This window comes from Mesorhizobium sp. P160219 (genome assembly GCF_057786095.1).
This window is the reverse complement of record NZ_JBYNWG010000001.1, coordinates 6,442,505-6,552,286: the sequence shown is the minus strand read 5'-3', so window position 1 is coordinate 6,552,286 and position 109,782 is coordinate 6,442,505. Positions and strand designations below refer to the sequence as shown.

Here is a 109,782-nt window from a genome sequence, read left to right as displayed (position 1 = left end):
CCGGCACGCGCGTGCATCCTTTCGCCGGCACCGCCTATGCGACCTCGAAGGCGGCGCTCGGCTCGCTGACGCGCGAGATGGCGCATGATTTCGGCCCGCACGGCATCCGCGTCAATGCGATTGCGCCGGGCGAGATCGACACCGCGATTCTGTCGCCTGGCACCGACAAGATCGTCGAGACGATCCCACTCAGGCGCCTTGGCGCCACCTCGGAAGTCGCCGACATCATCTTCTTCCTGTGCTCGCAGCAGGCGTCCTATGTGACGGGCTCGGAAATCCACATCAATGGCGGCCAGCACGTCTGAGCACTGACAGACTGCTCATTCGGCGATGGTGAGAACAGCCTTGCCGCTGAAGCTGCGCTGTCGCAAGGCGTCCAGAGCCTGGGCGATGTCTGTCCACGGCACGGTCATGGACACACGGGTTTCCAGCCGGCCAGCCGCGACCAGAGCGAGCAGCGAGGCGATGTCCGCGCCAATGGCTGGACCGGATGTGTAGTAGGCGAAAGTCTGAAGCCTCGCTCCCTCATGGCCCGGAACGAACTGTCTGAAGCCAACCGGCGTGAGTTCGCCGCTGCTCGAACCGAACATGACGATGGTGCCGCCGGGGGCGACGCGTTCGATGGCATGGGCGAGGCTTTGGCCGCCGACCGACTCGGTGATCAGAGAGAATGGCCCTTCGGCCAGTTCGATCGACTCGACGACTTCGTGAGCACCAAGACCGCGGAGATCCTCGGCGTGCCGGGCGGCGGCGATTGCAGTCACCGCGGCGCCTTGCTCGCGGGCGATCTGGATCTGGAAACGGCCGACCGCGCCGCTGGCGCCGGTGATCAACACCTGCTGTCCCGCGAGGTCGCCGCCATGGCGCAAGACCCTTAGGGCCGTCGTGCCCGCCACGGGAAGCGTGGCGGCGGAAACGAAGCTGACCTCATCCGGGATGACGGCGAAGCGGTCGGTCGGAACGGCGACCCGTTGCGCCCAGCCGGCCTCGTCGACCAAAGCCACAACCCGGGCGCCGACGGCAGGCCCGGAGCCATCGGCTGCCGCCCGTTCGACAATCCCTGCGATGTCCTGGCCGGGTATCCAGCCTTTTGGGCGTATGGTGAGCAGGCGCAGTTCGCCGCGGTTCAACGAGGTTGCGTGGACGCAGACAAGCGCTTCGTTGGCGAGGGGTTGAGGTTCGTTGGCCTCGGCAAACGTCAGTCCGGTGGGGCTGTCGGGAGAGATGACGAGGGCGCGCATGGGAAGCCTTCCTGCCGGTTTGTGAAATGCCAGCCACGAACCAGAGCCTATCGACATCCCGGATCAAAGAATTTAGCTATCATAGCGAATAGTCGCTAAAAGCCGTCAATCATAAGACAGCCTCTCCGCTACCCCTGGGTCAATTTCGACGTCGATGATGTGATCGCTCCTGCAATTGCGGTTCGCGTCGATGTCACCGAAACCAAAGCGGAAGTGGCGACCCATTGGCACCGCAAGGGCCAACTCGTCTTCGCGCTCGGCGGTGGCGTCACATGCCGCGTCCCGAGCGGCCTGTGGATGGTGCCGCCACATTGCGGGGTGTGGATTCCCGGCGGCATGGAACACAGCAATATCGCGACCGCCAATGCGCGGATTTTCTTCGTCTATATCGAGCCGGGAGCCGCCGATCTGCCGGACCGGTGCTGCACGCTGTCGATCTCGCCACTGCTGCGCGAATTGATCATCGAGCTGGCCGACCGCATGGAGGAAGACGAAGGGAAGGACGCGCTTTTGACTGGGATGCTGCTCTCCGAACTGCCGCGCATGCCGGTCCAGCAGCTGCATTTGCCGATCTCCGCCGAGCCGCGCTTGCGGCGGATCGCCGATGCGTTGGCGCAAGACCCTGCCGACCGCAGCACGCTTGCCGAGTGGGCCACCCGCGTCGCGCTCTCAGAAAGCAGTCTCGCCCGTCTTGTGGTGAAGGAGACCGGACTGAGCTTCGGCCGCTGGCGCCAGCAATTGCACCTGATCGTCGCCATACGGGAGCTGGCCTCCGGTGCGAGTGTCCAGCAGGTTTCGGGCGATCTCGGCTACGCCTCCGTCACCGCCTTCATCACCATGTTCAAGAAAGCGCTCGGCAAGCCGCCGGCAAAGTATCTCGCCAGCGTCGCGCACAATGGCGGCTCCGCCTTCGTGGCGTGATCAACGCGCCTGTGGGCAAGCCTCAGGCCGGGGAGGGCTCAATGGCTTCGGGGCGCGGCATCAGCTTTTGCTCCAGCACTTCTTGCACGATGCCGCGGGCGATTTCGCGTTCACCCATGATGACGGTGTCGGCGCCGAGCCCCATCAGGTGCTCGACCTCGGCATCGGAATGGGCCCGCGCGATGACGTTGATGCCGGGGTTGGCGGCGCGCGCCCTGAGCACGATCTGCCCGGCCTCGAACGCGTTGGGGATGGCAAGGATCAAGCGTTTGGCCCCCTGCGGATTGGCGGCGGCAAACACGCTCGCGCTGGCCGCATTGCCGGAGACGATTTCGACGCCGTCGTCTCTGAGCCTCGCCAGCGTCTTGTCGGCGTCCTCGATGACCAGGAAGGGCAGCGATGCCTGTTTCAGCGCCGCGCCGACCAGGCTGCCGACGCGGCCGTAGCCGACCAGGATGGTGTGGCCCGAAAGCGTTGTGCGTGGCGGCGGGCCGTCCTCTTTGGCAGCAGCGGCCACCGAGGCCACTTGTCCGGGCTGCGTCGCCGGGCCGACCGGCTTGGCCTCTTCCGGTGGTGCTGCCTTGGCGGCGCGCGCGTCCAGCCATGGCTTCATCCAGTCGAGGGCGAGGAACATCAGCGGATTGACCAGGATCGACAGGATGGCGCCTGCCAGGATCAGGTCGCGTCCCTGTTGCGGCAACAGCTTCAGGCCGACGCCGAGCTCCGCCAGGATGAAGGAGAACTCGCCGATCTGCGCGAGGCTGGCCGAGATCATCAAGGCGGTTCCCAGCGGATAGCGGAAGGCGATGACGATAACGAAGGCGGCCAGCGACTTGCCGATGACGATGATGGCCAGCGTCGCCAGGATCGGCCAGCCATTGCTCATCAGGCTGAACGGATCGAACAGCATGCCGACCGAGACGAAGAACAGCACCGAGAAGGCGTCGCGCAGCGGCAGTGATTCCTCCGCCGCGCGGTGGCTGAGCTCGGATTCGCTCATGATCATGCCGGCGAAGAAGGCACCGAGCGCCAGCGAGACGCCGAACAGTTTGGCGGCGCCGAAGGCGACGCCGAGCGCGATCGCCAGCACCGCCAGCCGGAACAGTTCGCGCGAGCCGGTATGGGCGACGTAATGCAGGATCCACGGAATGACGCGGCGGCCAACCACCAGCATGACGATGACGAAGGCGACGACCTTGGCCAGCGTGAGGCCGACGACGCCCCAGATGCCGTAGCTGGCCGGCAGCGACAAAAGGCTCGCATGGTCATCGACCTGCGGCTGGCCGCCGAGCACGCCGGCCAACGCCGGCAAAAGCACCAGCGCCAGCACCATGGCGAGGTCCTCGACGATCAGCCAGCCGACGGCGATGCGGCCGCGCTCGGTCTCGATCAGCCGTCGCTCCTGCAACGCGCGCAACAGCACCACTGTGGACGCGACGGAAAGCGCCAGGCCGAAGACGAGGCCTGCGCCCATCGACCAGCCGAGCATCCATGCGAGGCCGGCGCCGAGCGCGGTGGCAAAGCCGATCTGGACGATGGCGCCGGGTACGGCGATGGCGCGGACGGAGAGAAGGTCCTTCAGCGAGAAATGCAGGCCGACGCCGAACATGAGCAGGATGACGCCGATTTCGGCCAACTCATTGGCAAGACCGGCATCGGCGACGAAACCCGGCGTGTTCGGTCCGACCAGTACGCCGGCGACGAGGTAGCCGACCAGCGGCGGGATGCGAAAACGGTTGGCGAGCGCCCCGAAGATGAATGCCAGCCCCAGACCGGCGACGATGGTGGCGATAAGGGGCGTGTCATGCGGCATTGTCTATGGAGCGCCTTTCGGGAAATGTCGGGTGTGCGCCGCCCGAAGCCGCCGCCTTTTTCAATATGGTGGAGGGGGTGCGGGCGACGCAACCCGCAAGACGTAAATTGGTGGCCAGAGGCACCGAAAACGAAAGGCGCGCGCAGCAAAACCGCTGCGCGCGCCAATACCGAATGATCGATGCGTCACGCCGCCTGCAGCATGGCCTCGATATCGATCAGCGGGCGGTTGGTCAGGGTCTTTGGGATCTCCGCCTGCACCTTGTCGGTGACTTCCTTGTGCAGTTTCTTGCGCATGGTGCCGAGCACCAGCGGTGGCGCGACCAGCACGATGTCGTCGAAGATGCCGTGATGGGCGAGCTTGTAGAGCCGGTCCGCGATCTCTTCGGCAAAGCGTTCCTTGCCTTGCCGGTGCCAGTCGGTTTCCTCAACCGCGCTGCGATGCACGGAGGGGCCGTCATTGTAGCGGCCGGGACTGTCGCTGCCTTGTTCGCGCGTTGCCGGATTGTCCTGTTTCATCTCCTGGAAGAGCTGCAGGTTCGGATAGAGATTGTCGCCCTCGTTCTTCAGGAACAGCGCTTTCTCGCCATCGGCCACCATGACCAGAAGGCCATGTTTCAGGTTGATCTTGCTCATTTGCGCGCTCCTGTTTGAAGGTTCAAATCCAGCCGACGATTGTCTGTTACGGCAGGGGCAGAACGCGTGGCGAAGCGGGAACGTTCCACTTCGTTCGCCGAGATCGCACGCAGCCATATCAAGCCCGATCTATCGTCTATCGGAGCAATGTCCGGAGGTCACGGCTTTAATCTACTAAATTGGTAGAATTTAGAAAAAATAATTTTGCAGCTTGGCCGACTGCCGGATAAAAGAGCCGCAGAACAAAGCCTGCGGCAGCAGCTTGAATCCGCCTGATATGCGGATGTGGAATATTTTTCTCTTGGCCCTTTGGCTTGCGGAAAACCGATTGCCTCCCGTCAGGGGATGCGCGAGTGGGTTCCTTCAGCTTTTTCGCGTCCGCGCCTAAAACTGCCGAATTGTTCCGGAATCTGTTCGTCATGCCGCACACCAATCCCAAGCTCACCGCGTTCCCGGTCTTCATGCGGGTCGAAGGCGAAGCCGTGGCCATCGTCGGCGGCGGAGGCGAAGCGTTGGCCAAGGCGCGGCTACTTGATCAGTCGAGTGCTGTGCTTAGCATCATTGCCGATGTTGCCGACGCCGAATTGCTGAGCTTCATCGCCACGACCGGCGCCATCCGTATCGACGCCCCCTACGACGCCGCGCATCTCGAAGGCGCGGTCCTGGTGTTTGCCGCCAGCGGCGACGAGACGCTCGACCGCCGCGTCGCCCACGATGCGCGCCGCCTTGGCATTCCGGTCAATGCCGTCGACCGGCCGGAGCTATGCGATTTCTTCACCCCGGCGCTGGTCAACCGCGCCCCGGTCGCCATCGCCATCGGCACGGAAGGCGCGGGTCCGGTGCTGGCGCAGATGCTGCGCAGCCGCATCGACCGCATGCTGTCGCCGTCGCTCGGGCCGCTGGCAGCGCTTGCCGCCTCGTTCCGGGGTGCCGCCGAAAAGCTGCTGCCGAAAGGCAACGCCCGCCGCCAGTTCTGGAGCAGTTTTTTCCAGGGTGCACCGGCGCGCGCCGTCGAAGCCGGCGAGCTTTCGCAGGCGCATGACGCCGCCGCCGATCTGTTGCTGTCGAAGGCTCCGGCTTCGGGCCATATCGCGTTGGTTGGCGCCGGGCCAGGTGCTGAGGATCTTCTGACGCTGCGCGCGCATCGGCTTTTGATGGAAGCCGACGTCATCGTCTATGACGCGCTGGTGCCGGAGGCGATCGTCGCCATGGGCCGCCGCGACGCCGAGCGGCTGCCGGTCGGAAAACGCAAGGGATGCCACACCAAGAGCCAGGCCGAGATCAATGCGCTGCTGGTCGATCTCGGCAGGCAGGGCAAGCGCGTCGTGCGGCTGAAGTCGGGCGACCCGCTCGTGTTCGGCCGCGCCGGCGAGGAGATGGCCGCACTGCGCGATGCCGGCATCGCCTATGATGTCGTCCCCGGCGTCACCGCCGCCTTTGCCGCCGCCGCCGACTTCGAGCTGCCGCTGACGCTGCGCGGCGTCTCCTCGTCGATGGTGTTCACCACCGGCCATGATCTGAAGGGCAATTCGCTGCCGGATTGGGCCAAGCTCGCCATTTCCGGCGCCACCGTCGCCGTCTATATGGGCCGCTCGGTCGCCGCCGAAGTCGCCGGACGACTGATCGAGGCCGGCCTGTCGCCGGACACGGCGGTTGCCGTGGTCGAGAATGCCAGCTTGCAGAACCGCCGCCGTTTCCACGGCACACTGGCCGATTTGCCGTCGCTGGAAGAGCGCGCCGATCTGGCCGGTCCGGTGATGACCATCATCGGCGACGCGGTTGCCGGCGCCAACTTTGAACGTTCCGAGCCGCTCGCGGCCCATAACTATGAGGGCGCCGCCAACGCGGCCGACGCAGAGGTCGAGCCATGAAGATACTGACCGCAAACCGCCTCTCCGACGGCATCGCCGTCTGGTACGCCGATGGCGGCTGGGCCGAGACGGTCGACCATGCCGACCTTGCCCATGACCAAGCGGCAGAGGACAGGCTGGAAGCAATCGGCGCCAAGGCCAACGCCAACAATCAGGTTGTCGACGTCAATCTGATCGACGTTGAAGTCATCAATGGCGTCGTCGTGCCGGTACGCTTGCGCGAAAAGATCCGCGCCGCCGGCCCGACCATCCGGGAAGATCTGGGCAAGCAGGCTGCGCGGGCAGCGTAACAAAATACGGGCGGACGCGCCCTGAAAGACGAAACATGTACCGCTACGATGAGTTCGACCACGATTTTGTCCAGGCCCGCGTCGCCGAGTTCAGCGACCAGGTCGAACGCCGGCTGTCCGGCGAGATCACCGAGGATCAGTTCCGGCCGCTGCGGCTGATGAACGGCGTCTACCTGCAGCTGCACGCCTACATGCTGCGCATCGCGGTGCCCTATGGCACGCTGAACAGCGCGCAACTGCGCATGCTCGGCCACATCGCGCGCAAATACGACAAGGGCTACGGCCACTTCACCACGCGCCAGAACATCCAGTTCAACTGGCCGGCGCTGTCCGACATTCCGGCGATCCTGGCCGATCTCGCCAGCGTCGAGATGCATGCCATCCAGACCAGCGGCAATTGCATCCGCAACGTCACCGCCGATCACTTTGCCGGCGCCGCCGCCGACGAGGTCGCTGATCCGCGCCCCTATGCCGAGATCCTGCGGCAATGGTCGTCTGTGCATCCGGAATTCTCGTTCCTGCCGCGCAAGTTCAAGATCGCGGTGACCGGGGCCGAGCGCGACCGCGCCGCCATCCAGACGCATGATATCGGTCTGCATCTGAAGAAGAACGCCGCCGGCGAGCTCGGCTTTGCCGTCTATGTCGGTGGCGGCCAGGGCCGCACGCCGATGGTGGCGCGCAAGATCCGCGACTTCCTGCCGGAAGCCGACCTGCTGTCCTACTGCACGGCGATCCTGCGCGTGTACAACCTCTATGGCCGCCGCGACAACAAGTACAAGGCGCGCATCAAGATCCTCGTCCACGAGACCGGCGTCGAGGAAATCACCCGCCAGGTCGAGGCCGAATGGCAGGAGCTGAAGGACGCCGAGCTGAAGCTGCCGGAAGCCGACATCCGTGCCATCGACGCCTATTTCGCGCCGCCGGCACTGACCGCCCGGCCGGAAGGCGACGCGGCGATCAAGCTGGCGCGGCTCGATTCCAAAAGCTTCTCGGATTGGCTCGACCAGAATGTCGTGACCCATCGCCATCCCGACTATGCCGCGGTGACGATTTCGCTGAAAGGTATCGGCGAGGTGCCGGGCGATGCCACCGACAGCCAGATGGAAGCGGTCGCCGACATCGCCGAGAAATACGCGTTCGACGAACTGCGCGTCAGCCATGAGCAGAACCTGATCCTGCCGCATGTGGCGCGCGCCGATTTGAAAGCGGTCTACGACGCTTTGGTCGACATTGGCCTCGCGACGGCCAATTCCAACCTGATCAGCGACATCATCGCGTGCCCTGGCCTCGATTATTGCGCGCTGGCGACAGCGCGCTCGATCCCGATCGCGCAGGAGATTTCGCTTCGCTTCGCCTCGCTGGAGCGGCAGCGCGAGATCGGCGAATTGAAGCTGAAGATTTCCGGCTGCATCAATGCCTGCGGACATCACCATGTCGGCCATATCGGTATCCTCGGCGTCGAGAAGAAAGGCTCCGAACTCTACCAGGTGACGCTTGGCGGATCGGCCGACGAGAACACCTCGGTTGGCGAAATCATCGGCCGCGGCTTCTCTTCGGAAGAGATCACGGACGCCATCGAGCAGATCGTCGACACCTATCTCGGCCTTCGGCTCGGTCCCAGTGAACGTTTTATCGACGCCTACCGCCGTGTCGGTCCCGCGCCGTTCAAGGAGGCGCTCTATGCTGGCGAAACCAAGGCCGCTTGACCGCATCGTCGACGTCGACGACAGCATCGCCGCCAAAGCGGCGGGCTTCGACGCGCTGTATGGACATCTGAGCCCGCTCGACATCATCGAACGCGCGGCGAGCGAATTGTTTCATGACGAGATCGCCGCCGTGTCGTCCTTCGGCGCGGATTCCGCCGTCCTGCTGCATATGATCGCCAAGGTCGACCGCACGCTGCCGGTCATCTTCCTGGACACCGGCAAGCATTTCGAAGAGACGCTGGGCTATCGCGATGCGCTGGTCGCCGATTTCGGGCTGACCGACATCAGGGTGATCAAGCCCGAAGACGCGGCGCTCGAGCGGGTCGATCCGACCGGCAATCTGCACCAGAGCAATACCGATGCCTGCTGCGACGTGCGCAAGGTCGAGCCGCTGGCGCGCGGCGTCGCCCCCTTCCGCGCCTGGCTGACCGGCCGGAAGCGCTTCCAGGCGGCGACGCGAGCCGCGCTGCCGGTGTTCGAGGCGGTCGGCCCGCGCGTACGCGTCAATCCGCTGGCGCACTGGACGACATCCGACCAGGCTGACTACATGCGCGCGCATGCGCTGCGCGAAAATCCGCTGGTTGCGTACGGCTATCTGTCGATCGGCTGCTTCCCATGCACGCAGCCGGTGCAGCCGGGCGAGGATGCGCGAAGCGGACGCTGGGCCGGTCATGCCAAGACCGAGTGCGGCATCCATCTGTCGGGACTGGAAGTGTCGCTGACCGACGCATCCCTTTAAGCTATGGTGATATTCAGGTGAGGCTGGCCTGCAACGGCGGCTTCCGCTCGGAGGCCGCCGGTTTCGTGTGGACCGGCTTTCGCGGACTTTCGATTTTTAGGGCTTTAGGAATTTTCTATGACTGAACAGACCACAGCGGAGACCCGCCTCTGGACCCGGACGGGTTTTCGCGAAGACGAGTGGACACATGCCGAAAGTGCGGATGCACTGGCGGGCAATGGCCGCTTCATCCTGCCGTTGCAGGCATTTCTCGGCCTCGATGCCGAGGTGCGGCGCTCGGCCAAGGAGCGGCTGGGCGTCGCATTGCTGCCGGGCGACCAGCTGGAAAAGATCGTGGATCTGCTCGACCAGCTGTCGCTGGTGGCGCTGGCCTTTCCGGCCTTCAGCGACGGCCGCTCGTTTTCCAAGGGCGAATTGCTGCGCAGCCGCTACGATTTCGAGGGCGCGGTCCGCGCCACGGGCCAGGTGCTCGTCGACCAGCTGCCGCATATGCTGCGCCTCGGCTTCGACGAGTTCGAGATCTCCAACCCGGTTCTGCTGAAGCGCCTCGAAGAAGGCCGCACAGGCGGGCTGGGCCTTTACTATCAGCCGACCGAAGCGTCGGAGCCGAAGGGGCCGAAATACTCCTGGCGGCGCGTTCGCAACAGCTGACGCGACGGTAATTCCGCCTGTCTTTACAAAGACTGTGATCGGGCCTTCTCCTGGCTGTCCGGACGGAAATATCCGCGGGGCGCGAGGGAGGAATCGGCGCTCATCGGCGGCAACACCAATGCACCGTCCATCATGATCGCCGAAAAGGCGCCTGACATGATCAGGGCTGCAAGGTCTGGATGCGCGAGGAGCGCAAGGCTGCCTGAGCCGGTTTTTGGGAGATGCCGCCGCGCCTTCGGTGCGGCGGTTTTTTTCTTTGTCTTACGGAATTCCCAAGCGAAAGCCCGGAAAACCGCCTCACACTTTGCTGGAATTGCTTTTAGGCCAAGGCCCGCGCTTCGCGAAACGAGATCAGCTTGCGGCGGTTCTCGTCCCACAACGCCAGCTTGACGCAGCGCAGGCTGTCGAGGAGCGTGACGCGGCCGATGCCGCGCAGTTCGGGATAGTCGCGCAGCACTTCCTGCAGCCGGTAGCCCGGCACCTTGGCCGAGAGATGGTGCACGTGATGGACGCCGATATTGCCGGTGAACCAGTTCAGCACCGGCGGCAAATCATAATAGGACGAGCCGTGCAGGGCGGCACGCTGGAATTCCCACTCTTCGTCCTTCGCCCATTCCGTCTCCTCGAACTGGTGCTGGACGTAGAACAGCCAGATTCCGGCCGATCCGGCCAGGATCACGATCGGCAAATGGACGATCAGGAAAGCGCCGGGGCCGACCAGCCAGATAAGCAGCGCTGCCGCGACCGCGATGCCGAGATTGGTGGTCATCGACGACACCCAGGGCGTCAGGCCGCCGCGCATCATGCCGACCGGCAGCCTCTGCTCGAAGATGAACAGCCAGATCGGGCCAAGGCCGAACATCACCAGGGGATGGCGGTAGAGACGATAGGCAAGGCGTCCCCGCCAAGACAGCTGCCGGTATTCAGCAACCGTCAACGTCCTGATATCGCCCATGCCGCGCTCGTCAAGATTGCCGGCGCTGGCGTGATGGGTGGCGTGCGCGCGCCGCCAGCAATCGTAAGGGGTCAGCGTCAGCACGCCGAGCGCGCGGCCGATCCAGTCGTCGGCAGTGCGGTTGGCGAAGAAGGAGCCGTGGCCGCAATCGTGCTGGATCATAAAGATCCGCACCAGAAAACCGGCGGCCGGAAGGATCAGGATCAAGCCCCACCAGTGGCCATAGGAATAGGCTGCCGAAGACAGCGCCCACAGCGTAACGAAAGGAATAAGGGTGATGGCGAGTTCAAGAGTGCTGCGTCGCCGGTCGGGCTTCTTGTAGCGCGCCAGGATCTTCAACCAGGCGCGCTTGCTGTTGGCGGCCGTCTCGGGGGAAATCATGTTCATCAGGAAGCATAGGCGGGGCGTCCCGCTGCCGCAAGGAAAAGCTCACGCAAAATTACTGCGCGTAATTGTCGCGCGATAGCATCGCTATTGACGGCGTCGGCCGCCGGCCATGCTGGCTTCTATGCCGTCCAGCCGGTCGAGCAGGTCCCGGAAACGGGCGGGAATGTCGGCCTCGGTGCGGAAGGCCGGCAAGGTGCGCAAGAAGCGCGTCGTCGCCTCGGTGCCGAACTGGCGCCTGATGTCGGCGGCGAGCTCTTCGCTTCTGTTGCCAGTATTGCGGTCCATTGTCTCAAATCCTGTGTCGGTTTCAAAACTCCTCCAAGCTTTGAATGGTTCCCCATAGCGGGGTATTGGCAAGCAAAGGCTGCCGTTACGGTAAAGTTTGAATTAATTTTGAACGTCTTTGCGTCCCGCACCAAGTCCGACGGGCAGCCCGCAACATTGCCTGCTGTTGGGCGTCCTCCTGGGCTTGCCCCTTGATTTTTGGCCGCCAAACCTCGATATCGGGCGCGAATCCAAACCATTCGAATGACGGGAAATGGCGATGAGCGACCAGACAAAAGACGAACGCGCGCCCGAGGATATCGAAACGGCCGAGGCCGAGCGCACGCAAGGCGGCATCGACGGCGACTATGAAGCGCTGGTGCGGCTGCTGAAGGAAAACGAGGAGCTGAAGGACCGCGCGCTGCGCGTCGCGGCCGAGATGGAGAATCTGCGCCGCCGCACCGCCCGCGACGTGCATGATGCGCGCGCCTATGCGGTGGCCAATTTCGCCCGCGACATGCTGTCGGTGTCGGACAATCTGCGCCGCGCGCTCGATGCTATCCCCGCCGAGGCGAAAGCGGCCGGAGATGCCGGCTTCAAGGCGCTGATCGACGGCGTCGAGATCACCGAGCGCGCCATGCTGTCGACGCTGGAACGGCATGGGGTGAAGAAGCTTGAGCCAGAAGGTGAGAAGTTTGACCCGAATTTCCACCAGGCGATGTTCGAAGTGCCCAATCCCGATGTGCCGGCCAACACCGTCGTCCAGGTCGTGCAGCCGGGCTATTCGATCGGCGAGCGCGTGCTGCGGCCGGCCATGGTCGGGGTCGCCAAGGGCGGCCCCAAGATCGCGGCCACCGAAGCGCCGGTCGAGCCGGGGCCGGTGAACGAGCAGGCCGAGAAGGATGCGTGAATAGGGAAAAGGGAATAGGAATATGGAATAGGGAATAGGGAATAGGGAATAGGGAATAGGGAATAGGCAGGCGTATCAATCGCGCGGCTTCGTGTTATTCATACTTTCCCTAATTCCTAATCCCTACTGCCCAATCCCTACTGCCTCATGTCCCTGACGCCCATCGACCTCCTCGACTATGCCGGCGTCGCCGTCTTTGCCGCGACCGGGGCGTTGGCGGCTTCGCGCAAGCAGCTCGACATTATCGGCTTCCTGTTTCTGGCCAGCGTCACCGGCATTGGCGGCGGCACGCTTCGCGACGTCATCCTCAACCTGCCCGTCTTTTGGGTCGCCAACTCCGGCTATGTGCTGGTTTGCGCGGCGGTTGCGGTGCTGGTCTTCTTCATCGCTCACCGCGTCGAATCCCGCTGGAAATGGCTGCTTTGGCTCGACGCCATCGGATTGGCGGCCTTTTCGGTAATGGGCGCGGCCAAGGGGCTGGCCATCACCGGCTCGCCGGTCGTCTCCGTTGTTATGGGCGTGCTGACCGCTACGTTCGGCGGCATCCTGCGCGATCTGCTGGCCGGCGAGCCATCGGTGCTGCTCAGGCCCGAAATCTACGTCACCGCCGCACTCGCGGGCGCCGGCCTCTACACACTTGGCGATCTTGCCGGCCTGCCGCCGCTCGCCTCGGATATCACCGGCTTCGTCGCGGCTTTCCTGGTGCGCGGCGGCGCGCTGAAATTCGGCTGGACCTTTCCGTCCTACAAGAGCCGCCCGGGACGGCGACCGGAGGATATTCCATAGGGAGAGGGATTAGGGAATAGGGAATAGGGAATAGGGAATAGGGAATAGTCAGCAATTCGCGGCAGCCTTCACTACTGCCTACTGGCTACTGCCTACTGCCTCACGCCGCAAAGCGCTGCGCTTCCCCGCCATAATAGTTGACGTAGCGAGCGCCGATTTCCTTGACCGGCATCACCACGAACACATCGACGGTGGAGAACTCACGGTCGATGACGCAGCCGTCGCCGATGCGGGCGCCGACGCGCAGATAGCCCTTGACCAACGGCGGCATGGCCGCAATCGCCGCCTTGGCGTTGACCGCCTCGATCGGCATCAGGTCCATCGAGCAATAGCGCCCGGAGACCGCCCGCACATCCCAGGCGGAGTTGGTCCGGCAGTGATGGGCAAGGTAGGTGAGCGCCTCGGCATGCGCAGCCGGCACCGTGCCAGGGAACGAGGCACAACCGGTCATCACGCCGATCTCATAGTGGTTGATGTAGGCCCAGATGCCTTGCCACAGCGCCTCGATGGTGCGCTTCGAGCGGTATTCCGGCAGCACGCAGGAGCGGCCGAGCTCAAGGAAGCGCTGGCCGGGATGGCGGGCGATCAGCTTGGTCAGTTCGAACTCGCCTTCGGAATAGAAGCCGCCGGCGGTCGCCGCAATCTCTTGCCGCAGCAGGCGGTAAGTGCCGACGATGCGGCGATGCTCGGGGCCGGAGATCGAGGTGTCAAGCACCAGGAGATGGTCGCACAGCGGGTCGAAGCGGTCGGCGTCGCGCCGGTCCTGCGCCTGGAACAGGTCCTTCCTGGCGCCAAGCTCGTCATAAAACACCCGGTAGCGCACTTCCTGCGCGGCGGCGATCTCGGCCTCATTGCGGGCAAGCCGCACTTCGAGATTGCCGATACGGCCCAGCGGTGCGCCTGTTGCGACGGCATCGGCGTTCCGCGCGGCGAGCAAAGCGCCGCCTGCGCTGGGCCGAGTGTCACATTCCGGCATAACTGTATGCACGAGTGATTCTCCTTCGAGCCATCCCTCTTGGCACGGGGATACGGTGTAGGTGCAACAGGATTGTGACAGTACCGTGATACGGCGCGACGGGCAATACTTCGTCGGCTGGCGAAAACCCTCATTCGGCTACCTACGTGACGCGAGGATTGCGCCAGCGTCACCTTGAAGCGCGTCGCGCTGGGACGATTCACGCGACGCGCTTCAAGTCTTTGTTTTGTGCATGTCGTCTTCTCAAAACCGGGGCCATTTTCGAGCGACATGAATTCAGGCGGCCACCTGGCCCTCGACGGCATGGACCAGCGCGTCGGGATCGAGCGGCTTGGTGACAAAGCCGCTGGCGCCATGGGCGAGCACGGTGTGGCGAGTCTTTTCCTGGCTGTCGGCCGAAAGCACCATGATCGGAACCGGCGGCACAGCCATTTCCTCCTCGTGGCGGCGGATGGCGGCGATCGCGTCCAGCCCGTCCATGACCGGCATGTGCAAATCCATCAGCACCACATCGAAGCGATTTTTCAGCCCGGCTTCGGTCACCGCCTCGACCGCGGCCTTGCCATTGCCGACCACTTTCACGCGATGTCCCGCCTTCAAAAGCGTGGCGCGGGCAAGCATGGCGTTGATGTCGTTGTCTTCGGCGATCAGCACCGACAAACCTTGCTGGCGCCCGCCATGGGCACGAAGCGAGGACGCGCCGGTCTTTTCCGGCTTGGGCGGCGGCAAGGCAGGGGCATGACTGGTCAGCAGCACGCGCAGCAGGGTTTCGCCGCGCACCGGCCTCGCCAAGAAGGTGGCGTAGCCGCTGGTGCGGAATTCGCCAAGCATGCCGCGGTCGGTCGGCGCGATCAGCGTGATCGCCTCGCAATCGGCAAAGCCACTCTGGCGCAGGCGCTTGAGCAGTCTGCCGTCGCCGTCCTCCAGGGCCGCGTCGATCAACAGCACATCGCAATGTTCGGCGAAGGGCGTCGCCTGGGAAGCGGTTGCGGCGACGTCGACGGCGCCGCCATGGGCGCGGATGGTGCGGGCGATGGCGTCCGCCTCGACGGCGTTCTTCGACACGATCACGGCGCGCCGGCCGGCCAGGATGTTCTGCCGGTTCTGCGGTGCTTCGGTTGCTCCTGCGGCCGGGATCTCGAAGACGAATTCCGATCCCTCGCCAAGCCGGCTCGACACCGAAATGGCACCGCCCATGGCGGCGACCAGGCGCCTCGATATGGCCAGACCGAGGCCGGCGCCCCCATGGGTGCGGGTCGAGGTGCCGTCGGACTGTTCGAACTCCTCGAAGATGCGCTCCATATCCTCTTCGCGCAGGCCAGGGCCGGTGTCGGCGACGGTGAAGCAGATGCGGTCGCTGGTCTCGGTGCGGGCCCGTGCAACCGAAACCAGCACGCCGCCGGTGTCGGTGAACTTGATCGCATTGCCGATCAGGTTGAGCAGCACCTGCCTGACTCTTCCCGGATCGGCCATGATCATCTGTGGCACGTCGGGCTCGACATGACAGCCGAGGCCGATGTTCTTGGCGAAGGCTTTCGCCGCCATCAGTTCGATGATGTTGTCGGCGATTTCGCGCAGCGATGTCGGCTGCGGCTCCGGGTCGAAACGGCCGGCCTCTATCTTGGAATAGTCGAGCAAATCCTCGATGAGCGCCAAAAGCGCGCTGGCCGAGGTCGAGACGGCGCCGACATAGGTGCGCTGCTCGGGCGACAGATTGGTGTCGGCCAGTAGCTTGGCCATGCCCATGATGCCGTTCATCGGCGTGCGGATCTCATGGCTGACGGTGGCGAGGAAGCGCGACTTGGCCTGGCTGGCATATTCGGCGCGCTCGCGCGCGGTGATCAGCGAGGATTCGGCGCGTTTGCGCGCGGTGATGTCGCGGGCAATCGCCCGGTGCGAGACGGCGCCGCTATCCTTGTCGCGTACCGACAGTTCGATCCACGAGAACCAGCGCGGACCGTTCGGCGTGCGGATGGAGACGTCGGTGGAACTCAGGCATTCGTGATCCGAAAAGGCGGCGTCGGGAACGATACCGACATCGATGCCGAGGTCGGCCAGAGTCCTGCCGGCAAGGTCGCGTTGGTCGGTTCCGACGAGGCTGGCGAAAACCTTGTTGGCGTAGACGATGTGGCCGTCGCGGTCGCGGTGGACGACGAGATCGCCGAGCGCATCGATCAGCCCGCGAAAACGCTCCTCGCTCTCCTGCATCTCCCACATGCGGTCGGCCAGCGTCTCGATTTCGGCGCGGCTACGGGCCGCGGTTTCGTCGAGCAAGGCCGCCGCGCGGCGGACGGTGCGCCGGCTGCGCAGGTGCATGGCGACGCCGGCAAGGCCTGTTGCCAGCAGGCCGAGGGTGATGAAGATCGGCGCACCGGTGAGGTGGGAGAGGCCCGCCAGCACGACACTGGCGACCACCGTCAGGAACGGCAGGCCCTCGGACGTGGCGCGCGGCAAATCCGGCGCCAGCGGCGGCGGCGCAACACGCTGCCGCTTCGCCGTCGCCGGACTCGGCCCGTCGACGCTTTCGGCACGGCTCTTCTCTTTCCTGGCGGACTCCGCGATCATGCGGAACTCCTTGCCAGATAGAGATTATGGAAAAGCGCGGCGGATCGTTCGAATTTTAGCGGTCATGCATTTTTGGCGGTTTTCCGCATCGCCTGATCTTTTCCGAAACCTGATTCCCTTCGGGATCATGCTTCGGGAGCCTCACATATCGACAACCACGCGGCCCCTGATCTTGCCCTCGACGATGTCATGGGCGGCGGTGATGATGCCGTCGAAGCCGATGGTCGTCGAGAGGCCGGCGAGCTTCTTGAGATCAAGATCGCTGCCGATGCGGCGCCAGGCTTCCAGCCGCACAGCCTTTGGCGCCATCACTGAATCGATGCCGAGCAGCGAGACGCCGCGCAGGATGAACGGGGCGACGCTCGACGGCAGATCCATGCCACCCGCCAGGCCGCAGGCGGCGACCGCGCCGCCATAGGCAGTCATCGACAGCACATTGGCCAGCGTGTGGCTGCCGACGGCATCGATGCCGCCGGCCCAGCGCTCCTTGGCCAGCGGCTTGGCCGGCTGGGAGAGTTCCTCACGCGAAATCACTTCGGCGGCACCGAGGTCGATCAGATAGGGGCTCTCGGCGTTGCGGCCGGTCGAGGCGATGACGTGATAGCCAAGGCTGGACAGGATCGAGACCGCGACCGACCCAACGCCGCCGGCCGCACCCGTCACCACCACCGGGCCGCGATCCGGCAGGATGCCGTGCCGCTCCAGCGCCATGACGCTGAGCATGGCCGTATAGCCGGCGGTGCCGACCGCCATCGCATCGTGCGCGCTGATGCCGTCGGGCAACGGCACCAGCCAGTCGCCGTTGACGCGCGCGCGCCCGGCATAGGCGCCGAAATGCGTCTCGCCGACGCCCCAGCCATTGAGGATGACCTTGTCGCCCTTGCGCCAGTCGGCATGCGATGAGGAGAGGACGGTTCCGGCGAAATCGATGCCCGGCACCAGCGGCCAGCGGCGGATCACTGGCGCTTTCCCAGTGATGGCCAGCCCGTCCTTGTAGTTGACCGTCGTCGCCTCGACGGCGACAGTGACGTCGCCTTCCATCAGATCGGCTTCGCCGAAATCGACGACCTCCACCGACTGTTTCTTTTCGGCGTCGCGCGAAACGAGGATGGCTTTGAAGGTTTCAGGCATCTCTTCTCCTCGGCTTCGCAAAGGCTGGCGGTCGGCATTGGCTGGCTCTGGCCGAACTGTGCGGCGACCGTCCGGCGAGGTCAATTGGTCAAAAGAGTCGGGCCGTCAGGCTTCTGGGCCTTGCGGCTTGGCCTCGCGCCGCCAGCCGATGAACTCGTCGAAGACGACCAGCGCCGCGCCGACCGAAATGAAGGCATCGGCAAGGTTGAAGACGGCGAAGGACCATACCGGCGTGTGGAACAATATATAGTCGATGACGTGGCCGTAGACGGCGCGGTCGATCAGATTGCCGATCGCGCCGCCGATGATCAGGGCAAAGCCGATGCGGGCCAGCACATGGCCGGAGGGCGTGCGCGTCGCCAGATAAAGCACGAAGGCAACGACCACGACCGCGATGACGACCAGGCCGGTGTCGCCGAAGGACGAGAACATCGAGAAGGCGATGCCGGTATTGTAGGTGCGAAACAGCGCCAGGAATGGCACCAGGTCGAGCTTTTCCTGGAAGACGAGGCCGGTCTCGATCAGATGCTTTATCCACTGGTCTAGCGCGATTGCCACCACCACCAGCAGCGCATAGGGAGACCATGATTTCACGATGTGGCGTCCTCGGGGGCAAGTTTCAGCGCGCCGCGCCGGATCTCGAACAGCATGATTCCGGTGGCGACCGCCAAATTGAGTAAATCGGCGCGGCCGGCCTGCGGAATCCGCAGCAGCCGGTCGCAGCTTTCCGCCAGATTGTCGGGCAGGCCCTGCTGCTCATTGCCCATCATCAAGAGCACCGGTCCTCGGGAGAAATCGACCGAGCGGTAGTCGACCGCACCCTTCAGATGGGTGCCGACCACCAGGCCCGAGAAGCTGTTTCGCCAAGCCAGAAATGCTTCCGGCGTCGCCTTGGTCACCGGCACGGCGAAGATCGAGCCCATGGTGGCGCGCACGGTCTCGACAGAAAAAGGATCGGTAGTCTCGCCGACCAGGATGACGCCCCTGGCGCCCACGGCATCGACGGTGCGGATGACGGTGCCGAGATTGCCGGGATCGCGCACCCGGTCGAGCGCCATCCAGACGTCGCCGTCGTGAGCGCGGATGTCTCTTAGCGGCAGCAGTTTTTGCCGGAAGACGCCGACCACCATTTGCGGATTGTCGCGGCGGGTGATGGCGCCCAGCACTTTTTCGGACACTTCGAGCACGGTGCCGCCGGCGGCAACCGTGCGCGCAGCCACCTTTTCGACCGCCGCATTGCCGCGTCCGGCCTTGGCGAAAACCAGCGTCCTGATCGACCAGCCGAGGTCGAGGGCGTCGATGACCAGCTTCAGCCCTTCGGCCATGAAGGCGTTCTGCTGGTCGCGGAATTTCTTCTGGGCGAGCGCCTTGATGTCCTTGATCAGCGGATTGGCAAGGCTGGTGACTTCCTTGACCTGCCCGGGCGCACCTGCGTGCCGCTCATTCATTCGGGACTCCCGGGCCTTCAGGTCTCCCGGGCATTCAGGCCACCCAGCGCGAAAACAGCGATGTCGACAGCGCCCGGCCGGCGGATTGCTCGCGGATGATCAGTTCGCCTGATTCAACGGTGCCGCCCATGCCGGCAAAGGTGTCGCGCATCAAGGCATGGATGGCGAAGAAGGAGGCGCGGATGGAATAGGCGGTCAGCACCACGGTGAGCGGTTTCGGCGTCAGGATCGCGCGGCAAAGATCGGTCAGGCCGGGCAGGTCCTCGAACAACTGCCAGACCTCGCCCTTGGGGCCGCGGCCATAGGCGGGCGGGTCGAACAGGATGATGTCGTAGCGGCTGCCGCGGCGCTCTTCGCGCTCGGCGAATTTCACAGCATCGTCGACGATCCAGCGGATCGGCTTGCTGCCGAGACCGGCCATTTCCTGGTTTTCGCGCGCCCAGCCGACCGCCTTCTTGGAGGCATCGACATGGGTGACCTCGGCACCGGCGCGGGCGGCTACGAGAGACGCGAGCCCGGTATAGCCGAACAGGTTCAGCACCTTGACCGGGCGGTTGGCCGCCGCGATCAGGCTGGCCATATGGTCCCAGTGCGAAGCCTGCTCGGGGAAGACGCCGACATGGCGAAACGAGGTGAAGCGGCCGAGATAGTCGATGCCGTCATGCTTCATCGGCCAGGTCTCGCCCAGCGGTACCTTCGGGAACCGCCAGCGGCCGATGCCTTCCTCGTCGGTGTCGCCGGTGAAGATGGCGTCGGCTCGGTCCCAGGCCCTGGCGGGCAAGGCCTTTTGCCAGATCGCCTGTCCCTCGGGCCGCACGATGCGGTAGGGGCCGTATTGTTCGAGCTTCTCGCCGGCACCGCTGTCGAGCAGTGCATAATCCTGATTGGGCGCCACTTCGAGGATCACCGGCAGGCGCTCAGTGGGCAGGATGCCTTCGCGACGCGCCAGGATACGGGGGGCGGGCTTCGGATCAGACCGGTCGTCCGGTTTTGTTTCGTGGCGTTGCTGTCTGGCTTCGGGTCGGATTGGTACGGTCTCCGGCTGTGGCCGCGCATGTTCGGTCCTGCCTTTTGCGGGCGGACGGTTGTCGCGGCGTTTGTCGCGAAAAAACTTCAAGCAGGAGCGTCTCCGGAGGCGGCAGGCCGCTTTTGGCATAGGGTTACCGGCTGCGCAAACAAAATGGTCCAGCGTGCGAATGTCTGAGGTGGTGGACCTCGCTGAGGAAACAGGCAAATCTCGAATCATGTCCCGTTCCGAACGCCTGCTCGACCTGATCCAGATCCTGCGCCGGCATCGCCGGCCGGTGAGCGGTCGCACGCTTGCCGGCGAGATGGACGTTTCGATCCGAACGCTCTACCGCGACATTGCCACGCTGCAGGGGCAAGGCGCGCCGATCGAGGGCGAGGCTGGGCTGGGCTATGTGCTGAAACCCGGCTTCATGCTGCCGCCACTGATGTTCACCGACGAGGAGATCGAGGCCATCGTTCTGGGATCGCGTTGGGTTGCCAGACAACCGGACAAGCGGCTGTCGGCCGCCGCCACCGACGCGCTGGCCAAGATCGCCGCTGTGCTGCCGGATGATCTGCGCGAGGACCTCGATGCGACCGCGCTTTTGGTCGGGCCGCACGGCGATGCTGTCGAAAGCATCGACCTTGGCCTGGTGCGCCAGGCGATCCGCAACGAGAGAAAACTCGGCTTTCTTTACCGCGATGCCGGCGGCGCCGCCTCCGAGCGCTTGATCTGGCCATTCGCGCTCGGCTTTTTCGACAAGGTGCGGGTGGTGGTGGCCTGGTGCGAGACGCGGCAGGATTTCAGACATTTTCGCTCCGACCGGATGTCGGGGCTCAACACCACGGATATCCGCTATCCGCGTCGTCGGCAGGCGCTGCTGAAGGAATGGCGCGCGACGCTGGACGCACCGAAGCGCCAGCCTGGCGCTTAATGCTCCTTTCCACGCGCCCACAAGACGCTGCTGCCAGAATCTGACAGTGGGGTCACCTATGCTCCTCCAATCGAAACCCTGGAGAGCAGACATGAACACCCCCAATTTCGTCATCCTTTATGTCGACAGCCCGGAGCGGAGCGGCGCCTTCTACGGTGCGCTGCTGGGACGCCAGCCGGTGGAGACGTCGCCGACCTTCGTGCTGTTCGTGCTCGACAATGGCTTCAAGCTCGGCCTGTGGTCGCGCCACACGGTGGAGCCGTCGGCCGCGGCCGCGGGCGGCGGTGCGGAGCTCGTCTTCGCGTTGGACCGGCCTGATGCGGTGGACGCCGCCTACACGGACTGGGCAGGACGCGGCTTGACCATTCTGCAGACGCCGACCGACATGGACTTCGGCCGCACCTTCGTTGCGCTCGATCCCGACAAGCACCGGCTGCGCGTCTACTGGCTGAACGACGGAGAACAGGCCAATGGGGAACAGGCCAATGGAGAACAGAAATGAGTGCGCACTGGATCGCGGTCGCTTCCGCCGAACATATCCGGCGCGGCCGCGAGGCCGGCTTCATGCAGGTCAACCACGGCAAGGCGGCACCTTTGCGCCGCATGAAGCCCGGCGACGGCATCATCTACTACTCGCCGACCACAATTCTGCGCGAGAAGGACGGCCTGCAGGCCTTCACGGCAATCGGCACCGTGCGAGAAGGCGAGCCTTACCAGGGCGACATGGGCGGTGGCTTCACGCCGTTCCGCAGGGATGTCGAATGGGCCAAGGCCGAGGAGGCGCCGATCAAGCCGCTGCTCGAGCAGCTCGACTTCACCGCGGGCAAATCGAACTGGGGTTATCAACTGCGCTTTGGGCTGTTCGAAATTACGGCGCATGATTTCGCGCTGATCGCCGAGGCGATGGGCGCTGCCATGAAGGCCGACTGAAGCATCCAGCCGCCGGATCGGCAAGGCACCGTGACAACGCTGCTGACACCAAGTTGTCAGCAGCGTTGTGCGACAAGCGATTGTCTTCAGATAGCGTCGCGCTTGCCCCAGGAGAATAAGATGGACTTCGTCTCGATCCGCATCATTACCGATCAGATCAAGCCCTTGGTGGCATTCTACGACACGATCACCGGGCTTACCGCAACCTGGTTCACAGACGATTTCGCCGAACTGGCAACGCCGTCCTGCACACTGGCGATCGGCAGCACCCACACGCTGGCCCTGTTCGGAACTGATGTGGCGCAGCCGGCCGCCAATCGCTCAGCGATCATCGAGTTTCGCGTCGCCGATGTTGATGCTGAGTACAGCAGGCTGGCGAAAATCATCGGCGATTTCGTACAGACGCCGACGACGATGCCATGGGGTAACCGGTCGCTGCTGCTGCGCGATCCCGATGGCAATCTGGTGAACTTCTTCACCCCGGTCAGCGCGGAAGCGATCAGGAAGTTCGATCGCAGAACCGGCGCAGACGCTACTGCTTGAGCGCGTTGTAGACGGCAATGCCGGCGGCAAGGTCCTCAAGCGCGGCGCCGACCGACTTGAACAGCGTGACCTCAGTGGGGCTCTGCCGGCCCTGTTTTTCCCCGCGCGCCAGCTCATGCAGATCGGCGACGATGGCTTCCGGCTTCAGCACGCCGGAGGCGAGCGGCTGGACGATGTCGCCGGCTTCCTTGGTGGCGCCGGCGCGGGTGTCGACATAGACGCGGGCGCGCGCGATCGCGTCGTCGTCGCTCTCGCGCATGGTCGGCGTGAAGCCGCCGACCAGATCGACATGCGCGCCCGGCTTGAGCAGCGCACCCTTGACCAGCGGCGTCGTCGTGATCGTCGCCGATGAGACGATGTCGGCCTCGGCGAGTTCGGCGTCGAGATCGCTTGCGGCCTCGGCGTTGAAACCGTCCGCGCGCAAATCAGCCGCGACCTTTTCGGCATTGGCGGGCGTGCGGTTCCAGATGCGGATGGTCTTGATCGGCCGCACCGCGGAGTGCGCCTTGGCGAGGAACGGCGACAGCGCGCCGGCGCCGGCCACCAGAAGCCGCGATGCGTCCTCGCGGGCGAGATAGGAGGCCGCCAGCGCCGAGGCGCAAGCGGTGCGCCACTGTGTTAGCCGTTGGCCGTCGATCAGCGCTTCGGGCTCGCCGGTGGAGCCGTTGAGCAGGAGGTAGAGCCCCATCACCGCCGGTTTGCCGATGGCGTTGTTGTCGGGTGATACGGTGACGATCTTGACGCCGATATGACCCCCGACCGATGTGCCGGCCGCATGGAAGTCGGTCCACGCCGGCATCAAAAGCAGCGTGGATGTGGCACCGTCGGGCCGCTCGACCCCGTGATGATGGCGGACGGGTTGCACAGCACCCTCGCGGAAGGCCGCGCGCAATGTCTCGACCAGCCCGGGAAAGGTCAGCGCCTGGTCGACAGCGTCGGCCGAAATGGTCAGCATGCAAAACTCCGCGAAGATAAAAGCGCCGGCTTCAGGCCGTTGGCTTCGGCAGCGCCGGCCCGGTGGCCGCGCCCTGCTGCACGGCGGGTATACGGCTGACCGCCTGGCGCAAATTCTCGGCCTCGACGCCGCGCTGGCGCGCCAGCTTGCGGTAGCGGCCCTGCTTGACCCAGGTCGCCAGGCTGCCGACGACCATGCCGATGGCGAGCGCCACGAACAGGAAGATGAACAGCGGCAAGGTCAGCGTCAGTTTCGGATTGCCGGGGTTGAACGGGTCGAGCGTGAAGGCGACCAGCTCGCGGTTGGCGACGGCCAGCGCAATCAGGATGACGGCGAGCGGCACGAAGACCACGATAAGTATGAAGCGGTTCAACATAGAAATTCCCTGGAGAAGGCAGGCCTTGATAACGCCGGCGCGTTGGTCCGCGCCTACTTGCCGCCATTCAGCCTTTCACGCAATTCCTTGCCGGTCTTGAAGAACGGCACCCACTTCTCCTCGACCTCGACGGATTCGCCGGTGCGCGGGTTGCGGCCGGTGCGGGCAGGGCGATTTTTCACCGAAAAAGCGCCGAAGCCACGCAACTCGACCCGATTGCCTTCCGCCAGGGCATCGGTGATCTCGTCGAAGATCGCTCCCACGATGTTTTCGACGTCGCGCAGGAAAAGATGCGGGTTGCGCGTGGCAATGATCTGCACAAGCTCGGATTTGATCATCAGAAAGGTCCCCGTGAAAGCGCTGCGGTCAAATTATCAGGATGATTTTATTTGCTTTTTTACTCGCCCCAACCGGCAGATCAAGGGTGCCAGACGGAAACGAGACCGTCAAGAAACAAGCGATCCGCGCCAATTTCGTGAAGCACGTCGCTGCCGGCCTCCGACAGGCCGAGCGCGCTGCCGACGCTGCGCGCTATTGCTTTCGAGAACAGGAAGCCGCCACGCCGCTCGGTGTCCTTCCATTCCACCACCTTGAGCTTGGCGTCGACACCCTTGGTCGCCAGCCAGTCGATCGCCACGCTCTCGCCGCCGACAGCGTCGATCAGACCGTTGGCAAGGCCCTGGCGGCCGGTGAAGATCGAGCCGTCGGCAAGGGCCAGTGCCTGATCGCGGGTCATTTTGCGGCGCTCGGCGACGATGCCGACGAACCAGTCATAGCTGTCGAGGATGAGCTTGCGGACCATGGCTCGCTCGTCTTCATTGGTCGGCTTGAAGGGCGAGGGCGATGCCTTCAGCGGCGAGGATTTCACTTCCTCGAGCTTGATGCCGACCTTGTCCATCAGACCGCTGACATCGGGATACTGGATGAGCACACCGATCGAGCCGACGATCGACGTCTTGCGGGCAACGATATGGTCGCTGGCACTGGCGATCATGTAGCCGGCCGATGCGGCCAGCGTGCCGACCTCGGCCACCACCGGCTTGTCGGCGGCAAGCTTGCGCACCTCCTCGTAGATCGATTCGCCGCCGACCGTGGTGCCGCCGGGCGAATCGATCGCCAGGATGACGCCCTTGACCTGCGAGGATGTGCGGATGGTTTCCAGCCGCTTGATCAGTTCCTCGTCCTCGGTGATGGTGCCTTCGATCCTGACCTTGGCGATGTGGTCGACGGAAGAACCGCCGAGGTCGCCCCCATAGAACCAGCTTGCAAGCGCAATCACCCCAAGGGCCACGATGGCAATGGCGGCGCCGCGCCAGAAGGTCAGCTTGCGCCGCAAGCGGCGGCGGTCGATCAGGTCGTCGGCTCTCAGTGCCATGGTCTGCCTCACAGTCGGTGGGAAGCGATGCTTTTAAAGCAAGCGTCCGCGCCCGGCTACCTCTTCCTCAAGAGCCTGCGACGAAGCGACCTTCACGACGGAGGCATTTCAGGAAAAAATGACGCGGCGCGTTCGTTTCTGCTATGAAGTGACGAAATTGTGTCGCCTGAGTTCCGTCTGTAAAACAGCGGCCGTCACATTTTTGCGGTTTTCCTCCGCTTGTGCTTGCTTGCGGGGGCCGGCAACCCACCTATAGCAGGTGTTTTGGCGGACAAGGGTTTATTAGAAGTCAGTCATGCTTGCGCGATCGAACGAACCGACCAACGCCGATGCGGCCTTGGCGCCCACGGCGCCAGCGGGCACGCGCGGCGACGCCTTCGACCGCGCCCAGCGCCACTCGCGCCGCGTGCGCGTGCTTAAGTTTGCCGTGCCGGTGCTTGCCGCCGGGATCGCGGTTGCGTTTCCGGTCTATTCCTATCTGGCGGCGCCGATCAACATTTCGATACAGGCAGACGGCACCGCTTTCGCGGATGGCAAGCTGGTGATGGCCAATCCGAAGCTCAACGGCTTCACCAAGGACAAGCTGCCCTATTCGCTGACGGCCTTGCGCGCCATTCAGGATGTCGGCAAGCAGGACATCATCGAACTCGAAGGCATCCATGCCAAATTGCCGCTGACGGCCGACAATGTGGCGACCGTCGACGCCAAGCGCGGGATCTACAACAGAAACGCCAACACGATGGACATGACCAGCGACGTTACCGTCACCACCACCGACGGCGTCGCTGCCATCTTCAAATCGGTCTTCCTCGATATGGGCAAAGGCTCTATGAAGACAGGTGATGCGGTCGATGTCAGCCGTAACGGCTCGCGGATCACCGCGGGTTCAATGTCGGTCGAAGACAATGGCAAGGTCATCGTTTTCGAGAACAAGGTAAGCGTTCACATCGATCCGGCCACTATGAAGGCGGCAGAGGCAAAGAGCGGAGAAACGAATGCGTCCCAGTAATTCGGCACGGCTTGTCGCCGCAGCTTCGGCCTTGCTGTTGCTGGGTATGGCGCCGTCCTGGGCTCAGTCCAGCGCCAGCAGCCAATCCGGGCTCAAACTGTCGGGCGACCAGCCGATCCAGATCGAGAGCGACAAACTTGAGGTCCGCCAGGCCGACAGCATGGCGCTGTTCAGCGGCAACGTCACCGTCACGCAAGGGCCGACGCTGCTCAAGGCCGGCAGCATGGAGGTCTACTACGTCAAGGACCCCAACGCCGCCAAAGGTGCTGCCGCCGGCGCTTCGGCGATGACCGGTTCGGCCAATATCGACCATCTGGTGGTCAAGAACAAAGTCTACATCAAGTCGAATGACCAGATCGCCACCGGCGACAACGCCACGTTCGACATGAAGACGCAGGTGCTTGTTCTGTCGGGCAAGGAGGTCGTCTTGTCCCAAGGACCCAACGTCCTCAAGGGCTGCAAGCTCACCGTGCAGATGAAAAGCGGCCTTGCTCAGGTCGATGGCTGCGGCGGGCGCGTCATCATGTCGATGACGCCGCCACCGAAATCCGAGGCCCCGAAGCCCGAATGACTGGCGTGTCTTCGCTGCTGACCCGCCTTCCGGGACGGGCGGCCAGTAAACTTGCAGCACCGGCCACAGTCACCGTTGATTCCTCGAAGTTCAAGGGCACCCTGATCGCCAAGGGTCTGACCAAGAGCTACAAGGGCCGCAAGGTGGTCAGCGGTGTCACCATCGGCGTGCGCGCCGGCGAGGCTGTCGGGCTGCTCGGGCCGAACGGCGCCGGCAAGACCACCTGTTTCTACATGGTCACCGGCTTGGTGCCGGTCGATGAGGGAACGATCGAGATCGACGGTTTCGACGTCACCTCGATGCCGATGTACCGCCGCGCCCGCCTCGGCATCGGCTATTTGCCGCAGGAAGCCTCGATCTTCCGCGGCCTGAATGTCGAGCAGAACATCCGCGCCGTGCTCGAAGTGGTTGAGAAGGACCGCAAGGTGCGCGAGCGCAATCTCGACGAACTGCTCGAGGAATTTCACATCAGCCATCTGCGGAAGTCGCCGTCCATGTCGCTGTCGGGTGGCGAGCGGCGGCGTCTTGAGATCGCCCGAGCTTTGGCGACGCGCCCGGCCTACATGCTGCTCGACGAGCCGTTCGCCGGCATCGACCCGATTGCCGTCGCCGACATCCAGCAGCTGGTTCGTCATCTAACGGCGCGCGGCATCGGCGTGCTGATTACCGACCACAATGTGCGCGAAACGCTCGGCCTCATCGACCGCGCCTACATCATCCATGCCGGCCAGGTGCTGACTCATGGCCGTGCCGACGAGGTGGTGGCGAACCCCGATGTGCGCCGGCTCTACCTCGGCGAAGGTTTCACGCTCTGAGCGTGAAATTTGTTTCCTGACGTGATTTTTGCCGCCCCGCCGGGCTTTTTTCTCCGATTTTGCGTGAGATAATGCTTCGGTAGGGGCCTTTTGCCATCGTTCGCCTTGACAAGCAAAAGCCGGGCCAGTTTCTATGGAAGGTCGGAAAAATTCATTTTCCGGCAGCTTCTGATGTGTAGGCTTCCGGGTGCAGAAGGGCGTTTGAAACCGAACCATGGCGTTGGCGGCGAAACTACAGCTACGACAATCCCAGTCGCTGGTGATGACGCCGCAGCTGATGCAGTCGATCAGGCTGTTGCAGCTCACCCATGTCGAGCTCGACCACTTCATCGACGACGAGATCGAGCGCAATCCGCTGCTGGAGCGCGCCGAGCCCCAGGATGACGCCGCAAGCGACCAGGTGCAGAAGGGCGATGCCGCTCCTGAGCCTGCCGCCGATGGCGACTGGTTCGAAAACGAGACGGCGTGGAGCGCCGAAGCGATCTCCGACAAGCTCGACAGCTCGCTGGAAAATCTGTTCCCCGACGATCCCGGCACCAGCGAGCGGCTCGGTCCGGACCTGACGGCGCAGTGGAAGTCGGCCACCGGCAATAGTTCGTCCGGTTCTTCCGAAGGCTTCGACGTCGGCGACATGGCCGCCGCGGCGATCACGCTGCGCCAGCATGTCGGCGAGCAGATCGCGCTTGCCTTTGCCGATCCGGCCGCAAGGCTGATCGCAGCCGAACTGGCCGACGGCCTGGACGAGGCCGGCTATCTGCGCGCCGATCCCGCCGAGATCGCCAAACGGCTCGGCGCCGATCAGGCGATGGTGGCCAATGTGCTGGCAGCCTGCCACACATTCGAGCCGGTCGGCCTGTTTGCGCGCGACCTTGCCGAATGCCTGTCGCTGCAACTTGCCATGCGCGATCGTCTCGATCCGGCGATGAAAACGCTGATCGGCAACCTCGAACTCCTGGCGCGGCGCGATTTCCAGACGCTGAAGCGGCTTTGCGGGGTTGACGAGGAGGATCTTCTCGACATGCTGGCCGAAATCCGCGCGCTCGATCCGCGTCCGGGCACGGCATTTTCAGGCGGCGCCAGCGATGCCATCGTCGCCGATGTCGAAGTCCGTGCCGCCAATGACGGTAGCTGGACGGTCGAGCTCAATGCCGAGACGCTGCCGCGCGTGCTGGTCGATCACATCTATTTCGCCCAGGTCTCGCCGCATGCGAAGAATCAGGCGGAGAAGGATTTCCTGGCCGAATGCCTGCAGAATGCCAACTGGCTGACGCGGAGCCTCGACCAGCGGGCAAAGACGATCCTGAAAGTGGCGTCGGAAATCGTGCGCCAGCAGGACGCTTTTCTCGTCCATGGCGTGCGCCAGCTCAGGCCGCTCAACCTGCGCACGGTGGCCGATGCCATCGGCATGCATGAATCGACCGTCAGCCGGGTGACGGCCAACAAATACATGCTGACGCCGCGTGGCGTGTTCGAGCTGCGTTATTTCTTCACGGCTTCGATCGCGGCGTCGGGCGGCGGTGATGCGCATTCCTCGGAAGCGGTGCGCGACCGCATCAAGCAGCTGATCGACGAGGAAAAGCCCGCCGATGTGCTGTCCGATGACGCAATCGTCGATATGTTGAAGGAAAGCGGCGTCGATATTGCCCGGCGCACGGTGGCCAAGTACCGGGAGGGTATGAATATTCCCTCGTCGGTGCAGCGGCGGCGTGAAAAGCGCGCTCTGGCGAGCGCGGGGCGCTAGCTCTGCTTGCCCGGCAAGGCTTTTGCTATGGTTGGATTTCCACAACTTTCGACCTTAAAGCGCGTCGCGCTGAAACGGATTCATGCGACGCGCTTTAAGTCTTTGTTTTGATGCATGTCGTTGTCCCAGAACCGCAGCGCACTTCTGGGCGACATGCATTAATTGACAAGCTGCAATGAAGTGTCTAGAAGCCCGCCCGCATGAGACGGGCTCGCGGCCCGCATGCGGATGGTCCGTCACGATGAAGGCCACGGGACGGCCAAGAAGGCGGATTGTGATCAACCGGAAAGTTCGGATCTAAAATCGGCGCGAGTTGACGCCGCAAAGCTTGTGCGCACGGATCACGAGTATAAACTCTGGCCAGTTTGAAGCCTGAGCAAGGAAGGTCAGTTTTCAGATGAAATTGCGCATATCGGGTAAACACATGGATATCGGCGATGCGTTGCGTACGCGCATTACCGATCGTGTCGGCGAGGCGATTGGAAAATATTTCGATCGCGGTTTTTCAGGGCACGTCACGGTCATCAAATCGGGGTCGCGTTACTCGGCCGATTGCATGATCAGGCTGGATTCCGGCGCTTCGCTGCAGGCAACCGGCGATTCCCAGGATCCGACACTTGCCTTCGAGGCGGCCGCGGACCGCCTCGAAACCAGGCTGCGGCGCTACAAACGCCGTCTGAAATCGCACAATTCAGGCACTGGAAATGGTGAAATCACCGACATCGCCTATACGGTGATGGCGCCGCTGACCGATGACGATGAGGACATTCCGGAGGACTACGCCCCGGCCATCGTCGCCGAATCAACCATGACGCTGCAGACCATGTCGGTGGCGTCGGCGGTTATCGAACTCGACACCAAGGACAGCCCGGTTTTCGTCTTCCGCAACGCCGGAAACGACCACCTCAACATCGTCTATCGGCGGCCGGACGGAAATATCGGCTGGATCGACCCGTCGACGACCAAAGTCGCACAGGCGTGACGACAACGACAATGGTCGCACAGGTGACGACAATGGTCGCACAGGGATAATAGCCAGCCGCGCGAGGGGCGAGGACTGGCGACGGCAGGCGAATAAGGGATTTCAAATATGGATCTGAGCGATCTTCTCAACGTTCCGGCGATCTTGCCGGCGTTGAAGGCGAACTCCAAAAAGCAGCTTTTGCAGTTGCTGTCCGAGAGAGCGGCGGCGATTTCCGGCATTCCGGAGCGCGAAGTGTTCGACACCATCCTGCAGCGCGAACGGCTGGGCTCCACCGGCGTCGGCAACGGCATCGCCATTCCGCACGGCAAGCTCGCCGGGGTGAAGCGCATCGCCGGCGTCTTTGCCCGGCTGGAGACGCCGGTCGATTTCGAGGCCCTGGATGACCAGCCGGTCGATCTGGTGTTTTTGCTGCTGGCCCCGGAAGGCGCCGGCGCCGATCACCTCAAGGCACTGTCGCGCATCGCCAGGGTTTTGCGCGACGCCGACACGGTGGCCAAGATCAGGGGCACGCGCGACGCGGTCGCCATCCACGCTCTGCTGTCGGACACGCAGGCCTCGCACGCCGCCTGAAGTTCTTTGGAATTAAGTCTTCCAGGGGCCGCCGAAGGCGGCCCTCTCCATTTCAACCGCCAGCGGTCGCCTTAGTGAATGGCGACAGTGGTCAGGTCGTTTTCCATGGCGCCGGCCAAAGCCCGGTCCTTGGCATCCGAAAGCAGGATCGGCTGGCCGTTGGCGGCAAACAGCGCCCACAGCACCATGCCGGGCGCGATTTCGCCCAGATTGGGGAAGCGGCCGAGCAATTCGTCGCTCGAGACCTTGCGCAGATAAGCGACCGAGCCTTCGCCGAGATGGGCGAATTCGCCGCTGGTCATGATGATGGTTTCGTCAGTTCTGGTCATTTCAAGCCTCCTTGGCGCGAGGACGCCGCTCAAGGCCATCCCGCATGAGAGCCATCGGTAAAGATCAGTCTTTCACCGATATATTTATTTTCCGTACCAGCCGTTCGGTATCCGGCCGATCGAGATCGATCGACAAAAGGCCGTTCTTCAGTTCCGCTGCGATCACCCGCATGCCGTCGGCCAGCACGAAACAGCGCTGGAACTGGCGCGCGGCGATGCCGCGGTGGAGGAATTCGCGCTCGGTGTCGTCGGTTTGACGGCCGCGCACGACCAGCTGGTTTTCCTCCGTGGTGACATCGAGATCGCTTTCGGCGAAACCCGCGACAGCCAGCGTAATGCGCAGCCTTTCGGCCTTGCCGTCGGCACCGCTGAGGCGCTCGATGTTGTAGGGAGGATAGCTGTCACCGGATTTCGCCAGTCGTTCCAGGGTCTTTTCCATGGCATCGAAACCAAGGAGAAGCGGGCTGGAGAAGGGCGTCATTCGGCTCATGTTACACTGTCCTCTTTGGAGCGACATAAACTGGAAAAACCCGGATGGCATTTTTCCCGATGGTCTTGATATGGTCCGCGCCGCGGCCAAGTTCAAGCCGCCGAACACCCCCGCCAAAAAGACTCCCCCGCATAAGGAAATGAAATGCCCCAGACCCGCAAGATCATCATCGACACGGATCCCGGCCAGGACGATGCCGTCGCCATATTGCTGGCGCTCGGCAGCGCCGAGCTGGAGATCGTCGGCATCTCTGCTGTTGCCGGTAACGTGCCGCTGAAATTGACCGAAAAGAACGCCAGGAAAATCTGCGAACTGGCCGGACGGCCCGATATCAAGGTCTATGCAGGCGCCATCCGCCCGTTGGCGCGCGAACTGGTCACCGCCGAGGAAGTGCATGGCAAGACCGGCCTCAACGGCCCGCAACTGCCAGATCCGAAGATGAAGCTGCAGGGCCAGTATGCGGTCGACTTCATCGTCGAGACCCTGATGAAGGAAGAGGCCGGTACGATCACCCTGTGCGCGCTCGGCCCTCTCACCAATGTCGCGCTGGCGCTGATCCGTGAGCCGAAGATCGCGCCGCGCATCAAGGAAATCGTACTGATGGGCGGCGGTTTCTTCGAAGGCGGCAATGTCACGCCGACCGCAGAATTCAACATCTATGTCGATCCGCAAGCCGCCGACCTGGTGTTCAAATCCGGCATTCCGATCGTCATGATGCCGCTCGACGTCACCCACAAGGCGCTGACCACGGCCAAGCGCACGCAGGCCATCCGCCAGCTCGGCACCAGGGTCGGCACCGCGACGGCCGAGATGCTGGAGTTCTTCGAGCGCTTCGACGAGGAGAAATACGGCACCGATGGCGGCCCGCTGCACGACCCCTGCGTCATCGCCTATCTGTTGAAGCCGGAGCTGTTCAAGGGCCGCAACTGCAACGTCACCGTCGAAACCACCTCCGAACTCACCATGGGCATGACCGTGATCGACTGGTGGGGCGTGACCAAGCGGCCGAAGAACGCCATGGTGATGCGCGACATCGACCATGACGCCTTTTTCGCGCTGCTGGTGGAGCGGTTGGCTCGGCTTTAGCTCTGTCTTTCCTTTCTCCCCATTGTGGGTTCCGAAGGGACGGGGCGAGACAAGTGGCTCGCCCCCGGGCGGTGTCGCCGAAGGCGGCGGATGTGGGGTGTTCCAGGGAACGCCCACGTCTCACTCCGCTGGAACACCCCTCATCCGTCTCGGCGCTATCGCGCCGATCCACCTTCTCCCACAGGGGAGAAGGAAGGCGCCGCCGCCGTTCACTTTGCAAATCGATAGAAGACCATTCCATTCTCGCGCGTGACGCGCTCCAATCTTGCCGGCGCGCCGATCAGATGCGGGAGGTCGTCTTCGACCAGAATGGACGAACCGGTTTCGAGTGCAACCAGATAAAGCGTGCGGCCGTTGTCCGAATGGGTACTTTTGACCGTTGCGTCGATTGGCTCGACCGACCGGATGGAGCTCGCATCATTCGTCCATTTGTAGAGAGCCGAAGGAACCATCACCGCAAACAGGACGACGATCAGGACCACGCCGGGCGCGTCCCTTTTTATGCCAGCGTAAGTCCATGACATCGACGTGAATCCCCCACGCCGATTCATGTGGTGGCGTGAAGACTGACTTTCAATCAGCCTTCACGTACCGGCTCCGTTGGGAACGACCGTTGGCGGTCGTCACTTCGCCTTGGAAAACGCCAGCCACAGGCCGCCGCCGACCAGAAAGCTGCCGCTGATCCTGGACATCAGCTTGATGCGGCTGGCCGAGAGCAGGCGGCCGGCGCGGCTGGCGGCGAGAGCATAGGTGGAATCCGAGACGGCGGCGAAGATCATGGCGGTGAGGCCCATGACGACGATCTGCAGGGTGTAATTGCCCTGCGGGGCGATGAATTGCGGGAAGAAGGCGCCGAAGAACACCAGGGTCTTGGGGTTGCTGAGCGCCACCAGCAGACCCTGCAGGAAGAAGCCGCCACGCGGCTTTCTCGCCGTGCCGTCGGCGTTCAGCGTGCCCTTGGCGCGGAACATCTGCACGCCCATCCAGATCAGATAGGCGGCGCCGATCAGGCGTACCCATTCGAACCAGTGGCCCATGCCCGATATCAGCGTGTTGAGGCCGATGCCGACAATGGCGATCATCACGGCGAGCCCAGCCTGCGTGCCGGCGACATTGGCAAGGCCGGCGCGGTAGCCATGGCGGATGCTGTTGGCGATGATCAGCGTCACCGTCGGACCGGGCACCAGGATGATGACGATGCAGGCAAGGACATAGGCGGCGTAGAGTTCCAGCGACATGGGGATTTCCTCGAGGATGCGCTTAGGCGGCTGGCTGCAATCAATGCATGGCGGCGGGGCTGGTGCAAGCCGTCGCAGACCGTGCCGCCCCTCGCGTCAGGACGCCCCCGCCTGCCAAGGCAAGGTCGCCTCATAGGCCGCGCCGGCCCTGAGCACGGCGAGGTCGCCGCGCGGGCGTCCGATCAGCTGCATGCCCATGGGACGGCCTTTGTCGTCGAAGCCGACCGGCACGTTGAGCGCAGGACAGCCGCCGAGCGTGGCGAAGGCCGAAACCTGCATCCAGCGATGGTAGCTGTCCATCGTCCGCCCGGCGACCTCACTTGGCCAATGCGTGTCGACGTCGAAAGGAAACACCTGCGCAGTCGGCAGCGCGATGAGATCGAAGTGCTCGAACAGCGACAGCAGCGTCCGGTGCCAGGCGGTGCGGATGACCGAGGCCGCGCGGATTTGCGGCGCCGTCAGCCGCATGGCGTTCTCCACCTCCCAGACGGCTTCCGGCTTCAGCAGGGCGCGCTTGTGCGGGTCGTCATAATGGACTTTCAGCGCCGAGCCGCTGCTCGCCTGGCGCAGCGTCACGAAGGCTTGCCACAGTGCCTCGAAATCGAAATCCGGCAGCAAGGGCTCGGTCAGGAAGGATGCCTCCGCGAAGCGGCCGAGTGCGGCCTCGCACAGATCGAGGATGCCAGGCTCTACCGGCAGGTGACCGCCGAGATCACCGAGCCAGCCGACGCGGCCGCCGCTTGCCGGCGTTGCCAGCCCTCCGAGGAATGAACCAGGCTTTTCCCAGGACAAGGGCGCATGCGGATGGTAGCCCGCCTGCACGTCGAGCAGCAGCGCCATGTCGCTGATGCTGCGGCCCATCGGCCCGTCTATGCCCATCTGAGCATGAAAGACTTCCAGGTCCGGCCCTCCGGGGACAAGGCCCTGCGACGGGCGGAAGCCATAGACATTGTTCCACGCCGCCGGATTGCGCAGCGAGCCGCCGAAATCGCTGCCGTCGGCGACCGGAACCATGTCGAGTGCAAGGGCGACCGCAGCGCCGCCGCTCGACCCGCCTGCGGTGAGCGCCGGATCGAAGGCGTTCAGCGTCGGGCCGAACACGTTGTTATAGGTGTTGGATCCCAGCCCGAATTCGGGAACATTGGTCTTGCCGATGATGATGGCGCCGGCCTTGCGGATGCGCTCGACGAAGAAATCATCCTCCTGCGGCACGAAATCGGCGAAGATCGGCGAGCCGAAACTGGTCCTCAAGCCTCGAGTCATGGCGAGGTCCTTTATCGCCACCGGCAGGCCAAACAGCGAGCCGGCCGGCCCGCCTTGCGCCAGATCGGCGTCCGCCGCGTCGGCCTCGCGCAGGATGTCGGAGCGCTCGCGCAACGAGACGATGGCGTTGACCAGCGGGTTTACCGCGTCGATGCGGTCGAGGAATGCGGCGACCAACTCGCGCACGGACAGGCGGCGCAGCCGGATCGCCTCGGCCAGGTCGACAGCGGACATCTGGCAGATGTCGCCGGCGGGGGGCACGGCGTGCTTCGTTGCGGGGCGCAGGGCTGTCATCCGGCGTTGTTGCGCAGGGCGGTGTCGACATCCGCCGCTAGCGGGATGGCCGGCTGGGCGCCGGGCTTCAGGCAGGCGAGCGAGCCGGCGGCTGCGGCGCGAGTGAGAGCCTGCTCCAGCGGCAGGTTGGACGCCAGCCCGGCAGCGAGATAACCGCAAAAAGTATCGCCGGCCCCGACCGTGTCGACCGGCGTGATTTTCAGCGCCGGCACGGTCAGGAAATCCTCCGGGGTCGCCGCCAGCACGCCGTCGCCGCCGAGCGTGACGACGATGGTGCGGCCGGTTTTGCCGGCGAAGTCGCGCATGCGCGCCGGGCGGTCGCGGCCTTTCAGCGACAGCGCCTCGCCGTAAAGGTCGAATTCGGTTTCGTTGGCGACGGCGTAGTCGGCCTTGCCGAGCAACGCTGCCGCCTCGCTACGGAACGGCGCGGTGTTGAGCACGGTGACCGCGGCGGCGGCGCGTGCGGCGTCGAGCGCTGCATCGACAGTCTGCAACGGGATCTCGTGCTGCAGCAGGACGACGTCGCCCTTCGCAAGGAAAGCCTTGGCGAGATCGCCGGGCAGCACCGAATCATTGGCGCCCGGCACCACGGCGATGACATTCTCGCCATCGGCGCCGACGAGGATCAGCGCCGTGCCGGTGGAGGCGAAGCTCTGGCCGACGCCGGAGAGATCGACCTTGCCGGCCACGAGCAAAGCGAGGGCTTCGGTTGCGAAATTGTCCTTGCCGACGGCGCCGACCATGCGCACCTTGGCGCCGGCGCGCGCCGCAGCCAGCGCCTGGTTGGCGCCCTTGCCGCCGGGCGCGGTGGTGAAGCCGGAGCCGCGGACCGTCTCGCCCGGCGAAGGCAGGCGGTCGACATTGGCGATAAGGTCGAGGTTGATCGAGCCGACAACGATGATCAAGAAAGCCTCCTGCGGAATGCGCGGGAAGCTAACCTGTAAGCCGGCGGCTTGCCAGAGCGTGCGGATGTTTTGCGCCGGGAGCTCGCAAAAAGAAAAACACCGGCGAAGGGATTTCGCCGGTGTTGTTTGATGCGGGCAGCTTCAGGACGCGGTCTGGCCCGCTTCCCAACCGAGGATGGCGCGTTTGCGGGTCAGGCCCCAGTGGTAGCCGGTGAGTGCGCCGGACTTGCCCAGCGCCCGATGGCAAGGGACGACGAATGACAATGGGTTGGCACCGACCGCCGCCCCCACCGCCCGGCTGGCGTTTGGCGCGCCGATCCTGGAGGCGATCGAGGAATAAGTGCAGGCCTTGCCCATCGGGATCCTGAGCAGCGCGTCCCAGACGCGCAGCTGGAAGTCGGAGCCGATCATCACCACGCGCAGCGGCTGGTCGGCGCGCCACAATGTCGGATCAAAGATGCGCGCCGCATAGGGCTGGGTGGCGCTCATGTCCTCGACATAGGTGGCGTTCGGCCAGCGGCCCGACATGTCGGCGAAAGCCGCCCGCTCGCCGCCCGGATCGTTGAAGGCGAGCCCCGCAAGGCCACGGTCGGTGACCATGATCAGGGCGATGCCGAAGGGCGAGATGTGGTAGCCGTAGCGGATGGTCAGGCCAGCGCCGCGCGTCTTGTAGTCGCCCGGCGACATCGCTTCATGGGTGACGAACAAATCGTGCAGCCGGCCGGGGCCGGACATGCCGAGTTCGAACGATGTTTCGAGGAGCGGCATGCCGGAATCGAGCAGTTTGCGGGCATGGTCGAGGGTGACCGCCTGCAGGAAGGCTTTTGGCGACAGGCCGGCCCAGCGGGTGAACAGTTTTTGCAGGCCCGTGGGTGTCTCGCCGACATCGGCTGCCAGGGCTTCCAGCGAGGGCTGGTCGCGATAGTCGAGGCTGATCTTCTCGATGGCGCGGCGCACGACCTCGTAGTCGCTGCCCTCGGGGGTGATGTCGTGCTGCAGGATCGCTGTCGGTTTCATCTGCGTATTCATGGTCATCTGGGCGTTCATGGCAATATCTCCTTGACCGCGAATATCGGTCTTTCCGCCCCTTGCAACCACCCGAAACTTGCCTTGTTGCCGCCTGTTCCCAGATAAATACTGGATTGCGCCCCGGGAGATGCCAATGGCCGGCGAAAGGGTGAATCTGAGCGGAGCAAGGGAGACCTTGCTGATGACGCTTTATGGCAAGGCACTGGAAAGCCGGCTGCCGCATTCGCTGCTCGGGGATCGCTTCGCCGACGAGGCCGTGCGCAAGATCGACTATGATTTCTCGCGCCTCAAGGTCGACACCAATCTCGGCATCGGCCTGGCGATCCGGGCCAAGACGTATGATGTCCGCGTTCAGGACTTCATCGCCAGAAATCCCGGCGTCATCGTGCTGCATCTCGGCTGCGGGCTCGATACGCGCATTTTCCGTGTCGATCCACCCGAAGGCGTGGAGTGGTTCGATGTCGATTTTCCGGATGTCATCGCGCTCCGGCGCAAGCTTTACCCGTCCCGGGACCATTACCACCTCGTCGGCTCTTCGGTAACCGACCCAGACTGGCTGGCAGAAGTGCCGCGCAATCGTCCGGCCGTCGTGGTGATGGAGGGGTTGACGCCTTATCTCCCGGTAGAGGAGGGGCCACGGCTGCTGTCACGCCTTGTCGCGCATCTTGCCGGCGGCGAGCTGATGTTCGACGCCTACAGCCACTTCGGCCTGAAGATGCTGCGCCTCAATCCGACCATCAGGGCGACGGGCGCCGAGGTTCACTGGGCGATCGACCCGCAGGTACTGGAGCGTGCCGTTCCGAAGCTGCGCTTTGTCGACGATATCTCGGCCTACAGCGCGGAACGCACAGCGCATATGAGCTGGTCCGCAAAACTGTTCATCGGGCTCTGGAGACACATTCCCGCATTGCGCAAGGTCGGCAGGATTTTACGCTACCGGTTCTGACGCGCCGGCTCTAACGCGTCCTGGCTTTTGTCAGAGCACGTGAAAATGCAGTGGCAAAACTCTCGCGGGAGTCAGGGTCCAGGAATGACCCGATCGGCACATTCTGTCCTTGTGCTTCCACCGTCATCCTGGTGATGCCGATCTCGGCATGGCGAGCGACGGAAAAGCGCGCCCAGAACGGGTTGAAGCGATGCGCTTCCGACTTTCCCGAGGGCGCCGTCTTGCGGATGTCGAGGCTGGTGCGCGACACCGACACTTCCTCGCGGGCACGGGCGGCACGATAGTTGGCGCGGAAGGCGATGTAGACGGCGATGACGTCGAGGCCGAAGAAGCCGAACACCGGCCAAGCGCCGCGCGACAGGAAAAACGCCCCGGTCACCACCCAGCCGAACAGCAGCGCGCCCATCAGCACGGCAAAGCCGGTGCGGCCCAGCGAGCGGTGCGGTGTCAGCAGCGCCTGGAAGAATGGCTCGTCGGCCTGAAACGAGGCGTTTGTGTCGCTCATCCCAGGATATTATAGGAGGGAAATGGCCAGCCCCAAGTCCAAAAATCTTTCCCTATCCAAAAGTGAACTGCCGCCCGGGCGGCGCGACGGCTCGAATGCCAAGCCGCGACCGCGGCCGGCGCGGCTCCGTTCGCTCTACAGCGCCGCCGAGGTGCATGAGATCTTCCGGCGGTTTTCGGTGCAGCGGCCCGAGCCGAAGGGCGAGCTCGAGCACGTCAACGCCTTCACGCTGCTGGTGGCCGTGGTGCTGTCGGCGCAGGCGACCGATGCCGGCGTCAACAAGGCGACGCGGGCGTTGTTCAAGGTCGCCGACACACCTGAAAAGATGCTGGCGCTGGGCGGAGCCAGGGTCGGCGAGTACATCCGCACCATCGGACTCTGGCGCAACAAGGCCAAGAATGTCGTGGCGCTCTCGGAGGCGCTGATACGCGATTACGGCGGCGAGGTGCCCAGCGAGCGCGATGAGTTGGTCAAGCTGCCGGGGGTCGGGCGCAAGACCGCCAATGTCGTGCTCAACATGGCGTTCGGCCAGCACACGATGGCGGTCGACACCCATATTTTCCGCATCGGCAACCGCCTCGGCCTGGCGCCAGGCAAGACGCCGGAGCAGGTCGAGCAAGGGCTGCTGCGGATCATTCCGGACGAGTATATGCGCCATGCGCATCACTGGCTGATCCTGCATGGCCGCTATGTCTGCAAGGCGCGCAAACCCGATTGCCCGGCCTGCGTCATCGCCGATCTCTGCAAGGCCGAAGTGAAGACGACCGATGTGCCGGCGCCGCTGGTGGAAATCGCGGCGCCCGGCGTCCCGACAACTAGCTTTCCTCCACGAACACCTCTTCGCGCTTCTTCTTGACCGACGGCAGGAAGACGACGACGAGCACGGCCAGTGCGACGAGCAGCAGGCCGGCGCTGATCGGCCGCGTCACGAAGGTCGAGGGGTCGCCGCGCGACAGGATCATGGCGCGGCGCAGGTTTTCCTCGAGCAGCGGGCCAAGCACGAAGCCGAGCAGCAGGGGTGCGGGTTCGCAGCGCAGCTTGGTCAGGATGTAGCCGAGCAGGCCGAAGAATGCGACCGCGTAGAGATCGAAGGCGTTGGTGTTGACGCTGTAAACGCCGATCGAGCAGAACGCCATGATGATCGGGAAGAGCACATAATAGGGGATCGTCAGCAGCTTCACCCACAGCCCGATCAGCGGCAGGTTCAGCACGATCAGCATCAGATTGCCGATCCACATCGAGGCGATGATGCCCCAGAACAGCGCCGGCTGCTCGATCGCGACATTGGGGCCGGGCACGATGCCCTGGATGATCATGGCGCCGATCATCAGCGCCATGACCGGATTGGCCGGAATGCCCAGCGTCAGCATCGGAATGAAGGAGGTCTGGGCGCCGGCATTGTTGGCCGATTCCGGGCCGGCGACGCCGGCGATGGCGCCCTTGCCGAACTCCTCCGGGTGTTTCGACACGCGCTTTTCGACCGTGTAGGAGGCAAAGGCCGCAAGCACCGCGCCGCCGCCGGGCAGGATGCCGAGCGCCGAACCGATGATCGTGCCGCGCACGATGGGCGCGGCCATCGCCTTGAAGTCGTCGCGGGTCGGCATCAGGCCGGAGACCTTTTTGATCATCACCGAGCGCTCGTGCTCGTTTTCGAGATTGCGCAGGATCTCGGCAACGCCGAAGACGCCGACCGCCACCGCGACGAAGTTCAGCCCGTCGGCATATTCGCGGATGCCGAGCGTGAAGCGCGGCGTGCCGGTGTAGATGTCGGTGCCGACAATGCCGAGCAGCAGGCCGAGCACGACCATCGCCAGCGCCTTGACGATCGAGCCGTGGGCGAGCGCGATGGACGAGACGAGGCCGACGATCATCAGCGAAAAATATTCGGCCGCGCCGAATTGCAGGGCTATTGCCGTCAGCGGCGGGGCAAAGACGGCGACGAGAAAGGTCGACACCGTGCCGGCGAAGAACGAGCCGATCGCGGCGATCGCCAGAGCCGCCCCGGCGCGACCGTTCCTGGCCATCTGGTAGCCGTCGATGGCGGTCACGGCCGAGGAGGATTCGCCGGGCATGTTGATGAGAATGGCGGTGGTCGAACCGCCATACTGGGCGCCGTAGTAGATGCCAGCCAGCATGATGAGGGACGAGACCGGGTCGCCGATCTGGAAGGTGATCGGCAGCAGCATGGCGATGGTTGCGGTGGCGCCGATGCCGGGCAGGACGCCGATCAGCGTGCCGAGCAGAACGCCGATGAGGCAAAAACCCAGATTGGCCGGCGTGGTGGCCGTCGAAAAGCCGAGTTCGAGGTTCCTGAGGAGGTCCATCTCAGCGCCTCACAATGCCAGCCATTGGGGCAACCAGGGGCCGAAGCGCTGGAATGGCAGCCCGAGCGCGTAGCTGAAGACCAGCACCGAAAACAGCGTCAGGCCGGCCGACAGCAGAAGTGCCGTCAGCGGCTTCATGCGGGCGCTGGCAAAAGAGGCGATCAGCGCCGTCAGGAAGATCGACGGGACGAAGCCGAGGCCGCGCACGGTCATGCCGAAAAAGATCGGCGCCGGCAGGATGAACAGCATGCCGCGCCACGCAATGGGGCCGATCGGTTCGCCCTCGACGCGCACCGCCTGGACGAGGATGATGGCGCCAAGCACGATCAGCACGATCGCCAGCACCAGCGGGAAATAGCCCGGTCCCATGCGGAAGGCGGTGCCGATTTCGAGGCCGAGCGATTGTATCGCGAAAAAGGCGCCGAAAAAGATGAACAGCGCGGCGCACAGGCCGTTTGTCCTGTCGATGGCGAAAGGTTTCATGGCGGTCCTCCCTGACCCTTGCGACGGCTGCCGTTGCAAATGTGAAACGGACGTCGAAGCGAAAACGGGGCGCCGGCAGCGCCCCGTTCAAGCCTCAGTCGGCGTATTGGCCGGCGGCTTCGATGATCGGCTTCCAGCGCGTGATCTCGCCTTCCAGCTTGGCCTTCAGCGCTGCCGGCGTCGCGTCGGACTCGGACGACGGCTTGGTGCCCAGTTCGGCAAAGCGGGCGATGACGTTGGGGTCCTTCAGCGCGACCTGGAGCGATTTCGACAGTCGGCCGGTGATCTCGGCCGGCGTGCCCTTCGGCGCATAGAGGCCGTGCCAGATGCTGACCTGCACCGCGGGCAGGCCGGCTTCGATGGTCGTCGGCACGTCCTTCAGCACGTCGAGGCGTTCCGGCGTGGTGACGGCATAGGCCTTGATCGTGCCGCCCTGGATCTGCTTGGTGGTGTTGGTGGTCTGGTCGCACATAATGTCGACCTGGCCGCCGAGAAGGTCGGTCATGGCCGGGCCGGTGCCCTTGTAGGGTACGGTGACCAGCGGCGTGCCGATGGCGCTCATGAATAGCATGCCGCACAGATGCGAGGCAGCGCCGATGCCGGCATTGGCTACAGTGATGGTGTCCTTGTTGGTCTTGGCGTATTCGACCAGCCCTTTCAGGTCGGCCGGCTCCAGGTCCTTGCGGGCGACGATCGCCATCGGCACCTCGGTGACGAGGCCGACATACTCGAAGGCGTTCAGCGTGTCATAGGCGAGTTTTCTGTAGAGGGTCGCGCTGGTCGCCATGCCGATGTGATGGAGGAGCAGCGTGTAGCCATCCGGGTCGGCGTTGGCGACGCGGCCGGCGCCCAGCGTGCCGCCGGCGCCGCCGACACTTTCGACGATGATCTGCTGGCCGAGATCCTTCGACATGGCTTCGGCGACGAGCCGCGTGACCGTGTCGGTCGGACCGCCGGCCGCAAACGGCACGACGACGGTGATGGTGCGCTCGGGATAGCTCTGTGCGCTGGCGGTGAACGAATAAAGCGTGACGGCCGCGGCGGCGGCCAGGGCGGCTACAATTTTCCTCATCGTAATTCTCCTCCCAGGATATCAATCTCCGATCGCTGTGCAGGTCAGGCAGCGAGGGTGCAACAAAGGCAAGCTAACAGATTGTCGCCTGACGCAAACTGCAAAATACAGTCGTGCGCAACCATGGCGATCAGTGGGGAGTATGCCCGGAGGACATGGGTTTGGTGTTGGCGTTGCTTCAATAACCGTAGCCGCGCGCCATCGCCGCCGCGAAGATCGGGATCAGCAGGAAGATGAAGGCTTCGGCGCGCACATAGGTCTTCACCGAGGCGAGTTCCGCAACCGGCACCTGAAAGCCGGGATTTGCACTGGCTTGCCGGTTCCAGGAGATGAAGCGGATGGTCGGGATGATCGACAGCAGGCCAACGATGCCGAATGCCGCCATCTTGGCCCAGAACACCCAGGTGTAGACGTAGAATTCCCAGCCCTTCAGGCCGTAGATGACGCGGCAGATGCCGATGATGATGATCAGCATGGCGATGATGCCATAATGGCGGTCGATGCCGGCAAGCCGCTTGAGCGTGGCGGCGGAGAGGTCGCTGCGGATCAGGACAAATTCGGCGCCGATGATGCCGGCCAGCGACAACACCAGCAGATGATGGAAAATGGCAAGCACGAGATCGGTGGTGTCCATGGCGTTCTCCTCCCATTGGCGGTATCGAGACCGGCCCTTGCCGGACCGGTTGCGAAAGGTAGCATCGTTCGGCAGAATTCCCAGAGGCGGACCTGGGTTGGACCATCGGCGTCGCCATCCTGACAGCTGGGGTTTTCTGAAATGACCGGACTGAAGCGCGCCCTGAACCCGATGCCGGACGACATCCGCATCGCCCTGACCGAAAAAGGACTGACAGCGGCCTACGAGGCGCGGCCGGACTACCAGAAGAACGACTATCTCGGCTGGGTCGCCCGCGCCAAACGCAGCGACACCAGGCAGAAGCGGCTCGACCAGATGCTGGACGAATTGCGGCGCGGTGGGCTCTACATGAAGATGGTCTGGCACGGCTGAAAGTAAGCCGACGCTGTTCGCTTCGACCGCCTGGTCGCGCCAGGCCGTTCGGAAGCTTCCCTGGCTGAATGATGATCCGGCTTGGCCCTTGTCCGGGCGCGCTGGTTTGCTAAGCGCTGACCGTCAACGGAGGCAGAGTTTCATGGGCAGTCCAAAAACAGCCGGCGTCCCGGTTCTCGAAACGGAACGGACCATCATGCGGGCGCACCGGATCGAAGATTTCGACGACTATGCCGTCATGTGGGCCGACCCCGTCACCACCCGTTTCATCGGCGGCAAGCCGCGGACGCGGGAGGAAAGCTGGATGCGGTTCCTGCGGCATGCCGGCCTGTGGTCGCTGCTCGGCTACGGCTTCTGGGCGGTCGAGGACAAGGCCAGCGGTCGCTTCATCGGCGAGGCCGGATTCCACGATCTGAAGCGCGACATCGAGCCGTCGCTCGAGGGCATTCCGGAAGCCGGCTGGGCGCTGGCGCCCCAAGCACATGGCAAGGGTCTTGCCAGCGAAGTCGTCAGAAGGGCCCTGGCCTGGGGCGACGAAACCTTTGCCGGCGCGAGAACCGTCTGCATCATCGATCCGGAAAACACCGGCTCGTTGAACGTTGCGGCAAAGTGCGGCTACACCAAGGTCCTGGAAACGACCTATCACGACGGGCTGACGATCCTGCTCGAACGGCGGGTGTGAGGCGCTTCATCGACGCAATTTCCACGTTCTGCCAGGGTTGGCTATTCTAATCTAGCTACGCAATTCCTGTGGGAAAACCGCTCACACTTTTCCTGGAATTGCCCTTTGGGGGAGCCGACCATGCGTGCGATCAATGCGATATTTCTGAAGCTTTTCTGGGCGGGGCTGCTGCTCCTGGCGGCCGTGCAACTGGCGGGATGCGACGGTACCGACCGCCGACATCGAGGGCGGTGCCGACAATCATCTGGCCAAGCGCTACGAGGGGTCGTTCATCGTCTCCTACGAAAAATTCGCCTATACCGATTTTACAGTGCCGCTGTCGCCGCTGAAGCCGAGCGCCGATCCGGATGCCCGTGACACGATGAACAACCGTGTGTTCGCGCCGGACAAGAAGGCTGAGGTCGAAGGCGCGCTGACCCGCATCGCCTATGTGCTGCCGGCCGAGCGCTCCCCGCTCGAAGTGCTGCGCAACTACCAGGATGTGATCGCGGCCGCCGGCGGCGAAGTCCTGTTCGAATGCAAGAAGGAAGAGTGCGGCGGCGCCGCCGACCGGTCGTCGAGCGGTGGGGGCGGCGACATGAGCCTGATGATGTATTTCTTCCATGAAAGCGACGTCAAGGACGCGGCCTTTTCCAATGGCGCCTGTGCGGTAACCACCGGTATCAACGACCAGCGCTTCTTCGCTGCCAAGGTGCCGCAGGATGGCGGCGACGCCTATGTCACGGTTCAGGCCTATTCGCTGATCGACGACCTCTACTGCAAGGAACTCAACGGCCGCACCATCGCCGTCGTTCAGGTGCTGGAGCCCAAGGCGCGCGACAAGAAGATGGTGGTGGTCGAAGCGGCCAAGATGGCGGATTCGCTGTCGGCCACCGGCTCCATCTCGCTCTACGGCATCTTCTTCGACACCGACAAGGCCGACATCAAGCCGGAATCGGAACCGACGCTGAAGGAGATCTCGACGCTTCTGACCAACGAGCCGGGCATGGCGGTGATCGTCGTCGGTCATACCGACAACCAGGGCGCCTTCGACTACAATATCGATCTGTCGTCGCGGCGGGCGCAGTCGGTAAAGACGGCGCTGGTCTCGAAATACGGCATCGATGGCGGCCGGCTGACCGCCGCCGGCGCCGGCATGATGGCGCCCGTCGCCAGCAATGACGACGAAACCGGCCGCGCCAAGAACCGCCGCGTGGTGCTGGTCAAGGCGAACTGAGGCCGATCACGGTTTCAGCGCCGGCTAGGCGCGCTGCCTGCTCCAGCATCGAGGCATCCTCGCCGAAGGCGCGGGTGGCGCGAGCGGCGGCCTCCAGCAGGTCCGGTGTCATGCGGCGCAGGAACGCCGTATCGACGCGTGTCGACGGGCCGGCGAGCGTCAAGGCGCCGAGCAGAACGCGGCCCGGTCCGAACACCGGCACCGAGACGCCCGCCGTCTCAGGGTCGCGGTCGCCGATCGACAGATAGTGGCAGGCCTTGCGGATGGTCTCGTATGGTTCGCCCGGCTGGCCTGAAAACGCTGCCAGCACGCGGCCGCCCGAGCCGGTGAGCAACGGCAGCAGGTCGCCTTCCCGGATGGTGTAGCGGATAGGATGCTTGGATTCGACGCGGTAGAGACAGGTGCGGGCGTCGCCCGAGCGGACATAGAACGCCACGCTTTCCCAACTGCGTTCGGCAAGATCACGCATGATCGGCAGCAGGATGTCGACCGCCACGACCGAGCGCTGGTAAAGCGCGCCAAGCCGAAAGGTGGCGGGTCCGATGCGGTAGCGGCCATCGTCGAGCCGCTCCAGCAACTGCCCGCGCAGCAATGAGTTCGCCAGCCTCAAAATGGTGCTTTTGTAGAGCCCGGTGCGCGCCGCGATCTCGGCCAGGCTGAGCGAGCGGTCGGCGGTCGCGAACGCGTCGAGAATGGCAATCGCGCGGTCGAGCGCGGCAACACCATCGGCCGGCAACGGCTGGGATCGCGCTTCGGTCATCTCACGAACAGTTTCATTCCAGTTTACCTGCTCGGACAAAGGCCGGCCGAAGCGATTGTGCCGCACATCCATGGTTCTGTCTAGTAGAACAGCGTTCCTGTTGACAGAACGCACCGAAATCGGCATGAATTTTTGCCGAGCGGGTCTGTTTTCAGGCTACGTTTCTGGCAGGCACCGGAGGAGGTGTCGTGATTTGGAGGAATCCCATGCTGAACAGACGCAGATTTTTGATGAGCACCGCGGCCGCAGGCGCTGCCGGATTCGTTGCAACGCATTTGACGCCCGCTTTCGCTCAGGATGCACCGCAGATCCAGATCTTCGTGCCGGCCGCGCCCGGCGGTGGCTGGGACCAGACGGGGCGCACCATCGACCAGGTGCTGCGCAGTGAAAAACTGATCTCCGGCTCGCAGATCACCAATGTCGGCGGCGCCGGCGGCACGGTCGGCCTGCCGCAGTTCATCAGCCAATGGAAGGGCAAGGGCAATTCGCTGATGGTGGCCGGCATGGTCATGGTCGGCGCCATCATCGCCAACAAATCAGCCAACAACCTCTCCGAAGTCACGCCCATCGCTCGCCTCACCGGCGAGTTCGAGGCGCTGGTGGTGCCGGCGGATTCGCCGTTCAAGACGGCCGGCGATTTCGTTGCGGCGCTCAAAGCGGATCCGACCAAGGTTCCGGTGGCCGGCGGCTCGGCCGGCGGCTCCGACCACATCCTGTTCGGGCTGATCGCCAAGACGGTCGGCGTTCCGGCAACCAACCTCTCCTATGTGCCTTTCGCCGGCGGTGGCGAGGCGCTGTCGGCGCTGCTCGGCAACCAGGTTGCGGCCGGCATTTCCGGCTTCGGCGAGTTCTCCGAGCAGGTCAAGGCGGGCGCGCTTCGGCTGTTGGCGATCTCCGCCGACAAGCGCCAGGACGGCATCGACGCACCGACGATGAAGGAAGCCGGCATCGACGTCGAACTGTTCAACTGGCGCGGCGTGTTCGCACCGCCAGGCGTCTCCGACGCCGACAAGACGGCGATGGTCACGATGATCGAGACCATGGCCAAGAGCGATGCCTGGGCAGCCGAATGCAAGAACCGCAACTGGACCCCCATCCTTCTGACCGGCGACGACTATGCGAAATTCCTCGTCGACGACACCGCCCGCATCACCGCGATCCTCAAGGATCTCGGCCTCGCCTGATGTCTTCAGGGGCGGCCACGGCCGCCCCTTCCGACATTAGCCTGCGGCATGGACATATCATGCGCTGGGAGTGAAACTGCGGATGCGGCCGGCGGGAGGATGCCGGCCATCTCGGGAGGACATCGATGAGCACCAGCGACCAGCAGCCGGCGCCCCCGCGCCTTGCCATGCCCGAATTGTTGATCGGCATCGGGCTTCTCGCCTGTGCCGCGGCCGTGGCGTGGCAGACCCTGGCGATCCCGGTTTCGCCGCTCTATTCCAAGGTCGGGCCGACCGTCTTCCCCTACATCACCATGACAGGCATGATCGTGCTTTCGCTGCTGCTCATCGTCGCCGCGCTGCGCGGCGGCTGGCAGCCGCAGGAGGAAAAGGAAACGCCGACCGACTGGAAGGCCATGGGCATCGTCGTTGCCGGCCTGGTCGCCAATCTGGTGCTGATCCAGCCGCTCGGCTTCACCGCCGCCTCGGTCATCATGTTCGTGCTCGTCTGTTATGGCTTCGGCAGCAAGCACACGCTGCGCGATGCGCTGACCGGCCTGATCCTGGCGCTTGCCGCCTATTTCGGCTTTGCCAGGGCGCTCGGCGTCAACATTGGCGCCGGCTTCATCGAAAACCAGCTGAACACGGTGATCGACGCGATCATCGCCACTGTGAGGGGCTGACGCCATGGAGACGCTCGGCCATCTCGCCCACGGATTTTCCGTCGCTTTCTCGCCGATGAACCTGCTGTGGTGCCTGGTCGGCACCACGCTCGGCACGGCCATCGGCGTGCTGCCCGGTCTCGGACCGGCGCTGACCATCGCGCTTTTGTTGCCGATCACCTACCAGGTGGCGCCGGAGGCGTCCTTCATCCTGTTTGCCGGCATCTATTACGGCGCCATGTATGGCGGCTCGACGACCTCGATCCTGCTCAACACGCCGGGCGAAAGCGCCACCATCGTCACCGCGCTGGAAGGCAACAGGATGGCCCGCTCGGGTCGCGGCGGCGCGGCACTGGCGACCTCGGCGATCGGCTCCTTCGTCGCCGGCACCATCGGCACGATGGGCGTCGCCTTCCTGGCCCCGGTGGTGGTGAAGTTCGCGCTGGCCTTCGGGCCGGCCGAATATTTCTCGCTGATGGTGCTTGCCTTCATCACGGTGTCGGCGGTGCTCGGCTCGTCATCGGTGCGCGGCCTCACCAGCCTGTTCCTCGGCTTCGTCATCGGCATGATCGGCGTCGACCTGCAGACGGGACAGCCGCGCTTCACCTTCGGCATGAACGAACTGCTCGATGGCGTCGATGTCATCATTGCCGCGGTCGGCCTGTTTGCCGTCGGCGAGACGCTCTACATGGCCTCGCGCCGCTATGCCGGCAAGGACGAGATCGTGCCGCTCAAGGGATCGCTCTACATGACCGCGGCCGAATGGGGGCGCTCGTGGAAGCCATGGCTGCGCGGCGCTTTCATCGGCTTCCCGATCGGCGCCATGCCTGCGGGCGGCGCCGAGATCCCGACCTTCCTGTCCTACGCCATCGAAAAGAAGCTGTCGAAGCACAAGGAGGAGTTCGGCACGGTCGGCGCCATCGAGGGCGTTGCCGGACCGGAAGCCGCCAACAATGCGTCTGCCGCCGGCGTGCTGGTGCCGATGCTCACCCTTGGCCTGCCGACCTCGGCGACCGCCGCAATCATGCTGTCGGCCTTCCAGAGCTACGGCATCAATCCGGGACCGCTGCTGTTGACGACGCAGGCCGATCTGGTCTGGGGCCTGATCGCCAGCCTGTTCATCGCCAACGTCATCCTGGTCGTCCTCAACCTGCCGCTGATCGGGCTGTGGGTACGGCTGTTGAAAATCCCGGCGCCGCAGCTCTATGCCGGCATCCTGGTGTTCGCGACCGTCGGCACCTACGGCATCTCGCAATCGCCGATCGACCTCGTCATCCTCTATCTCCTGGGGGCCGCCGGCTTCCTGATGCGGCGCTTCGATTTCCCGACAGCGCCGGTCATCATCGGCATGATCCTGGGGCCGCTCGCCGAAACGCAGTTCCGCCGGGCGATGACGATCTCGAACGGCGACTGGTCGGTGTTCTACACCCACAAGCTGTCGCTGGTGCTGCTGATCCTCGCCTTCATCGGCCTAGCCGGGCCGCATATCTGGGCCTTCATCGAGCACCGGCGCCGTCGCGGACCGGAGCATGTGCCGGGCGATGCCTGAGCAACCTGGAGCATCATGACCGATCTGCTTGCCGGCATCCGCATCCTCGACCTGACCAATGTGCTGGCGGGCCCTTATTGTGCCTATCAGCTGGCGCTGCTCGGCGCCGATGTCATCAAGGTCGAGACGCCGCAAGGCGGCGATCTGGCGCGCCAGCTCGGCGCCTCGCCGGCGCTCAACAAAGCCGGCATGGGCGCGTCGTTCCTGGCGCAGAATGCCGGCAAGCGATCGGTGGTGCTGGACCTCAAAAGCGAAGCCGACCGCGAACGCTTCCTCGATCTCGTCGCCTCGGCCGACGCGCTGGTCGAGAATTTTCGACCGGGCGTGATGGGGCGGCTGGGTCTCGGCTATGAGGTGCTGAAAGCGGTCCGCCCCGGTCTCGTCTATTGCGCCATATCCGGTTTCGGCCAGAGCGGGCCGATGCGCGACAATCCGGCCTACGACCAGATCATCCAGGGGCTGTCCGGTATCATGAGCATCACCGGCACGCCGGAGACAGCACCCTTGCGGGTCGGCTATCCCGTCGCCGACACGCTGGGCGGGCTGGTCGGGGCCTTCGCAATCGCCGCGGCGCTGGTCAAGCAGAAGACCTCGGGCGAGGGCGCGTTTCTCGATGTCTCGATGCTCGAATGCACGCTGTCGGCGCTGGGCTGGCCGGTGTCCAACTATTTGACCGCCGGTGTCGAGCCGCAGCCGATGGGCAATGAGAACATGACGGCTGCGCCCTCCGGCGCGTTTCGCACCGGCGACGGCCTGCTCAACATCGCCGCCAACAAGCAGGAGCAGTTCGTCACGCTTTGCCGGCTGATCGGCCAGCCGGAACTGGCCGACGATCCGCGCTTTGCCGAGCGCGAGACGCGCAAGCAGAACCGCGCCTCCTTGAAAGGGCTGATCGAGACAGCGCTTGCGAGCGCCTCGGCGGCTGCCTGGGAAGAAAAGTTCAACCGCGCCGGTGTTCCGGCGGGCCGGGTGCTGACGATCCCGCAGGTGCTTGGCGAGCGCCAGGTGGTCGAGCGCGACATGACCACGCGTTTCCAGGGCCTGCCCGGCATGGAGCAGCCGCTGACAGTGGTGCGCGGCGGCTTCATGGTCGATGGCGCGGCACCCTTGCCGGTCCTGCCGCCACCGGTGCTGGGTGAGCATATGGACGAGGTTTTTTCCACCCTGCCGCCGCGCGCCAGGAGAAGCGCGTGAGCGAGAGAAAAACCGGCCGCGAGCGCGGCGAGGAGTGGTGGCAGACCGGCATCATCGAGATGGGCCCCGGCATCATCCGGCTGCGCGGCTATGAAATCCAGGAGCTGATCGGCCGCGTCAGCTTTCCGGCCACGATCTGGCTGATGCTGCGTGGCGAATTGCCAAGCGAGGAGCAGGCGGCGCTGCTCGGCATTGCGCTGGGGGCGGCCGTCGACCACGGGCCGCAGGCGCCGTCGATCGCCATTGCCCGCATGGCCATCACCTGCGGAGTCGGCATCAACAGCGCCATGGCGTCCGCCGTCAACGTGCTGGGTGACGTGCATGGCGGCGCCGGCGAACAGGCGCTGTCCTTCTATGGCGACATTGCCGTGGCAATTGACCAGGGTGTTGCGCTGGACCAAGCCGTAGCCGCACGGCTCGACCGTTTCTTCGCCGAGGAGAAAGGCTATGTGCCGGGCTTTGGCCATCGCTTTCACCCGGTCGATCCGCGCGCGCCGCGCCTGATCGCAGTGACGCGCGAATTTGCCGCGCGCGGCGTCGTCAGCGGACGCTTTGCCGACATCGCCGAGGCCGTCGAGGCGGAGGTCGCGCGCCGCAAGGGGAAGAAAATACCGCTCAACATCGACGGCGCCACCGCCGTCATCTATGGCGAGCTCGGCTTTCCGCCGCCGTTGACGCGCGGCCTGTTCGTGCTCTCGCGCTCGGTCGGCATCCTGGCGCATGCATGGGAGCAGTCGCAGCAAAGCGAGCGCAACAAAGGTCCGCTGCCGCGCGAATGGCTGTGGGCCTATACGGGCACGCCGCTGCGGCCATTTCCAGGGGACCAGGGTCCCGCTGAAGGGGACGAGGGCAAGTGAGGTTGGTCAGGCCGGGTCCGGCACTGCCGGCTGAGGCGGCGCCAGGTTGGCCATCAGCGTCGAGAGATCCGGCTCATCGATGAGCAACGCCGCGTCCTGCGGCTTGAGCCATGCCCGCTGGCGGCTCTTGGCCTCCTGCCAGTTGGCCAGTTCCTCGGACACCTCCAACAGATAGACGACGACGTCGACGCGCACGAAATTGTGCTCCAGCCGTTTCCAATAGGAATAGCTGCCGGCCGGCGCCTTGCGGGTCTTGCCGAGCACGCCGGCTTCTTCGCGCGCCTCGATGGTGGCGGCCTTGCGCCCGCTCTTGCCTTTCATGGGCCAGCCCTTGGGCACGATGAACCGCTTCGTCGCTCGCGACGTCACCAGCATCACTTCGAAATTGCCTGAAACGTCCAGGCGAAAGGGAATGGCGGCAACCTGGCGAATGCGTTCGCCTCGCCTTGCCTTGCGTACCGCCTTTTTCTTGGTCGTCGCCATGTGCTGAAAATCCGGTCGGCGGGCGCACCGCCGCACGCCGCCTGCAAACCCCTGATATGCCCGCGAGGCAATGAGGCATTTTTAGTAAATAAGTCGACTAAGTAAATCGCAAGCGACCGATATCAACGGCAAACACGCACAATCTGGTTGTTGACGATCTGAATCGGACAAGCTTGCCGGACGACGGGCACTTCGGGGCGCGGCTGCGGCACGATCCGACGGTCCTGCTCGCGATATTGCTGCTGCTGTTGCTGGAACTGCTGCCGCTGCAGGCTGTTGCGCAATTGCTGCAGCTGGTTCTGCTGGATCAGCCGGTTGGCGCTGGGATTGACGGACTGAGCCGCAGCAAATTGCATGATGCCGGCGAGCGTTGCCGCCGCCAGCATTGCCGACATGAGAACTGTCGATAGGCGAAGCGTCGACATCAGTTCATTCCCGTACAGATATAACCTCCTCTCTATATAGGGCGTTCGTCTCGATCTGCCATGGGCCGGTCTGCCATTGGCGGATCTGCCACGGGTTGGCGAAATCCCTGAGGATGCGGCCTGCCGCACTTGACAGAAAAGATCGATTGACCGCTCTATCGGGCGCGGATCTCGGGCTCAATCGCGGCTGACTCGAGGCACAATCGGGAGCATATTGATGAAAAGCAGGCAAGTATATTTCGCGGCGCTACTGGGCAGCATCTGTATTCTTGGCCCGGTGGCAGTCGCGGCGCAAACCAAGACCGACAAGGCGGCGCCTGCCGCCGCAGCGCCCGCCCCTGCTGCCGGCCCGACATTGCCTGGCGGCGCCTCGGCGCTGTCCGAGACACATGGCGACTGGACGGTCAATTGCCAGGTAACCGGCACGGCCAAGGTTTGCAGCCTGTCGCATCAGCAGTTCAACAAGCAGTCCAACCAGCGCCTGCTGGCGATCGAGCTGTCGAGCAAGAGCGGCGACGATGCCGCCGGAACGCTGGCGCTGCCGTTCGGCCTGGCGCTCGCCAAAGGCGTCAGCCTGACCATCGACGACCAGAAGCTGGAAGGCAGCCTGCCGTTCAACACCTGCCAGGCCGTCGGCTGCCTGGTGCCGGTGGCGTTCGATGCCAGCGTCACGCCGCTGCTCAAGGCAGCCACCACGCTGAAGATCGACGCCTTCGCGGCCGACACTGGTCAAGCGGTGAGTTTCACCATCCCGCTCAACGGCTTCGGCGGCGCACTGGCACGGACCGCGGAACTCTCGGCGGACTGAGCGGAAAACGTCCGGTCACTCAACCTCGCGCAGCCGGTACCCAACGCCGGTCTCGGTGGTGATGTAGCGCGGCTGGTCGGGCGACTTTTCGATCTTCTGCCGGAGCTGGCGGACATAGACCCTGAGATACTGCACGTCGGTCGAATCGCCCCACACCTGCTTCAGCAGGAAATGGTGGGTCAGCACCTTGCCGGCATGCTGCACCATAATGCGCAATATGTCGTACTCCTTGGGGGAGAGCTTTATCTCCTTGCCTTCGACCTTGACGATGCGCTTGACCAGGTCGACGCTGAGATCTCCGGTGTGGAACACCGGCTTTTCGCCCTGCTGCTGGAATTTGTGGCGCAGCGCGACGCGGATGCGGGCGACCAGTTCGTTCATGCCGAACGGCTTGGTGATGTAGTCGTCAGCGCCGAGTTCGAGCGCCGCGACGATGCCGGCTTCGTCGGTGCGGCTGGACAGGATGACCACGGGCACGTCGAGGCCGTCGTCGCGCCATTTCCGCAGGAGATCGAGGCCACCCATGCCGGGCAGGCCGAGGTCGAGCAGGATCAGATCCGGCTTTTGTGCATCGACGAGTTCGACCGCAGCCTTGGCGTTGGGCGCTTCGCTGACCGCATAGCCCTGGCTGCCGAGGCCGACGCGCAGCAGTTTGCGGATCGGCGGCTCGTCATCGACGACCAGTATGCTGACATTGGAATTTGTCATGCCGGATCACCAGATGCTTGCTCGTCCACACCTGATACGTCCGTATCGGACGATTGTACCAACCTCGGCATGCGGATTGTGAAGACTGCGCCCGGGCGATCGCTGCGGTTCGCCGCCATGATCGTGCCGCCCATCGCCTCGATGAAGCCCCGGCAGATCGACAGGCCGAGCCCGGTGCCGGCCTGGACCTGATCGCGCTTGCGCACCCGGTAAAAGCTGTCGAAGACGCGCTCCAGGTCGGCGGGCGGAATGCCCGGTCCCTCATCCATGATCTGCAGCGCGACGGAGCCATTGTCGGCCCAGCCCTGCAGCCGGATTGTCGATCCCTGTGGCGCGTATTTCGCGGCATTGTCGAGCAGATTGAACAGCATTTGTTCGAACAGCACGGGATCAAGCTTCAGCATCGGCAGGTCGGCCGGAATATCAACCTCGGTCTTGTGCCCGGCAGTGATCTTGCGTGCCCGCTGCAAGGCCGAGCCAACGACATCGCCGACATAGTGCAGGGCGAAATTCGGTTCCATGGCGCCCGATTCAATCTTGGTCATGTCGAGCAGATTGGCGATGAAGCGGTTCAGCCGTTCGGACTCGTCGAGCACGGTGGTCAGCAGCTCGGCCCGATCGTCCTCGGGCAGTGCCGGCGCAAATTCCCTGAGCGTGCCGGCCGCGCCCATGATTGCCGCCAGCGGCGTCTTCAGATCATGCGAGATCGACGTCAGCAGTGCCGAGCGCAAGCGGTCGGCCTCGGCCGCCAGCCTGGCGCGGTCGACATCGGCGACCAGCTGGATGCGCTCGATGGCAACCGCCGCCTGGTCGGCCAGCGCGTCGAGCAGGCGCTGTTGCTCGGGCGTCAAGAGCGGCCCCTGCTTGTCATTGTCGAGGCCGACGACGCCGATGGCGGTACGGCCGGTCCGCAAGGGCAGGTAGAGCCGTTTTGCCCCGGGCAGGGTATCGGCGCCACGGCCGGCAGCCCGGTTGTGTTCCCAAGCCCAGCGTGCAGCCGCGATGTCGGCCTCGGCCAGCGTGTCATCGGGGGGATAACCGGCCTTGACGGTGATCGTGCCTTCTTCCGGCAAAAGCAGCACCACGCGCAGCTTCAGCATCGAGGCGATCTGGAAGGCTGTGGCCCACAAAACGTCGTCGAGCGTGCCGGCGCCGGCGAGCTTCTTTGAAAAGAGGTAGATGTCCTCGGTGGCCCGAGCGCGTGAACGGGCGGCGGCTGCCTGACGCTGCACACGCGCCGTCAGATTGCTGGCGATGACGGCAACGACGAGGAAGACGGCGAAGGCAACGATGCTCTCCGGATCGCGGATCGTCATCGTGTAGCGCGGCTCGAGAAAGAAGAAGTTGAAGGCAATGGCGCTGAGGAAACAGGCGTACAGCGCCGGCCACAGGCCAAAGGTCACTGCCGATGTCAGCACCGCCAGCAGCAGCACGCTGGCAAGGTTGCGAACGTCGAGGAACTGATCGAGGACGGCGCTGACGGCAAGCGCGCCGGCGACATAGACGGTCGAGAAAAGATAAGGCCAGATTTGAAATGGCGTCTGCTCGGCCGCCGCCTTGACCCTCGACGTGGCCTCGTTGTCGCGCTCCGTTCCTGAAATGACATGGACGCTGATATCGCCGGCATTGCGGATCAGATCGTAGGTGAGCGAACCCTCGATCAGTTCGCGCCAGCGCGAGCGGGTCGGCCTGCCGACGACGATATGGGTGAAGTTGTTGGCCATGGCGTGGCGGACGATGTCCTGGGCGACGTTCTGGCCCGGAATGGTCGTCACCTCGGCGCCGAGCTGCTCGGCCAGGCGCAACAGTGTGGCCAGCCGGTCCTTGTCTTCCTCCGACATGCCGGCCGAACGCGGCGTGTCGACATGCAGCGCCGTCCACGGTGCGCGCAGCCGGTCGGCCAGCCGGCGCGCATAGCGGACACGAGACGCTCCGCCCGGACGCGCATCGACGCAGACGAGCACCCTTTCGCCCGCCGCCCAGGGGCCGGGAATGGCGTGCGACTGCATGTGGTTGAGCAACTGCTCGTCGACGCGCTGGGCGGTGCGGCGCAGCGCCAATTCCCGAAGCGCGATCAGATTGCCCGGCGAGAAATAGTTTTCGACTGCGCGCTGGGCAGTGTTGGGGAAATAGACCTTGCCCTCCTTCAGCCGCTTGATCAGGTCGTCGGGCGTGAGGTCGATGATCTCGATGTCGTCGGCCTGGTCGATGATGGAGTCCGGGACCGTTTCGCGCACCCTGACGCGGGTGATCTGTGCCACGACGTCATTCAGGCTCTCGACATGCTGGATATTGAGCGTGGTGTAGACGTCGATGCCGCGCGCAAGGATTTCCTGGACGTCGAGATAGCGCTTGGGGTGGCGGCTGCCGGGTGCGTTGGTGTGGGCGAGTTCGTCGACGAGCACCAGCGCCGGCCGGCGGGCGAGGATGGCGTCGATGTCCATCTCATTCAGCACGCGGTCCTTGTAGTCGACCTTCTGGCGCGGGATGACCTCGTAGCCGTCGACCAGCGCCAGTGTTTCCTTGCGGCCGTGGGTCTCGACGACGCCGATCACTACGTCGACGCCGTCGGCCAACCTGGCGCGGCCGGCCATCAGCATTTCATAGGTCTTGCCGACGCCGGGGGCCGCGCCGAGAAATATCCGCAGACGGCCGCGCTCTTCCCGTTCCGCATGCTCGAGCAGCGCGTCCGGAGAGGGTCTGGTATCGTTGCTTCTGGCGTCCGGCATCAGGCTCGATCATGAACGGCGCCGAGGATCGTGTCGATCCCCGGCCCCTGGCTTCAGAGATTGTCTCTCACTGCTTGGTATCGTCCAGTGCCAGGTTGAGCGCCAGCACATTGACGACCGGCTCGCCGAGGAAGCCGAGTTCGCGGCCTTCGACATGGCTGTCGACAAGCGCCTTGACCTTGGCTTCGTCGAAGCCCCTGGCCTTGGCCACCCGAGCGACCTGGAAATAGGCGGCGTCCGGGCTGATAGCGGGGTCGAGGCCGCTGCCGGACGTCGTCACCAGATCCATCGGCACCGGCTGGTTCGGGTTCTCCGCCTTCAGCTTTGCAACATCGCCCTTGATGCGGTCGATCAGCTTGGGGTTGGTTGGACCGAGATTGGAGCCGCTGGACGCTGCGGCGTTGTATCCGTCGCCGGCAGCCGAGGGGCGGCCATGGAAATACTTGTCGTCGGCAAAGCCCTGGCCGATCAGTTCGGAGCCGATGACCGTGCCGTTTTTCTCGATCAAGCTGCCATTGGCCTGGTGCGGAAACAGCGCCTGGGCGATGCCGGTCATGCCCAGGGGATAGATCAGGCCGGTCAAAACGGTGAAAAAGACGATCATGATAACAGCGGGTCTTATCTGAGTGAGCATGGACGTATTTCCTTAAGCGAGGCCGAGGCCGGTGACGATCATGTCGATCGCCTTGATGCCGACGAAGGGAACGATGATGCCGCCGAGGCCGTAGACCAGCAGGTTGCGGCTGAGCAGCGCGCCGGCGCCGATGGCGCGGTATTTGACGCCTTTAAGCGACAGCGGGATCAGAGCGATGATGATCAGCGCGTTGAAGATGATGGCCGACAGGATGGCGCTCTGCGGCGTCGCCAGATGCATGATGTTGAGCGCTTGCAGGGGGCCGATTGTATGTCCCGGCGCAACGTAGAAGACGGCAAACATGGCCGGGATGATGGCGAAGTATTTGGCGACGTCGTTGGCGATCGAGAAGGTCGTCAGCGAGCCGCGCGTCATCAGCAGCGCCTTGCCGATCTCGACGATCTCGATCAGCTTGGTCGGGTCACTATCGAGGTCGATCATGTTGCCGGCCTCGCGGGCGGCAACCGTGCCGGTGTTCATGGCGACGCCGACATCGGCCTGCGCCAAGGCCGGCGCGTCGTTGGTGCCGTCACCGCACATGGCGACCAGCTTGCCCTTGGCCTGTTCGTCGCGGATCAGCTTCAGCTTGTCCTCGGGCGTGGCCTGGGCGAGGAAATCGTCGACGCCGGCTTCGGCTGCGATCGCCGCCGCAGTCATCGGATTGTCGCCGGTGATCATCACGGTGCGGATGCCCATTTTGCGCAGTTCGGCAAAGCGCTCGCGGATACCACCCTTGACGATGTCCTTGAGGTGGACGACGCCGAGCAGGCGGCCGTCACGCTCGACGGCCAGCGGCGTGCCGCCCGACTTGGCGATCTCGTCGGCGATCGCCTGGAGATCCTTGACGGTGTCGCTGCCGGGGCGCGTGCCGTGAGTGGCCGATGTCGACTGGCTGACGTAGGCGAGAACCGTATCGACGGCGCCCTTGCGCACCGACGAGCCATCGATGTCGACGCCGCTCATCCGGGTCTGCGCGGTGAAGGGCACGAAGCTGGCATGCAAGGTTGCCATGTCACGGGCGCGGATGGCGTATTTCTCCTTGGCCAGCACGACGATCGAGCGTCCCTCAGGCGTCTCGTCGGCGAGCGAGGCGAGCTGCGCGGCATCGGCCAGTTCCTGTTCGGTGACGCCCTTGACCGGGCGGAATTCGGTGGCCTGGCGGTTGCCGAGCGTGATGGTGCCGGTCTTGTCGAGCAAAAGCGTATCGACGTCGCCTGCCGCTTCGACGGCACGGCCGGACATGGCCAGCACGTTGAAGCGCACCAGGCGGTCCATGCCGGCAATGCCGATGGCCGACAGCAGGGCGCCGATGGTGGTCGGGATCAAGGTGACGAACAGCGCGACCAGCACCGTCACCGGGATATAGCCGCCGGAATAGGAGGCAAAGCTAGGGATCGTGGCGGTGGCCAGCACGAAGATCAGCGTCATGCCGACGAGCAGGATGTTGAGCGCGATCTCGTTGGGCGTCTTCTGGCGCGAGGCACCCTCGACCAGCGAGATCATGCGGTCGAGGAAGGTGTGGCCGGAGGCGGCTGATATGCGCACGCGAATCCAGTCGGACAGAACCTGCGTGCCGCCGGTGACCGCCGAACGGTCGCCGCCGGATTCGCGAATGACGGGTGCGGACTCGCCGGTGATTGCCGCCTCGTTGACCGAGGCCACGCCTTCGATCACTTCACCGTCGGACGGGATGATGTCGCCGGCTTCGACCAGCACGATGTCGCCAACCTTCAGGCTGGTGCCGGGCACCAGCTTGAACCTGGAGCGGTCTTCGCCGGCAAGCAGCTTGGCCTGGGTTTCGGTGCGCGCCTTGCGCAGCGAATCGGCCTGCGCCTTGCCGCGGCCTTCGGCGACGGCCTCGGCGAAGTTGGCGAACAGCACGGTGAACCACAGCCAGATGATGATCTGCAGCGTAAAGCCGAAATCGCCGCCGCCGGTGGCGAGATCCTTGACGAACAGGACCGTGGTAAGAAGCGAGACGATGGCGACGACGAACATCACCGGGTTCCTGACCAGCGTGCGGGGGTCGAGTTTCCTGAAGGCGCCGCCGATGGCCGGCCACAGGATGCGGGCATCCATGATGCTCGCGGATTTGGACTGGCTCATTTGGTGGCTCCAGTATCTGAACTGTTGGCCGGCACCGACCGATCGGATGCCGAAAAGAGGGGCGGCGGACCATAGGCCAGCAGCCAGATCACGATCATGACTGCCGCGAGGCCGAGGAAGGTAGATACGCTGGGGAAGGGAGGGGGCGTTTCCTCCCCCTCATTGCCGGCTCGTGGGCCGGCTCGCGGCCGGGCCTTCATGCGTTTTGGGTAGAACCAGGACATGACAAGCCTCAGAATGTCTGGCCGTTGATGGCAGCCAGGTGCTCGACGATCGGTCCGATCGCCAGTGCCGGGAAGAAGGTCAGGCCGACGACGATCAGGATGACGCCGACGAGCAGGCCGACGAACAGCGGGCCGTCGGTCGGGAAGGTGCCGGCGGAAGCCGGAACCGTCTTCTTCGTCGCTAGTGAGCCGGCAATGGCAAGCGCTGGAATGATGACGAAGAAGCGACCCACCCACATGGAGATGCCGAGCGTGATGTTGTACCAGGGCGTGTTGCCGGAAAGGCCGCCAAAGGCCGAGCCGTTGTTGGCCGCCGCCGAAGTGTAGGCATAAAGAACCTCGGAGAAGCCATGCGGACCGCCATTGGCCGTCGAGGCGACGGCGCTTGGCAGCACGACCGCTATTGCCGTGAAGACCAGCATGACCAACGGCAGAGCGAGGATGGCGAGCATTGCCATCTTGACCTCCTTGGCCTCGATCTTCTTGCCGAGATATTCGGGCGTGCGGCCAACCATCAGGCCGGCGACGAACACGGTGATGACGATGAACATGACGATGCCGTAGAAGCCGGCGCCGACGCCGCCGACGATGACTTCGCCGAGCTGCATGTTGAGCATCGGGATCAGGCCGCCAAGTGCTGTGAACGAGTCATGCATGGCGTTCACCGCACCGCAGCTCGCAGCCGTGGTGATGACGGCGAATAGTGCCGAAGCGGCAATGCCGAAGCGGCTCTCCTTGCCTTCCATGTTGGCGCCGTCGACGCCCAGAGCATGGACCAGCGGATTGCCCGCGGCTTCCGCCCAGTAGCAGATAACGACGCCAGCGATGAACAGCACACCCATCGTGGCCAGGATCGCCCAGCCCTGGCGCTGGTTGCCGACCATGCGGCCGAAGAGGTTGGTGAGTGCAGCACCCAGCGCGAAGATCGTCACCATCTGGATCATGTTGGAGATGGCGTCGGGGTTTTCGAAAGGATGCGCGGCATTGGCGTTGAAGAAGCCGCCGCCATTCGTGCCAAGCATCTTGATGGCGACCTGCGAGGCGACCGGCCCAAGGGCGAGCGTCTGCTTGGCGCCCTCCAGCGTGGTGGCGTCGACATAAGGCCCGAGCGTCTGCGGCATGCCGAGCCAGACATAGACGAGGGTGAGCACGATGCTGAGCGGCAGCAGGATGTAGAGCGTGCAGCGGGTCATATCGACCCAGAAATTGCCGATCGATTTTGCCGAGGCGCGGGCGAAGCCGCGGATCAGCGCCACCGCGATGGCAATGCCGACGGCGGCCGACATGAAGTTCTGCACGGTCAGGCCGGCCATCTGCACGAGGTAGGACAACGTGCTTTCGCCGCCGTAATTCTGCCAGTTGGTGTTGGTGACGAAGCTGACGGCAGTGTTGAAGGCGAGATTGGGTTCGACCGATGCCATCCCGGCCGGATTGTAAGGCAGGACGCTCTGCAGGCGTTGCAGAAAGTACAGCACCAGGAAGCTGGCAAGGCTGAAGAAGATGATTCCTGCCGCGTAGGTCGTCCAGTGCTGCTCCTCGCGCTCGCTGGTTCCCGAAATGCGGTAGAGGCCGCGCTCAACGGGCCCGAGTATGGGCGAGAGAAAGGTGCGATCGCCATTGAAGACGCGGTACATGTAGCCGCCGAGCGGCTTCACCAGCAAAACGACGATCCCGCAATAAACCAGGATCTGTATCCATCCGTTGAGTGTCATGGCTTTCCGTGCCTTGCTTCAGAAGCGTTCTGGGCGAACGAGGGCGTATGTCAGGTAGACGAGCAGGAACAAGGTCACGCCGCCACCGAGGATGTAATCGACAAGCATGGTGCGATCCTTCCGCTTAAAGAGCGTCGCAAGCTTTGATGTAGGCGAGGGAAAGACCGAAGAACAAAGCCTCGATCCCGATGACGACGATGTCCATTTGTGTTGGTCCTTGCTTCTGCTTGTATTTGGCGCCAGCGACTGGCGAGCCAGAAATTCCATGAGAACGACCCGCCGTAGCTTCGATGGCTACGGCGCCCGGAGCGTTTTGCTCGAAGTGGAATATGGACCCGATCGCCATAAAGGTTCGAGACGGGCCGCGGAGGAAAGATATAAAATTCCTATAAAGATTTCCGGGAGATGGCTCGTTCCGGGCCGCTAGAAACCGACGCTATGATATCGCGACCCCTCTTGCGGCGGCTCCGTCTTTCGAAACAATGGGAACGCAAAATGAGGGAAAAACAGATGCTCGACATGGCACCATCGAAACAGGCGGCGACATGGCTTTCCGCGCTTGCACGGGCGCTGGAAACTTATGACGCCGAGGCCGCCGCCAACCTGTTCGTCGAGGATTGCTACTGGCGCGATCTGCTGGCTTTCACCTGGAACATCACCACGATGGAAGGCCGCGATGAGATCCGCGACATGCTGCAAGCGACGCTGGCGGAAGCGAAGCCCTCACACTGGACGCTGTCCGGCGAGGCGACCTCGGATGAGGGCACCGTCGAGGCCTGGTTCACGTTCGAAACGGCGGTCGCGCGGGGCGAAGGGATTGTGCGCCTTACGGACGGCCGCTGCCGGACCTTGTTCACGGCGGTGCGTGAGCTCAAGGGGTTCGAGGAACAAAAGGGACCGGCGCGGCCGCTTGGTATCCGTCACAAGGCCGATCCGAAGCGCGAAACCTGGGCGGAGGCGCGGGCGCGCGAGACGCGCGACCTCGGCGCCACCGAGCAGCCCTATTGCCTGGTGATCGGCGGCGGGCAGGGCGGCATCATGCTCGGCGCGCGGCTGAGGCAGCTCGGTGTGCCCACCATCATCATCGAGAAAAATGCGCGCCCCGGCGATTCCTGGCGCAACCGTTATCGCTCGCTCGTGCTGCACGATCCGGTCTGGTACGACCATCTGCCCTACATTCCGTTCCCGGAGAACTGGCCGGTGTTCACGCCCAAGGACAAGATGGGCGACTGGCTGGAGATGTACACCAGGGTGATGGAGCTCAACTACTGGGTCGCCACCAAATGCCTCAGCGCCAGCTATGACGAGGCCGAGAAGGTGTGGACTGTGGTGGTCGACCGCGTCGGCCGGCAGATCACGCTGAAGCCGAAGCACATTGTCTTTGCCACCGGCGCCTATGGCCCGCCACGCCAGATCGCGCTGCCCGGCGCCGAGACCTTCAAGGGCGAACTCCTGCATTCCAGCCAGTATGCAAGCGGCGAGAAATTCCGCGGCAGACGTGTCGCTGTCATCGGCGCGGCAAGCTCGGGGCACGATGTCAGCGTCGACCTCTGGGAGAGCGGCGCAGACGTCACCATGATCCAGCGGTCGCCGACGACAGTGGTGAAATCCGACACTCTGATGGAAGTCGGCTTCGAGATCTTCTCGGAAAAGGCTTTGGCGCGCGGCATCAGCACCGACAAGGCCGACCTGATCGTCGCGTCCACGCCGTTCGCGCTTGTACCCAAGGGCCAGCGGGATCTTTACGAGGTGATCAAGGCACGCGACGCAGACTTCTACGACCAGCTACGCGCCGCCGGCTTCGCCATCGATTTCGGGGAGGACGAGACCGGGCTGTTGATGAAGGCCTACCGCACCGGCTCCGGCTACTACAGCGATGTCGGCGCCTGCGAACTGATCATCAATGGCGAGATCAAAGTGAAGAGCGGCGTCGGCATCAGTTCATTGACGCCGACCGGCATCCTGTTCGACGACCGCAGCGAGCTGGCCGTCGATGCGATCGTCGCCTGTACCGGCTACCAGTCGATGAACGAGACCGTGGCGGCCATCGTCTCGCGCGAGGTCGCCGACAAGGTCGGGCCATGCTGGGGCCTCGGCTCCGGCGTCAAGGGCGATCCCGGTCCTTGGCAAGGCGAGCTGCGCAACATGTGGAAGCCGACGGCGCAGGACGCGCTGTGGTTCCACGGCGGCAATCTGGCGCTGTCGCGGTTTTACTCGAAATATGTGGCGCTGCAGATCAAGGCGCGGATGGAAGGGATTGCGACGCCGGTGTTTGGGGCGGTGAGTAACGCAGGGCGCTAGCGATCTCCTCCCCCCTCGAGGGGGAGATGTCGCCGAAGGCGACAGAGGGGGTCGCCGCGCGTGGAGCGCTGACCTCCAGCTGCCGCGAGGAGCTTGCGTCCGGTCGAACCGACCCCCTCTGGCCTGCCGGCCATCTCCCCCTCAAGGAGGGAGATTATCCACGCCCGAAATGCCGTGCCGCGACCTCGACATGCGTATGTGCCGCATGCGGCTCGAAGCGCTCGGTCTCGTTGTGGTCGGGCGCCTCGTTCGGCCACCAGACACCGCCGATAACAATGCCTTCTGAGACCAGCCGCTGATCCGCGATCAGCGCCGCACCGACCGCATCGACGAAGGTAAAGCGCCCGGGGCGCAGTCTCAGCACCGCGACATCGCCGACACCGCCAACTTTCAGCGTCCCAAGCTCCGGCCTGGCGATCGCCTCGGCTGGCCTTTGCGTGGCGGCGCGCAGCACCTCGACCAGCGGCATGCCCAGCGCCATCAGCTTCGACATGCAGACCAGTATGTCGAAGGCCGGACCGTCGACGCAGTAGAGATGCACGTCGCTGGAGATGACGTCGGGCGCGAGGCCCTCGGCCAGCATCGCTTTCGCCACGGCGAAGTCGAACGATCCCATGCCGTGGCCGATGTCGAAGATGACACCGCGTTCGCGGGCCAGCCGCATGTCCGGCCGCACCGCGCCGGAAGCGAACACCGGCGCGTTGGGGAACGGGCGAAAACAGTGCGTGAGGATGTCACCCTTGCGCAGGCGCGGCAGCACCTCGGAACGGCCGGGCGGCGGCTCGTCTATATGCGCCATCAGCGGCAGGCCGGCCCGGTCGGCGGCTTCCAGCGCGAGGTCCACCGGCGCGATGCCGCTGGTGCCGCCGGCATGCTTGCCGGAGCGCACTTTTACGCCGACGACGACACCGGCGTGCTCGCGCACCGCGGCCACCGTCTCGCGTGGCTCGCAGAGCCTGAGATCGCTGCATTCGCCGACAGAGACGCTTTGCGAGAAGCCGAATATGCCGGCAAAGGAGATGTTGACATAGGCCAGGATGCGCACCTTCGAGCGCTCGATGACATGGCGGCGAAAGCCCAGAAAATTGCCGGCGCCGGCGCTGCCGGCATCGATGAAGGTCGTGGTGCCGCTCTTGGCCGCCAGCCGGTCGGCGTCGACGCCCAGCGAGGTGCCGCCCCAATAGACATGGCTATGCAAATCGATGAGGCCGGGCGTGACGATGCAATCACGAGCGTCGACTATCTCGGTGTGGCGTGCTCGGCATCGATCGCCGCCTCGATGGCCACGATGCGTCCGCCCGCAACGGCGACATCGCGCGGCGCGTCCAGGCCCGAGGCCGGATCGATCAGGCGGCCGCCCTTGATCAGGAGATCGAACTGCATCGGCGCCTGCCTCTCTTCGTTTTGGGGCATGATCTCTGGACAAAACGGTTTCCGTTTGTCCGAGAAAACCCCGTCTCCACTTTTCGGGATCATGCCCCGGCTGGTCAAACCGGCCGGTAGGCGACGGCTTCGACCTCGATCTTGATGTCGATCATCAGCCGCGATTCGACCGTGGTGCGGGCCGGCGGATTCTTCGGGAAGTGCTTGGCGTAGACGGCATTGAAGGCGCCGAAGTCGCGCGCGTCCTCGAGCCAGACCGTGGTCTTGACGACATCGTCCATGGTGCAACGGGCCAGCGCGAGTGCCGCCTTCACATTCTGCAGCACCTGCTCGGTCTGCTCGGTGATGCCGCCCTTGACCACGATGCGGTCGCCGTCGACCGGCACCTGACCTGAGATGTAGACGAAATCCCCGGCGCGCACGGCCGGCGACAGCGGCACGTGGGATGTTCCAAAACACTCTTTGGGCAAGGGAAACTCCTGTTCAGAATGGCGGGCCGCGCCCCGTTTTCGCCGACCGCTCTACGCCTGTCCCGGTGATCCTCATAGGGGGCTTTTTGGAAAGCAACATTTTTCCAAACGCGTGTTGCTTTATCGCAGGCTCGCCAGCATCTTGCGCGTCGCATTTTCCCGACAGGAGATTTCAATGACCTTCGACAAGAACCCGTTTCCAGAGGGCGATGCCGATCGTCACGCGCTCTGGGAAATGCTGGTGCGGCGCGACATCGACGCCTTTATCGGTCAGGACTGGTCGATGGTCGAGGATAATTTCCTCGCCGACAGCTTCTTCGGCATGCATGCGCATTTCCTCAGCGATGCCGACGCCTGGCGTCTGCAATTCCCGAGCCTTGCCGTCTATCGCGACGAATGGCTGCGCCAGGCCAAGGAGACGGCGGCGACCGAATTCGCCGAGCCGCTGCGCGAGGCGCTGTTTCGCGTCACCAACATGCGCGACATCGACGTCGATGGCGACCGCGCCGTGCTGCACAAGAAGTTCAACGGCTCGGTGGCCAAGGCCGATGGCAGCGTCGACAAGCTGAAATGGCAGACGCTGTATTTTTGCAGGAAGGTGGCGGGCCACTGGAAGATCGGCGGCTTCGTCGGCTACATGCCACATCCCTTGGGGATCTGAGTCTTGCCGCTTATGCTACTGCCGGCCTTCGCGCACGAAGACGTGCGCCTCCCGGGCTGCAGTTGTAAAAGCTCGCCAACCGAACTCACTCGAGCTCAAGCGAGTTGAACGGGACAGGTTCGTCCCACAGGGCTAGCGGGAGCGGTGGTCGAACACGACCGCCATGGTCTTACCAATTGCCGCCATGACGACGAGTTCGACGAGATCGTCGTCGCTGTCGACACAGGTTGGATCCATGCGGCGGATGGCGTCGAGCGCCGCTCTAGTCGAGACGGTATCGCCGGCGCGGAATCTGGAAAGCGCAGAGGAAACAAGGTTCTGGGTTGTCACGTCGATGACAGGTACGCTCGGCACTACGTTCATGGCTTCCTCCTGCCAAGAACCCTCTCCCGAAGGAAATAATACGCCGAACGACGGCGTGTGCCAGCGGAATCGTGGTCCGACCAGATTGCCGGGAGGGCACGTTTGCGTGTTTGATAGGGTCGAGCCCACAGCGTCCAGGACCGGATATGAAACTGTACTTCAGCCGCAATCCCAATCCGCGCCTTGCGGTAGCAACGGCACGTCATCTGCAGGCCAAGGTCGAGTGTGAGTTCGCGGCACCCATGGCGCCCGGGCAGGCTGAGCGGTTTCGTCAGCTCAATCCCAATCTTACCCTGCCGATATTGGCATGGACGGGCGGCAGCCTGTGGGAAGCCGACGCCATAGCCTGCCTTCTGTCGCGCGAAGCGGGTTCGGATTTCTGGCGCGGCGGCGGCGACCAACCCGACATGATCCGCTGGCTGAGCTGGGGCAAGGAAAATTTCGTGCGGGCCTGCGACATCGTGCATTTCGAGCGCGGAACCAAGCAGCGCTACGGGATTGGGCCCGTCGACCAGGGCAAGGTCGAGGAGGGGCTGGCGGAGTTCCGCATCGCGGCAGCGATTCTCGAGGCGGAGCTCGCCAAGCGGCCATGGCTTGTGGGCAAGTCGCTCTCCTATGCCGATTTCCGTATGGCGACGTTTTTGCCGTTCAACGATGCAGCCGGCCTGCCGCTGGCGGACTATCCCTCTGTTCTGGGTTGGTATCGCCGGCTCGAAGCCATCGATGCCTGGCGCGATCCCTTCGACGGGCTGGACGCGCCGCTTCTGCCGCCGGTCAACTCCGCTTGATGTGCTTCCCTTTGGGCAGATGGGCTGATGTGTGGCGCTTTGGCAGCATAGGTGTGGAACAGCGGGCGAGTTGCCATGGCGCGCTCGACGGCTCGCGGCCGGGTTGATAAGCCCTGTCCGCAAGGAGAGTCGTGACATGACCGTAGCCATCGAGATGGGACAGACGACGGCGGGTGCGCCGGCGGCGCTCGACCTTGAGGAGCTGCTGGCGACCCGGCTTCTGGTGCAAGGCAATTCCGGCTCCGGCAAATCGCACCTTTTGCGCCGGCTCCTGGAGCAGAGCGCGCCCTGGGTGCAGCAGACCATCATCGACCCGGAAGGCGATTTCGTCTCGCTGGGCGACCATTACGGCCATCTGGTCATCGATGCCGAGGAGCATACGGAGCGTGGCCTGCAGGCAGCCGGCGAGCGGGCGCGCATCCACCGCGTCTCCACGGTGCTCAATCTCGAAGGGCTCGATGCCGAGAACCAGATGCGGCGCGCCGCGGCCTTCCTCGGCGGCTTGTTCGAGGTCGCCCGCGAACATTGGTACCCGATGCTGGTGGTGGTCGACGAAGCGCAGCTGTTCGCGCCCGCCGTAGCCGGCGAAGTGTCCGACGAAGCGCGCAAACTCTCGCTCGGCGCCATGACCAATCTGATGTGCCGCGGCCGCAAGCGCGGCCTTGCCGGCATCATCGCCACGCAGCGGCTGGCAAAGCTCGCCAAAAATGTCGCGGCGGAGGCGTCCAATTTCCTCATGGGCCGTACCTTCCTCGATATCGACATGGCGCGCGCCGCCGACCTTCTGGGCATGGAACGGCGTCAGGCCGAGGCGTTTCGAGACCTGGAGCGCGGGCACTTCATGGCGTTGGGCCCAGCGCTGTCGCGCCGTCCGCTCGGCGTGCGCATCGGCCAGACCGAGACCAGCCCGCGCAACGGTACGCCGCGGCTGATGGCAATGCCGGAAACAGCGCTTGAAGACGCGCGCGCCATCATCCTGGCGGCGCCGCCGCCCGAGACGATGCGCGCGCCGCGCCGGATGGCGTCGCCGGAGCTGCTCGACCAGCTGATGGCGGCCAAATCGGCGGCGATGGAGATCCGCCCGGAACCTGCGGAACCGGCGGTAAGCGCCGAGGATAGGGCCGAGCGGCGAGAGCGGGTGGACCGTGTCCTGCGCGCCATCCTGGCGCAGCCCGATGCGGGTTTCCGCGTCATCGGCGTGCTTTATCAGGAGTTCGTCGTCCGCTGCCGCATCGAAGGCCTCGCTTCGGTGGTGCCGGACCTCTCAGAATTCCGTCGCATGCTGACGCGTGCCCGCGCCGGGCTCGGCGCCGACATGGCAGGCGATGACGCCTGGCAGGACGTTTCCGTGCGCGCCTCGCTCCTGCCCGAGGACATGCAGGGCGTGTTCATGATGATCGCCCGCGCCGCCAAGGAGGGCTGGCCGTGCCCGAGCGACGCGGCGATCGCGCGCGCCTACGGCTCGCATTCGCTGCGGCGCGCCCGGCGGCTGCTCACCTATATCGAGGAGCAGGGCCTCATCGTCTGCCAGCTCGACGGCACCGGCCGCCGCACGGTGACGCTGGTCGAGCTCGCCTGGGCGACGGCGCCGGGCGACCCCAATGCCGCGGAGGCGGAACAGGGCAGCCTGGCGCTGTGAAAGGCGAACAGGCAGTTACCTGACTTGCTTGCGCGGTTCTGAACAAGATGTGTTTCGCCGATCGGCGCGCGACGATTTATGATGGGTTTCCGAGAATCGCAGAACGGTTCGGGCGGGAGGGTTGTCCGGTGCGGTTGAAATCTCTGGCTGTCTTTGTCTTTGGCCTCCTCGCCGTCGCCGGCATCGCCTTGACGATGTCTGCCCGGTCTTTTGCCGCGTCCTCCGATATACCGGCCTGGCTGCAGGCCCATGTCGGCAATGACGACGGCGAGATTTCGCAAGTGGTGCTGGAGCGGGCGCGCGCGCTTTACCTGAAGAAGGTCGCGCAAGGCGCGGTCCACAATGGCTGCTATTTCGCCATGGATGCGACGCGCCCCGGCGATCTCGGCAATGGCGTGCTAGGGCGGCGCTACTACGTCATTTGCGAGGCCAAGCAGTCGTTCAGGGCGATCTCGTCGGGCCATGGCGGCGGCCGCAATTTGAAAGGCGTGGTCGATTTCTCCAACGGCAAACGCTGCGCGAGAAACTTCGGCAATGCCCTGGACTCGTCCTTGACGACCGGTGGCGCCTATATGACCGGCGAGGCAAAGACCTCATTCAAGGGTTTTTACCGCATCGGCGCAAAAAAGGACCAGGCGCTGCTGCGCACCTTCATCCAGTTCGACGGTGAGGGGGAGACGGCGAATGCCAGGCAGCGGGTGATCGGCGGCCACGCGGCGCGGCTGTTGCGCGGCATGTGCCTGCGCAAGAACCCGAACAGCTCCTATGCCGACCATGACGGCTTCGTGCCATACGGCAAGCTGGTGGATTATGCCGGCGGCCGCAGCAATGGCTGCACCAGCTGGTCGCCGGCCGACGCCGACCAGATCATTTCGATGGTGAAGGGCAATCCGACGACGCTCTATATCTACCCGGAATCGCGCGACATCACCGCCGTTGGTAAATCGGGCGCCTATTGGAATGCGTCCTGCCTGAAGGAGATCGGCAAGCCGAAATTCTGGCCGCGAAAGAGCCTTGAGCCGATCATCGCGCAATACGCCAAGGACAACCCGCCACCGCCGCCGCAACCGTTGCCGATCTGCACCGGGCCGTGAGGGATGAGTCCTCGGCTCGGCATTGTCGGCGGCGCGGACTGGCTGGGCGGCGCCGCCGATCCGATGGGCTCTACTGATTGATCTCGGGTTCGACGAGCTTTGCCAGATTGCGCAGCGACTCCTGCCAGCCGAGATAGCAGGCTTCGGCCGGAATAACGTCCGGAATGCCGGCCTGCGTGATGTCGAGTTCCGTGCCGACCGACACTTTCTTCAGGAGCACGGTCACTTCGATCTGGCCGGGCAAATTGGGGTCGTCGAATTTGTCGGTGTAGCGCAGGCGCTCGCCGGGAACGAGTTCGAGATATTCGCCGCCGAAGGAATGGCTGCCGCCCGTCGTGAAGTTTCGGAACGACATCTTGAAGGCGCCACCGACTTTCGCGTCGAAGCTGTGTACCGTGCAAGTGAAGCCGTTCGGCGGAAGCCATTTCGCCAGCGCGTCGGCTTCTGTGAATGCGCGGTAGACCTTCTCCGGGCTGGTCGTCAGAACGCGGTGCAAACGTACGGTGCTTGGCATCTCTTCGGTATCCTTTGTGGTTTCGTTGTTCGATGCCCCAAGGACGGGTGAACCTCACCCGGTCCGACACAGCCTGTCAAATTTTCTTGAGCCCTTTGCCGGCGGCCATCCGCCCACGACTTCGACCGCCGCCTCAGGCAGGCGGCCGTGTCGCGTCAAATTTGCATGCATCATTGACAGATTGCTTAACTTTTCGGCGCGGATCTCACAATTTATTAAAATTGTAAGTCTCTCCTACAAAGTTGTATTAGGATCGGCTTAACGCCTTCGGCATTATCTATTAAATGATGGGCGACGATCTCCTTGGTGTACTATAGAATGATTCCCTGGAACGACGGATCAATTTAAGAGTTGATCCGAAATGGTCGCTCGAAGGTTGTCGAACGACCAAGGCAGCACGCGCAAGGAGTGTCGGAATGGCCACAGTCCTCAACGCCAAAGGCATTCCACTTCCCTATACCGGCGCTTCCACCCATTGGTTCTCGGCGACTGGAGGCGCGTCTTACCGCTACGGCACCTCGGGCAACGATTCCTTCTGGGGCGACACCAACGTCAAGGTCACCATGTATGGCGGCGCGGGCGACGACTATTACCATCTCTATTCGACGATCAACAAAGCGGTCGAGAACTACGGCGCGGGCGTCGACACGATCGATACCTGGATGAGCTACAAGCTGCCCGCCAATTTCGAGAACCTCGTCGTCACCGGCGACGGCCACTATGCCTTCGGCAATGCTCAGGACAACATCATAACGGGCGGCGCTGGCAGCCAGACGCTGGACGGCGGCAAGGGCAATGACGTGCTGATCGGCGGCGCCGGCGCCGACACCTTCATCGTCACCAAGGGCAATGGCAGCGACCTGATCTCCGATTTCGGCGCGACCGACACGGTGCGCCTCAACGGCTATGCCTTCACCTCGTTCGAGGCCGTCCACGCCAATATGGTCCAGGTGGGATCGAACGTGCAGCTGAACCTCGGCTCGAGCGAGGTGCTGGTGTTCCACAACACCACGATCGACAAGTTTCAGCCCGGCCAGTTCGAGCTGCCGATCGACAAGACCGGCATGACGCTGTCCTTCAACGACGATTTCAACACGCTGAGCCTGTGGAACGGCCAGAGCGGCATCTGGGATTCCAATTTCTGGTGGGGGGCGCAGAACGGCAGCTCGCAGCCCCAGAACGGCGAGCTGCAATGGTATATCGACGCCAATTATGCGCCGACCAGCTCGGTCCATCCGTTCAGCGTCGCAAGCGGCGTGCTCACCATAACCGCGGCGCATGCGCCCGACGACATCAAGCCGCTGATCAACAATTACGAATACACTTCCGGCATACTGACGACGCACGACACCTTCTCGCAGACCTATGGCTATTTCGAAATGCGGGCCGATCTCCCGGAAAACGCCGGCGCGTGGCCGGCCTTCTGGCTTCTGCCCGAAGACGGTTCATGGCCCCCGGAACTCGACGTGATCGAAATGTATGGGCAGAACCCGAATGCGCTTCTCATGACCGCGCACACAAATGAGACGGGAACCCACACCACGGTCGGGTCGACGGTGAATGTCTCCAACACCGACGGCTATCACACCTATGGCCTGTTGTGGACGCCGGATAAGCTGGTCTGGACCTATGATGGCGTCCAGGTCGCGGAAGCGGCGACGCCGTCCGATATGAACAAGCCCATGTATATGCTGGTCGACCTTGCGGTCGGCGGTCAAGCCGGCGCGCCGCCCGACCATCTGGCGACGCCCGCGCAAATGAAGATCGACTATATCCACGCCTATACGCTGAACGATTTGCAGCAGAGCCATCTGAGCACGACAGCCGAGCACGCGGTCTAGATGTCACGGGACCGCGCGCCACTCAGGGATACGGCCATCGGCCTGCGCCCGGTTTTCCTGCGCGGCATCGCCGATATCGGCATCTTTTCGTTGCTGATCAACATCCTGCTCCTGGTGATCCCGCTCTATCTGCTGCAGGTCTACGACCGGGTGTTGCCGTCCTCCAGCGTCGAGACGCTGCTTTATCTCTCGGTCATGGCGGTCGTCGCGCTCGCTTTCCTCGGCCTGCTGGACGCGGTCCGCGCCATCTACGCGCAGCGTGTTGCGGCCACCGTCGACCAGAAACTGGGCGCGCGGACATTCGCCGCCTCGCTTGGCGCCAGACATGCCGGCAGCGGGCTGTCGCCGCTGAACGACCTTGCCACGACTTGCGCCTTCATCAGGTCGCGCGGCGTGGCGGTGCTGTTCGACCTGCCGTTTGCGCCCGTCTTCCTGGCCTTGCTCTATTTCATCCATCCCGTCCTGTTCTGGCTGACGCTCGCCGGCGCCGTGCTGCTGTTTCTCTTGGTCGCGGCCAACCAGCTTGCCATCGGCAGGAACGATGCCATGTCGGCGGAACGCTCGGCGGTGGCCAGCCAGGCGGAGCAGGCCTTCGCCCGCAACACCGACACGCTGCGCGCCATGGGCATGGTGCAAAATGCCGCCGCGGTCTGGGGACAGCAGGTTGCTGAGGCGCTGACCCTGCATGACCGTTCAGGAAGCGCCAATGCGATCTTCAGCGCGACGTCGCGGGCGCTGCGCATGATGCTGCAACTGGCGATCCTCGGCGCCGGCGCGTGGCTGGTGCTACAAGGGCAGATGACCGCCGGCATGATCTTCGCTTCGTCGCTGGTGTCGTCGCGCGCGCTGCAGCCGCTCGACCAGCTGATCGGATCCTGGCGGCAGATCGTCGACGCCAAGCGATGCTGGAAGCGGCTGGACACCGCCCTTGCGGCGCAACCAGCGCAGGGGCGCAAGCTCGCACTGCCCGATCCATTGGGCGCGATTTCGGTGCAGGATCTGTTCTTCATCGCGCCGACTGCGGCTTTCGGCACGGAGCCCATCCTCAAGCGGTTGAATTTTGCCATCGGCGCCGGCGAAGCGGTGGCGATCGTCGGCCCGAGCGGGGCCGGCAAATCGACGCTGGCGAAATTGCTTGTGGGCGCGCTGCAGCCGACCGGCGGCGCGGTCAGGGTCGACGGCGCCGACCTGAGGAGCTGGGACGAAACCCAGCTTGGCAGGCATATCGGCTATCTCGCGCAGGAGGTGGAGCTTTTCCCGGGATCGATCGCGCAAAATGTCGCCCGCTTCGAACCCGACGCCGATGACGCCGCGATCGTCGAAGCGGCCAGGCGCGCCGAGGCGCATGAGCTGATTCTCACGCTGCGCGACGGCTATCAGACCATGATAGGCCCGTCGCATACCGTGCTGTCGGGCGGCGAGCGCCAGCGGATAGGGCTGGCGCGCGCCTTCTACGGCAAGCCACGCATGCTGGTGCTGGACGAGCCCAACGCCCATCTCGACGGCAGTGGGGAGGCGGCGCTCGAAGGGATGCTTTCGGCCGCGCGAAGTGTAAGCGTCACGACAGTCGTCATCACGCATCGCCCTTCGATCGCCGCGGCCTGCGACCGCGTCATGGTCCTGCGCAACGGCATGGTCGAAGCTTTCGGCCCTGCGAGCGAGGTGCTGAGGCAACCGGCGGCCGGCAAGGCCGGGAGCGCGGTGGTGACAGGCTCGTTCGTGCCGACCGTGCGCCCGCACAGCGTCCGCTTCGGGTCATAGACGATGATGCAGCAGAGCCTCGCCTTCGAAGGTCGACCGCGCACCGACTTCCGCCGCATGGCCGTCGTCGGCTACGTGGCCATAGCGCTCTTCGTCGGCTGCTTCGGCTATTGGGCGGCGAACGCGCCGCTCTCCGGCGCGGTGATCACCTCCGGCACGATCTCGGCGACGGGCGGCAACATCCTCATCCAGCACCCCGAGGGCGGCATCATCGAGCAGTTGCTGGTGCATGAAGGCGACCGCGTCCAACAAGGCGAACCGCTGGTCCTGCTCGACCGCAGGGCGGCCGAGACCGACCTCAACCGGCTGACCAGACAGACGATCGCGCTCAGGGCAAGTGCCGCGCGACTTGAGGCCGAGCGCGACGGATCGGACAGGCTGGCGCCGATCGCCGAAGCAGCACCCGCGCCGTTCCAGCGCGATTTCGACAATCTGGTGCACGAACAGCAGAAGGAGTTCGAGGCCAGGCTCGCCCGGTTCCGCTCCGAGCAGTCGATCCTGGCGCAGCGCGTCGCCATGCATCGTGAGTCGGCGCTGGGACTGGAGGCGCAGAAACTCGCCATCCAGCAACAGGCCGAGATCGTGAAGAAGGAACTCGGCATCAAGACCGGCCTGCTCGACAAGGGTCTCACCAACCGCAGCGAATATTCGCAGCTTCTGCGCAGCGAGGCCGATCTGGTCGGCCAGGCCGGCGCGCTGGAGGCGGATATCGCAGCGACCAAGACGCAGATCGTCGAAGCCCAGGCGCAGGTCGAGCGCGCGACCACGCAGCGCGTCGAGGACGCGCTGACCAAGCTCGACGAGGTTCGCACCAGCCTGGCCGACATCGGCGAACAGATCACCGCAGCCGAGGCGGTGCTGGGGCGCACGACGATCAAGGCGCCGGCAGCCGGCATCGTGGTATCCTCGATCTACAACTCCAAAGGCAGCGTGATTGCGCCGGGGCAGAAGATCATGGAGATCCTGCCGACCGCGTCGGGCCTCATCGTCGACGCGAAGCTGCGGCCGAAAGACGTGGACCTGGTTCGCGTCGGCCAGCCGGCGAAGCTCAGGCTGTCCGCCCTGAACGCGCGCCTCACCCCTGAGGTCCCGGCTACGGTGACGCAAATTTCCGCCGACCGGCTGATCGATGAAACCACGCATGAGGCGTATTTCCGCGCCAGGCTGAAGATCACCGACACGCTGCCGCAGGGCGTGAAAGCCGAGCAGCTTTACCCGGGAACGCCGGTCGAGGCGTTTATCAGCACCGGCGACCGAACCTTCCTCGAATATCTGGCGCGGCCGATGCTGGACTCGTTCGCGCGGGCGTTCACGGAGCGATAGGCGCCAACTCGTCCTCCCAGTTGACGCCGCCGTAGAGCACCCTGAGAATCACCACCTGGTCGCCTTCTACGGTGAAGGCCACAGTCAGGCGGCGCTCGAAGCCAACGATGCGAAGCCCCGGCCGCACATCATCCCTTAGGGTTCCGCGTTCCGAGGCATAGTCGAGACCCAGGCAAAATCGCTCGATCCGCTCGATGTAGCGAAGGGCGGTGAGGTTGCCGGATGCGTGAGCGACCGTATCGTATATCCATAACAGGTCCGTCTGGGCTTCCGGCAAAAGGACAACATGCCGGCGCTTCACACGTTCCCCTTGAGGCGAGCTGCGTGATGTGCGCGAATGCTGTCAAAAGACTTGTCGGCCGGGATGGCCTGGGAGGGGTCTGCCTTCCACCTATCATAGGTCGGCGCGACCTCCTCACGCAGCCAGCGCTCCACAGCGGCGTCGCGTTCCTGCAATGCGCGAAGACCGGCGCGGATCACTTCACTGCTGGTCGCGTATGTGCCGGACCGAACGAGCTGGTCGATGAAAGCAGCCTGCTCGGCCGGCAGGCTGAAGGTGCGTTTTTCGGTGGCGGACATGGATCCCTCCTATCAGGTTGGTATGATATTATCATACCAACGGCGAGATTGCACGCCCCAATATAGGCTTTGGGACCGCTCCCCTTGGCGTCGGCAAAGACACCGGACATTCGGTTCGGATGCCTGAGATGGGTCGGCGTGATGCCGGTCTGCTGGCGGAAGACACGGCTGAAATGGCCGGCATTGGGAAAACCGCAGCGGTAGGCGATGTCGCCGATTGCCAAGTCGCTCCCCTCCAGCAGCGACTTGGCCTGATGTACGCGCAGCGCAAGATAGGCGGCCATCGGGCCGATGCCGAGCTCGGCGCCGAACAGCCGCTCAAGCTGGCGCCGGGATAAATGCAACCGGCCCGCGATCTCGGCGACCGACAGCGTCTCCTGGAGATTGCTTTCCATCAGAAGCAGCGCCCGTTTCACCGCTCGGCTCGACGCGGCCGGAAAGAGATCGCCGACGGGCTGCACATCCAGGCTCGAGCGGATGCGGTCGAGCACGAGGGTCTTGGCGGCTTTTTCCGCAGCCTTGCGGCCGATGAACTGCGACACGAAATGGCCGGCAAGGTCGGCCGCACCCGTGCCTCCGGCGCAGGTCGAGCGGCCCCTATCGACGGAAAACAGGCTGTCGGCATGGGCGTTCACATCAGGGAATTGGCTGCGGAAATCCTTGATGTGAAACCAGCTGACGGCAGCACTGTAGCCATCGAGCAGACCGTAGCGCGCGAGCACGAAGCTGCCGGTGCAGAGTGCCGTCAGCGGCACGCCCTTTTCGGCCGCCCGCAACAGGAAGGCCTCCTTTTCGGAGCTGAGGCTGCGGTTGGTGTCGAGCAGGCCGACCACGACGACATTGTCGAACTCCTGCGGATTGCCGATCGCCTTGGTCGGCAGCAACTCGACACCGCAACTCGCCCGGATCGGCAGGCCACGCTCGCCGACGATCTCCCAGTCGAACTCGATCCGGCGGCTGCGGTCGCCTTCATCGCCGGCCAGCCGCAGCGTGTCGATGAACAGCGACAGCGGCGACAGCGTGAAGTCGCGAACCAAGAGAAACGCAAACCGCCTGGCCATTGTTGCTCCGAAACCGTTCCTTCGGGTGGATGGAGCCTAGTTGCTGAAGATTGGCACGGACTCGAGCACCATGCCCCTCAGGATTGGCCGCCAGAATCGGAGATGAGATTGACGACCTTAGTGTGCAACCGGTCGGCCATCTCTTCTCCAATGTTTCGAGAATAGGTCCAAAAGAGCTTTGACCGATTGTTGGAGCCGAATGTAAGGATGATCTTCGGTTAGGCGGGAGGGAGCATGGGTCTCGACTTGGCGGTTTTTAAAAGCGTTTCGACCATGGAGCGGGAATTCCCCGGCTATCGCTTTCAGCGGGATCCGGAAAACGGCGAATGCGAGGTGATCCATCCCGAAGACGTGACTCTCACCTGGGACGATGTCACAACGCGTGACTGGCGTGTCGGAAACATAGCCCACATTGCGGCGCTCGGGGAGCTGATTGCCGGTCTTCTCGGCGAAGGGTCAGCGCTGGAACGGATGGTCCTCCTTTCAGCCAGCGGTGTTGGAGACGTCATCGAGGAGCCGAGCTTCGGCGAGCTTGAGCGCGAATTGCGACTGATCGAATCCAGCACCGACCCATGGGTTCGGGAATTTGCCGATGGACTAGTGGAATTGATCAGTATGGCACGGCGTGAGAAAAACCCTATCGTGTTTGTGTAACCTGCAGCACCAAAGCGGAGCCCAAGCCATGACCCTGACCAATCGCGATATCATCGAGCTGACGGCATGGCGCCGCAAGCTGCACCAGCGGCCTGAAATCTCCAACGAGGAAGAACAGACCGCCAAGGAAGTCGTCAGCTTCCTCGCCGATACAGGGCCGGACAAGGTGCTGACCGGCCTCGGCGGTCATGGCGTGGCGGCGGTCTATGACAGCGGCCAGGCGGGGCCGACGGTGCTGTTCCGCTCGGAGATCGATGCGCTGCCGATCGAGGAGCTTTCGGGCGTCGAGCATGCCTCGCAGGTGCCGGGAAAATCGCATATGTGCGGCCATGACGGCCACACCGCGATCCTGGCCGCACTCGGCCGCCAGCTCGGACGAGAACGGCCGGCGCGCGGCCGCGTCGTCTTGATGTTCCAGCCGGCGGAAGAGACCGGCAATGGCGCGGCCGGCGTCGTCGCCGATGCGCGCTTTGACGAGATCGCGCCGGATTTTGCTTTCTCCCTGCACAATCTGCCGGGCGTGCCGTTCGGCGAGGTTCGCCTCAAGCCCGGCGTGGTCAACTGCGCCTCGCGCGGCATACGCATCGTGCTGGACGGCAAAACCGCGCATTCGTCCATGCCCGAAACCGGCGTGTCGCCGATGCTGGCGGTGAGCGAGCTCATGCCGCTGCTGCCGGCGCTCGGCCGCGGCACCTTTGCCGACGATGATTTCAGCATGGTCACCGTCACCCATGCGACGATGGGCGAGGCCGTGTTCGGCATCGCGCCTGCTCACGCCGAGGTGTGGGCGACGCTGCGTACAAGGCGCGACGAGCGCATGGCGGAACTGGTCGCGGCGGCGGAAGCGTTGGCCACCAGGATCGCGGCCGAGCACCACCTTTCCGTGCGCTGCGACTATCACGAGATCTTCGTCGCCAGCGTCAACGCTCCAGACGCGGTGGAACATCTCAACCGCGCGTTGGACGAAGAGGGTGTGCCGCGCAGCGAGGAAGCCCTGCCGATGCGCGCCTCGGAGGATTTCGGCATTTTCGGCCACAAGGCGAAGTCGGCGATGTTCTTCCTCGGCGCGGGCGAGCGCACCCCGTCATTGCACAATCCCGACTATGATTTTCCCGACGATCTGATCCCGATCGGCTCGAAGATCTTCATGCGCACGGCGCGCAACCTGCTGGGGTGAGCGGCCCTGCAAAATCCGCATCCTGAAGCTGCCTTTTTCCCGCTGGAATCGTCTTGTAGTCGCCTCCTACATTAGGAGGGGCTTGCGGATGAGAATTGCAATGGTCGTCGCGTTGACTGCGACAGTGGCAGGGTGCGTATCGTCTCCGGTCCAGTATGGAGCCTCGCTCTCGCCGCAGGACCCGAAATGGGCGACGCCGGAATGCCAGCAGGCCCGCACGGATGCCTTGAACTACGACCGGCGCGAGAAGGAGCATCCGGGATGGGCCGCCGGCGTCGTGCTGGGGCCTTACAGCATGGGGCTCGTTGCGGCCATCAAGGAGAATGAGCAGAAGCGGCGCCGGCTGCTCGCACGCGAGGTGCATTTGCAGTGCTCAAGCCTGCCCTTGCCGAGGGATCTGGACTTCGATCCAAAGATCTACGCGCCAAAGCCGACGCATTATCCCTGAGGGTGGCTTGCCGGCGGCGATCATGATGCGCCCTTGGCGTCAGAGGCCAGTCGACCGGCCCGCGCAGCTCGGGTAACAATGACCGTCCTTGGCGAAAGGGGTCCAATGCGGCAAGTGCCCATCGTGATGCAGCCGTTTGGCGGCATGGCGAACAAGATGTTCCAGTACATGTTTTGCCATGTGCTGGCGAAGCGTATCCCCGGTGGCTATGTCTGCGACGCCGACCTGCCGGAATGGTCCATTGCCAAGGTGCGGCCGCCTTTGTTGTGGAAATACCGGCTGCTTCGGGTCGACGGCTATCACCGCTACGACCTCGACGGGATCATAGCCGCGCTCCGCGACAGGCGGGCGCGGAGCATCCGCTTCAAGGGCTTCGCGCAGCGGCTGGGTTATTATGACCGGGACGAGGTCTCCGGGCTGTTCGACGGGCGTGCCGTCGCCGCGCCGACCCATGGCGACGATTTTCTCGTCATCCATGTGCGGGCCGGCGACATCCTCGACGGCTTCCACCGCAACTATTGCCCGATGCCATTCGGCTTCTTCGAGACGCTCATCAAGGATAGCGGCCGCAAGCCGGTCTTCGTCGGCCAGACCCATGACGACAACGATTATTGCCGGCGCCTGCGTCAGCGTTTTCCCGATGCTGTCTTCGCGCCGAAGGCGTCGCCATTGACGGATTTCGAGACGCTGCGCCGGGCGAGCCATCTCGTCACGGGGGTGAGCAGCTTCTCCTGGCTGGCCGGTTGGTTGTCTTCGGCGCGGACGATCCATCTGCCGGTGGCCGGCATATTCGACCCGCGCATCAGGCCGGATATCGACTTGCTGCCGCTTGACGACCCCCGCTATCGGTTCCACCAGTTCGACATGGGCGACTGGACGGGCTCTTCGGAGCAGCTTGCAGCATTTTATGGCGACGCGATCCCGTTCCGGCAGGTCGAGCCTCAAGCAGCAGCCGGTGGCGCGGGGAAAGCGTTGCGATGAGAATTCCGTTTTCCGTCAACAGGCCGGTGATCTGCGCGATCATGAAGCTGGAGCAGCCCTATGTGATCGAGTGGGTCGCCTGGCACAAGCTGCATGGCTTCGACCTGATGATCGCCGACAACTGCAGCGCCGGACCGCAGACGGCGGTGCTCCAGGCGTTGCGCGATGCCGGCTGGATCCGGCTGGTCGACTGGCGACACGACACGGTGCTGCCGCAGCGGCGGGCCTATTCCTATCTTTACTGGCAGGCATTGCTCCACGGCTATCGCTATCTGGGCTTCATGGACGCCGACGAGTTCCTCGAGCCGCTCGACGCGCCGCCCTGGAGCGGAGCCGAACTGGTCCGCTCGCTTTTGAGCCGCCCGGGCGTGCGCAGCGTCGCCTTTCGCTGGGTGAATTTCGGCAGCGACGGCAAAGAGGCCTATGACGACGAACTGGTGACGGTGCGGTTTCAAAGGCGCGGCACGCATGACGCCCCGACCGCGCGCTGGAAGAAGTCGTTTGCCCGCGTGTCCTCGGTGCTGCGCAAGGCGCTGCGGGATCCCGGGCAGTTCATGCCGCACCCGCACGGTTTCCGCATCTCGCTGCGCAGGACGCTGGTCGACGGCATGACGCTCGACAAGCACCCGGCGGCCATGCCGATGGAATGGAAGATCGGCTGGATCCGCCACTATGCCGTGAAATCGAGGCAGGAACTGGCCGACAAGCATGCCCGCGGCGGCGGCTTCACGCCGTCGAGCGAGGCGCCGTCGCTGGACGAGTACCGGGTATCGAGAGATCAGAACGATATTCTCGATCCGCTCGACGATGCGACGGTGGGCGCCTTGCGGGCAAAGGTTTCGGAAATCGTCAGGTCGCTCGACCCGGCGGTCATGCCCCAGACGCGGCCGCTTTTCACGCAGCGGGGTTGAGGATCAGCGGCGCGGTAGCCATGCCGTGAAACGACATCGAGGCGCGGCGCTCGGCATTTGCGGCATCGAGCCGCCATCCGGGCGCACGGGTGAACAGGGCTTCTATCATCGCCGCGATCTCGATACGGGCGACATGCTGCCCGAGGCAGACATGCAGGCCGGTGCCGAAGGTCATCGACATGGTTGGCGGGCGCGTGAGGTCCAGCCGGTCGCCATCGGCGAAGACGGCATCGTCGCGATTGCCGCTGCCGAGCACCGGCACGACCGCTTCGCCAGCCGCAATCCTGACGTCGCCGAGGTCGATGTCCTGCGCCGCGATGCGGGCGACGGCGTATTGCACCGAGGCGCCATAGCGCAGCAGTTCGGCCGCCGCGCTGCTCCAGTCGACAGCGCCGCGCTCGAGCAGCGCGCGCTGTTCGGGAAAGCGATCCAGCGCAACAATTGCGTTGCCGAGAGCGTCGACGACAGTCTCCTGTCCGGCAAACAGCATGAAGACGATGTTGGCCACCATGTCCCCGCGCGACCAGCGGCCTTGCGCAACCTCCCGCACCATGCCGGCAACCATTCCGTCCGGCCGGTAGGCCTGTCGAGCCAGCCGCTCCTCGACAAAAGCCTGGCATTCGCGATAGGCCTCGGCGCTTGCTGCCGGCGGCTGCGCTCTTCGCAGGTCGAATGCGCTGGCCATGCGGCGGGTCACCGATTTCAACGCCCAAGGGTCCTCGATCTCGATGCCGAGGATTTCCTGCAGCAGCCAGAAGGACACCGGCACGGCGAGCCCGGCGACGGCGTCGACGCGGCCATCCGCCAGCGCACGCTCGACCAGCTCGTGGCTCAGCGCGCGAAGACCTTGCGTCAGCGCTTCGATGGCCGGCCGTGAGAAAAAGCCAGCGACCGGCCGGCGCAAGGCGCCATGCTGAGGCGGATCGGCAAGCAGCACCGAGCGGCTGAGCAGAGCCATGGGCGCATGGTCGACGAGCTTGCGGCGGACCTCTTCATATGTACCCGGCGGCGCCTGAACAAGAGCGGGATGCTTCAGCGCGCCCGACACCAGCTCATGGCTGAACACATAATGCGCGTCGGCCAGCTCGGGATAGGGCGCGACGCCGCGCGCAATGCCGCCGGCGGCGCGCATGCGGGCGAAATGCGGAAACGGGTCGTCGCCGAGCGCGAACGGATCGAAATGCGGAGCTGTCATGACGGCTCGAATCTCATGCCTTGAGATTCTTGGCTGAAATGACCCTGAAGCCGCCTGACGTGGCGTCCTGCGGGAAGAAGTCCGGCATGACGTAGAGGAACTCGCATCCGTAGACGCGGTAGTGCATGCGCAGCAGCGGATCGCGGATGATCTCTTCCAGCGGCGGTCTTGTGCCGGTCTGGTTCCAGCGGTCGATGGTGGCGCGGAACCGCGCATCGGCCTTGACATGATCATACTCGTCGCCCGAGGAGCCGGCATAGGACGAGCAGCGGCCATCGCCGATCAGCCAGCTGGCGCCCAGGCGGCGGCCGTGGCTCTCCATCTCCTTCAAGAGCCGCACCGCCGTGTTGGTGCCGCGATGGCTCGGCCGGACGCAGAGATTGTAGGCGTAAAGCGCGTAAACCGGCTCGCTGCGCGGCAGCGATGCATAGGCATCGAAATTCCTGGGGAAATCGGCGCGCACCAGCGGATCCTGGCTGGTCTCGGCAAAGCAGATGGTGCCGGCAAGCAGATCGCCATCGATCGCGCCGAACATGGTGTGTCCGAGTGCCAGCCGGTGGCGGATGGTCGTTTCGCTCGCCTGCAGCGGGGCTGCCCAGGCGGCAGCCTCAAGCTCCATCAGCAACGGCATGTCTTCCAGCTCTAACCGGCGGATGGGTATCGCAACATCGTCTAAATTCATGTGTCGGCTGCCTCGACTTCTAACGCGTTGATGGCGCATGGCAGTTTCTTGCCAATGCGGTTTGCAGCTTCACGGAAACGTCAACCTGTTCTATCTCCTGTTTGACGCATGCCGGATCGAGAACCATTTCACGGCTTTCACAAGCCTGTCTAATCATCATGGTTCCCCTTTGCAATTACATACGGACAACGGAAACGCATGATATTTTACGTCGCGCATCGGGAGCACGCCTACACGCAGGCGGTGGTGCTTCTGTATCACCGGACTGACCTGGAGGCGTGGTTCCGGCTGGTGCGCTACGAGGATGCCGGGCTGCTGCGCGGCGTTCGCGCCGGGGTGGTCATCTGGTCCGACATGGACCGGCTGACATCGGACGAATTGAGCCGCGCGGCCGGCATCAGCGCCGAACTGGCTGACAACACCGGCCTGACGCAGCTCAATCACCCGACCGCCAGCCTGCAGCGCTTCGACCTGCTGCGCCTGCTTCACGCCGACGGCAGCAACGCTTTTCGTGTGTTCAGGCCGGACGAGTTGGAAGAGCCGATACGCTATCCCGTTTTCATCCGCGACGAGACGGGCGCACTCTACAGGGAGCCGCCGCTGCTGCACGACCGGCCGGCGCTGGACGCCGCGATCGCCCGGCTGGACGGTAGCGATCTAGTGCGGCCGATGGTGGTGGAGATGATCGGCACCCCCGGAATGGACGGTTATTTCAGGAAGTACGCGGCGTTTCGGGTCGGCGATACGATCTACGGCCAGCATTGCGCCATGTCGAAATCGTGGTTCGTCAAGAATTCGCCCGAGCAATTGCTGCCGGCGCATATCGAAGAAATCAGGACCTATATCGATACGAATCCTGACGCCAATGCGGTCATGCGGGTCTTCGAAAAAGCCCATATGCAGTATGGACGCATCGACTACACATTCGTCGACGGCAGGCTGGTGGTGTTCGAGATCAACAGCAACCCCACCGTGCTCAGCGACCCGCCGACGCCGTTCGCCAGCTATGACCCCAAGCCCTTTGCCGATCTTCAGGCCGACGCGCTGCTCGCGCTGCCGCAGGCTACCGAGGCGGACTCGCTGGCTGCAATCGACACCGCCCACCAGTCGGCGCTGGCCAAGTTGCGGCGCCATTACCAGATGAGGCGGCTGAAGTTAATGCTGCGAAAAGTGCTCAGGAAGAGAAAATAGGCGCCGCCTCCTCCGCAACCCGAAAGTACACCACGTCACGTTTCGTCGGATCTTGTCACAGCCTGCCTGGAACCAAATCACGGGCTAGATTGTTCAAGTTGGTTACGAATTCGACGCCGCCTGCCGGCTGGGCAAGCGGCGCACTTGAGGAGCTCCCACCATGACCATCTCGTCCAGCTTTCGTTCGCTTGCGGTTGCGGCCATCACAACTGTGTCCGTCAGCGCTGCCAGCGCCGCGCATGCCGATAGCGGCACGATCCGCTTTGCCGTCTACAAGGCGGCCTTCTTCGTCGGCGGTTCCGGCGGCGAGGGGACGCTGACCTTCCACGGCCGCTCCTATCCCATCACGATCGGCGGCGTTTCGGGCGGCTTCGCCTTCGGGGTTTCCAAGACCTATTTCCGGGGCACCGTGCGCCATATCCGCAGGGTGCGGGATGCGACCGGCGTTTATGGCGCGGCCGGCGGTGGCGGCGCGCTCGGCAAGGGGGCGCAGGTGATCGTCATGACCAACGACAAGGGCGCCCAGCTCGAGCTTACCGGCCGGCAGGTGGGCCTGCAGGTGAATGCGGATCTGAGCGGGATGGCGATTTCGTTGAAGTAAGGGGCGTTGCGTCTGGGTGGGCAAGGTCGCCCAGGATGGTGGCAATCAGTAGGTCGGTCCCCCACTCCGTCTCGGCTTCGCCGAGCCACCTCTACCCCCACTTTCGTGGGGGAGAGGAAACGCTAATTTTGGAAGTCGCGGCTTCAAAGGCTTAGGTTCTGCCTCAAGAAAAACTTGGATTTCCTTCCTATGAAAGCTTGGCATTTCCTCTCCCCCACGGACGTGGGGGTAGAGGTGGCTCGGCGAAGCCGAGACGGAGTGGGGGCTGGCGCTGCCGTAGGCGATAGCCTTGCGCTTCTGACGGGTAAGCCTGGCTTGCAGCGCCGGACCGGCGGCACTACTGCCGCCAGCCCCCTACCGCTCCTCCACAATCCGCAAATACGCCGCCGTCACGAACAGCACGATCAGCCCGAACAAGATCCGCCGTGCCCCCTCCGGCATCTGCAGGATGGTCAGCAGTGTTGTCAGCACGGTCAGGATCAGGGCGCCGATGATGGTGCCGGTGTAGCCGCCGCGGCCGCCGAAGATGGAGGTGCCGCCGATGACGGCGGCGGCGACCGAGGGCAGCACCAGCGGTTCGGCGAGCGACAGCGACGGCGCCTTGATCAAGCCGATATAGAGCAGGCCGGTGATGCCGGCGAGCACGCTGGAGGTGACGTAGAGCGCGGTGATGACCTGCCAGTATTGCACGCCCGACAGGCGGGTCGCGCGCTCATTGTCGCCGACGGCGTAGAGCAGGCGGCCGAAGCCGGTGCGGGCGAGCGTGAAGACGATGAGGGCGGCGAGCGGCACGAACAAAAGCAGCGCGTTGGGGAAGCCCCATGTCACGCCGGTGCCGAGCCAAGCCAGGAAGTCGGGGATTTTTGCGCCCGACGCGATCACCGTGCGCTGGTAGACCTGCAGGCAGCCGGTGCCGATCAGGCTGGTGCCCAGCGTCATGATCAGCGGGTGGACGCGGAAGACGCCGACGCCGATGCCATTGACGAGGCCGATCAGCACCGCCGGCATCATCGCCAGGAGGAACGCCACCGCCGGATCCTGGTTGACCACTTGCGTGGCCATGATGAAGGCGCTCATCGTCGCCACCGTGCCGACCGACAGGTCGATGCCGCCGGTCAGCATGGTTATGGTCTGGCATCCCGAGAGGATCGCCAGCGGGATGGCGAATTTGATGGTGTTGGCGATCCAGCGCTCGTTGACGATGCCGGGGCGCAGGACCTGCAGGATTATAACCAGGATGGCGAGCAGGACGATCAGCGGGATGAGCGGGCGATCGGCCATGAAGCGCTTTATGCGGCGGCCGAAGGGGACCGGGGTGATGGCGGTGGTGCTCATGGGGCGGCTCTTGGTGTTGTGTGCTGCGAGGATGGCGCTCTACGGCGCCCCCCTCTGGCCTGCCGGCCATCTCCCCCACTTGTGGGGAGATTGGCAGCTCCAGCGCCTCGCTCCTTTTTGCAACGTTGAAGGCTGGCGAAAGCGGCGATGACAGCTGATCTCCCCCCTCGTGGGGGAGATGTCCGGCAGGACAGAGGGGGGCGCGAAGGAACGCCGACGTCTCTCTGCGACAGCACACCCATCATTGCCGCCCCCGCATGGTGATAAACGCCCCGAACATCACCACCGCCACCATGATCAGCCCTTCAATAATCGCGGTGACATTCGGGTCGATGGCGAGCAGCGTCAGGTCGGTGCGCACCAGCCTCAACACGAAGACGGCGACGATGGGGCCGAGCAGGCCGCCCTTGCCGCCGCCGAGCGCTACGCCGCCCAGCACCACGGCGGCGACGCTGGCGAGCAGATAGGGGCCGGGGATGGGGGCGCCGATGCCGGTGCTCATGGTCAGCGCCAGGCCGCCAAAGGCGGCGAACAGGCCCGACAGCGCATAGGCGATGATGCGAGTGCGCTTGACCGGCACGCCGGAGCGGAACGCCGCCAGTTCGCTAGAGCCGATGGCGTAGATGGAGAGGCCGAGGCGCGAGCGCCGCAGCGGTATCCAGATGACGCAGAGGCACACGATCAGCACCAGCAGCGCCTTGGGCAGCCAGGCATCTACGGCGTCGGGCAGGCCGGGGATCGGTACCGTGCCGGAGATCAGCGCCTTCAGCCATTCGGCGATGCCACCGCCGGGCGCATCGAGCACCAGCAGGGCGGCGCCCTGCAGCACGAACAGCATGGCCAGCGTGACGACAATGTCGGGCACGCGGGTGACGACGATGAGCAGGCCGTTGAGCGCGCCAAGGCCAAACCCCATGGCCAGCACGAAGGGCACCACGAACAGCGCGTATTCCTCGCTCGCGCCATTCATCATCGACGCCGCGGTGACGCTGGTCAGCGCCATCATGGCGGCGACCGACAGGTCGATGCCGCCGGCGATGACGACCACCGTCTGCGCGGCGACTGCGAAGGCATAGGGCAGAACGGCGCGGGCGAGCGAGCCGAAATCATTGCTGCCATAGGCCGGCTGGATGATCCTGGTGGCGATGAACAGGACGATGAGCAGGGCGAACAGGCCGACAACCCAGCCCTGGCGGCGCAGGAAATGGCTCATGGCGTCGCCTCCGGCGAAGCCGAAGTGTTCGCGGTCGGATCAGCCAATATGCCGATATCGGCCTTGGCGCCGCGCGGCAGGCCGTAGGCGGCGCGCATCAGCGCCGGCTCGTCGGCCTCCTCGACCGGAAAAATGTCGACCAGGCGGCCGCCGAAGATGACGATGACGCGGTCGCAGACGCGCTGCACCTCCTCCAGCTCCGAGGTGTAGAACAGCACCGACTTGCCGTTGCCGGCGAGTTCGCGCAGCAGCTTGTAGATCTCCTGCTTGGTGCCGACATCGATGCCGCGCGTCGGGTCGAAGCACAGGATGGTGCGGGCATCCGCCGCGATCCAGCGGGCGATGGTCACCTTCTGCTGATTGCCCCCGGACAGGCGCTGCACCTCGCCTTGCGCGCGGGTGTCGATCTGCAGCCGCTCGATGGCGCTGAGCACGGTCGTGCGTTCGCGGCGCCTGTTGATCGGGCCCCAGTTGCGCAGCGCGGCACTGAAAGGCAGCGCGATGTTTTCGCGCACCGAGCGCTGCATGGCGAGCGCTTCCGAGCGGTCGCCCGGCACATAGGCAATGCCGGCGCGGATGGCGTCGATCGGATGCGAGAATTTCACCGGCTGGCCATCGACTTCGATCGTGCCGCCGGAGGGCCGGATCGAGCCGGCAAGGGCGGCGAACAACTCGTCCTGGCCCTGGCCTTCGAGCGCCACGACGCCGGCCACCTCGCCGTCGGCGAGATCGAAGGAGACATCGCTGAGCTTGGCGCCGACGCGCAGGTTTCGCACCGAAATGCGCGGCCGGGTGGTCGCGGGCGCGGCCTTCTCGGCGGCGCTGCGGGCGGCGACATGAGTTTTCACGATACGGGTGCCGAGCATCAGCTCGACGATCTTTTCCTCGACGCCCGGCACGATGTCGACGACGCCGACGGTCTCGCCGTCGCGCAGCACGGTGGCGCGGTCGCATAGTGCGGAGATTTCGACGAAGCGGTGCGAGATGAAGATCACGGCGCGGCCTGAATCGCCCTGGCGGCGCACCACTTCCAGCACCTTTTCGGCGAGGTTGGCGGGCAGGGCCGCCGTCATCTCGTCAAGCAGCAGCACGTCGGGCCCGACGGCGAGCGCCCGCGCCAGGTCGAGCACGCGCAGCACGGCCAGCGGAATGTCGCGCGCGGTGTCGCGCAGATCGAGGTCAAGAATGCCGAGCTCGCGCACCCAGGCGCGGAACGGCTCGACCGGCGTGCCGGTGAGCCTGAGATTGGAGAGAACGTCGAGATCGGGGATTAGCGACGGCTCCTGGTAGACCGGCAGCAGCCCGGCGCGGCGCGCGGCGGCGGGCGAGCGAATGTCGCGCGCTTCGTCGCGGATCAGGATGCGGCCGGCATTGGCGGGAATGGCGCCGGTCAGGATCTTTACCAGCGTCGACTTGCCGGCGCCATTGGCGCCCATAAGCGCGTGGACTTCGCCGGGCCGGACGGAGAGCGACGCGTTGCGCAAGGCCGCGACCGCGCCGTAGTTCTTGGCGACGCCGGTGGCGTCGAGGAGGGGGCTGGTGGTCAAATCGATGTCCGCATCAGAAATTCTCTTGCTGGCACTCTACGGCGCCCCCCTCTGTCCTGCCGGACATCTCCCCCACTTGGGGGGAGATTGGCAGTTCCGGCGCCGTCCCTCGTCTTGCGACGTAGAAAATTAGCGAAAGCCGAGATGACAGCCAATCTCCCCACCCGTGGGGGAGATGTCCGGCAGGACAGAGGGGGGCGCCGTAGAGCGCTAGTCTGTGTGGCGAGGACGGCCGTTCGCCGTCCTCGCCAGTTCATTCAAACCAGGCTTACTCCCCCGGCCCCTTGCAGGCCACGATCTGCTCCTTCGTGTAGGTCGTCCACTCCGGGATCGAGATCGAGACCGGCCATTCCGGGCTGAGGGACGGGTCGGCGGCTGCCTTCAGCTTGGCCTTGCCTTCGTCGGTGGCGTTGTCCCACAGCTGCGGGTCGACCAGCACGGTCTGCTGCGCCGGCTTCTTGCCGTCGAGGATCTGCAGCGCGAGCGTCACGCCCGCGCCGCCGATCGAGCCGGGGTTGGTGACGGCTGCACCGACGAGACCTTTCACCGAGCTCAGCTGGCCGACGAAGCCGGCATTGTCGGCGCCGACCACCGGCACCAGCGGCGCCTGCGATTCGACCAGCGCGTCGACGATGACGTTGTCGATGCCGGAGGTCCACACACCGTTGAACGGCGTGCCGGTGGCCAGGAACGACAGCATCTGCTGCTTGGCCTGATCCTGCTGCCAGCCGGTGAAGACTTCCTGAGCCACCTTCACGCCGGGGTTTTCAGCCAGCGCCTTCTTGAAGCCTTTGTCGCGATCCGAGTCCGCCGAGGCACCCGCTGCGCCGCGCATGTAGAACACCTCGCCCTTGCCGCCCATCTGGCCGAACAGCCATTTGGCGCCGAGATAGGCATACTGTTCCTGGTTGTTGGAGATGATGTAGGCCGACGGTTCGGTCACCGCCTGGTCGACGGCAACGACGACGATGCCGGCCTTGGTGGCTTCTTCCAGGCCCGCCTTGATGCCGGCGGGATCAGCGGGGTTGACGACGATGGCGTCGACCTTGGCGCTGATCAGATTGCGAATGTCTTCGAGCTGGCCGGCGGCATCGGTGTTGCGGTGGGCGATGTTGAGCTTCGTCACTTCGCCCGAAGCCAGCGCCTGCGCCTTCATGGCGCAGACCATTTCCTCGCGCCAGCCATTGCCCTGCACGGTGTTGGAAATGCCGATCGTATATTTGGCTTCGGCCGACGACACGCCCATCGATGCCAGCAAGGCAGCGCCCGCAAGCAACGGGACCATGGTCAGTATTTTCTTCATGTCAGTACTCCTCCACATTGTTGTTTTTCGTCTCAGGGCCAGACCCTTCGGCAGGATCGGACCAAGTCATTCACCTCGTCATTTGACGAAGGGGCGCAGCACGTCGCGGGCGAGCAGGAAGCCCCGCTTCACCGCATCGTCGTTGCCTTCAAACCGCCTGTCCTCATGTTCGATGATGACCGAGCCGTCATAGCCGGCGCGGTAGAGGCCGGAGAAGAAGCCTCTCCAGTCGACATCGCCCAATCCCGGCATGCGCGGCACCTGCCAGCCTATCCCGGCGGAAAGAATCCCGCGCTCATACAAACCATCATGATCGATCATCAAATCCTTGGCGTGGACATGCAGCATGTAGGGGCCGAACTCCCGGATGAAGCGGCCCTGGTCGATCATCTGCCAGACCAGATGCGAGGGGTCGAAATTCATGCCGACCTCGCCGCCCCAGGCCTCGAGGATGCGCCGCCAGATGTAGGGCGAATAGGCGATGTTGTGCCCGCCCGGCCATTCGTCATAACTGAAGATCATCGGGCAGTTCTCGAAGGTGAGTTTTACCCCGTGATCGCGCGCATAGGCGACGGTCTCGGGCCAGACTTTCAGCGCGTCCTGCCAGTTGACGTCGACGGTCTTCGAGGCATCGCCACCGCAGAAGGTGTTGACCACCGGCACGCCCATATTGGCGGCCAGCACGATGACCTTCTTCAGATGGCCGATGACGGCCTCGCGATGGGCGGGGTCCGGATGCAGTGGGTTGGGATAGTAGCCGAGGCCGGAGACCGTCAGCTTCTTCTCCGTCAGCGAAGCGACGATCTCCTTGGCCTGCGCGGGCGAGGTGGAAGCGGCATCGATATGGCTGGTGCCGGCATAGCGTCGCGTCGCGCCGGATGTCTTCGGCCAGCAGGCGATTTCCAGCGCCTCGAAGCCGGCCGAGTGCGCCCAGTCGGCGACCTCGCCAAGCGGCGTCTCCGCAAACGGTGCTGTAAGCACTCCAAGTTTCATTCTGCCTCCCTAGACCGACGACTATAATGCCGATTGTTTGGATCGCTTCAACCTCGCGACCTCATCTTGTTCGAGACTGTGCCGGACAGCCGCCATCGGATCGTCCGACAGCAGGTCGCCCAGCGCCGATATCACGGCCGCGCGGAACGTATCGTCGGCGGCAAGGCCGGGGCCGAATATCCCGTCGATGGCAAGGATGGCGGACACCAGCGCGCTGGCATCGTGACCGGTCGCGTCGGCGATTGCGGCGACCTTGCCGGCATAGGGGTCCGACACCGGCCAGCGTCTGCCGAAACGTCCCGAGGCCTGGATCAGATAGGCCATCCAGCCGGCGACCGGCACCGACAGCAGCCCGATGCTTTGGCCCTGGCTCAGCCGGTCGCGGATCGGGTTGAGCAGGCGCTGGACGATCTTCTGCGAACCGTCGGTCGCGACCTGGTGGTTGCGGTGGCGGATCGCGGTGTTCTTCAGCCGGGCAAGGCTCTGCTCGACATAGGCGAGCGGCAGGACGCCGGATACCGGCATCAGCGTCGGCACAGTCTCCTCGACCAGCATGCGCCTGATGAAGTCCGACAGCAGCGGGTTGGCTATGGCATCCGATGTGTGCTCGAGCCCGGCCAGCACGCCGAGCGTAGCCAGTGTCGTCTGGGCGCCGTTCAGCACCCGCATCTTGAGATGCTCGAACGGCGTGACGTCGTCGACGAAGGTGGCGCCGACCAGATCCCAGCGCGGCATGCGGCCGGCGAATTTTTCCTCGATCACCCACTGCCGGAACGGCTCACCGACAGCGACGGCGGCATCGTGGTAGCCGAACCATTGTTCGACACTATCGAGGTCATCCTGCGTCACCGCCGGCGCAATGCGGTCGACCATGGCCGAGGGGAATGCGACGTTGGCCGCGATCCAATCGGCCAGCCCATTGCCGCGCGGTTCGGCAAAGCTGCGCACGACGTTGCCGAGGATGACGCCATTGGCCGGAATGTTGTCGCAGGACAGCAGCGTCAGCGGCCGCCCATGCGTGGCCCGGCGCTGCTCCAGCGCCCGCACCAACAGGCCGGGCACGCTGCGCGGCGTCTCGGGGTTGGCGAGGTCATGGACGATATCAGGGTGGCCGAGGTCGAGTTCGCCGCTGGACGGGATGTGGCAATAGCCTTTTTCGGTCACCGTCATCGTCACTAGCTCGATATCGGGTGAGATCAGCACGCCGAGCGCCGGTGCCGCACTCTCCTGGCTGTCGACCACCCGGACGATGCTGCCGATGACGCGCGCCTCGATGTGGCTGTTCTCGCGGATCAGCCTTGTGTAGAGCCCGCCCTGCCGTCCCAGCGTGTCGGCAAGGCTGGGCGGACGGATGTTGATGCCGACGATGCCCCAGCGGTCGAAGCGCAGCGAGATGAGATCGTCGGTGTATTCGGCCTGATGGCAGCGATGGAAAGCGCCGACGCCGAGATGCGCCATGCCGGGCGCCAGGAGCATACGGTCATAGGACGGTGTCTGGACCGAGGCCGGCAAGCGGTCGAGCAGCGCCGGCCCAAGCGTTTCGGTGGAGGCGCTCACCGGTTCGCCCCGATCACCGCCTGCTCCTGGTCGATGACCGCGCCGGTCATCGGGCCGGCGGCGTCGGACAGCAGGAAGACGGCGAGGCTGGCGATGTCGTCCGGCGTCAGCAACCGGCCGAAAGGCTGCGCGGCATTGGCCTTCTCAAGCCAGCCAGGGCCGTTGCCCAAAGTCTCCGCCTGCATGATGCGTTCGGCCGGCGTGTCCGTCCAACCGACATTGATGCCGTTGACGCGGATGCGGTCGAAACGGTGGGCGTTGGCGGCGTTCCTGGTCAGCGTCGCCAGCGCGCCCTTGGTGGCGGAATAGACGGCAAGCTCCGGCGAGCCGCAATGGGCATTGATCGACAGGATGTTGAGAATGGCGCCACCTTGGCCGCGCTGCTTCATGTCGGCAATCGCCGCCTGCATCAGGAAGAACGGCGCGCGCGCATTGACGGCAAACAGCGCCGCCCAATCGTCGAGGCTGGCGTCGAGGAAAGAGGCGCGATCGGTCAGGCCGGCGGCGTTGACCAGCGCATCGATGCGGCCGAAGCGCTCGATGCAGGCCTGCGCCAGAAGGGTGGGGGCGTCAGCATCGGCAAGGTCGGCGGCGACGAAGATGGTCGGCGTGCCCAATTGCGAAAGCTCGGCCGCCACGGCCTCGCCACGCGCCCTCTCGCGCCCGGTGACCAGCAGCCCGGCGGCACCGGAACGCGCCAGCGTCTCGGCAATGGCGCGGCCAATGCCTTGCGTCGACCCGGTGACCAGAGCCACCTTGCCGTCAAGCCGGATCTCCATTCCTCCTCCCGGGAATAAAGTTTCTATTTTTTTAAATATGGAACGGCAATTCTGGATAGTCAATTGTGCCAGCGGCGGCTCATTCGCCGCGCCGCGCCGCCACCCCATGGACCAGCGCCATGCCGACAGCGAGTGACGCCGCCAGCGAGCGGAAGCCGGCAAAGTCGGATTCCACCACTTCCAGCCAAGCGTCCGAGAGCCGAACCAGCGGGCTGAAAGTGCTGTCGGTGACGGTGACGATGCGGGCCTTGCGCTCATGCGCCACCGCGACGAGATCGGGCGTGATCGAATTGTAGGGGCTGAAGGAGACCGCAAGCACGGCGTCCCGTGCGCCGATGCAGCCGATCTGGTCGAGTGCGGAGGAGCCGACATTGTCGACCAGCACGTTGCGCACGCCTTGCTGCGACAGTGTCAGCGACAGATAGGCGGTGACCGGAAAGGCGCGCTTGGAGCCGATGACATAGATCAGCTCGGCGGCCGCCAGCAGCGTTACCATCTTGTCGAAACTCGCGACGTCGAAGCCGGCTTCGATGCGGCCAAGCGAGGCCTGCGATGCCCCGACCATGCCGTGCAGGAAATGCAGATTGGGCTCCGTCTCGGTGCGCGGCTCGCCGCGCCCTTCCGGCCACGATCCCTTGATGTGCTCCTTGAACAGGCCCTGGAAATCGGAAAAGCCGGAATAGCCGAAGATCTGCGCAAAGCGTACCAGCGTCGAGGGCTGCACGCCGGCCTGTGCCGCCACCTGCGCGATGGTGCCGAGCGCGACATCGCTCGGATGCTGCCACAGGAAGATCGCCACCTGGCGCAGCCGCTTGGGGAAATGCACCGTGCCCGACGACAGCACGGCGCGCAGCTCCTCGTAGGTCTGCGGCTGGATGTAGCCGAGCGCCGCCAGAGAGCGCCCGCGCTTGCGCGTCGCCGCCTCGTCGGTGCTCGATCGCCCGGATGCCTTGCTTGCCCCACTCATGATTTCAGGCTAGCGCGGTACGATCGTTTTACAATATGAAAATTGGAAATCGCGTTCGAAAGGGGTGCGGTTTCCCAACGTCGTCATCCTAGGGCGAAGCAGGAGCGAAGCTCCGTCGCGGAGACCCTAGGATCCATGCCGTGACGATGGTCGAGGAATGCAGCGGACGAGAAGGTTCTGCACCGTAGCATCGCTCTGATGTCACGGCATGGATCCTGGGGTCTGCGCTGCGTCGCTGCGCTCCTTGCTACGCCCCAGGATGACGAAGCCACAGGTGGAGGAGTTTGAAATGGTCTACGCAACATCGGACGGATCGGCGGGCAAGCGGCTCAGGGTCGGCATGGTCGGCGGCGGGCGCAATGCCTTTATCGGCGCCGTGCATCGGCTCGCCATGCGCCTGGACGACCAGATCGTACTGGTCGCCGGCGCGCTGTCGTCGGACCCGGAGAACGCCGCCGCCTCGGCCGCCGAGATCGGCATCGCGCCCGAGCGCAGCTACGCCGACTATCGCGAGATGGCGCAGGCCGAAGCCGCGCGGCCGGATGGTATCGAGGCGGTTGTCATCGTCACGCCCAACCATCTGCACGCGCCGATTGCCACGGCCTTTCTCGAGGCCGGCATCGACGTGATCTGCGACAAGCCGCTGTCGACGACGCTGGCCGACGCTGAGGCGCTGGTGGCGCTGGCGAAGGCGAAGAAGCGCCGCTTTGTCGTCACCCTCAACAACACCGGCTACGCCATGGTCCGCCAGGCGCGCGAGATGGTGGCGGCGGGTGCGCTTGGGCGGATCGTTTCCGTGCACGGCGCCTACATCCAGGACTGGCTGACCAAACCGATCGACGCCGACGGCCAGAAGCAGGCGGAGTGGCGCACCGATCCGGCGCGCGCCGGGCAGTCGGCGGTGCTGGCCGATATCGGCGTGCACGCCTTCAACCTGGCGAGCTATATCTCCGGCTGCGAGGCCGAGGCGGTGTCGGCGGATCTGTTCACCGCCGTGCCGGGACGTCGGCTCGACGACAATGCACATGTGCTGCTGCGCTGGACCGGCGGCGCGCGCGGCACGATCCTGGCCAGCCAGACCTCGCCCGGCCACTACAATGATCTCTCGGTGCGCATCTATGGCGACAAAGCCGGGCTCGAATGGTCGGGCGGCCGGCCGGAAGAACTGCGCTTCTCCATCTACGGCGAGGAGACCCGCACGCTGGTGCGCGGCGGCCATGGCTCGACCACTGAGAGCCAGCGCGTGTCGCGCATGCCGGCGGCGCATCCGGAGGGATATATCGAGGCCTTCGCCAATTTCTACCGCGACGCCGCCGACATCATTCGCGCGCACCGTTCGGGCGGGTCGGTTGATCCGGCGCGCGCGGCACAGGTGCCCGATGTCGTCGATGGCGCGCGCGGGGTGAAGTTTGTGGCGGCGGCGGTGGAGTCGAATGCTGCGGGTGGGGCTTGGACGGCGGCACGGTTCGGGTGAGGCGAGCTATCCCTTGATGGCCGAGCCGACGATGGAATCGACGAAGAAGCGCTGCAGGAAGGCGAACAGGATGAGCGGCGGCAGCACGGCCAGCGTCGCGCCGGCCATCACCAGGCCGGTGTTGACCGCGCCCCTGTTGTAGCTCAGCAACCGGCTCAGGCTGATGACGATCGGATAGGCGTCGGCATTGCCCTGCAGCACGGTCAGCGGCCACAGATAGCTGTTCCAGTGATAGACGAAGGCGAAGAGGGCCAGAGCCGCGATTGCGGGGGCGACGCTCGGCGCGACGATCTTGTAGAGGATCAAGAACTCCGAGGCGCCGTCCATGCGCGCGGCGTCGATGAGCTCGTCGGGCACGCCGGAGATGAACTGGCGCATCAGGAAGATGCCGAAAGCATTGGCGAGATTGGGCACGATGATGCCGGCGAGGCTGGCGTTGAGGCCGATCGAGCCGACCAGGCGATAGAGCGGGATCAGCGTCACGATCGGCGGCAGGAACATGGTGGCGATCAGCACAGAAAACAGCAGCGACTTGGCGGGGAAGTGGTATTTGGCGAAGGCGTAGCCGGCCATCATGCTGGTCAGCAGAATGCCGGCGGTGGTGATCGAGGCGATGACCAGAGAATTCCACATCGAGCGGCCGACATTGACCACGCCCGACACCTTCTCATAGGCGTCAAAGCTCGGCGTAAGGGGGATCCACACCGGCGGCACCTGCATGCTCTCGGCCGGCGTCTTGAGGCTCGACAGCACCATCCATACCAGCGGGAAGGCCGAGGCGACGGCGACCAGCAGCATCAGCGTCGCCAGCAGCGCCTTGCGGCCGGACAGGCGTCTGCGCGACAGCCGGCTCGACGATTCCGCACTCATTCGTCGTTCTTCCGGTTGGCGAAGGCAAACAGCGCGCAGACGACGACGATCAGCGAAAGCATCAGCATCACCGCCATGGCCGAACCCAGTCCACCCTGCGCACGCTCGATGCCGACGCGGCGGATGTGGTAGGTCAGCACATTGGTCGAGCCGACCGGCCCGCCCTGCGTGATCAGGGCAACCGGCTCGAACACCTGCACGGCGTTAATGATGGCGATGACGGCGCTGAACAACAGCGTGCGCCGCATCAGCGGCAGCGTGATGAAGCGGAACTGCTCGAAGCGGCTGGCGCCATCGAGCTTCGCCGCCTCGTAGAGGCTGCCTTGGATCTGCGTCAGCCCGGCGATCGCCAAAACGGTGAAGTAACCGACCTGTTGCCAGACATTGAGGAAGATGATCGAGATCAGCGCCGAGCGCGGCGACGACAGGAAGGGCTGTGGTCCCATGCCGATCAGGCCGAGCATCTGGTTGAGCGGCCCTTCGCTCGGCGAATAAAGCTTCGACCAGACCAGCGCCACCGCGATCATCGGCACCATGTAGGTGGCAAACAGCACCGTGCGCAGCGCCGTGCCGCCGGCGACATCGCGCTGGTAGACCATCAGGCCGAAGGCCACCGACAGAGGCAGGATGAGGACGACGGAGAGCGCGGTGTAGACGGCTGTGTTCGTGAGCGCGGCCTTGAAGTCGCGGCCGATCGAGGTGGCCCCGAAAATCTCGTGGAAATTGTCGAGGCCGATGAAGCTGGCGCTGGAAAACGGCGTCTGCGTCGACCAGTCCTGGAACGACAGCCAGACGGTGAGCAGCATCGGCAACAGGACGAAGATGCCGATCAGCGTCACGGCGGGCGCCAGCATGATGCCCGCCGAGGCACGGTACCTCTGAATCATTATTTGGCGGCGCGCTCCAGGATCGAAATGGCGTCGGCCTGCGCCGTCGCCTGCGCATCCTTGGCCGAGACCTGGCCATACTGCAACGCCTCGAGCGTCTGCTGCAGCGATTCCGAGAATTCCTGGCCGCCCGGCACCACCGGGAACGGCTTGGCGTCGGTGAGCACGCTGACATAGCCGGAGAGGAATTCCGAGCCGAGCTTGTCCTTGTGCGCCTCGATGTCGGAGAGGCGTGAGGGCAGGATGCCCATCGACATGAGGATATCCGACATCGCGGAAGCGCCGTTCTTTCCGGACTTTGGATTGTTCAGCCAGGCGAGGAAGTCCCATGCCGCCTTCTGCTCGGCCGCACCTGCATTGGCGTTGACCACGGTCATCCAGGAGTAGGAGATCGAATGCGGCTTGTCGCCGCTCGGGCCGACGGGAAGCGGCGCCGTTGCAATGTCGGCGAACTTGTCGCCCATGCCGGCCTTCAGTGCGCTCTCCCACCAATTGGCCATGATGATCATGCCGGTCTTGCCGGAGACGAAATTGTCGAGGAAGGGGCCGGTGGTGTTGGCGTCTGCGGTCGCCATCGCCGGCACGCTGGCGCCCGACTTGATCAGGTCCTCATAGAGCTGGAAGGTCTCGGTCGCCTGCGGGCTGTCTAGCACCGGCTTGCCGTCCTTGACCAGGTCGCCGCCATTGGAGACCAGTAGCGAGGCGAAGGGATGAACGACACCGGCGGCCCATGAATTGATCATGCCGAAGCCTTGCTGTCCCGCATCCTTGTTGGTCAGCTTCTTGGCCGCATCCTTGAATTCGTCCCAGGTCTTGGGTGGCGCCGCGATGCCGGCCTGCTTGAACAGCGCCTTGTTGTAGTTCAGCGCATAGACGTCGATCTCGTTGGGGATACCATAGAGCGTGCCGCCGACCGAGGCGGCGCTCGTGATGCCCGCCGGCCAGGCGGCCTTGACCTCGCTGGCCACCGCATCGGGAGCGGGCGCGACCAGCTTGTCGCGCGCCAGTTCCGGCAACCAGAGATCGTAGATGCCGCCGATCGTCGGGCCGTCCGCGCCGCCGCCTTGCGAGCGCAGCGTGGTCAGGAGGTCGCCGAAGGGGACGGCGCGCACGGTGACGCTGACATCCGGATTGGTCTTGGCATAATCCTTGGCCGCCGCTTCCAGCAACGCGACCGTCTCCGGCGACCAGTGGGTGAGATAGGAGATGTTGACCGATTGCGCCCAGCCGGTGGTGGGCAGGATGGCGAGGCCTGCGGCCAGTGCCAGTTTCGACGTCCAGGCAAACGACATTCCTCATCCTCCTATCGGTTCACAATGACGTTATGACAAGTTAGCGCGGCGACGCAAGGGCTTGCTGGCGAAAAAGTCTCACATGGTACGGTCACAGATTTCTTTGCAGCGCTGGAATGTGGATATTTATCGTTAGGTAACAAACGGATGCGGGTACTGCAATGTCGTGAGGGGGCCAACGCCGACATTCCTGAGGCGCAGCAGACCTCTTGCGAATGCCGCTATGTCATTATAATGACTTTCCCGAGCCAATGACTCTCTCACGGCAGGAAATGCCGCGGGACGCCAAGGACAGAGAACAATGGGAGACTGGCAATGAGCATGCTTTCACTTGACCGGCGCGCAGCACTTGGCCTGATCGGCGGCCTTGCCGCCGCCTGCGCCGGTGTCTTCGCCTCATTGCCGGCGCGAGCCGCCGACAGCACGGTGACGCTGTGGAGCTGGCGCACCGAGGACGAGGCAGCGATGCGCCGCATCTTCGATGCCTTCGAGGCGAAGAACCCCGGCATCAAGGTCGCCATCCAGTTCACGCCCGATGCCGATTACCAGAACCGGCTGAGCACGGCGCTGCGGGGCGGCCGCGGGCCCGACATCGCGCAGCTCAAGGCCTATGGCGAGTTGCAGCCCTTCGTCGAGGCCGGCTATCTCGACGCGCTGGACGACAGCGTGCCGGAGCTGAAGAACATGGAGGACGCGGCGCTTGGCGGCGCGCGTGGCCGCGCTGACGGAAAAGTCTACGGCGTGCCCTACTCGGTGCCGATGATGGGCGTCTTCTACAACCAGGATATTTTCGCCGCCCAAGGCATCGAGATCCCCAAGACCTACAAGGATTTCACCGCTGTCTGCGAGAAGCTGAAGGCGGCCGGCATCACGCCGATCGCCACCGGCGGCGCCAACGGCTCGGCCTGGGAACTGGAGATCGCCGTCGGCGTCGTCGGCCCGACCGTCTATGGTCCTGGCTTCTACGACGAGATGATGAGCGGCAAGGCGACCTTCGAGGATCCGCGCTATGTGGCGGCGCTGAAGCGCTTCGCCGAGCTGAAGCCGTATTTCCCCGACGGCTTCGCCGGTATCGACTACACCACCGCCACGCAGCAGTTTATCGGCGGCAAGGCGGCGATGTTCCTCGGCGGTTCGTTCGAGAACGGCAGCTTCAAGGCGCAGAACCCGAAGCTGAAATTCTCGATCTTCCCGTTCCCCGCCGACGATGCCGGGGCAAAACTCTACACCTCGGCCTTCTCCGACGGCTCCTATGGCCTGGTCTCCGAGAGCCAGAACAAGGAAGCCGCGACCAAGGTGCTGGGCTTCATGGCTTCGGCAGAGTTCGCGCAGATGTTCGCCGACGAGCTCGGCTGGCCGCCGGCCCGCACGGATGTGACGGTGAAGGATCCAGTGCTGGCCGCGATGATGGAGATGGCGAAGAATTCGACGCCCTATCTGACGCTGGTCGGCTTCCGCTGGCAGTCGCCGACGGCGTCTTCGGTGCTGCAGTCGGAGATCATCGACATGGTCGAAGGCAACATCGCGCCGGAGAAGCTGGCGGCCGACATGCAGGCCGCGGTCGCCACCTGGTTCAAGCCGAAGCAGTAGGCGCGGCCGGTCGCAAAAGCGGCCGGCCTCTCACGGACCAGAAAAGCGCATGAGCACCCTTCGCCGCACCAGCAGCCTTCGCCGCACGCAGCAGCGCATGGCCGTGCTGTTCATCCTGCCGGCGCTGGCGGTCTATGCGCTGTTCGTCCTCTATCCCCTGGGGATGTCGCTGTGGGGCAGCTTCTTCGTCTGGAAGGGGCTGCGCATGGTCGAGTTCGCCGGCCTGTCGAATTTCTCAAGGCTGTTCGTTTTCCCCAGCGGCGCGCGGATCTACGGCGCGCTGTGGCACAACACCGCCTGGTTCTTCGGCATCATGGTCTTCCAAAATGGCCTCGGCCTGTTGTTCGCCTGGCTGCTGTTCCTGCGCGACAAGGGTGCGGCCTTCTTCCAGTCGGTGTTCTTCTTTCCGGCGGTGCTGAGCCCGGTCATCATTGGCGCGCTGTGGCGGTTGCTTTTGGCACCGGGTGGCGTCGTCGAATGGGCGCTGAACGGGCTCGGCCTGCACCAGGGCAGCCTGACTGTGCTCGGCAACAGCCACACCGCGCTCGCCATGCTGATCGCCGTCGATGCCTGGAACTGGATGGGCCTGCCGGTGCTGATCTACACGGCAGGTCTGCGGCAGATTTCCGGCCAGATTTTCGAGGCGGCAAAACTTGACGGCGCCGGCAATGCGCGCATGCTGTTCTCGATCGCGCTGCCGCTGCTGATGCCGGCGCTGGGCACGCTGACGACTTTGTCGTTCATCAACACCTTCAACCAGTTCGACATCGTCTATGTCATGCAGGGCGTGCAGGGCAATCCGAGCTATTCGACCGACACGCTGGTGACGTACTTCTACCGGCTGGCCTTCGGCGCGGAAGGTGCTGTCGGCATCACCGATATCGGTCTGGCTTTGGCGCTCGGCACCGTGCTGTTTTTGATCCTCAGCATCGGCACGCTCATGATGCTGCGCTTCTTCGACCGCCGCACGGTGCAGCTATGAGCGCGCTGGCGATTTCACAAAGACCGGCCATCTCTCGGCAGCTGGCGCGGCTGCCCGGCTGGACGGTGCTGGTCGTTTGGACGGCGGCCGTGCTGTTGCCGCTCTACATCCTCATCGTCTCCTGTTTCAAGACCACGGCCGAGATCTACGACAACAGGCTCGGCCTGCCGCAAAGCTTTGCCTTCGACAATTTCATCAACGCCTGGACGCGCGCCGATCTCGGCCAGAATTTCATCAACAGCCTGATCGTCACGGGCGGCGCCGTCATCCTCACCATCGTCGTCTCGGCGATGGCCGCCTATCCGCTCAGCCGCTACAAGCTTGGCTGGAATGCCATCATGCTCGGCCTGTTCCTGTCCGGCATCATGCTGCCCATCCGGTTGGCCTCGGTCGAACTGTTCACGCTGATGCGCAATCTCGGCCTGCTGGATTCGCTGACCGGGCTGATCCTGGTCTATTCGGCGATCCGCATTCCCTTCGCCGTCTTCATCTTCGCCAATTTCATGCGCGTCTTGCCCTCCGAGTTGGACGAGGCGGCGCGCATGGACGGCGCCGGCGAGGTCCGCATCCTGTTCCAGATCATCCTGCCGATGGTCAAGCCGGCGGTGTCGATCGTGGCAATCTTCACCGCGATCGCGGTGTGGAACGATTTCTTCTTCCCGCTGATCTTCATCTTCGACGACCGCTACAAGACGGTGCCGCTGGCGATCAGCGTCTTCGTCGGCCAGTTCCGCACCGACTGGGGCCTGGTGTTCGCCTCGCTGGCGATATCCATGGCGCCCATCCTGATCATGTATTGTCTGCTGGCGCGGCAGATTCGCGAAGGCGTCGGCACCGGAGGGGGCATGAAATGATCGAAGACAGGATTTATGCGGCGAAAGCCATCCTGGTGGTCGGCGCACACGCCTTCGATGCCGAGGTGATGGCCGGGCCGCTGGCGGCCGCTGCCGTCAAGCGCGGCGCCACGGTGACCTTCCTGCATCTGACCATGGGTGAGCAGGGCCATCCGCACCTGGTTCCCGCGCATTATTGCGTGCAGAAGGAAGAGGAAGCGGGCAGCGCGGCGGAGCGGCTCGGCGTCGCCATGCGTAGCTTTGGCCTGCGCGACGGCTTCCTGCCCACAGACGATCAGACGGCGCTCGAAGTGGGCGACATCATTCGCGAGCTGAAACCCGAGATCGTCATCACCCATTGGCATGGCAGCTGGCACAAGGACCATCGCGCCGCCGCGCATTTGACGAAGACCGGTATCTTCTTCGCCGGACTGCCGACCGTTGCCAGCGACCATCCGGCGCACACGCCGCAACTGCTGCTGTTCGGCGAGAACTGGGAGGACGATGACGGCTTCCGGCCCGAGCATCTCGTCGATGTCAGCGACGGGTTCGAGGCCTGGCGCGACGCGGTCATGGAGTATGAGCTGGCGCGCGGCCTGAGCAGCTTCCCCTATGTCGACTATTACAGTTCGCTCTACCGGCTGCGCGGCTGCCTGCGTGGCACGCGCCATGCGCAGGCCTTCGCGGCGGCGTCGCATTCGTGGAATGCCGGCAGCGGCCTGTTCTCGCTCCCCTTCGGCAAAGGGTCCGGTCGATGAGGCGGGTACTCGCCATCGATCTCGGCGGCACCAATCTGCGCGCCGCCGTATCTACGGGCGATGTCGGTGCGTTGGAGGCGCTGGGCAGCGAGCCGGCGCCGGCAACCCTTGGTGCCTTCATTGCGCGCATCGACGCGCTGTGCGCTGAGGCCGGGTCGGTCTCAGCGCTTGGCATCGCGGTGCCGGGTCTGGTCGAGGGCTCAATCTGCCGCTGGATGCCCAACTTGCCGTTCCTCGACGGCGTCGATATCCAGCCGCTGTTTCCCAAACTGCGCGTAGCGCTCGGCAATGACGCGCAGATTGCGCTGCTGGCGGAGGCTGTCGAAGGCAGTGCGAAAAACATGTCGGATGCGATCCTGCTCGCCATCGGCACCGGCATCGGTTCGGCGGTGCTGGCCAATGGCCGCATCGTTGCCGGCGCGCATGGCGGCGCCTGCTCGTTCGGCTGGGCCTGCGCCGACGTGAGGGATCATGGTGAAGAGCGCAGCGGCTGGCTGGAGCGCGTCGCGTCGGGCCGGGCGCTTGATGCCCTTGCCGGACAGATCGGCCTTGCCGACGGCCGCCAGCTGATCGCCGCTGCCCAGGCCGGCGAACTGGCCGCACTCACCTTGCTTGAACTGCCGGCGCGACAGCTCGGCACCGCGCTTGCAGGCGCTGTCGCGCTGCTCGATCCGCAAGCGGTTCTGATTTCGGGTGGTTTGGCGGAGGCGCTGGATGTGATCCGGCCGCCGCTGCTTGCAGCGCTGCGACGCCAACTGCCGCCGCATCTGCGCGGCATCGACGTCAAGCCCGGAAAATTCGGTCCCCGCGCCGGCCTCGTCGGCGCGGCGCTGGCCGGCGCCGTTGGGCAAGGGTGGAGGCATGTGCGATGAGCGAAGCAAGCTTTCAGCAGCCGGACCGCAGACGGCCGGAGCCGCTCTGGTATCAGGTCGAAGAGGCGATCCGCGCCATCGTCAAGAGCGGCGAATGGGCAACGGGCGACCAGATCCCGGCGGAGGACAGGCTGTGCGCCCTGTTCGGCGTCAGCCGCATCACGCTGCGCCACGCCTTGCGCAACCTCGAGGAGGCAGGACTGCTCAGGCGCGAACATGGCCGCGGCACGTTCGTGCGCTCGACCACGCTGGTCGCCGGCACGCGCGAGCTGACCAGCTTCACCCAGGAGATGGGCAATATGGGCGTGGTCGCGGGCTCGCGCCTGCTCGACTGCAGCCTGACCATCGCCAACGCGGCGGCTGCCGGCGCGCTGGAGATCGAGGAAGGCGATCCGGTGGTGCGCATTCGCAGGCTGCGGCTCGGCAACAACGAGCCGATCGGCATTCAGACGGCGCAGCTGTCGGCCGTGCGCGTGCCGGGCTTCCTCGATGCCGGCCTGCTGCAGGGCTCGCTCTACGAGGCGCTGGAGCGCCATTACGGCATCGTGCCGGTGGCGGCGCGGGAAAACTACCGGGTCGGCGCGGTCGGCGCGGCGGACGCCGAACTGCTCGACCTCGCTGTCGGCAGCCCGGCCTTCGTCGTCGAACGCATCACCACCGACGAGCGCGGCCCGTTCGAATTCACCGTCTCGATCATGCGCGGCGACCGCTACGAAATCCGCTCGACGCTACGCGCCGGACGCGTGCCGCTGAACCCGAGAAGCTGATCCATTCCAGACCGACCCAGCAAACAGGAGTACCCACGTGTCCGATCTCTACATCCACCGTCTCGCCGCCCTCATCGACCAGGCTGCGAAAGCCAATGAAGAGGCCTTTGGCCAGGCCGCCAGCCGCTTTGCCGACTCGCTCGAGGGCGGCGGGCTGGTGCATCTCTATGGCTCCGGCCATTCGGTGCTGCCGGTGCAGGAAGTGTTTCCGCGATATGGCAGCTATGTCGGCTTCAACCCCCTGACCGACCCGCGCGTGATGTGGCACAATGTGCTCGGCGCCGGCGGCGTGCGCGAGCTTTTGTGGCTGGAGCGTACGGAAAGATACGCCGAAAAATTCCTCGACCACCAGCCGCTCAACAAGGGCGATTCGATCATCATCTTCGGCCATAGCGGCCGCAACTCGTCGGGCATCGACACCGCGCTCTACGCCAGGAAGCGCGGCATCTTCGTCGTCGCTGTCACCAGCAAGAACAATCTGGACAAGCCGGCGACGCACTCGTCCGGCAAGCGGCTGGCGGATGCCGCCGACCTCGTCATCGACACCTGTTCGCCGATCGAGGACGCCATCGTGCCGGTCGAGGGCTGGAGCCGGCCGGTGTCGGGCTCATCGACGGTGCTTGCCATGATCCTGGCGCATGAGCTGATCGCGCGCACGGCCGAGCAGCTCGCCAAGCGCGGCATCGAACTGCCGGTCTTCGCCTCGCCGACCATTGCCGGCGTGACGCTGCACGACACCGACGTCATCTACGGCGTCTACCGCGAGCGCATGCTGGAGGCGCAGCAGAAGCACCTGCCGACCTTCCAGGCAACGATGCGCGGAGAGTGAAAAAAGGGAGGCCCGGCACATGCCGGGCCTCCGACGTCTCGTTCCGCAATTCCTATCCTCTCAACGCCGCTTCGGGCGCCCGGCAGGCGATTTGTTGCCGCGCGGGCCGCTCTGAACCGGCGTGTTGCCCTGGTTTTCCTCCGACAGCTTGCGCCAGCGGGCAAGGCGCTCAGGGTCGAGCGTACCCGCCTTCAACGCAGCCTGCACCGCGCAGCCCGGTTCGTGGACATGGGTGCAGTCGCGGAACTTGCACAGCGGTGCGAGCTCGGTGATTTCGGCAAACAGCGTGTCGATGCCGGATGCGACGTCGCTGACATGCAGCGTGCGCATGCCCGGCGTGTCGATTACCCAGCCGCCACCGGCGATGGGGTGCAGCGACCGCGCCGTGGTGGTGTGGCGACCCTTGGCATCGTGCTCGCGAATGCCCGCAGTCTGTTGCGGCGATTGCTGCGCCGCTCCGGCCAGCGTGTTGACCAGCGTCGATTTGCCGACGCCGGAGGAGCCGACCAGCGCCACCGTCTGCCCTGCGCCACACCAGGGAGCAAGCGCCGCTGCGGCATCGGCGACGCGCGGGTTCAGCGTCACTACGGGCAAACCACGCTGAAGGGCGGCAGCCTGGCTTTGGTATCTCTCGGCATCGTCAGCGGTGTCGGCCTTGGTCAGCAGGATCACCGGCGTCGTTCCGGCCTCGTTGGCCAGCGCCAGATAGCGCTCGAGCCGGGCGATGTTGAAATCGGCATTGCAGGACGTCACGATGAACAGCGTGTCGACATTGGCCGCGGCCAGCTGCGGGATCCTGCCGCCCTGGGTACGGCGCTCCAGCACCGTCTTGGGGGTCAGCCGGCGGAGCAGCAGATGTGTATGCTGCTCGACCAGCACCCAGTCGCCGACGGCGTAGTCGCCGGTGTTGGCATTGGCCGGCAGCGTCAGATCCACTGGCCCTGCCCGGGACAGGCCGGCCAGGCGGTCGCGGTGCACCGAGGCGATGCGCGTCGGCACGAGGTCTGCCTCATCGGCTTCAAGCTGGTCGCCGAAGAAATCCGTCCAGCCCAGGCTTGCGAGGGAGGCCGTCACGGCTTTGACCAGGGGGACGGCGTCACAGACATCGGAGAGTATCCTTTGGCAAAATGGGCGCGGACCCTCGGGGCGGTTGTTCAAGCCGTGTATGGGCGGCATGGCGGCATTTGGCAAGCCGAACCGCGCCGATGGCCGAGCCGTTTCGCGCACCACGTTGGAACGCATCGCGGCGGTGGTTCGCTGATGCGCTTACGCGTCGTTACTCTCAATGTCTGCAACACGGAAGGCGAACCGGAGCGCCTGGCGGCCATCAACCGGGAGCTGAGGCGGCTCGACCCCGATCTGTCGCTCTCCAGGACGTCGTCCAGACAGCCGATGTGAAATCCCTCGATACGCTGCCGATGGTCTTGATTTGCATGCCACGCATCAGGCCTCGTCGTCGACCTCGAAGTTGGCAGGGACGGATGAGGATGGCAGGTCGAGAAGCCTGCCAAAAGGGGGAGGGGGATGGCCGGTACCGCAGGGGGCGGGGGGTTGGGATGGGGTTGCCTGAAGCACCGGCCAAAGCGGGACACGTCCCACGCCCACAAGCTAGCAGAGCTTGGATCGGTTCATATGGTGTGATCGCGGAACTGGCGCAAAAGCGCTTTCACATCCCCGCGCCGGCGTCGGCAACGAGCCCGCAACCGGGGGTTTCCGGTCGGTTGGTGGGTTGCGCAAGCGTCGGTTGAAGGCGCTGCGGGAGGCTGTCGTTTTTAGTGCGGTTCGAGTGCTATGCGCTCAGCGACAGGTGCTCAAGGCAGGGCAATCGCGTGGCGCCACCACATGCGATTGTCCTGCTTACGCCACCGGCAGCGTTCGCCCCGCAATCAGATCCGCAGCCTTCTCCGCAATCATGACCACGGCGGCGTTGGTGTTCGACGACACGATGCTTGGAATGACCGAGCTGTCGCAGACACGCAGGCCTTGCAGACCGCGCACGCGCAGCTCGGGATCGACGACGCTGTCGGCATCGCCGCCCATCCGGCAGGTGCCGACTGGGTGATAGGCGCTGCGGCCATGTTCTCGGGCGAAGGCTTCGAGTGCTGAGCGCCCCTGCATCGCCTTGCCGGGCAGATGCTCGCGGCTGATGTATCTGGCGAAGGCTGGCTGCGACAGGATTTCGCGGCTGATCTCGATGCCGTCGATGGCGCGTTCGAGATCATAGCGCTCGGCGAACGGGTTGGGGTCGATGATGGGCGCATCGCGCAGGTCCGCGGACTTGAGCGTGACGCTGCCGCGCGAACGCGGGCGCACATGGTAGGAGTTCAGCGTGCAGCCATTGCCGCCGGGAACCGAGCCGATGCCTTCCTCGACGCCGGCGCCGGGCAGGAAATGGAACTGGATGTCCGGCGTCTTCTCCGCGCGGTCGCCCCACCAGAAGCCGCCGGCCTCGACGATGTTGGAGGCCACCGGTCCTTTGCCGAACAGCGCATATTCGAGACCGGCAACCGCCTGCCAGCGCTTCTTCTTGTAACGGTCGATGCCATGCGGGCCGTTGAGTTCGGCGACGACGTCGACGTCCATGTGATCGTGCAAATTCTGGCCGACGTTTTTGGAATCGTGGATCACCTTGATGCCGTGCTGGCCGAGATGCGCGGCCGGGCCGATGCCGGACAGCATCAGCAATTTCGGCGAGCCGATGGCGCCGGCGGTGACGATGACTTCGCGCTCGGCGCGGAGCAGTTCGGTGCGGCCATTGGCGATGATCTCCACGCCAATGGCACGGCCGTTCTCGACCACGATGCGGCTGACGGAGGCGTCGGTGCGTAGCGTCAGATTCTTGCGGCCGAGCGCCGGCTTCAGATAGGCGACCGCCGTGCTCGAGCGTTTCCCCCGACGCGTCGTCGTCTGGTAGAAGCCGGCGCCCGCCTGCTCACCGGCGTTGAAGTCGGCGCGGAAAGGAAGGCCCGCCTGCTGCGCCGCCTTGACAAAGATGCGGGTCAGCGGATGCGGCGCACCGCTGGAGACGCCGAGCGGGCCGTCAATGCCATGCTGCGCATCGGCAAACGTGTCGTTGCCCTCGGAGCGGACGAAGTAGGGCAGCACGTCGGCATAGCTCCATCCGGCACAGCCATCGTCGGTCGCCCAGCCATCGTAGTCCTGCGGGCAACCACGGGTGAACACCTGGGCGTTGATCGAGGAGCCGCCGCCGAGCACACGCGCCTGCGGATAGACCATGGTGCGGCCGTCGATCTCCTTGCCGGGCGCGGTGTCATAGCCCCAGATCAGCGGCCCCGACGTCATCTTGAAGAAGCCGACCGGCAGATGGATGT

Annotated in this window: 114 protein-coding genes and 1 pseudogene (2 of these 115 only partly in view); 55 read left to right on the top strand and 60 right to left on the bottom strand. The window is 64.4% G+C overall.

Annotated features, from left to right (window positions below):
- Window positions 1-305, top strand: the 3' portion of a protein-coding gene (locus tag AC3EMP_RS31760) for an SDR family NAD(P)-dependent oxidoreductase (RefSeq protein ID WP_023669777.1). Its footprint begins 448 nt before the window's first position; only the last 305 of its 753 coding nucleotides appear in the window; its start codon lies beyond the left edge, outside the window; its stop codon occupies window positions 303-305.
- A 15-nt stretch (window positions 306-320) separates the two neighbouring features.
- On the opposite strand, the gene AC3EMP_RS31755 is transcribed toward AC3EMP_RS31760, so the two are convergent.
- Window positions 321-1,241: a zinc-binding dehydrogenase gene (locus AC3EMP_RS31755; RefSeq protein ID WP_023669776.1), complete on the bottom strand. Its 921-nt coding sequence runs from the start codon at window positions 1,239-1,241 to the stop codon at window positions 321-323.
- Window positions 1,242-1,352: 111 nt separating this feature from the next.
- On the opposite strand from AC3EMP_RS31755, the gene AC3EMP_RS31750 reads away from it, so the two are divergent.
- Complete coding sequence (locus AC3EMP_RS31750) at window positions 1,353-2,162, top strand: AraC family transcriptional regulator (protein WP_023828327.1); 810 nt, start codon at window positions 1,353-1,355, stop codon at window positions 2,160-2,162.
- Window positions 2,163-2,184: 22 nt separating this feature from the next.
- Here AC3EMP_RS31750 and AC3EMP_RS31745 read toward each other — a convergent pair whose 3' ends face one another.
- The 3 genes from AC3EMP_RS31745 to AC3EMP_RS31735 form a co-directional block, all read right to left on the bottom strand.
- Entirely contained in the window at window positions 2,185-3,975 is a 1,791-nt protein-coding gene (locus AC3EMP_RS31745) for a cation:proton antiporter domain-containing protein (protein ID WP_023828328.1), read from the bottom strand.
- A 185-nt stretch (window positions 3,976-4,160) separates the two neighbouring features.
- Window positions 4,161-4,610: a baeRF12 domain-containing protein gene (locus tag AC3EMP_RS31740; protein WP_023669773.1), complete on the bottom strand. Its 450-nt coding sequence runs from the start codon at window positions 4,608-4,610 to the stop codon at window positions 4,161-4,163.
- 166 nt (window positions 4,611-4,776) lie between these two features.
- Window positions 4,777-5,031, bottom strand: coding sequence for a hypothetical protein (locus AC3EMP_RS31735; RefSeq protein ID WP_155923978.1), 255 nt, complete (start codon window positions 5,029-5,031; stop codon window positions 4,777-4,779).
- On the opposite strand from AC3EMP_RS31735, the gene cysG reads away from it, so the two are divergent.
- The 5 genes from cysG to AC3EMP_RS31710 all read left to right on the top strand — a co-directional run bounded on the left by cysG (window position 5,030) and on the right by AC3EMP_RS31710 (window position 9,867).
- A complete protein-coding gene (cysG, locus tag AC3EMP_RS31730; RefSeq protein ID WP_352597571.1) occupies window positions 5,030-6,481 on the top strand; it encodes a siroheme synthase CysG in 1,452 nt (483 codons plus the stop codon). The genes AC3EMP_RS31735 and cysG overlap by 2 nt on opposite strands.
- Complete coding sequence (locus tag AC3EMP_RS31725) at window positions 6,478-6,771, top strand: DUF2849 domain-containing protein (RefSeq protein ID WP_023669771.1); 294 nt, start codon at window positions 6,478-6,480, stop codon at window positions 6,769-6,771. Before cysG ends, AC3EMP_RS31725 begins: the two co-directional genes overlap by 4 nt.
- Window positions 6,772-6,806: 35 nt before the next feature.
- A complete protein-coding gene (locus AC3EMP_RS31720; RefSeq protein ID WP_023683051.1) occupies window positions 6,807-8,477 on the top strand; it encodes a nitrite/sulfite reductase in 1,671 nt (556 codons plus the stop codon).
- Window positions 8,452-9,216: a phosphoadenylyl-sulfate reductase gene (locus tag AC3EMP_RS31715; RefSeq protein WP_352624860.1), complete on the top strand. Its 765-nt coding sequence runs from the start codon at window positions 8,452-8,454 to the stop codon at window positions 9,214-9,216. Before AC3EMP_RS31720 ends, AC3EMP_RS31715 begins: the two co-directional genes overlap by 26 nt.
- 117 nt (window positions 9,217-9,333) lie before the next feature.
- On the top strand, window positions 9,334-9,867 hold the full coding sequence (locus AC3EMP_RS31710; RefSeq protein WP_023669768.1) for a DUF934 domain-containing protein: 534 nt from the start codon (window positions 9,334-9,336) through the stop codon (window positions 9,865-9,867).
- 319 nt (window positions 9,868-10,186) lie between these two features.
- Here the strand turns inward: AC3EMP_RS31710 and AC3EMP_RS31705 are convergent, their stop codons facing one another.
- Both AC3EMP_RS31705 and AC3EMP_RS31700 read right to left on the bottom strand, forming a co-directional pair.
- Window positions 10,187-11,209: a fatty acid desaturase gene (locus tag AC3EMP_RS31705; RefSeq protein ID WP_023691976.1), complete on the bottom strand. Its 1,023-nt coding sequence runs from the start codon at window positions 11,207-11,209 to the stop codon at window positions 10,187-10,189.
- 84 nt (window positions 11,210-11,293) lie between these two features.
- Window positions 11,294-11,494 carry a hypothetical protein gene (locus AC3EMP_RS31700; protein ID WP_023683054.1) on the bottom strand — a complete coding sequence of 67 codons (201 nt, stop codon included), beginning with the start codon at window positions 11,492-11,494 and terminating at the stop codon, window positions 11,294-11,296.
- Between the two features lie 259 nt (window positions 11,495-11,753).
- Between AC3EMP_RS31700 and grpE the strand changes: the two genes are divergently transcribed.
- Both grpE and AC3EMP_RS31690 read left to right on the top strand, forming a co-directional pair.
- Window positions 11,754-12,383: a nucleotide exchange factor GrpE gene (gene grpE, locus AC3EMP_RS31695; protein WP_023691975.1), complete on the top strand. Its 630-nt coding sequence runs from the start codon at window positions 11,754-11,756 to the stop codon at window positions 12,381-12,383.
- A 153-nt stretch (window positions 12,384-12,536) separates the two neighbouring features.
- Window positions 12,537-13,169: a trimeric intracellular cation channel family protein gene (locus AC3EMP_RS31690; RefSeq protein WP_023735119.1), complete on the top strand. Its 633-nt coding sequence runs from the start codon at window positions 12,537-12,539 to the stop codon at window positions 13,167-13,169.
- A gap of 100 nt (window positions 13,170-13,269) precedes the next feature.
- On the opposite strand, the gene olsB is transcribed toward AC3EMP_RS31690, so the two are convergent.
- The 6 genes from olsB to AC3EMP_RS31660 all read right to left on the bottom strand — a co-directional run bounded on the left by olsB (window position 13,270) and on the right by AC3EMP_RS31660 (window position 20,406).
- A complete protein-coding gene (olsB, locus tag AC3EMP_RS31685) occupies window positions 13,270-14,145 on the bottom strand; it encodes a l-ornithine N(alpha)-acyltransferase (RefSeq protein WP_023683057.1) in 876 nt (291 codons plus the stop codon).
- Between the two features lie 276 nt (window positions 14,146-14,421).
- Window positions 14,422-16,710: a response regulator gene (locus AC3EMP_RS31680; RefSeq protein WP_352498289.1), complete on the bottom strand. Its 2,289-nt coding sequence runs from the start codon at window positions 16,708-16,710 to the stop codon at window positions 14,422-14,424.
- Between the two features lie 141 nt (window positions 16,711-16,851).
- On the bottom strand, window positions 16,852-17,841 hold the full coding sequence (gene acuI / locus AC3EMP_RS31675) for an acrylyl-CoA reductase (NADPH) (RefSeq protein ID WP_352543204.1): 990 nt from the start codon (window positions 17,839-17,841) through the stop codon (window positions 16,852-16,854).
- Between the two features lie 105 nt (window positions 17,842-17,946).
- Entirely contained in the window at window positions 17,947-18,435 is a 489-nt protein-coding gene (gene lspA / locus AC3EMP_RS31670; protein WP_023669760.1) for a signal peptidase II, read from the bottom strand.
- Window positions 18,432-19,289 (bottom strand): TrmH family RNA methyltransferase, encoded by an 858-nt coding sequence (locus AC3EMP_RS31665; protein WP_488494717.1) that lies wholly within the window; start codon window positions 19,287-19,289, stop codon window positions 18,432-18,434. Before AC3EMP_RS31665 ends, lspA begins: the two co-directional genes overlap by 4 nt.
- Before the next feature lie 34 nt (window positions 19,290-19,323).
- Window positions 19,324-20,406, bottom strand: a complete 1,083-nt coding sequence (locus AC3EMP_RS31660) for an RsmD family RNA methyltransferase (RefSeq protein ID WP_352711720.1) — start codon at window positions 20,404-20,406, stop codon at window positions 19,324-19,326.
- Between the two features lie 127 nt (window positions 20,407-20,533).
- On the opposite strand from AC3EMP_RS31660, the gene AC3EMP_RS31655 reads away from it, so the two are divergent.
- The 4 genes from AC3EMP_RS31655 (at window position 20,534) to AC3EMP_RS31640 (ending at window position 22,705) form a co-directional block, all read left to right on the top strand.
- Window positions 20,534-21,232 carry a helix-turn-helix transcriptional regulator gene (locus AC3EMP_RS31655; RefSeq protein ID WP_023698199.1) on the top strand — a complete coding sequence of 233 codons (699 nt, stop codon included), beginning with the start codon at window positions 20,534-20,536 and terminating at the stop codon, window positions 21,230-21,232.
- A 91-nt stretch (window positions 21,233-21,323) separates the two neighbouring features.
- Complete coding sequence (locus AC3EMP_RS31650) at window positions 21,324-21,734, top strand: VOC family protein (RefSeq protein WP_023698200.1); 411 nt, start codon at window positions 21,324-21,326, stop codon at window positions 21,732-21,734.
- On the top strand, window positions 21,731-22,162 hold the full coding sequence (locus AC3EMP_RS31645) for an EVE domain-containing protein (RefSeq protein ID WP_352711717.1): 432 nt from the start codon (window positions 21,731-21,733) through the stop codon (window positions 22,160-22,162). Before AC3EMP_RS31650 ends, AC3EMP_RS31645 begins: the two co-directional genes overlap by 4 nt.
- Window positions 22,163-22,282: 120 nt before the next feature.
- A complete protein-coding gene (locus AC3EMP_RS31640; protein ID WP_352711715.1) occupies window positions 22,283-22,705 on the top strand; it encodes a VOC family protein in 423 nt (140 codons plus the stop codon).
- Here the strand turns inward: AC3EMP_RS31640 and lhpI are convergent.
- From lhpI to sppA, 4 genes are all read right to left on the bottom strand, one after another.
- Window positions 22,695-23,660 (bottom strand): bifunctional Delta(1)-pyrroline-2-carboxylate/Delta(1)-piperideine-2-carboxylate reductase, encoded by a 966-nt coding sequence (lhpI, locus tag AC3EMP_RS31635; RefSeq protein ID WP_352463571.1) that lies wholly within the window; start codon window positions 23,658-23,660, stop codon window positions 22,695-22,697. The genes AC3EMP_RS31640 and lhpI overlap by 11 nt on opposite strands.
- A gap of 31 nt (window positions 23,661-23,691) precedes the next feature.
- A complete protein-coding gene (locus AC3EMP_RS31630; RefSeq protein WP_023691965.1) occupies window positions 23,692-24,036 on the bottom strand; it encodes a lipopolysaccharide assembly protein LapA domain-containing protein in 345 nt (114 codons plus the stop codon).
- 53 nt (window positions 24,037-24,089) lie between these two features.
- Complete coding sequence (locus AC3EMP_RS31625; RefSeq protein ID WP_006200394.1) at window positions 24,090-24,374, bottom strand: integration host factor subunit beta; 285 nt, start codon at window positions 24,372-24,374, stop codon at window positions 24,090-24,092.
- A gap of 80 nt (window positions 24,375-24,454) precedes the next feature.
- On the bottom strand, window positions 24,455-25,411 hold the full coding sequence (gene sppA, locus AC3EMP_RS31620; RefSeq protein WP_023698204.1) for a signal peptide peptidase SppA: 957 nt from the start codon (window positions 25,409-25,411) through the stop codon (window positions 24,455-24,457).
- Between the two features lie 295 nt (window positions 25,412-25,706).
- Between sppA and lptC the strand changes: the two genes are divergently transcribed.
- The 6 genes from lptC (at window position 25,707) to ptsN (ending at window position 31,102) form a co-directional block, all read left to right on the top strand.
- Entirely contained in the window at window positions 25,707-26,420 is a 714-nt protein-coding gene (lptC, locus tag AC3EMP_RS31615) for an LPS export ABC transporter periplasmic protein LptC (RefSeq protein ID WP_023669748.1), read from the top strand.
- Window positions 26,407-26,991 (top strand): LptA/OstA family protein, encoded by a 585-nt coding sequence (locus tag AC3EMP_RS31610; protein WP_023683069.1) that lies wholly within the window; start codon window positions 26,407-26,409, stop codon window positions 26,989-26,991. The genes lptC and AC3EMP_RS31610 overlap by 14 nt, the downstream gene beginning before the upstream one ends.
- Window positions 26,988-27,806, top strand: coding sequence for an LPS export ABC transporter ATP-binding protein (gene lptB / locus AC3EMP_RS31605; protein ID WP_023669746.1), 819 nt, complete (start codon window positions 26,988-26,990; stop codon window positions 27,804-27,806). Before AC3EMP_RS31610 ends, lptB begins: the two co-directional genes overlap by 4 nt.
- Before the next feature lie 214 nt (window positions 27,807-28,020).
- Window positions 28,021-29,547 carry an RNA polymerase factor sigma-54 gene (gene rpoN / locus AC3EMP_RS31600; RefSeq protein WP_023686567.1) on the top strand — a complete coding sequence of 509 codons (1,527 nt, stop codon included), beginning with the start codon at window positions 28,021-28,023 and terminating at the stop codon, window positions 29,545-29,547.
- 397 nt (window positions 29,548-29,944) lie between these two features.
- Window positions 29,945-30,529 (top strand): ribosome hibernation-promoting factor, HPF/YfiA family, encoded by a 585-nt coding sequence (gene hpf, locus AC3EMP_RS31595; protein ID WP_023683071.1) that lies wholly within the window; start codon window positions 29,945-29,947, stop codon window positions 30,527-30,529.
- Between the two features lie 108 nt (window positions 30,530-30,637).
- Complete coding sequence (gene ptsN, locus AC3EMP_RS31590; RefSeq protein ID WP_023669743.1) at window positions 30,638-31,102, top strand: PTS IIA-like nitrogen regulatory protein PtsN; 465 nt, start codon at window positions 30,638-30,640, stop codon at window positions 31,100-31,102.
- A gap of 71 nt (window positions 31,103-31,173) precedes the next feature.
- Here ptsN and AC3EMP_RS31585 read toward each other — a convergent pair whose 3' ends face one another.
- Window positions 31,174-31,431, bottom strand: a complete 258-nt coding sequence (locus AC3EMP_RS31585) for a BQ00720 family protein (protein ID WP_023686566.1) — start codon at window positions 31,429-31,431, stop codon at window positions 31,174-31,176.
- 64 nt (window positions 31,432-31,495) lie between these two features.
- A complete protein-coding gene (locus AC3EMP_RS31580) occupies window positions 31,496-31,921 on the bottom strand; it encodes an Hsp20 family protein (RefSeq protein WP_023669741.1) in 426 nt (141 codons plus the stop codon).
- Window positions 31,922-32,065: 144 nt separating this feature from the next.
- Here AC3EMP_RS31580 and AC3EMP_RS31575 point away from each other — a divergent pair, with 144 nt between their 5' ends.
- Window positions 32,066-33,007: a nucleoside hydrolase gene (locus tag AC3EMP_RS31575; protein WP_023698210.1), complete on the top strand. Its 942-nt coding sequence runs from the start codon at window positions 32,066-32,068 to the stop codon at window positions 33,005-33,007.
- Window positions 33,008-33,216: 209 nt separating this feature from the next.
- Here the strand turns inward: AC3EMP_RS31575 and AC3EMP_RS31570 are convergent, their stop codons facing one another.
- From AC3EMP_RS31570 to AC3EMP_RS31550, 5 genes are all read right to left on the bottom strand, one after another.
- Complete coding sequence (locus tag AC3EMP_RS31570) at window positions 33,217-33,489, bottom strand: hypothetical protein (protein ID WP_245262509.1); 273 nt, start codon at window positions 33,487-33,489, stop codon at window positions 33,217-33,219.
- Window positions 33,490-33,630: 141 nt separating this feature from the next.
- Entirely contained in the window at window positions 33,631-34,245 is a 615-nt protein-coding gene (locus AC3EMP_RS31565; RefSeq protein WP_023686563.1) for a LysE family translocator, read from the bottom strand.
- Window positions 34,246-34,341: 96 nt separating this feature from the next.
- The gene (locus AC3EMP_RS31560) at window positions 34,342-35,802 is read right to left on the bottom strand and encodes an amidase (RefSeq protein WP_352711712.1); all 1,461 of its coding nucleotides are present in this window, start codon (window positions 35,800-35,802) and stop codon (window positions 34,342-34,344) included.
- Complete coding sequence (locus AC3EMP_RS31555) at window positions 35,799-36,707, bottom strand: ribokinase (protein ID WP_023714115.1); 909 nt, start codon at window positions 36,705-36,707, stop codon at window positions 35,799-35,801. The genes AC3EMP_RS31560 and AC3EMP_RS31555 overlap by 4 nt, the downstream gene beginning before the upstream one ends.
- Before the next feature lie 141 nt (window positions 36,708-36,848).
- On the bottom strand, window positions 36,849-37,754 hold the full coding sequence (locus AC3EMP_RS31550) for a methylated-DNA--[protein]-cysteine S-methyltransferase (protein ID WP_023669734.1): 906 nt from the start codon (window positions 37,752-37,754) through the stop codon (window positions 36,849-36,851).
- Window positions 37,755-37,869: 115 nt separating this feature from the next.
- On the opposite strand from AC3EMP_RS31550, the gene AC3EMP_RS31545 reads away from it, so the two are divergent.
- A complete protein-coding gene (locus AC3EMP_RS31545) occupies window positions 37,870-38,682 on the top strand; it encodes a class I SAM-dependent methyltransferase (RefSeq protein ID WP_352711710.1) in 813 nt (270 codons plus the stop codon).
- Between the two features lie 10 nt (window positions 38,683-38,692).
- Here AC3EMP_RS31545 and AC3EMP_RS31540 read toward each other — a convergent pair whose 3' ends face one another.
- The gene (locus AC3EMP_RS31540; protein WP_023669732.1) at window positions 38,693-39,187 is read right to left on the bottom strand and encodes a DUF2244 domain-containing protein; all 495 of its coding nucleotides are present in this window, start codon (window positions 39,185-39,187) and stop codon (window positions 38,693-38,695) included.
- Between the two features lie 22 nt (window positions 39,188-39,209).
- Between AC3EMP_RS31540 and nth the strand changes: the two genes are divergently transcribed.
- Window positions 39,210-40,043 (top strand): endonuclease III, encoded by an 834-nt coding sequence (gene nth, locus AC3EMP_RS31535; RefSeq protein ID WP_023683078.1) that lies wholly within the window; start codon window positions 39,210-39,212, stop codon window positions 40,041-40,043.
- Here the strand turns inward: nth and AC3EMP_RS31530 are convergent.
- The 4 genes from AC3EMP_RS31530 to AC3EMP_RS31515 form a co-directional block, all read right to left on the bottom strand.
- Window positions 40,003-41,511 (bottom strand): tripartite tricarboxylate transporter permease, encoded by a 1,509-nt coding sequence (locus AC3EMP_RS31530; protein ID WP_023683079.1) that lies wholly within the window; start codon window positions 41,509-41,511, stop codon window positions 40,003-40,005. The two genes, nth and AC3EMP_RS31530, sit on opposite strands and share 41 nt — an antisense overlap.
- 9 nt (window positions 41,512-41,520) lie before the next feature.
- On the bottom strand, window positions 41,521-41,994 hold the full coding sequence (locus AC3EMP_RS31525; RefSeq protein ID WP_023686558.1) for a tripartite tricarboxylate transporter TctB family protein: 474 nt from the start codon (window positions 41,992-41,994) through the stop codon (window positions 41,521-41,523).
- Window positions 41,995-42,088: 94 nt separating this feature from the next.
- Window positions 42,089-43,066 (bottom strand): tripartite tricarboxylate transporter substrate-binding protein, encoded by a 978-nt coding sequence (locus AC3EMP_RS31520; protein WP_352711708.1) that lies wholly within the window; start codon window positions 43,064-43,066, stop codon window positions 42,089-42,091.
- Window positions 43,067-43,244: 178 nt separating this feature from the next.
- A complete protein-coding gene (locus AC3EMP_RS31515) occupies window positions 43,245-43,700 on the bottom strand; it encodes a DUF2214 family protein (RefSeq protein WP_352711706.1) in 456 nt (151 codons plus the stop codon).
- 141 nt (window positions 43,701-43,841) lie between these two features.
- Here AC3EMP_RS31515 and AC3EMP_RS31510 point away from each other — a divergent pair, with 141 nt between their 5' ends.
- The 3 genes from AC3EMP_RS31510 to AC3EMP_RS31500 all read left to right on the top strand — a co-directional run bounded on the left by AC3EMP_RS31510 (window position 43,842) and on the right by AC3EMP_RS31500 (window position 45,970).
- The gene (locus AC3EMP_RS31510) at window positions 43,842-44,072 is read left to right on the top strand and encodes a YdeI/OmpD-associated family protein (RefSeq protein ID WP_023683083.1); all 231 of its coding nucleotides are present in this window, start codon (window positions 43,842-43,844) and stop codon (window positions 44,070-44,072) included.
- Window positions 44,073-44,214: 142 nt separating this feature from the next.
- Window positions 44,215-44,754, top strand: coding sequence for a GNAT family N-acetyltransferase (locus AC3EMP_RS31505; RefSeq protein WP_023686555.1), 540 nt, complete (start codon window positions 44,215-44,217; stop codon window positions 44,752-44,754).
- Window positions 44,755-45,064: 310 nt separating this feature from the next.
- Window positions 45,065-45,970 carry an OmpA family protein gene (locus AC3EMP_RS31500; protein WP_352711704.1) on the top strand — a complete coding sequence of 302 codons (906 nt, stop codon included), beginning with the start codon at window positions 45,065-45,067 and terminating at the stop codon, window positions 45,968-45,970.
- Here AC3EMP_RS31500 and AC3EMP_RS31495 read toward each other — a convergent pair.
- Window positions 45,957-46,730, bottom strand: coding sequence for an IclR family transcriptional regulator (locus AC3EMP_RS31495; protein WP_023683085.1), 774 nt, complete (start codon window positions 46,728-46,730; stop codon window positions 45,957-45,959). The genes AC3EMP_RS31500 and AC3EMP_RS31495 overlap by 14 nt on opposite strands.
- 206 nt (window positions 46,731-46,936) lie before the next feature.
- On the opposite strand from AC3EMP_RS31495, the gene AC3EMP_RS31490 reads away from it, so the two are divergent.
- From AC3EMP_RS31490 to AC3EMP_RS31470, 5 genes are all read left to right on the top strand, one after another.
- On the top strand, window positions 46,937-47,914 hold the full coding sequence (locus tag AC3EMP_RS31490; RefSeq protein WP_023820582.1) for a Bug family tripartite tricarboxylate transporter substrate binding protein: 978 nt from the start codon (window positions 46,937-46,939) through the stop codon (window positions 47,912-47,914).
- A 125-nt stretch (window positions 47,915-48,039) separates the two neighbouring features.
- A complete protein-coding gene (locus AC3EMP_RS31485; protein WP_023700086.1) occupies window positions 48,040-48,576 on the top strand; it encodes a tripartite tricarboxylate transporter TctB family protein in 537 nt (178 codons plus the stop codon).
- Between the two features lie 4 nt (window positions 48,577-48,580).
- Window positions 48,581-50,104 (top strand): tripartite tricarboxylate transporter permease, encoded by a 1,524-nt coding sequence (locus AC3EMP_RS31480; RefSeq protein ID WP_023733580.1) that lies wholly within the window; start codon window positions 48,581-48,583, stop codon window positions 50,102-50,104.
- A 15-nt stretch (window positions 50,105-50,119) separates the two neighbouring features.
- On the top strand, window positions 50,120-51,298 hold the full coding sequence (locus AC3EMP_RS31475) for a CaiB/BaiF CoA transferase family protein (RefSeq protein WP_031195530.1): 1,179 nt from the start codon (window positions 50,120-50,122) through the stop codon (window positions 51,296-51,298).
- The gene (locus AC3EMP_RS31470) at window positions 51,295-52,155 is read left to right on the top strand and encodes a citryl-CoA lyase (protein ID WP_031210406.1); all 861 of its coding nucleotides are present in this window, start codon (window positions 51,295-51,297) and stop codon (window positions 52,153-52,155) included. The genes AC3EMP_RS31475 and AC3EMP_RS31470 overlap by 4 nt, the downstream gene beginning before the upstream one ends.
- Window positions 52,156-52,161: 6 nt before the next feature.
- Here AC3EMP_RS31470 and AC3EMP_RS31465 read toward each other — a convergent pair whose 3' ends face one another.
- On the bottom strand, window positions 52,162-52,638 hold the full coding sequence (locus tag AC3EMP_RS31465) for an NUDIX hydrolase (RefSeq protein WP_023669717.1): 477 nt from the start codon (window positions 52,636-52,638) through the stop codon (window positions 52,162-52,164).
- A gap of 122 nt (window positions 52,639-52,760) precedes the next feature.
- Window positions 52,761-53,033 (bottom strand): hypothetical protein, encoded by a 273-nt coding sequence (locus AC3EMP_RS31460; RefSeq protein WP_155923979.1) that lies wholly within the window; start codon window positions 53,031-53,033, stop codon window positions 52,761-52,763.
- A 247-nt stretch (window positions 53,034-53,280) separates the two neighbouring features.
- Between AC3EMP_RS31460 and AC3EMP_RS31455 the strand changes: the two genes are divergently transcribed.
- Window positions 53,281-53,871, top strand: a complete 591-nt coding sequence (locus AC3EMP_RS31455) for an invasion associated locus B family protein (RefSeq protein ID WP_023691943.1) — start codon at window positions 53,281-53,283, stop codon at window positions 53,869-53,871.
- 15 nt (window positions 53,872-53,886) lie between these two features.
- Here the strand turns inward: AC3EMP_RS31455 and AC3EMP_RS31450 are convergent, their stop codons facing one another.
- The 7 genes from AC3EMP_RS31450 to AC3EMP_RS31420 all read right to left on the bottom strand — a co-directional run bounded on the left by AC3EMP_RS31450 (window position 53,887) and on the right by AC3EMP_RS31420 (window position 62,330).
- Window positions 53,887-54,579, bottom strand: coding sequence for a response regulator transcription factor (locus AC3EMP_RS31450; RefSeq protein WP_352711700.1), 693 nt, complete (start codon window positions 54,577-54,579; stop codon window positions 53,887-53,889).
- Entirely contained in the window at window positions 54,576-57,308 is a 2,733-nt protein-coding gene (locus AC3EMP_RS31445; RefSeq protein WP_352597564.1) for a DUF4118 domain-containing protein, read from the bottom strand. The genes AC3EMP_RS31450 and AC3EMP_RS31445 overlap by 4 nt, the downstream gene beginning before the upstream one ends.
- Before the next feature lie 67 nt (window positions 57,309-57,375).
- Window positions 57,376-57,942: a potassium-transporting ATPase subunit KdpC gene (gene kdpC / locus AC3EMP_RS31440; protein ID WP_023744101.1), complete on the bottom strand. Its 567-nt coding sequence runs from the start codon at window positions 57,940-57,942 to the stop codon at window positions 57,376-57,378.
- A 12-nt stretch (window positions 57,943-57,954) separates the two neighbouring features.
- Window positions 57,955-60,048, bottom strand: a complete 2,094-nt coding sequence (kdpB, locus tag AC3EMP_RS31435) for a potassium-transporting ATPase subunit KdpB (protein WP_352515317.1) — start codon at window positions 60,046-60,048, stop codon at window positions 57,955-57,957.
- 232 nt (window positions 60,049-60,280) lie between these two features.
- Window positions 60,281-61,984, bottom strand: a complete 1,704-nt coding sequence (gene kdpA / locus AC3EMP_RS31430) for a potassium-transporting ATPase subunit KdpA (protein ID WP_352711696.1) — start codon at window positions 61,982-61,984, stop codon at window positions 60,281-60,283.
- 18 nt (window positions 61,985-62,002) lie between these two features.
- Window positions 62,003-62,092: a K(+)-transporting ATPase subunit F gene (locus AC3EMP_RS31425; RefSeq protein WP_023669708.1), complete on the bottom strand. Its 90-nt coding sequence runs from the start codon at window positions 62,090-62,092 to the stop codon at window positions 62,003-62,005.
- Window positions 62,093-62,108: 16 nt separating this feature from the next.
- On the bottom strand, window positions 62,109-62,330 hold the full coding sequence (locus AC3EMP_RS31420) for a hypothetical protein (protein WP_352711693.1): 222 nt from the start codon (window positions 62,328-62,330) through the stop codon (window positions 62,109-62,111).
- A gap of 164 nt (window positions 62,331-62,494) precedes the next feature.
- On the opposite strand from AC3EMP_RS31420, the gene AC3EMP_RS31415 reads away from it, so the two are divergent.
- Window positions 62,495-64,285, top strand: a complete 1,791-nt coding sequence (locus tag AC3EMP_RS31415) for an NAD(P)-binding domain-containing protein (protein ID WP_352711814.1) — start codon at window positions 62,495-62,497, stop codon at window positions 64,283-64,285.
- A gap of 154 nt (window positions 64,286-64,439) precedes the next feature.
- Here the strand turns inward: AC3EMP_RS31415 and AC3EMP_RS31410 are convergent.
- Both AC3EMP_RS31410 and AC3EMP_RS31405 read right to left on the bottom strand, forming a co-directional pair.
- Window positions 64,440-65,668 (bottom strand): annotated as a pseudogene (locus AC3EMP_RS31410) (amidohydrolase/deacetylase family metallohydrolase).
- A 104-nt stretch (window positions 65,669-65,772) separates the two neighbouring features.
- Window positions 65,773-66,138: a RidA family protein gene (locus tag AC3EMP_RS31405; protein ID WP_023735102.1), complete on the bottom strand. Its 366-nt coding sequence runs from the start codon at window positions 66,136-66,138 to the stop codon at window positions 65,773-65,775.
- Window positions 66,139-66,313: 175 nt separating this feature from the next.
- Between AC3EMP_RS31405 and AC3EMP_RS31400 the strand changes: the two genes are divergently transcribed.
- Window positions 66,314-66,799 (top strand): hypothetical protein, encoded by a 486-nt coding sequence (locus AC3EMP_RS31400; RefSeq protein WP_023698654.1) that lies wholly within the window; start codon window positions 66,314-66,316, stop codon window positions 66,797-66,799.
- 132 nt (window positions 66,800-66,931) lie between these two features.
- Here AC3EMP_RS31400 and AC3EMP_RS31395 read toward each other — a convergent pair whose 3' ends face one another.
- On the bottom strand, window positions 66,932-67,162 hold the full coding sequence (locus tag AC3EMP_RS31395; protein ID WP_023669703.1) for a hypothetical protein: 231 nt from the start codon (window positions 67,160-67,162) through the stop codon (window positions 66,932-66,934).
- Window positions 67,163-67,308: 146 nt separating this feature from the next.
- Here AC3EMP_RS31395 and AC3EMP_RS31390 point away from each other — a divergent pair, with 146 nt between their 5' ends.
- From AC3EMP_RS31390 to AC3EMP_RS31380, 3 genes are all read left to right on the top strand, one after another.
- The gene (locus AC3EMP_RS31390) at window positions 67,309-67,950 is read left to right on the top strand and encodes a glutathione S-transferase family protein (RefSeq protein WP_023820590.1); all 642 of its coding nucleotides are present in this window, start codon (window positions 67,309-67,311) and stop codon (window positions 67,948-67,950) included.
- A gap of 136 nt (window positions 67,951-68,086) precedes the next feature.
- Window positions 68,087-69,589, top strand: coding sequence for a helicase HerA domain-containing protein (locus AC3EMP_RS31385; RefSeq protein WP_023820591.1), 1,503 nt, complete (start codon window positions 68,087-68,089; stop codon window positions 69,587-69,589).
- Between the two features lie 128 nt (window positions 69,590-69,717).
- Window positions 69,718-70,683: a hypothetical protein gene (locus tag AC3EMP_RS31380; protein WP_023820592.1), complete on the top strand. Its 966-nt coding sequence runs from the start codon at window positions 69,718-69,720 to the stop codon at window positions 70,681-70,683.
- A 70-nt stretch (window positions 70,684-70,753) separates the two neighbouring features.
- Here AC3EMP_RS31380 and AC3EMP_RS31375 read toward each other — a convergent pair whose 3' ends face one another.
- Complete coding sequence (locus AC3EMP_RS31375; protein WP_488494716.1) at window positions 70,754-71,197, bottom strand: SRPBCC family protein; 444 nt, start codon at window positions 71,195-71,197, stop codon at window positions 70,754-70,756.
- Window positions 71,198-71,613: 416 nt separating this feature from the next.
- Here AC3EMP_RS31375 and eglC point away from each other — a divergent pair, with 416 nt between their 5' ends.
- Genes eglC through AC3EMP_RS31360 form a run of 3 tightly spaced genes read left to right on the top strand, consistent with a single transcriptional unit; the run spans window position 71,614 to window position 76,122 of the window.
- The gene (gene eglC / locus AC3EMP_RS31370) at window positions 71,614-73,038 is read left to right on the top strand and encodes an endo-1,3-1,4-beta-glycanase EglC (RefSeq protein ID WP_023820593.1); all 1,425 of its coding nucleotides are present in this window, start codon (window positions 71,614-71,616) and stop codon (window positions 73,036-73,038) included.
- Window positions 73,039-74,799 (top strand): type I secretion system permease/ATPase, encoded by a 1,761-nt coding sequence (locus AC3EMP_RS31365; protein WP_352711687.1) that lies wholly within the window; start codon window positions 73,039-73,041, stop codon window positions 74,797-74,799.
- 3 nt (window positions 74,800-74,802) lie between these two features.
- Entirely contained in the window at window positions 74,803-76,122 is a 1,320-nt protein-coding gene (locus AC3EMP_RS31360; protein ID WP_023735099.1) for an HlyD family type I secretion periplasmic adaptor subunit, read from the top strand.
- On the opposite strand, the gene AC3EMP_RS31355 is transcribed toward AC3EMP_RS31360, so the two are convergent.
- Genes AC3EMP_RS31355 through AC3EMP_RS31345 form a run of 3 tightly spaced genes read right to left on the bottom strand, consistent with a single transcriptional unit; the run spans window position 76,109 to window position 77,762 of the window.
- A complete protein-coding gene (locus AC3EMP_RS31355) occupies window positions 76,109-76,423 on the bottom strand; it encodes a type II toxin-antitoxin system RelE/ParE family toxin (protein WP_352711684.1) in 315 nt (104 codons plus the stop codon). The genes AC3EMP_RS31360 and AC3EMP_RS31355 overlap by 14 nt on opposite strands.
- Window positions 76,420-76,701, bottom strand: coding sequence for a type II toxin-antitoxin system ParD family antitoxin (locus tag AC3EMP_RS31350; protein ID WP_023669694.1), 282 nt, complete (start codon window positions 76,699-76,701; stop codon window positions 76,420-76,422). Before AC3EMP_RS31350 ends, AC3EMP_RS31355 begins: the two co-directional genes overlap by 4 nt.
- Window positions 76,599-77,762, bottom strand: coding sequence for a GlxA family transcriptional regulator (locus AC3EMP_RS31345; protein ID WP_352597560.1), 1,164 nt, complete (start codon window positions 77,760-77,762; stop codon window positions 76,599-76,601). Before AC3EMP_RS31345 ends, AC3EMP_RS31350 begins: the two co-directional genes overlap by 103 nt.
- Before the next feature lie 234 nt (window positions 77,763-77,996).
- Here AC3EMP_RS31345 and AC3EMP_RS31340 point away from each other — a divergent pair, with 234 nt between their 5' ends.
- The 5 genes from AC3EMP_RS31340 to AC3EMP_RS31320 all read left to right on the top strand — a co-directional run bounded on the left by AC3EMP_RS31340 (window position 77,997) and on the right by AC3EMP_RS31320 (window position 81,933).
- Entirely contained in the window at window positions 77,997-78,416 is a 420-nt protein-coding gene (locus AC3EMP_RS31340; RefSeq protein WP_023683109.1) for a hypothetical protein, read from the top strand.
- Window positions 78,417-78,444: 28 nt separating this feature from the next.
- Window positions 78,445-79,593: an amidohydrolase gene (locus tag AC3EMP_RS31335; RefSeq protein WP_352711680.1), complete on the top strand. Its 1,149-nt coding sequence runs from the start codon at window positions 78,445-78,447 to the stop codon at window positions 79,591-79,593.
- An 88-nt stretch (window positions 79,594-79,681) separates the two neighbouring features.
- On the top strand, window positions 79,682-80,041 hold the full coding sequence (locus AC3EMP_RS31330; protein WP_023710844.1) for a hypothetical protein: 360 nt from the start codon (window positions 79,682-79,684) through the stop codon (window positions 80,039-80,041).
- A 105-nt stretch (window positions 80,042-80,146) separates the two neighbouring features.
- Window positions 80,147-81,022 carry an alpha-1,2-fucosyltransferase gene (locus tag AC3EMP_RS31325; protein ID WP_023710845.1) on the top strand — a complete coding sequence of 292 codons (876 nt, stop codon included), beginning with the start codon at window positions 80,147-80,149 and terminating at the stop codon, window positions 81,020-81,022.
- A complete protein-coding gene (locus AC3EMP_RS31320; RefSeq protein ID WP_023710846.1) occupies window positions 81,019-81,933 on the top strand; it encodes a glycosyltransferase family protein in 915 nt (304 codons plus the stop codon). Before AC3EMP_RS31325 ends, AC3EMP_RS31320 begins: the two co-directional genes overlap by 4 nt.
- On the opposite strand, the gene AC3EMP_RS31315 is transcribed toward AC3EMP_RS31320, so the two are convergent.
- Window positions 81,917-83,128 (bottom strand): cytochrome P450, encoded by a 1,212-nt coding sequence (locus tag AC3EMP_RS31315; RefSeq protein ID WP_352711676.1) that lies wholly within the window; start codon window positions 83,126-83,128, stop codon window positions 81,917-81,919. The two genes, AC3EMP_RS31320 and AC3EMP_RS31315, sit on opposite strands and share 17 nt — an antisense overlap.
- A gap of 13 nt (window positions 83,129-83,141) precedes the next feature.
- Window positions 83,142-83,810, bottom strand: a complete 669-nt coding sequence (locus tag AC3EMP_RS31310; protein WP_031199642.1) for a hypothetical protein — start codon at window positions 83,808-83,810, stop codon at window positions 83,142-83,144.
- A 198-nt stretch (window positions 83,811-84,008) separates the two neighbouring features.
- Between AC3EMP_RS31310 and AC3EMP_RS31305 the strand changes: the two genes are divergently transcribed.
- Both AC3EMP_RS31305 and AC3EMP_RS31300 read left to right on the top strand, forming a co-directional pair.
- The gene (locus tag AC3EMP_RS31305) at window positions 84,009-85,001 is read left to right on the top strand and encodes a hypothetical protein (protein WP_023710848.1); all 993 of its coding nucleotides are present in this window, start codon (window positions 84,009-84,011) and stop codon (window positions 84,999-85,001) included.
- Between the two features lie 160 nt (window positions 85,002-85,161).
- Window positions 85,162-85,602: a lipid-binding SYLF domain-containing protein gene (locus AC3EMP_RS31300; RefSeq protein ID WP_023686526.1), complete on the top strand. Its 441-nt coding sequence runs from the start codon at window positions 85,162-85,164 to the stop codon at window positions 85,600-85,602.
- Window positions 85,603-85,956: 354 nt separating this feature from the next.
- Here AC3EMP_RS31300 and AC3EMP_RS31295 read toward each other — a convergent pair whose 3' ends face one another.
- The 8 genes from AC3EMP_RS31295 to AC3EMP_RS31260 all read right to left on the bottom strand — a co-directional run bounded on the left by AC3EMP_RS31295 (window position 85,957) and on the right by AC3EMP_RS31260 (window position 95,296).
- A complete protein-coding gene (locus AC3EMP_RS31295; RefSeq protein WP_023704177.1) occupies window positions 85,957-86,937 on the bottom strand; it encodes an ABC transporter permease in 981 nt (326 codons plus the stop codon).
- Window positions 86,938-87,178: 241 nt separating this feature from the next.
- On the bottom strand, window positions 87,179-88,150 hold the full coding sequence (locus AC3EMP_RS31290) for an ABC transporter permease (RefSeq protein WP_023710849.1): 972 nt from the start codon (window positions 88,148-88,150) through the stop codon (window positions 87,179-87,181).
- Window positions 88,147-89,697 carry a sugar ABC transporter ATP-binding protein gene (locus AC3EMP_RS31285; protein ID WP_023704175.1) on the bottom strand — a complete coding sequence of 517 codons (1,551 nt, stop codon included), beginning with the start codon at window positions 89,695-89,697 and terminating at the stop codon, window positions 88,147-88,149. The genes AC3EMP_RS31290 and AC3EMP_RS31285 overlap by 4 nt, the downstream gene beginning before the upstream one ends.
- Window positions 89,698-89,965: 268 nt before the next feature.
- Window positions 89,966-91,000 carry an ABC transporter substrate-binding protein gene (locus tag AC3EMP_RS31280; protein WP_023735086.1) on the bottom strand — a complete coding sequence of 345 codons (1,035 nt, stop codon included), beginning with the start codon at window positions 90,998-91,000 and terminating at the stop codon, window positions 89,966-89,968.
- 78 nt (window positions 91,001-91,078) lie between these two features.
- Window positions 91,079-91,993, bottom strand: a complete 915-nt coding sequence (locus AC3EMP_RS31275; RefSeq protein ID WP_023704173.1) for a sugar phosphate isomerase/epimerase family protein — start codon at window positions 91,991-91,993, stop codon at window positions 91,079-91,081.
- 21 nt (window positions 91,994-92,014) lie between these two features.
- A complete protein-coding gene (locus AC3EMP_RS31270; RefSeq protein WP_023714098.1) occupies window positions 92,015-93,550 on the bottom strand; it encodes a mannitol dehydrogenase family protein in 1,536 nt (511 codons plus the stop codon).
- Complete coding sequence (locus tag AC3EMP_RS31265; RefSeq protein WP_023691914.1) at window positions 93,547-94,329, bottom strand: SDR family oxidoreductase; 783 nt, start codon at window positions 94,327-94,329, stop codon at window positions 93,547-93,549. Before AC3EMP_RS31265 ends, AC3EMP_RS31270 begins: the two co-directional genes overlap by 4 nt.
- Window positions 94,330-94,408: 79 nt before the next feature.
- Complete coding sequence (locus tag AC3EMP_RS31260) at window positions 94,409-95,296, bottom strand: MurR/RpiR family transcriptional regulator (RefSeq protein WP_023710855.1); 888 nt, start codon at window positions 95,294-95,296, stop codon at window positions 94,409-94,411.
- A 289-nt stretch (window positions 95,297-95,585) separates the two neighbouring features.
- Between AC3EMP_RS31260 and AC3EMP_RS31255 the strand changes: the two genes are divergently transcribed.
- Entirely contained in the window at window positions 95,586-96,770 is a 1,185-nt protein-coding gene (locus AC3EMP_RS31255; protein ID WP_352597669.1) for a Gfo/Idh/MocA family protein, read from the top strand.
- Window positions 96,771-96,776: 6 nt separating this feature from the next.
- On the opposite strand, the gene AC3EMP_RS31250 is transcribed toward AC3EMP_RS31255, so the two are convergent.
- Genes AC3EMP_RS31250 through AC3EMP_RS31240 form a run of 3 tightly spaced genes read right to left on the bottom strand, consistent with a single transcriptional unit; the run spans window position 96,777 to window position 99,819 of the window.
- The gene (locus AC3EMP_RS31250) at window positions 96,777-97,640 is read right to left on the bottom strand and encodes a carbohydrate ABC transporter permease (protein ID WP_023751381.1); all 864 of its coding nucleotides are present in this window, start codon (window positions 97,638-97,640) and stop codon (window positions 96,777-96,779) included.
- The gene (locus AC3EMP_RS31245; protein ID WP_023726491.1) at window positions 97,637-98,527 is read right to left on the bottom strand and encodes a carbohydrate ABC transporter permease; all 891 of its coding nucleotides are present in this window, start codon (window positions 98,525-98,527) and stop codon (window positions 97,637-97,639) included. The genes AC3EMP_RS31250 and AC3EMP_RS31245 overlap by 4 nt, the downstream gene beginning before the upstream one ends.
- Window positions 98,527-99,819, bottom strand: coding sequence for an ABC transporter substrate-binding protein (locus AC3EMP_RS31240; protein WP_023726492.1), 1,293 nt, complete (start codon window positions 99,817-99,819; stop codon window positions 98,527-98,529). The genes AC3EMP_RS31245 and AC3EMP_RS31240 overlap by 1 nt, the downstream gene beginning before the upstream one ends.
- A gap of 315 nt (window positions 99,820-100,134) precedes the next feature.
- Between AC3EMP_RS31240 and AC3EMP_RS31235 the strand changes: the two genes are divergently transcribed.
- The 7 genes from AC3EMP_RS31235 to AC3EMP_RS31205 are packed head-to-tail and all read left to right on the top strand — an operon-like array spanning window position 100,135 to window position 106,450.
- The gene (locus tag AC3EMP_RS31235) at window positions 100,135-101,409 is read left to right on the top strand and encodes an extracellular solute-binding protein (RefSeq protein ID WP_023831711.1); all 1,275 of its coding nucleotides are present in this window, start codon (window positions 100,135-100,137) and stop codon (window positions 101,407-101,409) included.
- A gap of 49 nt (window positions 101,410-101,458) precedes the next feature.
- Complete coding sequence (locus tag AC3EMP_RS31230) at window positions 101,459-102,391, top strand: carbohydrate ABC transporter permease (protein ID WP_352711669.1); 933 nt, start codon at window positions 101,459-101,461, stop codon at window positions 102,389-102,391.
- Window positions 102,388-103,245: a carbohydrate ABC transporter permease gene (locus AC3EMP_RS31225; protein WP_023698619.1), complete on the top strand. Its 858-nt coding sequence runs from the start codon at window positions 102,388-102,390 to the stop codon at window positions 103,243-103,245. The genes AC3EMP_RS31230 and AC3EMP_RS31225 overlap by 4 nt, the downstream gene beginning before the upstream one ends.
- Window positions 103,242-103,982, top strand: coding sequence for a PIG-L deacetylase family protein (locus tag AC3EMP_RS31220; RefSeq protein ID WP_352711666.1), 741 nt, complete (start codon window positions 103,242-103,244; stop codon window positions 103,980-103,982). Before AC3EMP_RS31225 ends, AC3EMP_RS31220 begins: the two co-directional genes overlap by 4 nt.
- The gene (locus AC3EMP_RS31215) at window positions 103,979-104,854 is read left to right on the top strand and encodes an ROK family protein (RefSeq protein WP_352711663.1); all 876 of its coding nucleotides are present in this window, start codon (window positions 103,979-103,981) and stop codon (window positions 104,852-104,854) included. Before AC3EMP_RS31220 ends, AC3EMP_RS31215 begins: the two co-directional genes overlap by 4 nt.
- Complete coding sequence (locus AC3EMP_RS31210) at window positions 104,851-105,621, top strand: GntR family transcriptional regulator (protein WP_352711661.1); 771 nt, start codon at window positions 104,851-104,853, stop codon at window positions 105,619-105,621. Before AC3EMP_RS31215 ends, AC3EMP_RS31210 begins: the two co-directional genes overlap by 4 nt.
- A gap of 37 nt (window positions 105,622-105,658) precedes the next feature.
- The gene (locus tag AC3EMP_RS31205; protein ID WP_023686509.1) at window positions 105,659-106,450 is read left to right on the top strand and encodes a sugar isomerase domain-containing protein; all 792 of its coding nucleotides are present in this window, start codon (window positions 105,659-105,661) and stop codon (window positions 106,448-106,450) included.
- Between the two features lie 60 nt (window positions 106,451-106,510).
- On the opposite strand, the gene rsgA is transcribed toward AC3EMP_RS31205, so the two are convergent.
- Complete coding sequence (gene rsgA / locus AC3EMP_RS31200) at window positions 106,511-107,536, bottom strand: ribosome small subunit-dependent GTPase A (RefSeq protein WP_352711811.1); 1,026 nt, start codon at window positions 107,534-107,536, stop codon at window positions 106,511-106,513.
- A 174-nt stretch (window positions 107,537-107,710) separates the two neighbouring features.
- On the opposite strand from rsgA, the gene AC3EMP_RS31195 reads away from it, so the two are divergent.
- Entirely contained in the window at window positions 107,711-107,848 is a 138-nt protein-coding gene (locus AC3EMP_RS31195) for an endonuclease/exonuclease/phosphatase family protein (RefSeq protein WP_023691904.1), read from the top strand.
- A 459-nt stretch (window positions 107,849-108,307) separates the two neighbouring features.
- On the opposite strand, the gene AC3EMP_RS31190 is transcribed toward AC3EMP_RS31195, so the two are convergent.
- Window positions 108,308-109,782 carry the 3' portion of a GMC family oxidoreductase gene (locus AC3EMP_RS31190; RefSeq protein ID WP_352711659.1) on the bottom strand. It continues 121 nt past the right edge of the window, so the window shows 1,475 of its 1,596 coding nt (coding positions 122-1,596); its start codon lies beyond the right edge, outside the window; it ends in the stop codon at window positions 108,308-108,310.

Bases quoted from the DNA above. Each gene is read 5' to 3' on its own strand.
- AC3EMP_RS31755 (WP_023669776.1), bottom strand. From the start codon at position 1,241: ATGCGCGCCCTCGTCATCTCTCCCGACAGCCCCACCGGACTGACGTTT.
- AC3EMP_RS31745 (WP_023828328.1), bottom strand. From the start codon at position 3,975: ATGCCGCATGACACGCCCCTTATCGCCACCATCGTCGCCGGTCTGGGG.
- AC3EMP_RS31740 (WP_023669773.1), bottom strand. From the start codon at position 4,610: ATGAGCAAGATCAACCTGAAACATGGCCTTCTGGTCATGGTGGCCGAT.
- cysG (WP_352597571.1), top strand. From the start codon at position 5,030: ATGCCGCACACCAATCCCAAGCTCACCGCGTTCCCGGTCTTCATGCGG.
- AC3EMP_RS31735 (WP_155923978.1), bottom strand. From the start codon at position 5,031: ATGACGAACAGATTCCGGAACAATTCGGCAGTTTTAGGCGCGGACGCG.
- AC3EMP_RS31725 (WP_023669771.1), top strand. From the start codon at position 6,478: ATGAAGATACTGACCGCAAACCGCCTCTCCGACGGCATCGCCGTCTGG.
- AC3EMP_RS31720 (WP_023683051.1), top strand. From the start codon at position 6,807: ATGTACCGCTACGATGAGTTCGACCACGATTTTGTCCAGGCCCGCGTC.
- AC3EMP_RS31715 (WP_352624860.1), top strand. From the start codon at position 8,452: ATGCTGGCGAAACCAAGGCCGCTTGACCGCATCGTCGACGTCGACGAC.
- AC3EMP_RS31710 (WP_023669768.1), top strand. From the start codon at position 9,334: ATGACTGAACAGACCACAGCGGAGACCCGCCTCTGGACCCGGACGGGT.
- AC3EMP_RS31705 (WP_023691976.1), bottom strand. From the start codon at position 11,209: ATGAACATGATTTCCCCCGAGACGGCCGCCAACAGCAAGCGCGCCTGG.
- AC3EMP_RS31700 (WP_023683054.1), bottom strand. From the start codon at position 11,494: ATGGACCGCAATACTGGCAACAGAAGCGAAGAGCTCGCCGCCGACATC.
- grpE (WP_023691975.1), top strand. From the start codon at position 11,754: ATGAGCGACCAGACAAAAGACGAACGCGCGCCCGAGGATATCGAAACG.
- olsB (WP_023683057.1), bottom strand. From the start codon at position 14,145: ATGCCGGAATGTGACACTCGGCCCAGCGCAGGCGGCGCTTTGCTCGCC.
- AC3EMP_RS31680 (WP_352498289.1), bottom strand. From the start codon at position 16,710: ATGATCGCGGAGTCCGCCAGGAAAGAGAAGAGCCGTGCCGAAAGCGTC.
- acuI (WP_352543204.1), bottom strand. From the start codon at position 17,841: ATGCCTGAAACCTTCAAAGCCATCCTCGTTTCGCGCGACGCCGAAAAG.
- AC3EMP_RS31665 (WP_488494717.1), bottom strand. From the start codon at position 19,289: ATGAATGAGCGGCACGCAGGTGCGCCCGGGCAGGTCAAGGAAGTCACC.
- AC3EMP_RS31655 (WP_023698199.1), top strand. From the start codon at position 20,534: ATGTCCCGTTCCGAACGCCTGCTCGACCTGATCCAGATCCTGCGCCGG.
- AC3EMP_RS31650 (WP_023698200.1), top strand. From the start codon at position 21,324: ATGAACACCCCCAATTTCGTCATCCTTTATGTCGACAGCCCGGAGCGG.
- AC3EMP_RS31645 (WP_352711717.1), top strand. From the start codon at position 21,731: ATGAGTGCGCACTGGATCGCGGTCGCTTCCGCCGAACATATCCGGCGC.
- AC3EMP_RS31640 (WP_352711715.1), top strand. From the start codon at position 22,283: ATGGACTTCGTCTCGATCCGCATCATTACCGATCAGATCAAGCCCTTG.
- lhpI (WP_352463571.1), bottom strand. From the start codon at position 23,660: ATGCTGACCATTTCGGCCGACGCTGTCGACCAGGCGCTGACCTTTCCC.
- AC3EMP_RS31630 (WP_023691965.1), bottom strand. From the start codon at position 24,036: ATGTTGAACCGCTTCATACTTATCGTGGTCTTCGTGCCGCTCGCCGTC.
- AC3EMP_RS31625 (WP_006200394.1), bottom strand. From the start codon at position 24,374: ATGATCAAATCCGAGCTTGTGCAGATCATTGCCACGCGCAACCCGCAT.
- sppA (WP_023698204.1), bottom strand. From the start codon at position 25,411: ATGGCACTGAGAGCCGACGACCTGATCGACCGCCGCCGCTTGCGGCGC.
- lptC (WP_023669748.1), top strand. From the start codon at position 25,707: ATGCTTGCGCGATCGAACGAACCGACCAACGCCGATGCGGCCTTGGCG.
- AC3EMP_RS31610 (WP_023683069.1), top strand. From the start codon at position 26,407: ATGCGTCCCAGTAATTCGGCACGGCTTGTCGCCGCAGCTTCGGCCTTG.
- lptB (WP_023669746.1), top strand. From the start codon at position 26,988: ATGACTGGCGTGTCTTCGCTGCTGACCCGCCTTCCGGGACGGGCGGCC.
- rpoN (WP_023686567.1), top strand. From the start codon at position 28,021: ATGGCGTTGGCGGCGAAACTACAGCTACGACAATCCCAGTCGCTGGTG.
- hpf (WP_023683071.1), top strand. From the start codon at position 29,945: ATGAAATTGCGCATATCGGGTAAACACATGGATATCGGCGATGCGTTG.
- ptsN (WP_023669743.1), top strand. From the start codon at position 30,638: ATGGATCTGAGCGATCTTCTCAACGTTCCGGCGATCTTGCCGGCGTTG.
- AC3EMP_RS31585 (WP_023686566.1), bottom strand. From the start codon at position 31,431: ATGACCAGAACTGACGAAACCATCATCATGACCAGCGGCGAATTCGCC.
- AC3EMP_RS31580 (WP_023669741.1), bottom strand. From the start codon at position 31,921: ATGAGCCGAATGACGCCCTTCTCCAGCCCGCTTCTCCTTGGTTTCGAT.
- AC3EMP_RS31575 (WP_023698210.1), top strand. From the start codon at position 32,066: ATGCCCCAGACCCGCAAGATCATCATCGACACGGATCCCGGCCAGGAC.
- AC3EMP_RS31565 (WP_023686563.1), bottom strand. From the start codon at position 34,245: ATGTCGCTGGAACTCTACGCCGCCTATGTCCTTGCCTGCATCGTCATC.
- AC3EMP_RS31560 (WP_352711712.1), bottom strand. From the start codon at position 35,802: ATGACAGCCCTGCGCCCCGCAACGAAGCACGCCGTGCCCCCCGCCGGC.
- AC3EMP_RS31550 (WP_023669734.1), bottom strand. From the start codon at position 37,754: ATGAACGCCCAGATGACCATGAATACGCAGATGAAACCGACAGCGATC.
- AC3EMP_RS31545 (WP_352711710.1), top strand. From the start codon at position 37,870: ATGGCCGGCGAAAGGGTGAATCTGAGCGGAGCAAGGGAGACCTTGCTG.
- AC3EMP_RS31540 (WP_023669732.1), bottom strand. From the start codon at position 39,187: ATGAGCGACACAAACGCCTCGTTTCAGGCCGACGAGCCATTCTTCCAG.
- nth (WP_023683078.1), top strand. From the start codon at position 39,210: ATGGCCAGCCCCAAGTCCAAAAATCTTTCCCTATCCAAAAGTGAACTG.
- AC3EMP_RS31530 (WP_023683079.1), bottom strand. From the start codon at position 41,511: ATGGACCTCCTCAGGAACCTCGAACTCGGCTTTTCGACGGCCACCACG.
- AC3EMP_RS31525 (WP_023686558.1), bottom strand. From the start codon at position 41,994: ATGAAACCTTTCGCCATCGACAGGACAAACGGCCTGTGCGCCGCGCTG.
- AC3EMP_RS31520 (WP_352711708.1), bottom strand. From the start codon at position 43,066: ATGAGGAAAATTGTAGCCGCCCTGGCCGCCGCCGCGGCCGTCACGCTT.
- AC3EMP_RS31515 (WP_352711706.1), bottom strand. From the start codon at position 43,700: ATGGACACCACCGATCTCGTGCTTGCCATTTTCCATCATCTGCTGGTG.
- AC3EMP_RS31510 (WP_023683083.1), top strand. From the start codon at position 43,842: ATGACCGGACTGAAGCGCGCCCTGAACCCGATGCCGGACGACATCCGC.
- AC3EMP_RS31505 (WP_023686555.1), top strand. From the start codon at position 44,215: ATGGGCAGTCCAAAAACAGCCGGCGTCCCGGTTCTCGAAACGGAACGG.
- AC3EMP_RS31495 (WP_023683085.1), bottom strand. From the start codon at position 46,730: ATGACCGAAGCGCGATCCCAGCCGTTGCCGGCCGATGGTGTTGCCGCG.
- AC3EMP_RS31490 (WP_023820582.1), top strand. From the start codon at position 46,937: ATGCTGAACAGACGCAGATTTTTGATGAGCACCGCGGCCGCAGGCGCT.
- AC3EMP_RS31485 (WP_023700086.1), top strand. From the start codon at position 48,040: ATGAGCACCAGCGACCAGCAGCCGGCGCCCCCGCGCCTTGCCATGCCC.
- AC3EMP_RS31480 (WP_023733580.1), top strand. From the start codon at position 48,581: ATGGAGACGCTCGGCCATCTCGCCCACGGATTTTCCGTCGCTTTCTCG.
- AC3EMP_RS31475 (WP_031195530.1), top strand. From the start codon at position 50,120: ATGACCGATCTGCTTGCCGGCATCCGCATCCTCGACCTGACCAATGTG.
- AC3EMP_RS31465 (WP_023669717.1), bottom strand. From the start codon at position 52,638: ATGGCGACGACCAAGAAAAAGGCGGTACGCAAGGCAAGGCGAGGCGAA.
- AC3EMP_RS31460 (WP_155923979.1), bottom strand. From the start codon at position 53,033: ATGTCGGCAATGCTGGCGGCGGCAACGCTCGCCGGCATCATGCAATTT.
- AC3EMP_RS31455 (WP_023691943.1), top strand. From the start codon at position 53,281: ATGAAAAGCAGGCAAGTATATTTCGCGGCGCTACTGGGCAGCATCTGT.
- AC3EMP_RS31450 (WP_352711700.1), bottom strand. From the start codon at position 54,579: ATGACAAATTCCAATGTCAGCATACTGGTCGTCGATGACGAGCCGCCG.
- AC3EMP_RS31445 (WP_352597564.1), bottom strand. From the start codon at position 57,308: ATGCCGGACGCCAGAAGCAACGATACCAGACCCTCTCCGGACGCGCTG.
- kdpC (WP_023744101.1), bottom strand. From the start codon at position 57,942: ATGCTCACTCAGATAAGACCCGCTGTTATCATGATCGTCTTTTTCACC.
- kdpB (WP_352515317.1), bottom strand. From the start codon at position 60,048: ATGAGCCAGTCCAAATCCGCGAGCATCATGGATGCCCGCATCCTGTGG.
- kdpA (WP_352711696.1), bottom strand. From the start codon at position 61,984: ATGACACTCAACGGATGGATACAGATCCTGGTTTATTGCGGGATCGTC.
- AC3EMP_RS31425 (WP_023669708.1), bottom strand. From the start codon at position 62,092: ATGCTTGTCGATTACATCCTCGGTGGCGGCGTGACCTTGTTCCTGCTC.
- AC3EMP_RS31420 (WP_352711693.1), bottom strand. From the start codon at position 62,330: ATGGCGATCGGGTCCATATTCCACTTCGAGCAAAACGCTCCGGGCGCC.
- AC3EMP_RS31415 (WP_352711814.1), top strand. From the start codon at position 62,495: ATGCTCGACATGGCACCATCGAAACAGGCGGCGACATGGCTTTCCGCG.
- AC3EMP_RS31400 (WP_023698654.1), top strand. From the start codon at position 66,314: ATGACCTTCGACAAGAACCCGTTTCCAGAGGGCGATGCCGATCGTCAC.
- AC3EMP_RS31395 (WP_023669703.1), bottom strand. From the start codon at position 67,162: ATGAACGTAGTGCCGAGCGTACCTGTCATCGACGTGACAACCCAGAAC.
- AC3EMP_RS31390 (WP_023820590.1), top strand. From the start codon at position 67,309: ATGAAACTGTACTTCAGCCGCAATCCCAATCCGCGCCTTGCGGTAGCA.
- AC3EMP_RS31385 (WP_023820591.1), top strand. From the start codon at position 68,087: ATGACCGTAGCCATCGAGATGGGACAGACGACGGCGGGTGCGCCGGCG.
- AC3EMP_RS31375 (WP_488494716.1), bottom strand. From the start codon at position 71,197: ATGCCAAGCACCGTACGTTTGCACCGCGTTCTGACGACCAGCCCGGAG.
- eglC (WP_023820593.1), top strand. From the start codon at position 71,614: ATGGCCACAGTCCTCAACGCCAAAGGCATTCCACTTCCCTATACCGGC.
- AC3EMP_RS31365 (WP_352711687.1), top strand. From the start codon at position 73,039: ATGTCACGGGACCGCGCGCCACTCAGGGATACGGCCATCGGCCTGCGC.
- AC3EMP_RS31360 (WP_023735099.1), top strand. From the start codon at position 74,803: ATGATGCAGCAGAGCCTCGCCTTCGAAGGTCGACCGCGCACCGACTTC.
- AC3EMP_RS31350 (WP_023669694.1), bottom strand. From the start codon at position 76,701: ATGTCCGCCACCGAAAAACGCACCTTCAGCCTGCCGGCCGAGCAGGCT.
- AC3EMP_RS31345 (WP_352597560.1), bottom strand. From the start codon at position 77,762: ATGGCCAGGCGGTTTGCGTTTCTCTTGGTTCGCGACTTCACGCTGTCG.
- AC3EMP_RS31340 (WP_023683109.1), top strand. From the start codon at position 77,997: ATGGGTCTCGACTTGGCGGTTTTTAAAAGCGTTTCGACCATGGAGCGG.
- AC3EMP_RS31335 (WP_352711680.1), top strand. From the start codon at position 78,445: ATGACCCTGACCAATCGCGATATCATCGAGCTGACGGCATGGCGCCGC.
- AC3EMP_RS31330 (WP_023710844.1), top strand. From the start codon at position 79,682: ATGAGAATTGCAATGGTCGTCGCGTTGACTGCGACAGTGGCAGGGTGC.
- AC3EMP_RS31325 (WP_023710845.1), top strand. From the start codon at position 80,147: ATGCGGCAAGTGCCCATCGTGATGCAGCCGTTTGGCGGCATGGCGAAC.
- AC3EMP_RS31320 (WP_023710846.1), top strand. From the start codon at position 81,019: ATGAGAATTCCGTTTTCCGTCAACAGGCCGGTGATCTGCGCGATCATG.
- AC3EMP_RS31315 (WP_352711676.1), bottom strand. From the start codon at position 83,128: ATGACAGCTCCGCATTTCGATCCGTTCGCGCTCGGCGACGACCCGTTT.
- AC3EMP_RS31310 (WP_031199642.1), bottom strand. From the start codon at position 83,810: ATGAATTTAGACGATGTTGCGATACCCATCCGCCGGTTAGAGCTGGAA.
- AC3EMP_RS31305 (WP_023710848.1), top strand. From the start codon at position 84,009: ATGATATTTTACGTCGCGCATCGGGAGCACGCCTACACGCAGGCGGTG.
- AC3EMP_RS31300 (WP_023686526.1), top strand. From the start codon at position 85,162: ATGACCATCTCGTCCAGCTTTCGTTCGCTTGCGGTTGCGGCCATCACA.
- AC3EMP_RS31295 (WP_023704177.1), bottom strand. From the start codon at position 86,937: ATGAGCACCACCGCCATCACCCCGGTCCCCTTCGGCCGCCGCATAAAG.
- AC3EMP_RS31290 (WP_023710849.1), bottom strand. From the start codon at position 88,150: ATGAGCCATTTCCTGCGCCGCCAGGGCTGGGTTGTCGGCCTGTTCGCC.
- AC3EMP_RS31280 (WP_023735086.1), bottom strand. From the start codon at position 91,000: ATGAAGAAAATACTGACCATGGTCCCGTTGCTTGCGGGCGCTGCCTTG.
- AC3EMP_RS31275 (WP_023704173.1), bottom strand. From the start codon at position 91,993: ATGAAACTTGGAGTGCTTACAGCACCGTTTGCGGAGACGCCGCTTGGC.
- AC3EMP_RS31265 (WP_023691914.1), bottom strand. From the start codon at position 94,329: ATGGAGATCCGGCTTGACGGCAAGGTGGCTCTGGTCACCGGGTCGACG.
- AC3EMP_RS31260 (WP_023710855.1), bottom strand. From the start codon at position 95,296: ATGAGTGGGGCAAGCAAGGCATCCGGGCGATCGAGCACCGACGAGGCG.
- AC3EMP_RS31255 (WP_352597669.1), top strand. From the start codon at position 95,586: ATGGTCTACGCAACATCGGACGGATCGGCGGGCAAGCGGCTCAGGGTC.
- AC3EMP_RS31250 (WP_023751381.1), bottom strand. From the start codon at position 97,640: ATGAGTGCGGAATCGTCGAGCCGGCTGTCGCGCAGACGCCTGTCCGGC.
- AC3EMP_RS31245 (WP_023726491.1), bottom strand. From the start codon at position 98,527: ATGATTCAGAGGTACCGTGCCTCGGCGGGCATCATGCTGGCGCCCGCC.
- AC3EMP_RS31240 (WP_023726492.1), bottom strand. From the start codon at position 99,819: ATGTCGTTTGCCTGGACGTCGAAACTGGCACTGGCCGCAGGCCTCGCC.
- AC3EMP_RS31235 (WP_023831711.1), top strand. From the start codon at position 100,135: ATGAGCATGCTTTCACTTGACCGGCGCGCAGCACTTGGCCTGATCGGC.
- AC3EMP_RS31230 (WP_352711669.1), top strand. From the start codon at position 101,459: ATGAGCACCCTTCGCCGCACCAGCAGCCTTCGCCGCACGCAGCAGCGC.
- AC3EMP_RS31225 (WP_023698619.1), top strand. From the start codon at position 102,388: ATGAGCGCGCTGGCGATTTCACAAAGACCGGCCATCTCTCGGCAGCTG.
- AC3EMP_RS31220 (WP_352711666.1), top strand. From the start codon at position 103,242: ATGATCGAAGACAGGATTTATGCGGCGAAAGCCATCCTGGTGGTCGGC.
- AC3EMP_RS31215 (WP_352711663.1), top strand. From the start codon at position 103,979: ATGAGGCGGGTACTCGCCATCGATCTCGGCGGCACCAATCTGCGCGCC.
- AC3EMP_RS31210 (WP_352711661.1), top strand. From the start codon at position 104,851: ATGAGCGAAGCAAGCTTTCAGCAGCCGGACCGCAGACGGCCGGAGCCG.
- AC3EMP_RS31195 (WP_023691904.1), top strand. From the start codon at position 107,711: ATGCGCTTACGCGTCGTTACTCTCAATGTCTGCAACACGGAAGGCGAA.